Annotated in this window: 109 protein-coding genes, 3 tRNA genes, 1 rRNA gene and 1 other RNA gene (2 of these 114 only partly in view); 50 read left to right on the forward strand and 64 right to left on the reverse strand. The window is 40.6% G+C overall.

Annotated features, from left to right (window positions below; genetic code table 11):
* On the forward strand, positions 1-503 hold the 3' portion of the coding sequence (locus LEP1GSC185_RS02115) for a hypothetical protein (protein ID WP_008590433.1). It extends 61 nt beyond the left edge of the window; the window shows 503 of its 564 coding nt (coding positions 62-564); its start codon lies off the left edge, out of view; its stop codon occupies positions 501-503.
* A gap of 46 nt (positions 504-549) precedes the next feature.
* On the opposite strand, the gene LEP1GSC185_RS02120 is transcribed toward LEP1GSC185_RS02115, so the two are convergent.
* Positions 550-1488 (reverse strand): RluA family pseudouridine synthase, encoded by a 939-nt coding sequence (locus LEP1GSC185_RS02120; RefSeq protein ID WP_008591795.1) that lies wholly within the window; start codon positions 1486-1488, stop codon positions 550-552.
* A gap of 148 nt (positions 1489-1636) precedes the next feature.
* Between LEP1GSC185_RS02120 and loa22 the strand changes: the two genes are divergently transcribed.
* Entirely contained in the window at positions 1637-2197 is a 561-nt protein-coding gene (loa22, locus tag LEP1GSC185_RS02125) for an OmpA family outer membrane lipoprotein Loa22 (RefSeq protein WP_008590778.1), read from the forward strand.
* Between the two features lie 90 nt (positions 2198-2287).
* Here the strand turns inward: loa22 and fumC are convergent, their stop codons facing one another.
* The 13 genes from fumC to LEP1GSC185_RS02185 form a co-directional block, all read right to left on the reverse strand.
* Positions 2288-3682: a class II fumarate hydratase gene (fumC, locus tag LEP1GSC185_RS02130; RefSeq protein ID WP_008589602.1), complete on the reverse strand. Its 1395-nt coding sequence runs from the start codon at positions 3680-3682 to the stop codon at positions 2288-2290.
* 84 nt (positions 3683-3766) lie between these two features.
* Positions 3767-5872 carry a hypothetical protein gene (locus LEP1GSC185_RS02135; RefSeq protein WP_008590678.1) on the reverse strand — a complete coding sequence of 702 codons (2106 nt, stop codon included), beginning with the start codon at positions 5870-5872 and terminating at the stop codon, positions 3767-3769.
* Positions 5873-6015: 143 nt separating this feature from the next.
* On the reverse strand, positions 6016-7278 hold the full coding sequence (locus LEP1GSC185_RS02140; protein ID WP_008589919.1) for a malic enzyme-like NAD(P)-binding protein: 1263 nt from the start codon (positions 7276-7278) through the stop codon (positions 6016-6018).
* A gap of 59 nt (positions 7279-7337) precedes the next feature.
* Positions 7338-8714 (reverse strand): tRNA uridine-5-carboxymethylaminomethyl(34) synthesis GTPase MnmE, encoded by a 1377-nt coding sequence (gene mnmE, locus LEP1GSC185_RS02145; RefSeq protein ID WP_008590980.1) that lies wholly within the window; start codon positions 8712-8714, stop codon positions 7338-7340.
* Positions 8715-8720: 6 nt separating this feature from the next.
* On the reverse strand, positions 8721-9431 hold the full coding sequence (gene jag / locus LEP1GSC185_RS02150; RefSeq protein ID WP_008590199.1) for an RNA-binding cell elongation regulator Jag/EloR: 711 nt from the start codon (positions 9429-9431) through the stop codon (positions 8721-8723).
* A gap of 22 nt (positions 9432-9453) precedes the next feature.
* The gene (yidC, locus tag LEP1GSC185_RS02155; protein WP_008591333.1) at positions 9454-11310 is read right to left on the reverse strand and encodes a membrane protein insertase YidC; all 1857 of its coding nucleotides are present in this window, start codon (positions 11308-11310) and stop codon (positions 9454-9456) included.
* 2 nt (positions 11311-11312) lie between these two features.
* Positions 11313-11540: a membrane protein insertion efficiency factor YidD gene (yidD, locus tag LEP1GSC185_RS19645; RefSeq protein WP_008590187.1), complete on the reverse strand. Its 228-nt coding sequence runs from the start codon at positions 11538-11540 to the stop codon at positions 11313-11315.
* A complete protein-coding gene (gene rnpA / locus LEP1GSC185_RS19650; protein ID WP_081467337.1) occupies positions 11537-11857 on the reverse strand; it encodes a ribonuclease P protein component in 321 nt (106 codons plus the stop codon). The genes yidD and rnpA overlap by 4 nt, the downstream gene beginning before the upstream one ends.
* 9 nt (positions 11858-11866) lie before the next feature.
* Positions 11867-12028 (reverse strand): 50S ribosomal protein L34, encoded by a 162-nt coding sequence (gene rpmH / locus LEP1GSC185_RS02165; RefSeq protein ID WP_008589899.1) that lies wholly within the window; start codon positions 12026-12028, stop codon positions 11867-11869.
* 145 nt (positions 12029-12173) lie between these two features.
* Positions 12174-12290, reverse strand: a 5S ribosomal RNA gene (rrf, locus tag LEP1GSC185_RS02170).
* Positions 12291-12347: 57 nt separating this feature from the next.
* On the reverse strand, positions 12348-13181 hold the full coding sequence (locus LEP1GSC185_RS02175; protein ID WP_008590650.1) for an Fpg/Nei family DNA glycosylase: 834 nt from the start codon (positions 13179-13181) through the stop codon (positions 12348-12350).
* A 9-nt stretch (positions 13182-13190) separates the two neighbouring features.
* Positions 13191-15530 (reverse strand): hypothetical protein, encoded by a 2340-nt coding sequence (locus LEP1GSC185_RS02180; RefSeq protein ID WP_008590535.1) that lies wholly within the window; start codon positions 15528-15530, stop codon positions 13191-13193.
* Positions 15531-15661: 131 nt separating this feature from the next.
* Positions 15662-16918, reverse strand: a complete 1257-nt coding sequence (locus tag LEP1GSC185_RS02185) for a pyridoxal phosphate-dependent aminotransferase (protein ID WP_008591400.1) — start codon at positions 16916-16918, stop codon at positions 15662-15664.
* Between the two features lie 100 nt (positions 16919-17018).
* On the opposite strand from LEP1GSC185_RS02185, the gene LEP1GSC185_RS02190 reads away from it, so the two are divergent.
* The 4 genes from LEP1GSC185_RS02190 to LEP1GSC185_RS02205 all read left to right on the forward strand — a co-directional run bounded on the left by LEP1GSC185_RS02190 (position 17019) and on the right by LEP1GSC185_RS02205 (position 21297).
* On the forward strand, positions 17019-18962 hold the full coding sequence (locus tag LEP1GSC185_RS02190; protein ID WP_008590135.1) for an adenylate/guanylate cyclase domain-containing protein: 1944 nt from the start codon (positions 17019-17021) through the stop codon (positions 18960-18962).
* Between the two features lie 59 nt (positions 18963-19021).
* On the forward strand, positions 19022-19396 hold the full coding sequence (locus tag LEP1GSC185_RS02195) for a transmembrane 220 family protein (protein WP_008590951.1): 375 nt from the start codon (positions 19022-19024) through the stop codon (positions 19394-19396).
* A gap of 10 nt (positions 19397-19406) precedes the next feature.
* Positions 19407-20291, forward strand: coding sequence for a patatin-like phospholipase family protein (locus tag LEP1GSC185_RS02200; protein ID WP_008589859.1), 885 nt, complete (start codon positions 19407-19409; stop codon positions 20289-20291).
* A 64-nt stretch (positions 20292-20355) separates the two neighbouring features.
* Positions 20356-21297, forward strand: a complete 942-nt coding sequence (locus LEP1GSC185_RS02205; protein ID WP_008590912.1) for an alpha/beta hydrolase — start codon at positions 20356-20358, stop codon at positions 21295-21297.
* A 96-nt stretch (positions 21298-21393) separates the two neighbouring features.
* On the opposite strand, the gene ssrA is transcribed toward LEP1GSC185_RS02205, so the two are convergent.
* Positions 21394-21740, reverse strand: a transfer-messenger RNA (tmRNA) gene (gene ssrA, locus LEP1GSC185_RS19655).
* Positions 21741-21918: 178 nt separating this feature from the next.
* Between ssrA and LEP1GSC185_RS02210 the strand changes: the two genes are divergently transcribed.
* Positions 21919-22665: an MBL fold metallo-hydrolase gene (locus tag LEP1GSC185_RS02210; RefSeq protein ID WP_232298410.1), complete on the forward strand. Its 747-nt coding sequence runs from the start codon at positions 21919-21921 to the stop codon at positions 22663-22665.
* A gap of 59 nt (positions 22666-22724) precedes the next feature.
* On the opposite strand, the gene LEP1GSC185_RS02215 is transcribed toward LEP1GSC185_RS02210, so the two are convergent.
* The 5 genes from LEP1GSC185_RS02215 to LEP1GSC185_RS02235 all read right to left on the reverse strand — a co-directional run bounded on the left by LEP1GSC185_RS02215 (position 22725) and on the right by LEP1GSC185_RS02235 (position 28388).
* Complete coding sequence (locus LEP1GSC185_RS02215; RefSeq protein ID WP_008596175.1) at positions 22725-24782, reverse strand: AMP-dependent synthetase/ligase; 2058 nt, start codon at positions 24780-24782, stop codon at positions 22725-22727.
* Between the two features lie 199 nt (positions 24783-24981).
* Positions 24982-25269, reverse strand: a complete 288-nt coding sequence (locus LEP1GSC185_RS02220) for a hypothetical protein (protein ID WP_008591336.1) — start codon at positions 25267-25269, stop codon at positions 24982-24984.
* A gap of 81 nt (positions 25270-25350) precedes the next feature.
* Entirely contained in the window at positions 25351-26010 is a 660-nt protein-coding gene (aat, locus tag LEP1GSC185_RS02225; RefSeq protein ID WP_024863967.1) for a leucyl/phenylalanyl-tRNA--protein transferase, read from the reverse strand.
* 33 nt (positions 26011-26043) lie between these two features.
* Positions 26044-26580 (reverse strand): RNA 2',3'-cyclic phosphodiesterase, encoded by a 537-nt coding sequence (gene thpR / locus LEP1GSC185_RS02230; protein WP_008589481.1) that lies wholly within the window; start codon positions 26578-26580, stop codon positions 26044-26046.
* Entirely contained in the window at positions 26577-28388 is a 1812-nt protein-coding gene (locus tag LEP1GSC185_RS02235) for a bifunctional chorismate-binding protein/class IV aminotransferase (protein WP_008591281.1), read from the reverse strand. The genes thpR and LEP1GSC185_RS02235 overlap by 4 nt, the downstream gene beginning before the upstream one ends.
* On the opposite strand from LEP1GSC185_RS02235, the gene LEP1GSC185_RS02240 reads away from it, so the two are divergent.
* On the forward strand, positions 28388-30589 hold the full coding sequence (locus tag LEP1GSC185_RS02240) for a histidine kinase dimerization/phosphoacceptor domain -containing protein (protein ID WP_008590133.1): 2202 nt from the start codon (positions 28388-28390) through the stop codon (positions 30587-30589). The two genes, LEP1GSC185_RS02235 and LEP1GSC185_RS02240, sit on opposite strands and share 1 nt — an antisense overlap.
* Before the next feature lie 45 nt (positions 30590-30634).
* Complete coding sequence (locus LEP1GSC185_RS02245; protein ID WP_008589625.1) at positions 30635-31261, forward strand: TetR/AcrR family transcriptional regulator; 627 nt, start codon at positions 30635-30637, stop codon at positions 31259-31261.
* Between the two features lie 9 nt (positions 31262-31270).
* Here LEP1GSC185_RS02245 and LEP1GSC185_RS02250 read toward each other — a convergent pair whose 3' ends face one another.
* Positions 31271-32200 carry an alpha/beta fold hydrolase gene (locus tag LEP1GSC185_RS02250; protein WP_024863968.1) on the reverse strand — a complete coding sequence of 310 codons (930 nt, stop codon included), beginning with the start codon at positions 32198-32200 and terminating at the stop codon, positions 31271-31273.
* A gap of 164 nt (positions 32201-32364) precedes the next feature.
* Here LEP1GSC185_RS02250 and LEP1GSC185_RS02255 point away from each other — a divergent pair, with 164 nt between their 5' ends.
* Positions 32365-33258: a hypothetical protein gene (locus tag LEP1GSC185_RS02255; RefSeq protein WP_008589474.1), complete on the forward strand. Its 894-nt coding sequence runs from the start codon at positions 32365-32367 to the stop codon at positions 33256-33258.
* A 45-nt stretch (positions 33259-33303) separates the two neighbouring features.
* Here LEP1GSC185_RS02255 and LEP1GSC185_RS02260 read toward each other — a convergent pair whose 3' ends face one another.
* Together LEP1GSC185_RS02260 and prfA are read right to left on the reverse strand one after the other, a co-directional pair.
* Positions 33304-34806 (reverse strand): aminotransferase class I/II-fold pyridoxal phosphate-dependent enzyme, encoded by a 1503-nt coding sequence (locus LEP1GSC185_RS02260; protein ID WP_008591563.1) that lies wholly within the window; start codon positions 34804-34806, stop codon positions 33304-33306.
* Positions 34807-34883: 77 nt separating this feature from the next.
* A complete protein-coding gene (gene prfA, locus LEP1GSC185_RS02265; protein ID WP_008589594.1) occupies positions 34884-35948 on the reverse strand; it encodes a peptide chain release factor 1 in 1065 nt (354 codons plus the stop codon).
* Positions 35949-35988: 40 nt separating this feature from the next.
* On the opposite strand from prfA, the gene LEP1GSC185_RS02270 reads away from it, so the two are divergent.
* On the forward strand, positions 35989-36612 hold the full coding sequence (locus LEP1GSC185_RS02270) for a hypothetical protein (RefSeq protein WP_008590667.1): 624 nt from the start codon (positions 35989-35991) through the stop codon (positions 36610-36612).
* Positions 36613-36635: 23 nt separating this feature from the next.
* Positions 36636-37736, forward strand: a complete 1101-nt coding sequence (locus LEP1GSC185_RS02275) for a hypothetical protein (RefSeq protein ID WP_008591459.1) — start codon at positions 36636-36638, stop codon at positions 37734-37736.
* A gap of 4 nt (positions 37737-37740) precedes the next feature.
* Here the strand turns inward: LEP1GSC185_RS02275 and LEP1GSC185_RS02280 are convergent, their stop codons facing one another.
* The 7 genes from LEP1GSC185_RS02280 to LEP1GSC185_RS02310 form a co-directional block, all read right to left on the reverse strand.
* A complete protein-coding gene (locus LEP1GSC185_RS02280; RefSeq protein ID WP_008591761.1) occupies positions 37741-38781 on the reverse strand; it encodes a hypothetical protein in 1041 nt (346 codons plus the stop codon).
* Complete coding sequence (locus LEP1GSC185_RS02285; protein ID WP_008589834.1) at positions 38778-39245, reverse strand: NUDIX hydrolase; 468 nt, start codon at positions 39243-39245, stop codon at positions 38778-38780. Before LEP1GSC185_RS02285 ends, LEP1GSC185_RS02280 begins: the two co-directional genes overlap by 4 nt.
* A gap of 54 nt (positions 39246-39299) precedes the next feature.
* Positions 39300-40823: an alcohol dehydrogenase catalytic domain-containing protein gene (locus tag LEP1GSC185_RS02290; RefSeq protein ID WP_008591052.1), complete on the reverse strand. Its 1524-nt coding sequence runs from the start codon at positions 40821-40823 to the stop codon at positions 39300-39302.
* Positions 40824-41486, reverse strand: coding sequence for a rhomboid family intramembrane serine protease (locus tag LEP1GSC185_RS02295; RefSeq protein WP_008590130.1), 663 nt, complete (start codon positions 41484-41486; stop codon positions 40824-40826). It lies immediately after the preceding gene.
* Complete coding sequence (locus tag LEP1GSC185_RS02300; protein ID WP_008589913.1) at positions 41483-42172, reverse strand: TetR/AcrR family transcriptional regulator; 690 nt, start codon at positions 42170-42172, stop codon at positions 41483-41485. The genes LEP1GSC185_RS02295 and LEP1GSC185_RS02300 overlap by 4 nt, the downstream gene beginning before the upstream one ends.
* A 66-nt stretch (positions 42173-42238) precedes the next feature.
* Positions 42239-43135, reverse strand: coding sequence for a fructosamine kinase family protein (locus tag LEP1GSC185_RS02305; protein WP_008596045.1), 897 nt, complete (start codon positions 43133-43135; stop codon positions 42239-42241).
* Between the two features lie 300 nt (positions 43136-43435).
* Positions 43436-44152 carry a hypothetical protein gene (locus tag LEP1GSC185_RS02310; protein ID WP_008591527.1) on the reverse strand — a complete coding sequence of 239 codons (717 nt, stop codon included), beginning with the start codon at positions 44150-44152 and terminating at the stop codon, positions 43436-43438.
* Between the two features lie 142 nt (positions 44153-44294).
* On the opposite strand from LEP1GSC185_RS02310, the gene LEP1GSC185_RS02315 reads away from it, so the two are divergent.
* Complete coding sequence (locus LEP1GSC185_RS02315) at positions 44295-45410, forward strand: FecR family protein (protein ID WP_008589456.1); 1116 nt, start codon at positions 44295-44297, stop codon at positions 45408-45410.
* 99 nt (positions 45411-45509) lie between these two features.
* Positions 45510-46673: a formate-dependent phosphoribosylglycinamide formyltransferase gene (gene purT, locus LEP1GSC185_RS02320; RefSeq protein ID WP_008590884.1), complete on the forward strand. Its 1164-nt coding sequence runs from the start codon at positions 45510-45512 to the stop codon at positions 46671-46673.
* Between the two features lie 15 nt (positions 46674-46688).
* Here purT and LEP1GSC185_RS02325 read toward each other — a convergent pair whose 3' ends face one another.
* Entirely contained in the window at positions 46689-49109 is a 2421-nt protein-coding gene (locus tag LEP1GSC185_RS02325; RefSeq protein WP_008590027.1) for a 1-acyl-sn-glycerol-3-phosphate acyltransferase, read from the reverse strand.
* A gap of 162 nt (positions 49110-49271) precedes the next feature.
* Here LEP1GSC185_RS02325 and LEP1GSC185_RS02330 point away from each other — a divergent pair, with 162 nt between their 5' ends.
* On the forward strand, positions 49272-50039 hold the full coding sequence (locus LEP1GSC185_RS02330; RefSeq protein WP_029607927.1) for an LIC13411 family adhesin: 768 nt from the start codon (positions 49272-49274) through the stop codon (positions 50037-50039).
* 91 nt (positions 50040-50130) lie between these two features.
* Here LEP1GSC185_RS02330 and LEP1GSC185_RS02335 read toward each other — a convergent pair whose 3' ends face one another.
* The 4 genes from LEP1GSC185_RS02335 to LEP1GSC185_RS02350 all read right to left on the reverse strand — a co-directional run bounded on the left by LEP1GSC185_RS02335 (position 50131) and on the right by LEP1GSC185_RS02350 (position 52917).
* Positions 50131-50493, reverse strand: a complete 363-nt coding sequence (locus tag LEP1GSC185_RS02335; protein ID WP_008590445.1) for an LIC13410 family lipoprotein — start codon at positions 50491-50493, stop codon at positions 50131-50133.
* 68 nt (positions 50494-50561) lie between these two features.
* Entirely contained in the window at positions 50562-51011 is a 450-nt protein-coding gene (locus tag LEP1GSC185_RS02340; protein ID WP_008589838.1) for a MarR family winged helix-turn-helix transcriptional regulator, read from the reverse strand.
* A complete protein-coding gene (locus LEP1GSC185_RS02345; protein ID WP_008589563.1) occupies positions 51008-51493 on the reverse strand; it encodes a glutathione peroxidase in 486 nt (161 codons plus the stop codon). The genes LEP1GSC185_RS02340 and LEP1GSC185_RS02345 overlap by 4 nt, the downstream gene beginning before the upstream one ends.
* 119 nt (positions 51494-51612) lie before the next feature.
* Positions 51613-52917, reverse strand: a complete 1305-nt coding sequence (locus LEP1GSC185_RS02350) for a porin (RefSeq protein ID WP_008590376.1) — start codon at positions 52915-52917, stop codon at positions 51613-51615.
* A gap of 224 nt (positions 52918-53141) precedes the next feature.
* Between LEP1GSC185_RS02350 and LEP1GSC185_RS02355 the strand changes: the two genes are divergently transcribed.
* Positions 53142-54935 (forward strand): monovalent cation:proton antiporter-2 (CPA2) family protein, encoded by a 1794-nt coding sequence (locus LEP1GSC185_RS02355; RefSeq protein ID WP_008591711.1) that lies wholly within the window; start codon positions 53142-53144, stop codon positions 54933-54935.
* Between the two features lie 235 nt (positions 54936-55170).
* Here LEP1GSC185_RS02355 and LEP1GSC185_RS02360 read toward each other — a convergent pair whose 3' ends face one another.
* A complete protein-coding gene (locus LEP1GSC185_RS02360; protein WP_008590278.1) occupies positions 55171-55791 on the reverse strand; it encodes a DUF6935 domain-containing protein in 621 nt (206 codons plus the stop codon).
* A 132-nt stretch (positions 55792-55923) separates the two neighbouring features.
* Between LEP1GSC185_RS02360 and LEP1GSC185_RS02365 the strand changes: the two genes are divergently transcribed.
* Positions 55924-56163 (forward strand): ZIP family metal transporter, encoded by a 240-nt coding sequence (locus LEP1GSC185_RS02365; RefSeq protein WP_008590250.1) that lies wholly within the window; start codon positions 55924-55926, stop codon positions 56161-56163.
* Between the two features lie 53 nt (positions 56164-56216).
* Positions 56217-56375 (forward strand): hypothetical protein, encoded by a 159-nt coding sequence (locus LEP1GSC185_RS19660; protein WP_010515050.1) that lies wholly within the window; start codon positions 56217-56219, stop codon positions 56373-56375.
* Between the two features lie 58 nt (positions 56376-56433).
* On the opposite strand, the gene LEP1GSC185_RS02370 is transcribed toward LEP1GSC185_RS19660, so the two are convergent.
* A tRNA-Gly gene (locus LEP1GSC185_RS02370) sits at positions 56434-56505 on the reverse strand.
* 64 nt (positions 56506-56569) lie between these two features.
* Here LEP1GSC185_RS02370 and LEP1GSC185_RS02375 point away from each other — a divergent pair.
* Both LEP1GSC185_RS02375 and LEP1GSC185_RS02380 read left to right on the forward strand, forming a co-directional pair.
* Positions 56570-58102, forward strand: a complete 1533-nt coding sequence (locus tag LEP1GSC185_RS02375) for a carboxypeptidase M32 (RefSeq protein ID WP_008591238.1) — start codon at positions 56570-56572, stop codon at positions 58100-58102.
* Positions 58099-58437, forward strand: coding sequence for a hypothetical protein (locus tag LEP1GSC185_RS02380; protein ID WP_008589508.1), 339 nt, complete (start codon positions 58099-58101; stop codon positions 58435-58437). Before LEP1GSC185_RS02375 ends, LEP1GSC185_RS02380 begins: the two co-directional genes overlap by 4 nt.
* Positions 58438-58458: 21 nt before the next feature.
* Here LEP1GSC185_RS02380 and LEP1GSC185_RS02385 read toward each other — a convergent pair whose 3' ends face one another.
* The 3 genes from LEP1GSC185_RS02385 to LEP1GSC185_RS02395 form a co-directional block, all read right to left on the reverse strand.
* On the reverse strand, positions 58459-58785 hold the full coding sequence (locus tag LEP1GSC185_RS02385) for a YnfA family protein (protein WP_008590948.1): 327 nt from the start codon (positions 58783-58785) through the stop codon (positions 58459-58461).
* 87 nt (positions 58786-58872) lie between these two features.
* A complete protein-coding gene (locus LEP1GSC185_RS02390; protein ID WP_008590811.1) occupies positions 58873-59682 on the reverse strand; it encodes a hypothetical protein in 810 nt (269 codons plus the stop codon).
* Entirely contained in the window at positions 59669-60094 is a 426-nt protein-coding gene (locus tag LEP1GSC185_RS02395; RefSeq protein ID WP_008591580.1) for an ABA4-like family protein, read from the reverse strand. Before LEP1GSC185_RS02395 ends, LEP1GSC185_RS02390 begins: the two co-directional genes overlap by 14 nt.
* Before the next feature lie 122 nt (positions 60095-60216).
* Here LEP1GSC185_RS02395 and LEP1GSC185_RS02400 point away from each other — a divergent pair, with 122 nt between their 5' ends.
* Positions 60217-60867, forward strand: a complete 651-nt coding sequence (locus tag LEP1GSC185_RS02400) for a TetR/AcrR family transcriptional regulator (protein WP_008590207.1) — start codon at positions 60217-60219, stop codon at positions 60865-60867.
* A 5-nt stretch (positions 60868-60872) separates the two neighbouring features.
* On the opposite strand, the gene LEP1GSC185_RS02405 is transcribed toward LEP1GSC185_RS02400, so the two are convergent.
* On the reverse strand, positions 60873-61694 hold the full coding sequence (locus LEP1GSC185_RS02405) for a PhzF family phenazine biosynthesis protein (protein ID WP_008591279.1): 822 nt from the start codon (positions 61692-61694) through the stop codon (positions 60873-60875).
* A gap of 149 nt (positions 61695-61843) precedes the next feature.
* Here LEP1GSC185_RS02405 and LEP1GSC185_RS02410 point away from each other — a divergent pair, with 149 nt between their 5' ends.
* On the forward strand, positions 61844-62491 hold the full coding sequence (locus LEP1GSC185_RS02410; RefSeq protein WP_008590147.1) for an NADPH-dependent F420 reductase: 648 nt from the start codon (positions 61844-61846) through the stop codon (positions 62489-62491).
* A gap of 5 nt (positions 62492-62496) precedes the next feature.
* Here the strand turns inward: LEP1GSC185_RS02410 and LEP1GSC185_RS02415 are convergent, their stop codons facing one another.
* Genes LEP1GSC185_RS02415 through LEP1GSC185_RS02425 form a run of 3 tightly spaced genes read right to left on the reverse strand, consistent with a single transcriptional unit; the run spans position 62497 to position 63780 of the window.
* A complete protein-coding gene (locus LEP1GSC185_RS02415) occupies positions 62497-62886 on the reverse strand; it encodes a DUF423 domain-containing protein (RefSeq protein ID WP_008589732.1) in 390 nt (129 codons plus the stop codon).
* A complete protein-coding gene (locus tag LEP1GSC185_RS02420) occupies positions 62867-63457 on the reverse strand; it encodes a hypothetical protein (RefSeq protein WP_008591137.1) in 591 nt (196 codons plus the stop codon). The genes LEP1GSC185_RS02415 and LEP1GSC185_RS02420 overlap by 20 nt, the downstream gene beginning before the upstream one ends.
* Positions 63454-63780 carry a TRL-like family protein gene (locus LEP1GSC185_RS02425; protein WP_175284896.1) on the reverse strand — a complete coding sequence of 109 codons (327 nt, stop codon included), beginning with the start codon at positions 63778-63780 and terminating at the stop codon, positions 63454-63456. Before LEP1GSC185_RS02425 ends, LEP1GSC185_RS02420 begins: the two co-directional genes overlap by 4 nt.
* A gap of 145 nt (positions 63781-63925) precedes the next feature.
* Between LEP1GSC185_RS02425 and rocD the strand changes: the two genes are divergently transcribed.
* From rocD to LEP1GSC185_RS19665, 4 genes are all read left to right on the forward strand, one after another.
* The gene (rocD, locus tag LEP1GSC185_RS02430) at positions 63926-65161 is read left to right on the forward strand and encodes an ornithine--oxo-acid transaminase (RefSeq protein WP_008596277.1); all 1236 of its coding nucleotides are present in this window, start codon (positions 63926-63928) and stop codon (positions 65159-65161) included.
* Positions 65162-65187: 26 nt separating this feature from the next.
* Positions 65188-65517, forward strand: a complete 330-nt coding sequence (locus tag LEP1GSC185_RS02435; RefSeq protein WP_008591045.1) for a hypothetical protein — start codon at positions 65188-65190, stop codon at positions 65515-65517.
* Between the two features lie 138 nt (positions 65518-65655).
* Positions 65656-67434, forward strand: a complete 1779-nt coding sequence (locus tag LEP1GSC185_RS02440; RefSeq protein WP_008589905.1) for a cation:proton antiporter — start codon at positions 65656-65658, stop codon at positions 67432-67434.
* A gap of 9 nt (positions 67435-67443) precedes the next feature.
* On the forward strand, positions 67444-67635 hold the full coding sequence (locus tag LEP1GSC185_RS19665; RefSeq protein ID WP_081467336.1) for a DUF1289 domain-containing protein: 192 nt from the start codon (positions 67444-67446) through the stop codon (positions 67633-67635).
* A 1-nt stretch (position 67636) separates the two neighbouring features.
* On the opposite strand, the gene LEP1GSC185_RS02445 is transcribed toward LEP1GSC185_RS19665, so the two are convergent.
* Positions 67637-68761, reverse strand: coding sequence for a glycosyltransferase family 4 protein (locus tag LEP1GSC185_RS02445; RefSeq protein ID WP_008590114.1), 1125 nt, complete (start codon positions 68759-68761; stop codon positions 67637-67639).
* Between the two features lie 107 nt (positions 68762-68868).
* Between LEP1GSC185_RS02445 and folE the strand changes: the two genes are divergently transcribed.
* Entirely contained in the window at positions 68869-69453 is a 585-nt protein-coding gene (gene folE, locus LEP1GSC185_RS02450) for a GTP cyclohydrolase I FolE (protein WP_081467335.1), read from the forward strand.
* On the opposite strand, the gene LEP1GSC185_RS02455 is transcribed toward folE, so the two are convergent.
* Positions 69410-70153 (reverse strand): lysophospholipid acyltransferase family protein, encoded by a 744-nt coding sequence (locus LEP1GSC185_RS02455; protein WP_008590614.1) that lies wholly within the window; start codon positions 70151-70153, stop codon positions 69410-69412. The two genes, folE and LEP1GSC185_RS02455, sit on opposite strands and share 44 nt — an antisense overlap.
* 153 nt (positions 70154-70306) lie before the next feature.
* Here LEP1GSC185_RS02455 and acs point away from each other — a divergent pair, with 153 nt between their 5' ends.
* From acs to mtnP, 5 genes are all read left to right on the forward strand, one after another.
* Positions 70307-72274, forward strand: a complete 1968-nt coding sequence (gene acs, locus LEP1GSC185_RS02460) for an acetate--CoA ligase (protein ID WP_008590195.1) — start codon at positions 70307-70309, stop codon at positions 72272-72274.
* The gene (locus LEP1GSC185_RS02465; protein WP_008590631.1) at positions 72271-73068 is read left to right on the forward strand and encodes a cobalamin-binding protein; all 798 of its coding nucleotides are present in this window, start codon (positions 72271-72273) and stop codon (positions 73066-73068) included. The genes acs and LEP1GSC185_RS02465 overlap by 4 nt, the downstream gene beginning before the upstream one ends.
* A gap of 71 nt (positions 73069-73139) precedes the next feature.
* Positions 73140-74735 carry a methyl-accepting chemotaxis protein gene (locus tag LEP1GSC185_RS02470; protein WP_024863972.1) on the forward strand — a complete coding sequence of 532 codons (1596 nt, stop codon included), beginning with the start codon at positions 73140-73142 and terminating at the stop codon, positions 74733-74735.
* A 47-nt stretch (positions 74736-74782) separates the two neighbouring features.
* Positions 74783-76372: a methyl-accepting chemotaxis protein gene (locus tag LEP1GSC185_RS02475; RefSeq protein WP_008591229.1), complete on the forward strand. Its 1590-nt coding sequence runs from the start codon at positions 74783-74785 to the stop codon at positions 76370-76372.
* Between the two features lie 80 nt (positions 76373-76452).
* Positions 76453-77316: an S-methyl-5'-thioadenosine phosphorylase gene (gene mtnP / locus LEP1GSC185_RS02480; protein WP_008590665.1), complete on the forward strand. Its 864-nt coding sequence runs from the start codon at positions 76453-76455 to the stop codon at positions 77314-77316.
* On the opposite strand, the gene LEP1GSC185_RS02485 is transcribed toward mtnP, so the two are convergent.
* Both LEP1GSC185_RS02485 and LEP1GSC185_RS02490 read right to left on the reverse strand, forming a co-directional pair.
* Positions 77307-78164, reverse strand: a complete 858-nt coding sequence (locus LEP1GSC185_RS02485) for an alpha/beta hydrolase (protein WP_008589460.1) — start codon at positions 78162-78164, stop codon at positions 77307-77309. The two genes, mtnP and LEP1GSC185_RS02485, sit on opposite strands and share 10 nt — an antisense overlap.
* Entirely contained in the window at positions 78161-79522 is a 1362-nt protein-coding gene (locus LEP1GSC185_RS02490; protein WP_024863973.1) for an alkaline phosphatase D family protein, read from the reverse strand. Before LEP1GSC185_RS02490 ends, LEP1GSC185_RS02485 begins: the two co-directional genes overlap by 4 nt.
* A gap of 61 nt (positions 79523-79583) precedes the next feature.
* On the opposite strand from LEP1GSC185_RS02490, the gene LEP1GSC185_RS02495 reads away from it, so the two are divergent.
* The gene (locus LEP1GSC185_RS02495; protein ID WP_008590557.1) at positions 79584-81386 is read left to right on the forward strand and encodes a methyl-accepting chemotaxis protein; all 1803 of its coding nucleotides are present in this window, start codon (positions 79584-79586) and stop codon (positions 81384-81386) included.
* Position 81387: 1 nt separating this feature from the next.
* Here LEP1GSC185_RS02495 and LEP1GSC185_RS02500 read toward each other — a convergent pair whose 3' ends face one another.
* A complete protein-coding gene (locus tag LEP1GSC185_RS02500; RefSeq protein WP_008589695.1) occupies positions 81388-85317 on the reverse strand; it encodes a PAS domain S-box protein in 3930 nt (1309 codons plus the stop codon).
* 145 nt (positions 85318-85462) lie between these two features.
* On the opposite strand from LEP1GSC185_RS02500, the gene LEP1GSC185_RS02505 reads away from it, so the two are divergent.
* The 4 genes from LEP1GSC185_RS02505 (at position 85463) to LEP1GSC185_RS02520 (ending at position 91519) form a co-directional block, all read left to right on the forward strand.
* A complete protein-coding gene (locus LEP1GSC185_RS02505; RefSeq protein WP_008591185.1) occupies positions 85463-88456 on the forward strand; it encodes a DUF2339 domain-containing protein in 2994 nt (997 codons plus the stop codon).
* Positions 88446-89330, forward strand: a complete 885-nt coding sequence (locus LEP1GSC185_RS02510) for a M48 family metallopeptidase (RefSeq protein WP_008591208.1) — start codon at positions 88446-88448, stop codon at positions 89328-89330. The genes LEP1GSC185_RS02505 and LEP1GSC185_RS02510 overlap by 11 nt, the downstream gene beginning before the upstream one ends.
* Before the next feature lie 109 nt (positions 89331-89439).
* Complete coding sequence (locus LEP1GSC185_RS02515) at positions 89440-90123, forward strand: SIMPL domain-containing protein (protein ID WP_008591445.1); 684 nt, start codon at positions 89440-89442, stop codon at positions 90121-90123.
* Positions 90124-90361: 238 nt separating this feature from the next.
* Complete coding sequence (locus LEP1GSC185_RS02520) at positions 90362-91519, forward strand: hypothetical protein (RefSeq protein WP_029607925.1); 1158 nt, start codon at positions 90362-90364, stop codon at positions 91517-91519.
* Between the two features lie 41 nt (positions 91520-91560).
* Here the strand turns inward: LEP1GSC185_RS02520 and LEP1GSC185_RS02525 are convergent, their stop codons facing one another.
* The 6 genes from LEP1GSC185_RS02525 to LEP1GSC185_RS02550 form a co-directional block, all read right to left on the reverse strand.
* A complete protein-coding gene (locus tag LEP1GSC185_RS02525; RefSeq protein ID WP_415857733.1) occupies positions 91561-92478 on the reverse strand; it encodes an SHOCT domain-containing protein in 918 nt (305 codons plus the stop codon).
* Positions 92396-92656, reverse strand: coding sequence for a carbon storage regulator CsrA (gene csrA, locus LEP1GSC185_RS02530; protein ID WP_008589574.1), 261 nt, complete (start codon positions 92654-92656; stop codon positions 92396-92398). The genes LEP1GSC185_RS02525 and csrA overlap by 83 nt, the downstream gene beginning before the upstream one ends.
* Positions 92657-93106, reverse strand: a complete 450-nt coding sequence (fliW, locus tag LEP1GSC185_RS02535) for a flagellar assembly protein FliW (RefSeq protein WP_008590294.1) — start codon at positions 93104-93106, stop codon at positions 92657-92659. It lies immediately after the preceding gene.
* A gap of 95 nt (positions 93107-93201) precedes the next feature.
* Complete coding sequence (locus tag LEP1GSC185_RS02540; protein WP_008591782.1) at positions 93202-94467, reverse strand: flagellar hook-associated protein 3; 1266 nt, start codon at positions 94465-94467, stop codon at positions 93202-93204.
* Between the two features lie 32 nt (positions 94468-94499).
* A complete protein-coding gene (gene flgK, locus LEP1GSC185_RS02545; protein ID WP_008590129.1) occupies positions 94500-96410 on the reverse strand; it encodes a flagellar hook-associated protein FlgK in 1911 nt (636 codons plus the stop codon).
* Between the two features lie 22 nt (positions 96411-96432).
* Positions 96433-96969 (reverse strand): flagellar protein FlgN, encoded by a 537-nt coding sequence (locus LEP1GSC185_RS02550; RefSeq protein WP_029607924.1) that lies wholly within the window; start codon positions 96967-96969, stop codon positions 96433-96435.
* Between the two features lie 229 nt (positions 96970-97198).
* Here LEP1GSC185_RS02550 and LEP1GSC185_RS02555 point away from each other — a divergent pair, with 229 nt between their 5' ends.
* The 5 genes from LEP1GSC185_RS02555 (at position 97199) to LEP1GSC185_RS02575 (ending at position 101122) form a co-directional block, all read left to right on the forward strand.
* Entirely contained in the window at positions 97199-97915 is a 717-nt protein-coding gene (locus LEP1GSC185_RS02555; RefSeq protein WP_008590544.1) for a glycoside hydrolase family 25 protein, read from the forward strand.
* A gap of 156 nt (positions 97916-98071) precedes the next feature.
* Positions 98072-98446: a thioesterase family protein gene (locus LEP1GSC185_RS02560; protein ID WP_139032650.1), complete on the forward strand. Its 375-nt coding sequence runs from the start codon at positions 98072-98074 to the stop codon at positions 98444-98446.
* Positions 98447-98911, forward strand: a complete 465-nt coding sequence (locus LEP1GSC185_RS02565; RefSeq protein ID WP_008590860.1) for a hypothetical protein — start codon at positions 98447-98449, stop codon at positions 98909-98911. It abuts the gene before it with no gap.
* Between the two features lie 104 nt (positions 98912-99015).
* Entirely contained in the window at positions 99016-99930 is a 915-nt protein-coding gene (locus tag LEP1GSC185_RS02570; RefSeq protein ID WP_008589384.1) for an alpha/beta fold hydrolase, read from the forward strand.
* A gap of 85 nt (positions 99931-100015) precedes the next feature.
* A complete protein-coding gene (locus tag LEP1GSC185_RS02575) occupies positions 100016-101122 on the forward strand; it encodes a M23 family metallopeptidase (RefSeq protein WP_008591163.1) in 1107 nt (368 codons plus the stop codon).
* Between the two features lie 48 nt (positions 101123-101170).
* Here the strand turns inward: LEP1GSC185_RS02575 and LEP1GSC185_RS02580 are convergent, their stop codons facing one another.
* Positions 101171-102310, reverse strand: coding sequence for a citrate synthase/methylcitrate synthase (locus tag LEP1GSC185_RS02580; protein ID WP_244264624.1), 1140 nt, complete (start codon positions 102308-102310; stop codon positions 101171-101173).
* A 69-nt stretch (positions 102311-102379) separates the two neighbouring features.
* Between LEP1GSC185_RS02580 and LEP1GSC185_RS02585 the strand changes: the two genes are divergently transcribed.
* On the forward strand, positions 102380-103639 hold the full coding sequence (locus LEP1GSC185_RS02585; protein WP_008591475.1) for a citrate synthase family protein: 1260 nt from the start codon (positions 102380-102382) through the stop codon (positions 103637-103639).
* Positions 103640-103700: 61 nt separating this feature from the next.
* Positions 103701-104270: a DUF1569 domain-containing protein gene (locus LEP1GSC185_RS02590; protein ID WP_008590582.1), complete on the forward strand. Its 570-nt coding sequence runs from the start codon at positions 103701-103703 to the stop codon at positions 104268-104270.
* Between the two features lie 5 nt (positions 104271-104275).
* On the opposite strand, the gene LEP1GSC185_RS02595 is transcribed toward LEP1GSC185_RS02590, so the two are convergent.
* A complete protein-coding gene (locus tag LEP1GSC185_RS02595; RefSeq protein WP_008591604.1) occupies positions 104276-105376 on the reverse strand; it encodes a hypothetical protein in 1101 nt (366 codons plus the stop codon).
* On the opposite strand from LEP1GSC185_RS02595, the gene LEP1GSC185_RS02600 reads away from it, so the two are divergent.
* Positions 105363-105977 (forward strand): hypothetical protein, encoded by a 615-nt coding sequence (locus tag LEP1GSC185_RS02600; RefSeq protein WP_008590284.1) that lies wholly within the window; start codon positions 105363-105365, stop codon positions 105975-105977. The two genes, LEP1GSC185_RS02595 and LEP1GSC185_RS02600, sit on opposite strands and share 14 nt — an antisense overlap.
* On the opposite strand, the gene hpt is transcribed toward LEP1GSC185_RS02600, so the two are convergent.
* On the reverse strand, positions 105962-106507 hold the full coding sequence (gene hpt / locus LEP1GSC185_RS02605) for a hypoxanthine phosphoribosyltransferase (protein ID WP_008591530.1): 546 nt from the start codon (positions 106505-106507) through the stop codon (positions 105962-105964). The genes LEP1GSC185_RS02600 and hpt overlap by 16 nt on opposite strands.
* Positions 106504-106998: a SixA phosphatase family protein gene (locus LEP1GSC185_RS02610; RefSeq protein WP_008591713.1), complete on the reverse strand. Its 495-nt coding sequence runs from the start codon at positions 106996-106998 to the stop codon at positions 106504-106506. The genes hpt and LEP1GSC185_RS02610 overlap by 4 nt, the downstream gene beginning before the upstream one ends.
* 91 nt (positions 106999-107089) lie before the next feature.
* On the opposite strand from LEP1GSC185_RS02610, the gene LEP1GSC185_RS02615 reads away from it, so the two are divergent.
* Positions 107090-107752, forward strand: coding sequence for a hypothetical protein (locus tag LEP1GSC185_RS02615; RefSeq protein ID WP_008590349.1), 663 nt, complete (start codon positions 107090-107092; stop codon positions 107750-107752).
* 2 nt (positions 107753-107754) lie between these two features.
* Here LEP1GSC185_RS02615 and LEP1GSC185_RS02620 read toward each other — a convergent pair whose 3' ends face one another.
* The 5 genes from LEP1GSC185_RS02620 to LEP1GSC185_RS02640 form a co-directional block, all read right to left on the reverse strand.
* Positions 107755-108852, reverse strand: coding sequence for a quinone-dependent dihydroorotate dehydrogenase (locus tag LEP1GSC185_RS02620; protein WP_008589552.1), 1098 nt, complete (start codon positions 108850-108852; stop codon positions 107755-107757).
* 24 nt (positions 108853-108876) lie between these two features.
* Positions 108877-109944, reverse strand: a complete 1068-nt coding sequence (locus LEP1GSC185_RS02625; protein ID WP_008590626.1) for an ABC transporter permease — start codon at positions 109942-109944, stop codon at positions 108877-108879.
* A complete protein-coding gene (locus LEP1GSC185_RS02630) occupies positions 109941-110879 on the reverse strand; it encodes an ABC transporter ATP-binding protein (protein WP_008589854.1) in 939 nt (312 codons plus the stop codon). The genes LEP1GSC185_RS02625 and LEP1GSC185_RS02630 overlap by 4 nt, the downstream gene beginning before the upstream one ends.
* Positions 110880-111006: 127 nt before the next feature.
* Positions 111007-112008 (reverse strand): patatin-like phospholipase family protein, encoded by a 1002-nt coding sequence (locus LEP1GSC185_RS02635; RefSeq protein ID WP_008591098.1) that lies wholly within the window; start codon positions 112006-112008, stop codon positions 111007-111009.
* A gap of 71 nt (positions 112009-112079) precedes the next feature.
* Complete coding sequence (locus tag LEP1GSC185_RS02640) at positions 112080-113267, reverse strand: class I SAM-dependent RNA methyltransferase (protein ID WP_008590136.1); 1188 nt, start codon at positions 113265-113267, stop codon at positions 112080-112082.
* A 54-nt stretch (positions 113268-113321) separates the two neighbouring features.
* On the opposite strand from LEP1GSC185_RS02640, the gene LEP1GSC185_RS02645 reads away from it, so the two are divergent.
* From LEP1GSC185_RS02645 to LEP1GSC185_RS02660, 4 genes are all read left to right on the forward strand, one after another.
* A tRNA-Ser gene (locus tag LEP1GSC185_RS02645) sits at positions 113322-113407 on the forward strand.
* Positions 113408-113420: 13 nt separating this feature from the next.
* Positions 113421-113509 (forward strand) — tRNA-Ser (locus LEP1GSC185_RS02650).
* Positions 113510-113551: 42 nt separating this feature from the next.
* On the forward strand, positions 113552-113998 hold the full coding sequence (locus tag LEP1GSC185_RS02655; RefSeq protein ID WP_008591317.1) for a magnetosome magnetite crystal formation protein family: 447 nt from the start codon (positions 113552-113554) through the stop codon (positions 113996-113998).
* A protein-coding gene (locus LEP1GSC185_RS02660; RefSeq protein WP_008589631.1) for a hypothetical protein crosses the window boundary here: on the forward strand, positions 113952-114231 show its 5' portion. It continues 152 nt past the right edge of the window; only the first 280 of its 432 coding nucleotides appear in the window; the start codon lies at positions 113952-113954; the stop codon falls past the right edge of the window. Before LEP1GSC185_RS02655 ends, LEP1GSC185_RS02660 begins: the two co-directional genes overlap by 47 nt.

Genomic DNA, 114231 nt, shown 5'->3' on the forward strand with positions numbered 1-114231 from the left:
CAAAGGATCTTTGTGAAGGAAAGAAAAAAGGTACAGTTTATTTTTTTGATAAAGAAATTTCCAGGGACTCTGTTCTACCTGCAGAAGTTTCCAAATGGAATTTCTCAGGAGAAATGTGGGCCTTACTTTGTTTAGCAGATCCTGTAGGTCCTCAAGAAGCGAACGGAAAAAAATTTAGGATCGTTCTTTACGCTAAACAAACTTCGAATCCTGAAGGAAAGTATTCTTCTTGGTCGAGTGCCAAACAAGCAGGTGTTTTTAGGCCGGAACTGTCCGCTGCACGCAAAGAGATCATTTTATATTTTAACGAGGACTTCGATTATAGCGGACTAAAAGCAAAATTAGATCCGGGAGAATACGAGTTTAGATTCCAAGCCGCTACTGAAAAAGGAACCGGGAAATTGGATATAACCATCGATCTGAAAAACGAAGTCGCATATCTGCAGGAGTTGAGAAAGGCAGGTTATGTTGCAGACGGAAAGATTTCCGTTTCGTTCCAATAAACTTTCTTATAGAACCGAAGACCTTTTATCATAATAAGGTCTTCGGTTAAAAATTCTCCAAATTACTCTCAAAATTTTCGAACCTTTGCGGTGGCTCCAGAACTATCTGAACTTCCTCTCCGGTAAAAGGATCTTTGAATTCCAACCAATAAGAAAGAAGTAAAAGTCCATAGTTCTCAAAAAGTGCGGCGTTTCTAGAGTAAAGTAGGTCTCCAACTACAGGACATCTTAAGCTCTGAAAATGGACTCGGATCTGATGAGTCCTCCCTGTTTCCAAATCTGCTTCGATGAGAGAGAATTTTCTACCGTTCTTAGAGACCGCGGTTTTTAAGATCCTATAGTGAGTAACGGAGGCTCGGCCCTTAGGAGTCACAGTCATCTTCAATCTTTCCACCGGATGTCTTCCGATAGGTCTGTCTATCGTGCCTTCTCCTTCCGGAAGTGTACCTTGGACCCAAGCAAGATATTTCTTGGTAATGTTCCTGCTTCTGAATAACTCTGAAAGTTTTGCGTGTGCTTGGTCGTTCTTGGCTACGATCATGATCCCTTCCGTCGGTTTATCCAAACGATGCACGATACCCGGCCTTGATTCTCCCCCGATACTCGAAAGCTCCTTAAATTTGTAGAGAAGTCCGTTAACCAAGGTAGCGGATCTATCTCCGGGACCGCTATGGGACGCAACGCCTGCCGGTTTACGAATGATCAAATACTGTGGAGTTTCTTTTAAAACTTCGATCTCCATTTTGACTGGCGTTAAGTTCAATGGAGGTTTAGGAGGAACAGATATATGGAAGTTTTCTCCAGGGCTTACCTTGTAGGATGATTTGAGTAGAATTTTTCCGGCTCCATCTTTGACCCAACCTGAATCGATCCAATGCTGAATGGAAGCTCTAGAAATCTCATCTCCCAGATAGTCCTTCAAAAATCGATCGAGTCTGGATCCCTCAGAGTCGGCGTTAACTTCGGCATGAAGTTCCAGATTCATAATAGTTCTCCTAAGAAATATATAAGCAGGGAAAACGTGTCCCTTTCGCACAGAGGTCTAAAAAAGATTTCCCATTTTGCGAGAATAGGTATATTTTGGATAAATTCATCGAAATAAACCCCTACCCTAATCAAGGAAGGAATACAACATGGTAAAAAAAATTCTCAATATCCTGCTCATCGGTGCAACGGTTTTTTCCTTAGCTCTTTGCTCTTCTGCAGACAACAAAGACCAAGCGGCTCCTGAGCCTGGAGAACAAAATTCCGCAGCTTCTCGTAACGTCAACGTAGACTCTCCTGCAGACGCTTTCAATAATCAAATTAAAGATTTCCGTTATCCAGACGGAATCACTCGTCCAGGATTCAGCTACAAAAAGGCTGATGTTAGCGCGGGCGATTTCAGCGAGTGGGCAAAAGTTAATATTTCCGTTCTTAAAGATGGAATTTCTAAACTTCCTGATTCTTGGGCACTTGAGATCACTGGTCACACTGACCAAGTAGGACCTGAAGAAGCAGAAGGCGATAAAAAAGGAAACGTTTTCTACGGAGAAATTCGTGCTAAAGCGGTTAAACAATCCTTAGTTAAACAAGGAATTCCTGCAAATCGTATCGTTACTAAGAGTGCAGGTTCTTCTTCTCCAGTTTCCGGATTGGATGCAAAAGATCCTAAAAACCGCAGAGTAACCTTCAAGTTTGTTCAACAACAATAATCTGTAGGGTTTCGATCCGAATTAAAAAGGCAGTGGTTCAAAACACTGCCTTTTTTTATACCTTAAAGGTTTTAGAACTTTCAGACTTTATCAGTCAACGCTTGGAGAGATCATTTTTTCAGGAAGCACCCATTGGTCAAATTGCTCTGAAGTCAATAAACCTAGTTCAATTCCCGATTCTTTCAGACTAGTTCCTTTCTTATGTGCGTTCTTAGCGATCTTAGCCGCATTATCATAACCGATATGCGGGTTCAGTGCGGTCACAAGCATCAAACTATTCTTCAAATGTTCTTTGATATTTTCCTTATTAGGTTCAATTCCTCTTGCACAATGTTCTTCGAAAGAAACTGCAGAGTCCGCCAATAGACGGATAGAGTTCAGAACATTGTGAATGATCAAAGGTTTGAAAACGTTCAGTTCGAAGTTTCCGGAAGCGCCGCCGATATTCACAGCAACATCATTCGCGATCACTTGAGAAGCTACCATAGTCATTTGTTCGGACTGAGTAGGGTTCACTTTTCCAGGCATGATAGAAGATCCAGGCTCATTCTCCGGAATAGAGATCTCACCGATCCCGCATCTAGGACCCGAAGACAACCATCTTACATCGTTTGCGATCTTCATAAAAGAAGCCGCAATCGTTTTTAGAACTCCATGAGTTTCTACCAAAGAATCGTGAGCTGCCAGAGCCTCGAATTTATTCTCTGCTGATGTGAAAGGTAATCCCGTCTCCTTTGCGATCTGAGCCGCAGCTTTTACTGCAAATTCAGGATGAGTGTTCAACCCAGTTCCTACTGCAGTTCCGCCTAATGCCAATCTATATACGGATGGAAGAACGGACTTAACTCTCTCAATATTGTATTCCAATTGTTTTACATAGCCGGAGAATTCTTGGCCAAGAGTTAAAGGAGTCGCGTCCTGTAAGTGAGTTCTTCCGATCTTGATGATATCTTTGAACTCATCCGATTTCTTCTTTAGAGTATTTTTCAATTGTTCTAATGCAGGAAGAAGTTTGTTCACTAATTGTTCTGCAGCGGCGATATGCATTGCAGTCGGAAAAGTATCGTTAGAAGACTGAGCCTTATTCACATCGTCGTTAGGATGAATAGGCTTCTTAGAACCTTTTACTCCGCCTGCAATCTCTATCGCACGATTGGAGATTACTTCGTTGGAGTTCATATTGGTTTGGGTTCCTGAACCGGTCTGCCAAACGCTTAGAGGAAAATGTTCGTCCAATTTCCCCGAGATCACTTCGTCTGCCGCTTGGACGATCAGATTTTTTTTCTCATCGGTCAAAAGACCAAGCTGAGCGTTTACGATAGCCGCTGATTTTTTCAGAACTCCAAGAGCACGGATCATTTCCCTTGGAAAACGATCGTTCCCGATATGGAAGTGATGAAGAGACCTTTCGGTTTGGGCGCCCCAGTATTTGGAATCGTCTACCTGGATTTCTCCCATGGAGTCGGTTTCGATTCTAGTTTTCATGAATCCTCCGTTCAATAGTAATGAATTGATCGGGTTGGATTTTCCGGGATCGGAACAAATGTCCTAATCAGAACTTGTAGCAGATCACTCGTCTCGGAATTTGCGAAGGGTATCCGCTAAGGCTGCAAATTCCGGTTTTTTGGCGGTGACATTCTCCAAATATTCCAAGGTAGAATCCAACCAGGCGGAATCGGATTCCAACTCTTTCCGGATAAATACATGCCGGATAGAATTCATGGAGCGAATCTCGATATATCTCCGCTTCTGGTCATAATACATAAGGTCAGCTACTTTGTCTTTTCCGAATTCCGGAGAAGATGTAGCATTCACCACTTCATCCAGCCAAATAATCCCGTTATTTTTGCGATCCACGTAATCTATTGCTTTCTGGACTTTTGCCGGGATTAAAGTGGATTTTTCCTTAGGACCTACTAACACACCCAAAGACTTTTTCTTTTTAGAAGCTTCCTTTTCGGGCTCCGCAGAAGGTCCGCTGCTTGGGGACTTCTTACTTTGTTTCGAAGACTGGAACTCGTCCGCAGGCTCTATGTCTTTTTTAGTAGAAGGAGATAGATTCACACCGAACAAACCAAGTATCCACTCCAAAAGTTTCACCAAGATGGACTTGGAATCTTGGATGGCTTTTTGCCTTTGTTTTTCAGTTTCTTTTTCCCAGTCCGCAATCGCCTTAGAAAGACGGATCTGTTCATCGATTATAAGTTCGGAATCCACACCTTCTACAACATCTTTTAAAAAAGCGTAAATTCCTTTTGGCTGTCCATTCTTGCGGATCAATGTATGGATAGATGTTCTTCTTTCTTTATTATTTAAAAAGGAAGAAACCACATTTTCCAGAGCAAGTGCCACAATCCCAGGACCAGCACCTGTTACTTTTTCTCTGGTAAGAATATCATTTCGAGTTTTGAATCTTTCCAATACCTGATCCAAAACTTCGGTTTTAGTAAGACCGGCCGCCTGGATAGATGAGTCTTTGATCTTTAAAGCGCTCGCATCCACAATCAGCGGTTCTTTAGATTCTCTGATCCGAATGACTATATCACTAAAAGCTAAATTGATGAGAGATTCTTTTCTCAAACTGGAAAGAGAATCCATGGAGTTCAAGAGAACTTCGAAAGCTTGTAAGAATACGTCGGAACCTTCCCAGGTTTTTCCGGAAGTAAATGCAGGGTGTTTAGACAATTCTCTTAGATAATCAGGCCCTTGTTCAATTCCGGAAGCTTTGATCCAACCTGCTTGCTCTCCGGGAAGGAGTGAAATTAAGATCTTTCTAGATAAGCCGATGAATAATTCGAAAATGATCTCTAATTCGGTTTCTTCATTTGCATTCGGCTTTTTAGTATCTAGAGAGGTTTCACCTACGAGTTCTTCTAAAGAAGGTTGGATAACGTGGAATTCTAAGTGCAGCCTCAACAAAGGAGGGCGATTTCCTCTTTTCTCCAATGCAAGTAATGCATCAGGGACCGTTTTAATCTGAGATAGGAAGGCAACAATCTCATTCGGTTTTTTGCTTAAAAGAGAGATCAGCGAAGTCAGTATATCTTCTCTGATCTTAAAATTCCTTTGTAAAAAAGATTCTACGGAAAGAGTTTTAACATTTCTCATCGAGTAAGGAAGATTTCTGGAATCTTGAAAATCCAAAAGATTTCCCTTTTCATCTGTGTTTAGGTACTGGCGTATCACCCAGTCCCTTAATTCTCCAACCGACCTTCTTTCCGCTAGATTGATATCTCTTCGGACAATGAATTGTAAAAATGCGGCCGCAGACTGAGCCAAACAGGCGGACTTGATCTTTTGGATCTGATCCGCTCTCCTGGAAGCGGGACGGATTGCAACATTAGCCAATCCTAATTCTTTCGTTTCTTCCGAAACGAATAGATATTGGTATAGAACGAATCCGTTCTTATCTTCAAAATATTTTAGATCGGCAGGTTTTAGAAATTGTAACTGTTCGAATTTTGCGAGAGCGAAAGGAGAATAATTGAATAAAAAGAAATTCTCCACTCCCTTCTCGATCATATCTAAATCCCTCATCGCTTTGGGAGTCGTTTGCAGAAGAAGGTTACGAAGTTCCTCTTCCGGTATCAGATCGACACGATCTACCGGAATTACGCCCTCATCCGAGAGCGGATTCGAAGCCGGGGGCGTGGAATTACTTTCCATTTCGGGCATAAATTCTTCCCTTTTGCTCCGATCTTGATTTGGCTTTTTGTTCTAAGCCGAGCTAGTATAATATTTTCGGAAACAAATACATGCTTTCTTGAGCAAGTTCTAAGGGTTTAGACGCCAAATTCTAAAGATTCCTAAAAGATGTATTAAGATCTCATCAAACCTTCCAAGAAGGAAATGTAATTTTCCCGCCCTGGATAAGGTCTTCTGGCAGTTCCACTTTGGACCGCCGCTTCGGCAACTGCAGGAGCTACATGATACAATACCCTTTGGTCGAAAGGTTTCGGAATTAGATAGTCAGGACCGAAAACGAATTTTTCTCCCCCATAAGCGAGGCTGACTGCATCCGGAACTTCCATCCTAGCAAGTTCAGCCAATGCACGAGCCGCAGCCAATTTCATTTCTAAAGTGATATGTTTGGCTCTAACGTCCAAAGCTCCTCTAAAAATAAATGGGAAACCTAATACGTTATTCACCTGGTTAGGCATATCGCTTCTTCCGGTTCCCATAATGATATCAGGACGGACCTTTTTAGCGATTGCATACGGAATTTCAGGATCAGGATTTGCCAGAGCAAAGATGACCGGATTCGGAGCCATGGATTTTACCATTTCTTCCGTAACCATATCCGCGACGGAAACTCCTACAAAAATATCCGCATCTTGCATAACGTCTGCAAGCGTTCGCGCATTTGTTTTCTGAACGTATTTTTGTTTGGTAGAATTTAGATCGGTCCTTTCAGTGTGGATCACACCTTTCGTATCCACTAAGAAAATATGTTCTTTTCGGATACCGATATGTTGGACTAATTCAGTGATAGCGATCCCTGCTGCTCCCGCGCCACAGACCACCATCTTTACGTCGCTAGGACGCTTTTTATTGATCTCGAATGCATTCAATAGTCCAGCAACAGTGATGATTGCCGTTCCATGTTGGTCGTCATGGAAGACTGGAATATTCATACTTTTGATGAGTTCTTCTTCTATATAAAAACTTTCAGGAGCCTTGATATCTTCTAGGTTGATCCCGCCGAAAGTTGGCTCGAGCATTTTGACTGCTTTTATGAAATCGTCCGGATTTTTGGCGTCTACTTCTATGTCAAAAACGTCTATCCCAGCGAATTTTTTGAAAAGTACCGCTTTACCTTCCATCACCGGCTTTCCAGCGGAAGGTCCGATATCTCCCAGACCGAGGATTGCGGTTCCGTTAGTGATAATTCCTACCAGATTCCCTTTGTTAGTGTATTCGTACACCAGATCCGGATTCTCTTTGATTTCCAGACAAGGATAAGCAACTCCTGGCGAGTATGCTAAGGATAAGTCGAATGAATCTTTAGTCGGCTTTGTCGGAACAACTTGTATTTTACCCTTTGGATGAAGGGAATGATATTCGAGGGATTTTTCTCTCATAACGATAAAACCAATTTTTCGACGATCGGGCCTAGGTTCTATTCTATTTCTGAAAGAGCTTATTTCCCAACGCAGAATTTACTAAAAATTCTTCCTAAAATTTCTTCAGTGTCCACTCTTCCATTTACTTCCCCGATCTGTTCCAATGCGGAATCTATTTCTTTGATGTAAATCTCAGCCGGAGCGCTTTCTTCCATTAAAGTCAGACAGTTTTCCAGGCTTCGAGTGATAGAAGAAAAATGAAATCTATTCCTTTCTTCCAAAAGGACATAATCTTCTGAACTTTCTAAACCTTGCAGCTTGGTGGAAATTTCAGAGACTAAAGTATCAAGCCCATATCTGGACTTACAGGAAACTTCAACCAAGACTGTTCCTGGATATTTTTTCTTTAAGATATATTGAGGATCCCAGCTTGGATCTCTTATATCCGATTTATTTGCAGCAACTATCGCGCCTTCCAGCTTGGATCGATTCTCTTCCGCAAACTTGTCCCAATCGTTCTTTTGAGAGACATCTATCACGAAAAGTCTTACGTCTGCTTGCGAGAATTCTTTCTCACTTCTCTCTATCCCCATCTTCTCGATCTTATCGCCGGTCTCTCTAACTCCTGCGGTGTCTATGAGTCGGATAGGAACCCCTGAAAGCAAAAAGTCCTCACTAATATAATCTCGAGTCGTTCCGGGAATTTCGGAGATGATAGAACGGTCCCTTCCCAAAATCAAGTTCATCAAACTGGACTTGCCTGTATTCGGTTCTCCATACAAAACAACTCTGCTTCTTTCCAAAAGAGTTTCAGTTTCACTGGATCTTTTCAGAAGGTTGGAACAAATATCTGAAATAGAACGAATTCTTTTTTTTCTCTCTTCCAAGGACTCGAAAGTAAGATCTTCCGTCGAAAAATCAATCTCCGCTTCGCATTCCGCTTTGAGAGAGATGAGCTGGCTTCTTAGATTCGAAGCGAGTCTGGAAATTTCACCGAATGCATTCTTCTGCGCCAGCTCTAATTCAAATCTAGAACGAGCGCCTATAATCCTTCCGATAGCTTCCGCTTCGTTCAGATCTATTTTACCATTTAAGAAAGCTCTTTTAGTGAACTCACCTTGTTTGGCAGGTCTTGCTCCGGAACGAAACAAACATTCTAAAGCTTCTCTAAGTAAGATCGGATTTCCGTGGGTATGTATTTCGCATAGATCTTCTCCTGTGAAAGAATTCGGTCCTGCGAAATAGATAAAAACTACTTGGTCTAATTTTTTCTCCCCATCTACAAAACGACAGGTATATGCGTTACGCGGTTTGATGGAAGAAAGAGGAAAGGCTCCCTCAAAAAAAGATAAATGCCTATAGGCGATAGGAAGCGCTTCCGGTCCGGATAACCTAAGAATGCCTATGGCACCGGCCCCGGAAGCTGTGGAGATAGCTGCTATCGTATCAGCCACGACCGATCAGTAGTCGTTTACTTCCTCGAGTAAGTCCCCGTTAGGACTTTTATCGACGACGTCTTTGTACTTGTGTCTGTCTTTCATCGGAATAATACGGACCTTTTTATAAGTCCCATTTCCTTCCGATCTGGTGAAAACTTTTTCGTTCTCTTGTAGCGCCATGTGAACGATCCTTCTTTCGAAAGGATTCATTGGCTCAAGTAATTTGGACTTACCTGATTTCGCAACAGAAGAAGCCACTGACTTGCTCAATCTGATCAAGGACAGTTCTCTTTTATCTCTGTAAGATTCGGTATCCAGTACGATCTTACGACCGTGACGGATCTTAGAATCCACCATTAGGTTTACCAAAAATTGAAGAGCATCCAAAGTAGCCCCTCTCTTTCCGATAATCAGCCCGGATTCGCGACTAGTAAGTTCAATATAGATCTTTCCGTCCACGTCTCCCATTCCGACAACTTCCGCTTCCACTCCCATCTTGCGAAGAAGTGTAAGCACCACTCCGTGGATGATCTTTTCAGCCGGAATATCGAAGTTCGAAACAAACGCTCGAACCACTGCCGGTTTTTTTTGTGTTAAGCCTAAAAATCCAGACTTACCGGACTCGACAGTTTCGAAACGAATGTCTCCGGGTTCTAATCTTAAGGTTTCTAACGCAATCTCTTCAGCCTCGGCTTTTGTTTTTCCTTCGGCTTCGAAAATATAGTTTTCCATATCGTATCCTCGATATATGAATTCACACTTTTACTGGGGTTTCGTCTTTCTTACGAATATTGGTTACCCACTGTTGAGCAATGGAAAGGATGTTAGTCACAGTCCAATACAATGTCAGTCCGGACGGCATGCTCCAGAGGAAGAACACCATCATAACAGGCATTAAATACATCATCATTTTTTGATTCGGATCAGTTTGCACTGAAGTCAGCTTCATAGAAAGGAACTGAGTTCCGACCATCAATAATACCAATAAGTTAATAGAAAGTCCGGTCGCGGAAAGATAAGGGATCGCCGGAGAAGTCCAGATAAAATCAGGCTCGCTTAAGTCTGAGATCCAAAGGAAAGGAGACTTCCAAAGATCGATCGTATCCGCGAATGCAACATACAATGCGAAGAAGATAGGAAGTTGGATCAGCATAGGAAGACATCCGCCCAACTGAGAAAGCGGATTCATATTATGCTTTTTATATAATTCCAGCATCTTCTCTTGTTTTTTTGCCGGATCGTTAGCATACTTCTCGTTTAACTTTTTCAGTTCGGGAGAAAGTGCGCTCATCTTCTTCATTGCCTCTGCCTGTTTCTGGTTCAGAGGATAGAAGACTAATTTGAATACTAATGCAAAGAGTAGAATACCGAAACCGTAACTTGGGATCGTGTATTTATAAGATTGTTGCAAGAACCAAACGATTCCGTTTCGGATAGGAGTGAACACACCTTGATTGAAAGATTTGTTCAGGTCTGCGCTTATACCTGCGAAAGTGGACTTAGGATTTTTGAATGGATCCAGTTTAGGATCTCTGAACAACATCCCATCCCATTCTCTGATCCCTACGTAGTTTGCGAATTCCAGAGTTTCTTCTTTTCCGGGATCTAAAGAAATATTAGAATATGCTAAGATAGTTCCCGTTTCGTTTTTCTTTCTGTTGTCTAGAAGAATTCCTTCTGCAGGAAAATTTAAAGTGTCCGTTGCGGCTAAGAAGTAACGGCTACCGGAACCGATATAATCCACACCTTCTCCGCTACTCCAGACTTCTTTATAAAATTCGTTTCCGTTCGGATGTCCGAAGATGAAGTTACGAATTCCTTCCCAGAATCCCCAAGCGTCTCCACCGTCAGCAAAGTCTTTCTCGCTTCCGTCCATTCTATATACACGGAAAAATTTGGAAAGCTCCTGTGGATTTGCCTCTCTGTTTAAAGGAATAGGACCTAAACTTCCGAAAGTCCTTAAGTAGGCAGGCTTTTCACGATTTCCAAAATAAAGTTTTTCTTTTCCTAGGTTAGTAATGGAAATCTCGATTTTGAAATAATTTTCATGAGGGAAAAATCTAAATACTTTTTTAAGAAGAACACCTTTCTCTGTAGCAGTGAAAGTTATACTTTGCTCTTCTTTATTTTCTTCCGCTTTAAAGTTTAGATGGTTCCATTCGGAAGTCGCTACATCTTCTTTTCTATGAGAAAAATTGAAGTCGAAACCTTTTCCTCTGGATAGTTCGATTGCCTTGATCTTCTCTCCTTCCACTTCGATCTCTTGGAAATCGGCTCTGGTGATATTGATCTCGTTTCCTTCTATATCCTTATAGTTTCTAATATAGAATTTTTCGATCCTTCCACCCAAACTGGAAAGAACGACTATATGTGCTTCCGTTTTGAAGGTAAAAGTTTTTACGTCCTTAGGATTCGTGGCCGTAACGATCGGCTTAGGCTCGACCTTAGTTTCGTGTTTTACGTTTTCCTTATTTTCCGAAACAGGAGTTTGTTCGGTCTTCTGTTGTTGTTTCGGTTTTCCTGATTCTGGGTTGAAGTAATAGGTTACTAAGAACCAAACTCCCATGGATAAAATTAACGCGAGAAAAAGTCTGTTTTGTCTATCTTCCATTCCTAATTCCTTCTAGGGTTGGGTGGTAAAGGGTCTTCGCCAGCGGCGAATAGTGGATTACATTTTAAAATTCGTTTAGTGCTTAGATAAGTCGCCGACAAGAAATCATATTCTTGGAAAGCCTGCATTGCATATTCAGAACAGCTAGGATGAAATCTGCAGGAAGGCGGAAGAATAGGTGAGATCCAACGCTTATATAATCGGATCAGAAAGACGGCTAGTCGGTTCATTTTAATCTACGAGCTAATTGACCCAAACAAGCCAGAAGTTCGGTGTGATCTTTTTCGAATAGGCTCGGTTTCGCAAGTATCGCGATATCGAAACCCTTTGGAAAAAAGCCGACCGTTTCAGCCACGGCGGCTCTTAATCTCCTCCGTATCCGGTTTCTGCGAACGGCCTTTCCGACCGAACGTTCAGGGCAGTATAAAAACCTGTTTTGTTCCAGGCCGTTTCCCCGATAAATCACCGTGAGAGGAGGATTGGTTACCCGTTTTCCGGAAGCGAAAAGCTCCCGGATATCCTTCTTAGATGTAAGTGTCTCTTCTATATGGGTTCGTTAGAATTTTTTACCAGTTCTTTCGTCAGAAACGGTTAACTTGTAACGGCCTTTAGCTCTTCTGCGGGAAAGGACTTTTCTTCCGCCGGTGGTCGCCATTCTGGCGCGGAATCCGTGGGTACGGGCACGTTTAATCCGGCTGGGTTGGTATGTTCTTCTCATATGGTTCCCTGTATCTCTACTAAGATTGCGTTTTATAAGACCCTGTATCGGTCTTACCGGTTACCATTTTTGCCGGAGAACCAAGGGTCAATCCGTTTCTTTTTACGGATCTTTACTATTAACTATAATGGAATAAATAATGGCAACCCGGCAACGTCCTACTCTCCCACACAGCGAACCATGCAGTACCATCAGCGATGAGAGGCTTAACTTCCGTGTTCGGGATGGGAACGGGTGTGACCCTCTCTCTATAATCACCGAGAATCTAAGGACAGTTTGAAAAATTCGCTTGTACTGTCAAGCATGATTTATTTTTGGTTCAGAGAGTTTTATTCCAATCTATAAACTGTTCTCCCGGCACCCTTTGGCAATTCGGGCAGAAGAAGGAATCATGACCCAAAACATTGGCCCGGCGGATCGTGGTTCCACAGCGGGGACACGGTTCATTCTTGCGATTTCGAACCTTTACATGGTCTCGGACCTTAAAATCCAAAGGAGCCTGTTTCTTACGAATATAATCTATGGAATCATTTAAGACGGATTTGATGCTCTGATAGAGTTGGATCTTCTCTTCTTCCGAAAGTTTGTTACAGGGAGTTTTAGGATGGATCTTGGAATCGAAAAGAATTTCATCCGCATACGCATTTCCGATAGCGCTGAGCTTTGTCTGATCCATTAGAAAAACCCGAGTTTGCTGGCGATTCTTCTCCATTCTTTTTAAGAATTCTTCTTGGGTAAATTTTTCCGAAAGAAGGTCCACTCCTTGGTCGGAGAACTTCGGGATTTGAGAGAAATATTCAGGTTCCGTAAAATAGACCTTTCCCATATGAACATCGTCTGCATAGTTCAGGATCTTGTTTTGGAATTTGATCCGAACTGCGAGATCCTTCTTTTTGTATTTTGGATCCAAAGAGAAGCGGCCCGCAAGCATCGGATGGATGACTATATTTCTGGGACCGAATTTAAAATTTAGAAAAGGTCCAACCCTTTCCAAACTTTCAAATGTAGAACCAATAAACGAAGTCTCCGATTTACCTCCGCTAAGGTGACGAACTACAAGAGGGTCTAAGATTTCTATCTCTTGGATGATCTCTCCTGGAAGCTCTTTTAAAAGACGTTCTTGAATGACTACCAGATCCGGAAGTTCGGGCATAATAAGTCCCTATTTCTTTTTACGGCTAGGAAGGTATTTGTAATATTCTACTTCGATCGTATTAATTAAGAAAGTATAATATTTAACGAGTTTTTTATCGTATTTTTTCTTTTGGGCCTCGTTTCTTAAAAACTCCGAAATTTGATCTCGGATCAAAGGGGCCTTTAAGTCGGAATGACTTAGTATGATCGTACTTGGCATTCCAACCGGAACAATTTCATCCGGTATTGCAATCGTAGCGGAATTTTGCAGAAGTGCGTATTCGACCGTTGATGCTACTTTATCATCGTCGGATTCGGTCCTAAGATGCGCCACTGATTGCCGTATATTATCTATATTGTCCCAGATCTTTTTACGAAGAGATTTTGAATCGTGGATCTTGTCCTGTATCTTAGTAAATCTGTTCGGAAACACGAATCGTTCCGCACCTTTTGCAATCAAACTGACTTTCTTTTCTTTAGGGCTTTCTGCCTTTCCAAAATGTTCGTCTGCGTCGTCATCGTCTCCGCTCGGATAATAATCGCTAACTGTAGAAATTCCGGAATAGCTAGCTGCAAATCCACCGCCACCTGAAGATTTAGGAACTCCACCGGGACCAATATCCGATTTTTCTCTATCCCTAAAAAAGACCGCAAGTAAACCGCCGATCACAAGCGCTACAGGAAGTCCCACTAGGATCACACCTGCTGCATTAAAGTGAACGCTCGCAATTAAGAAGAAGAGCATTGTTCCTACAAAGCCCAAAAGTCCCATAGAAAGATTTACCTTTTTAGCAAGGGCTTCACTTTTTTGACGATCCTCTACCTCTCTTTCCATTAAGGCAGCATCTTGTTGCAGTTTTATAACGTAATCCGCTTTGAGCATGGAATTGAGCCCAGGATTTTTAGAACTGAGTAAAGAAGCATGGATTTCTTTTGCTATGGTAAGTTCTTTTTCTGCAGCGGGACTAACTTTTGCATCGGCAGTTAGCTTATGTAAAACCGCAGCCATATATCCGGGATCGACTACATAAACTTCGGTAGTTCCGTCTTCTCTTTTGGTTTCTTTTAAACCGAATTTAGTTTTGAGATCTGCAATGATCTCGTTCGTATATTTGGATACAAGTTCAGGATCGGCGATGCCCACTGCATCTAAACGTTTTTCAGGTACAAATCTATATAGGGTAAGATTATTTTGAGAATGGTCCTTGACTTGGATATTCAGACGATTCTTCAAACTTTTGAATGCGCCTTCTATTTTTCTCTCGCCCAAGAGCGCTTTTTCTTGGATCAACTTTCGAATCACTCGAATGGATTGTTGGCAAGTCTCCCCTACTCTTTTTCCTAGATCGTCTTTTTCCTTATCGAAAGGAAAATCTTCTACAAGCTGGATGAGCGCTTCCACTTTCTCGCTATTTTGTTTTTTGCCAGGCTCGGGGTTTCCGTGTAAAGTTTCAAAATCTTGGATACGAGCACGGAATAAATTGTATCCTGCTCTCTCGGAAAGTTGTTTGAGATAAGTAAGAGCGAATACTTCGAGAGCGTCACTTTGCGCTCTGTAATGTGCGATCACTTCCGGTTGGTTTACATAGGTTCCATCAGGGTTCAGTTGCAAATCATCCAAGATCAGATGATAATCCGGAAGGATCTCTACTACCGCGCCTTTATTCTTTGCATAGTTTGCAAAGTCAGCGAGGAAATCATTCATCGGAATATAACTATAAGGTTGGAAACCTCTCCTAAGAAGACTCGCCATCTCGGATTGTAAAGATGCAAGTTTAGGATATAACCAGATCTGTCCGCTTTTATTTTTATGAAGAAGCATCGCTCCCGGACGATCTTCTTCCAAAGCTCTCGGCTTCTTTGCTCTGTTGTTTAAGATAAGATCGATTGTTTCTTCCGAAAAAGAAAAACATGCCTTTCTGTAAGGAGTAACGTCAGTCTTAGCTTCCTTTTGGGGGGAAGCGATCGAGATCCGAGCCAAAACTTTATTTCCATTTCGAACCAAAAACGGATAGATCAAAGCGGATTTGTTTCTTCCCTTTTTTTCTAGATCCATCAATTGGCGAAGAGCCATATCAACGGAAGGAGGAGACTTTGCTTGTTCGCTTAAGTTCCTATATTTATTCAGAAGTTCCCCTAGTTTATCCAGGGTAAGAAGATAAGATGGATGAACACTTTTAGAGCCGTGTTTTTCGGTCTTTTTATGCCAGTCGCGAAGTTCATCCAAGATACAACGAGCAGTGGCGGAAAGTCCTACAGCCCCGTCGTTTAAGAAGATATAATCAGGTGCCAGGGCCTCCAGATCGGGGGCCTTGTTTTGATTGGAAGCTAGCTCCTCGAAGGATATTTCCTGCTCCAAGGTTTCCATGTTTTGCACCGTATCTGAACAACAATCCGAGTTGGGAAATTTTCTATCGTTTCCTTCCGACCAGGATCTCCAAAAGAAAGAGAGAATGAAACAATTTTATTCTACTCTAGATCAGCTGAAATTAGATCGAATCAATCCATATAAGTACTTAGAATTTCGCCTATTTTTCGGATTCCTTCTTGGATTTCCGAATCTTCTCTGGCAAAACTCATACGAATAGAATCCTCACCGTAATTATCTCCGCTTTTAGTAACCGGATAGAAATATTTGCCCGGTACGATAATGACCCCTTTTTCTTTCAATAAGGGATAAAGTTCGGAAATTTTTTTGCGAAGTCCTGCAAATTGGATCCAAAGAAAGAAGGCTCCTTCACTTTCGTGGATCTTATAATTCAATTTGCCCTTCCATTCTTTTCGGATAGAAGAAATTGCGAGTTCCCTTTTTTTGAGGTAATACGGTTTTACTATGTCTCTAGAAAGCCTAAGCCATTCTCCGGATCTTACGAATTCCAAAGCTATGTATTGGCCAAGATTTCCTCCCGCTAAGTTCAGAACTGCATTCGCTTTATTTAATGCTTTTATAATTTCAGGATCTCCTAAGACGAAACCTGTCCTGACACCCGGCAGACCTATTTTAGAAAAACTGAAACTTTGGATCATTCCCTCGGAATGAAATAGTTTCTCATCCGAAAAAACGATCCCCGGAAAGGGAAATCCATATGCGTTATCCAATAGGAACGGGATCCTTTTACTTTTCGCAAACTTAAGGATTCGTTCCAATTCATCTTTTTTTGCGACTCTTCCAGTCGGATTTGTGGGTCGGGACAAGACCACACATCCAAGATCTTCTTTTAAATTATCAAAAGAAGAAGGGTCCAATTCGTAACGAAATCCGTCTTCTGAGGTAGCAACTTCTTTGCCTAAAGAATACGAAAATGAATCAGGTTCTATCGGTTGATCCAAGTAACCTATGTATTCAGGCATAACGGGTAAGAATATTTTTTTGAAACTGCCGTCTTCGAATCTTCCGGAATAAAAGTTCAATAAAAGATAAAACGCATTTTGGGAACCGTTAGTGATCGCGATCTGGTTCTTGGAGATCGAAGTTCCGGTTTCGGAGCTTAATAGGGAAGCAAGTATTTCTAAAGTTTCCTCTTTGCCTGTGGGAGTTTCATACTTGCCTAAAATAGAATTCCAAGCCCCTGACTCGGAGAATCGGCTAAGGATCTTTCTCCATACTTCTTCCACCTCAGGGATCAAGGCAGGGCTCCCACCTCCCAACATGGAAACCCCGGGAGAAAGATTGCCTAGGTCCTCCATCAATTGGCCGATCCCTGTTTGGTTACGGAATTTGGCTCCGAATTTGGAAAAAATGAAATCTTCACCCATAAGGTTATTCCACTTTTCTTTTTGCAAAACTGCCGAAAAGATAATCTAAGAGAGGAAGGAATTTTTTTCTATTCCCCGAACAACCTCTCTGGAGAGACCGATGAATACGATCGATTCCATCGATGATACCGATATGTTGGATCCGAACACCTTGGACCTTCAGACCTACTTGGAAAAATTTCCATGGGAGGAAAAATGGACCTCTCTAGGAGATCCGATTGAAAAGCTTTGGAAATTCGATTTGGAAGTTTCTCCGGAAGAAGTATGGCCTTGGCTCATAGATACTTCTTCTTTTAATAAAAGGATAGATATTCCTGAAATGAAATTTCAGGAGATCAACGGACGGCTTTTCGGAAAGTCTAAAAATGCAGGGATCCCTCTGGAATGGGAAGAAGTTCCCTGGGAGTGGGAATACTGCAAACAACTTAATAATGCACGCATCTATTCCAAAGGATTCGCTCACTACGTTAGAGTTAGATATCTTGTTTATCCATTAGGAGAAGGTTCTACAAGACTATTCGTATACTTCGGCTGGATACCTAAAGGCTGGTTTGGAAAAACTCTTCTAAAGTTCGGAATGGTCCAACTTGAAAAAGCATACGCCAAAGGATTAAAAGGCGTAGTAGAAGACGTAATTAAAACTAGATCTTATAGTTGGTTAGGGCCAAGCGCTTTAAGTATAATCAAAGAATCCAAATCGGAAAAGAATCCTGTATTTCCGGCAAGAATGCAACAGATACGAGTCGGTTATATCCGAGAAGGTCAACCTAGAGAATTGGTTGATAAGGTTCTAAATTATATTTTAGACGCGGACGAATCGGATCTTTACCGGATCAGGATCAAATCATTATCCAAAGCTTGGAAAGTCCCCGAAAAAGAACTTCTACTCGTATTTTTACACGGGTGCAGACTAGGATTATTTACTATGAGCTGGGATGTGGTATGCCCACATTGCAGAGGAGTCAGAACAGAAGCGCAACATTTAGGGGATCTTCCTACGAGAGATACCTGCGAAGTTTGCGAGATACAATTCGAAGCGAATCAGTTAAATTCTATCGAGATCACTTTTCATGTGCATCCTTCTATCCGAGAAGTGCAAAAGAGAATGTTTTGTGCTGCGGAACCCGCAACCAAAAACCATATAAGGTTCCAGAAATATTTAGAGCCCGGAAAAACATATAATTCTAAACTTCTGCTTTCTCCGGGAGTTTATCGCCTAAGAGTAAACGGAGAAAAAAATTACTCCCTATTAGAGATTAAAGAAGAAGTTCCAAATGAAACCTTGATTTGGAAAACGGACGAGACCCCGGAGCAAATCGAAATTGCTAACCATCCTAAACTTATCTTGGAAAATCGTTCTTCCTCCGTAAAAGGTTTCGTGATCGAAGAGAGAAAGGAAGATCAAGATTGTCTCCGACCTACGGACTTATTCAATTTCCAGGACTTTCGAGATCTATTCTCCCAAGAAGCTCTTTCTACCGATCTACAATTAGATATCGGAATGCAGACTATCCTATTCACGGATATCGTCGGCTCTACAAAATTCTATTACAACAAAGGGGACTCAGGCGCATTCTCCGAAGTTAGATATCATTTCGTCGAAGTTTATAAAGTAGTGAGAGAATTCCAAGGTGCAGTTGTCAAAACGATAGGAGATGCAGTGATGGCGGCCTTCCCTTCTCCCAGTGCGGCGGTAGAAGCTTCCGTCCGACTCCAAGAATTTTTCTCCGAAGAGAATACCGAAACTCCGATCCGGATTCGTATCAGCTTACATACAGGCCCTTGTTTAGCGGTGAACCTGAATAGCAATATAGATTATTTCGGGAATACGGTGAATTTTGCGGCTAAGTTGCAAGCTATCGCTGACGGAGGAGAAATTGTATTCTCCGAAGTAGTGTTCAGGGATAAGGAACTGCGCCAATTGATGACTGAAAAAAATTGGAAAGTAAAAAGAGTGAAATTCATCCAGAGCTGGATCAATGAAGAGACCCAGGCTTATAAATTGGTGTTTAACGGCTTACCTTCTATGGAAGATACGAAATAAAAACCGATTTGCCGGAATCTGAGCGATCCAAGATAATACCCGAAGCAAAAGGCAAAAATATGATCTTTAAAATAGTTTCTTTTCTTTTAGCCGCCTATTTCATTTTTGCGGGCGCAGTCCAGTACAATGATCCTGACCCGCTGCACTGGATGTTATTGTATTTTACTTCTTCTTTAGCGTGTATACTTGCAGCACTCGATAAGGACAAACTTCCTTTATTATATGCGATCATCGGTATGGCAGGCATTGAGATCGCAGCTACGATTGATGGGTTCTTTGATTGGTTGAGAACTGGGAACGAAAACCTGATCACTGCAAAGATGAGCGACGAAAAACCTTATATAGAACTCGGAAGAGAATTTTTAGGAGCGCTGATCAGTCTTGTAGTAATTCTCTGGCTCTGGTATAGAAAAGCTCTTAAAAATTCTAAGTAGCCGATTGCCCATGTCATCTCTCCCGAAATTCACCAAAAAGAAAAATGGAAAAGCTCTGATCATAGAAGGCGGAGGAATGAGAGGTTCATTCGCAGGCGGAGTTCTTTCTTCAATGGCCCCTAAGCATCCGCCTAACAAATTTGACCTGATTGTTGCAGTTTCTTCAGGTTCTTGTTCTTCTGCATATTATGTTACGGAACCGAACCCTTCTTCGGAAGATATTGAAAGAGCGCTGGATATTTGGAGAAAAGAATTAGCAGGAAGTCATCTCATTTCCTTTTGGAATCTTTTTAGAGGAAAAAGGATATTAGATCAAGATTATCTAATTGATCATATTTTCCAAGAAAAAGTACCAATAAAAGCTGAAGTCCTTAAACAAAAAAAGACAGTGCCGTTCTATATTGTGGTCAGCAATTTCAGAACATTACAACCCGAGTATATAAGAGCTACTTATCAAAATCTTTTTCCACTATTAAGAGCCGCAACCTCTCTACCGATTGCAACCAAAGGATATGGCCTATTGGAAAACTCGAAATATACGGACGGTGGAGTCTTAGATCCTATTCCGGTCGAAGCAGTGTTATCTGCGGGTTATAAAGATATTACCGTCATTCTTACAAAGCCGTTAGATTTTAGATTAACTCCCTCGAGTCCTTTATTGGGAAGTTTGGCATTTCCTAAATTTCCTGAAATGGGAAAAGCTTTTATAGAACAACGATATCGTCGTTATAACCGAGCAATGGAAATACTAAACGATCCACCTAAAGGAATCCGGTTTGAAATTATTGCTCCTGAAAAAACGCTTCCTGCCGGAAGAATGACTACAAACGCAAACCTACTCACCGAAAACGTCCGCTTAGGGATCGAATTTGGAAAAAAGGTATTTCCTAAGTAAAAATCCTAGCAAACTGTCCAATTTCCAAAACTTCATTTGATTTAAAAATAGCAAAAGAGGTTTTATGAAACGTATCCTATTATGGTCCCTTTTGGCCGTCCTCCTGGCGATCCCGGTCTTTATAAGCTTTGGGATCTGGTCCGCAAGCAACCAGTTACTATTTCCTGTTTGGAGAGATAACCGCGACTTCTCCGCATGTAATCCGGAAACCGAAAACCATTGGGGACCTTCTTGTGGAAATTTAAGAAACTCTAATGAGTTCAAATTCGAAGAACTCAAGATACCTTCCTCAAACGGATTCGATCTTCCTACTTGGAAAATCAGCTCTCTCCAAAATGGAAAAGGTAAATCAAAAGGTGCGATCTTTTTAGTGCACGGAGGTGGAAGCGATAAAAGAGAAATGACAAAACATATCCGCTTCTTTTTGAAAAGAGGGTTAGATGTTTTCAGTTTCGATTTCGGTTGTCATGGGGAGGCTAGTTGTGAGGTCCCAGGTCTAAGTTACGGTTATAGGGAGTCTAAAGATGTATTGTCCATGTATCGCTATCTTGCAAAAGAATATGATCGGATCTATGCGCTGGGAAGTTCCGTGGGAGCTTCTTCTATTCTGATCTCAGTGCCCGAGATGCAAAAACTTTCAGCGGTTATCGTTGAAAATCCAATGTATAATTTTGAAAGATTGATCTTAGAATTTCCCGGTACAGAGAAAGACATTCCGGCTTTGTTTTCTCATCTTCTGATCAAACTCGCTCAATTTAGAGGGAAGTTTGAAACTATTCCAAGCCCGGCGAGTTCTTTAAAGAAGGTTAGCTCAGTGCCAATCTTTTTCATCCATAGCAAAGAAGACCAGGTTGTCCCTTTCCGGCAAAGCCAAGACTTGGCGGAAATTTACAAAGGTCCAAAAATGATTTGGTTTCCAGAAAAAGGAGAACATGGCGGAGTTTGGAATATAAATCCGAATGAGTACGAGAAAAGGTTGAGCGCCTTTTTGGATAGTGCGCAATAAATCTTTGAAGGGATGACATCAAAGCAAAGCGGCGATATCGTCGCTTTTACGGCCTCGCTTTGAACCCCTCGGGTTTTTATTTTAGTTAAAAGATTACATTGGAGACGCCGGGGTTCGAACCCGGGTCCTATTGTGCCTCAATGGGGCCTCTACATGTTTGTCTTATGTTTTAAATCTCGAAAGGCCTTAGCCCACAAGCAGGCGTGTCCTTCCTATTCGATCCAAATACTCTTTAAATCGTGAACCGAAAACCGATTTAAAAAGTCTCCCGTTTGAGTCAGAAGAAAAGCCACCGGGAGAGTAAGCTATTCATCCGAAGCAGAGATTAAGCTGCTAGTGCTAATTCGTTGTTAGCGTTTATGGTTTTGAAGGTTTTTAAGAGGTCCCTCACCCCTACATGCCACCACATCTAAACTACAACAGTCGAAACCTAATTCGTCCCCGTAGATTTAATTGTTAGACTAAAAATCCGTTGAGCTAGTCAAGAAATCAAGAAAAAGTAGATCAGTTGGAGCTTCTATTTTGAAAATTTTCATTCTACTGGCCTCGGTTTTATTACTCTGTTGTGGAACTTATTCTTCCCCAAAAATCAAAAATCCGAGTCCCAAAATTCAAGGCTCCTTGTCTTCTACCGAATTACAGGATGGATTGTATGCGATCCTAGTTGGAACATCTTTCTATCAAAATCGACTCACAAATTCGGATAAACAGGATGGAGAATCCGAGATCACATTTTTATTTTACCTAATAAAATCAGATAAACGTTATATTTTGATCGATACCGGAACTTCTACCAATTCGACTACCGAATTCACAATTTACAATTGGATCTCCCCTGATAAAATTTTAAGATCCGTAGGGATCCAACCGGGAATGATCGGAGAGATCATTCTCACTCATTTTCATTCGGATCATTCCGGAGGGATCGGACTTTTTCCAAACGCAAAAATTTATGTTACTCAAGAAGACTGGAATTCGCTTAAAAAGACAAATCGATCAATAAGCCAAAAGTTATCCGCCAAAGAAAGGTCGGGAAAGATCCAATTCCTAACTTCGAGCATAGAAGTTTTTAAGAATTTTCGGATCTTATTAACTAGAGGACATACACAAGGCTCAATGGCGGTAGAATGGTTAATATCCCAGAGTAAAAAATTCCTGATCACGGGAGATGAATGTTATTGGATAGAATATTGCGAGCAAGGCCACGGACTTCCTTCGGAGAGCACATTCTCCCTTTCTAACAATAAAGAATTTTTGGATTATGTGTCCGTTCTATCTTCAAACGGAACCAAAATTTTGACCATGCATGATCCCGCTATTTTATCTTTAGGCAAAGAGATATTTCCTAGAATTTACAAACTAGATTAAAAAAAATCCCCCGGCTTAAACCGAGGGATTTTTTAAAACACCGATTAGAATCTAAGGTCTTATTTATAGACTTTATCGATTCTTTTTTGGTATTTTTCAGTGATCACGTGCCTTTTCATTTTGAGTAGGTTAGTCAATTCATCACCTATTTCAAAAGGTTTTTGAGCGATTACTACGTGTTGGATCAATTCAAAAGACTTGAATCCGTGTTTAGTACTATTGTATTCTCTGATCTCTTTCTTAAAGAATTCGATCACTTTAGGATTATCGATCAGATCCTTAATGTCCTTAGCTTGGATACCGTTCTGCGCTAACCAAGGTTGTAGAACTTCTAGATCCGGAACGATAATCGCTCCCAGGACTTTCTGATCCTGACCGAATACCATAGATTGTTTGATATAAGGAGATTCGTCCATGCGGTTTTCTATCGGAACCGGTTCAACGTTCTCTCCACCCAACAATACGACGGTTTCTTTCGCTCTTCCTGTAAGAGTTAGAGTATGCTTGAAGTTGATGAAACCGATATCTCCGGTGTTCAACCATCCGTCTACAATGGTCTTCTTAGTGACTTCAGGATTTTTGTAATATCCTTTCATTACCTGAGGCCCTTTGATATGAACGATCCCTTTTACTCCTAGCTTGCCCGCAAGAAGTTGTCTTTGATCGTTGATATGGGTCAGAACGTTTCCGTGATCGTCTCTCAACTGAAGTTCCGTTTTAGGAACGATATAACCTACGGAACCGATAATCGGATGATCATAATGACGGACCGAGATCACAGGAGCACTTTCAGTCATTCCGTAACCTTCTAATACCAGAAGTCCGATATCGTTGAAGAAGTTATCAACGTGGCGTTGCAAAGCCCCACCACCGGATAATGTGCCTCTCAAACGTCCACCGGTTGCTTGGCGGATCTTGGAAAGAACGATCGTGTCCAAAGTCTTGAAGTTAAAGATAAGCCCTAAAATCGCGATAGTAAGTAGGACCGGAGCTAAAAATGCCAACTCAGGTTTATACATCTTGATATAAGAATATCCCACTGCACTGATCAAAGAAACCGTAAACGGCCCAAACAGTACCACCTGTCCGATTGCTTTAATCCCAAGAGCCAGAGATTTGAAGATGCTGCGGTTTTCGTAATCCACTTCTTTTCCGGTTAAAAAACGGATCCCTGCATTGTAATTCTTAGAGAACAAATACGCAGTATTGAATAGAAACTTACGAACTGGAGGAGTCTGCTTCGGATCGTTGATTTTGTTGTAGATCCCAGTATAGATACTTTCCCACACCCTTGGAGCGGAAGCCATGAAAGAAGGCCTAGCTTTTGCCAGGTCGTTTCTTAGATCCGCAACCTTGGTATAGAAAGTGGAAATCCCGAGAGAGATCGCAGAATATTCCACTACTCTTTCGAAGATATGCCATACAGGTAGAATTGACAACATACTATCGTCGTCACGAAGAAGAGATTTTTTCAAGATCAAAGGAACAACATATTCCATTTGGTGGACCATGTTGGAGTGCATGAGCATAACACCTTTTGGCATTCCTGTTGTTCCGGAGGTGTAAATTAGAGTGAATAGATCATCGGGTTTAATACCTTCGATCCTTTTTTCAGTCTTGTGTCCACCCTTAGCTCTCAACTCCTTTCCCGTTGCGATCAGATCATAAAGATGCAAAACGCCTTTCGCTTTTGTTTTGCTGTCCTTATCCATAATGATGACGGTTTCCACGCCTTTCAGTTTGGCTTTGTTCTTAATGAACTTCTCGTACATCTTATCGTTTTCCAAGAATACTACGGAAGCTTCGGAGTGAGTTAAGATATATTCCATCTCGGAATCGGTTACGTCGGTTCCTCTAGGAACGTTTGCACAACCGGAGAGTAGAACTCCCGCATCCACGATGATCCATTCCAAACGGTTATCCGCTAACACTCCGATATGTTCGCGGGCCTTCACACCTAAATCTATTAAAGCCTCAGACAATGAGAGACCTAAATCTACTAATTGTTTAAAGCTGGTCGATTGATATTCTTTATTTTCATCTTTCGACCAAAACGCCGGTCTGTCCCCGTAAGACTCAGCGGCCTTAAGGTACATGTCTGCTAAATTCTTGTACATTGGAGTTATTTCCTTTGAAGAAAGGGTATATTACGCTTATAGCAATAAAGCGCGTTTACGTTAATGTGAGAAGACGACCCGTCAACTAAATTTTAGAAGAACTCAGCGCGTAGGTGCAGTGCAAAATTAAAGAAGAGAAGAGTGTGGAAGAGAAAACTCCGCTCGAAAGGACCTCGAACGGAGTAAGAAAGGAAAAATATTACTGTTGTTCTTCGCCAGCGCCTTCTTCTGCAGGAGCAGGAGTAGAGTCGGACTTAGTTCCTTCTTCTTTTCCTTTTTTGGAATCTTTCTTATGCTTCTTGTGGTGTTTTTTCTTAGCTTTTTTCTTCTTAGCTTTCTTTTCTTTTTTCTCAGCTTTAGAAGCACCAGCATCTTCAGTCTTTGCAGGAGCATCGCCGGTAGTCTCTTGTGCGCTTACTCCGGTGAAACCGAAAAGAGCGATTGCAGACACGAGAAGGGTAACAAGAATTTTTTTGAATAGGTTCATTATGATCTTCCTATAGAAACTTTGGTTTGTGTCGTAATTTTATTATTATGCGAGGCAAATCAAATCCATTTTACATAAAAATCAGATTTCATCCACAGGTGGGACCCATTTGTTCGGGACTGCTACAGCAAGTGACAGCCGGTCCAGAAATTTATCTTTTGGGATCTCATACGCTCCCAGGTTCAAAGTGACCGGATTCATCTGTTGGGTATCGAATAATGTGAAGCCATCCTTCTTCAACGCTTCAAATAGAAAGTAGAGCCCGATCTTCCCGAAATCAGGTAAAAAGGAGAACATAGACTCTCCGGCAAAAAATTTACCGATTGCCACACCATATACTCCTCCGCCTAACCTTCCTTCTTCGTCCCAGACCTCAATGCTATGGGCATAACCTTCCTTATGAAAGTTGGTAAAACCTTGGAGAAAATTCTCTGTTATCCAAGTTTGCTCTTCCGTTCGGAAGGCGCAGCAACGCATAACTTGTTCGAATGCACGATTAAAAGTGACCGTGAACTTTTTTTGACGGATGCGTCGATGGACCCTGGAACTAATATGAAGAACATTTAGGTCAAATATAGCCCTCGGGTCCAAAGAAAACCAAAGTAAAGGCCTATCAGCCCAGGGAAAAATCCCGCGAGTATACGCATATAAAAGGCGATCCGCTTTTAAATCTCCGCCGATACCTACAACCTCTTCTACAGAATGTCTAGGATCTGCAAAAAAATCGGAAAAATCCCGGATTGGAGAATACTGATTTTGTCTGGGGTTTTCCATTTATTCCAAGATAAGAGGATATGATTCTTCGACCGAGTATATCTGACCGTTCGCTCCGCTGCGACTAGAAAATAGATGGAATTCCGACACAGGAACTATGTCCGTTTGGAATTCGGAGAATTCATTCAAATAAACATCCAAACGTTTTTCAGGAGTTCTTTTGAATCTTCCTATGGTTATATGGGGCCGATACTCCCTTTTATCAATGGAGAAACCTTCTCTTCTGAGAGTGGATTCTAAAACTTTTTGGAGCCTTTTTAGTTCTTCCGAAACTAGCACATTTGCATATAGAATTTCAGGAAATTTATTACCGAAGAAGCCAACACCTTTGATCTCCAATGAGAAACTTTTTTCAGAAACATGGCTGCAGATCTCGGAAACCTTTTCTATCTCTTCCGGTTTTAATTCCCCCAGGAAGACCAAAGTAGTATGAAAATTTTCGGGAGAGACCCAGCGGATCTCTTCCAATCCAAAACAGATTTTTTCCAGATCCGATTTTATAGGATCCGGAAGAGTGAGTCCTAAAAAACTTCTCATTCGAAATCCACTCCGGAAACTCTTCTGACACCTCGAAGAGAATTTACCAAAATGATCTTAGAAGCAAGACTCAGATCTTGTTTTGAAATTTTCGTTTCCTTAACTTTTAATCTTCGGACCCATTGTTTTCGAGCGACACCGGGCAATAGTCCCTCTTCCAAAGAAGGTGTAATCCATTCTTTATTTAGAAACAGAAAGATAGAATAAATGGAGCCCTCCGTCAGATAACCGTCCGTATTCGTATAAATCTGATCCAGATAACCTTTGGAAATTGCCAATTCATATCCTTCCGAAAAAATTTCCCGAATATTTGTCTTATGATAAAAGAACCGATTTTTTCTATCGATAGAAGTTCCACTCAAGAGAATCTTTCCCTCTTTGGGACCTGAATGAAATTCGGAAACTTCAGATCGGAATTCTCCGCTACGCAAAAGAATAATTTTCACTCTATATTTTTTGTCAGATGTAATTTTTCCTTCTGCTTCACGAATTACGGATTCCCATTCTTCTTCTTTCCAAACAAACCCTAACTCTTTTGAGGACATTCTCATTCTTTCTTTATGATCTTTTAAAAAATAGATTTTTCTCCTCTTACAGATCATTGTTGTAAATAGGTGAAAATTCTCTTTTGTATCGCTCAAAAATTTTGCTTTGGACCAACATTCTTCCCATTCCGCATTCGGATCTGAACCGATCGTAATTCCGGAACCTACTCCCATCCTTCCTTTTTTTTGCCCGGACGGATCTTGTAAAAACTCAAGAGTCCGGATCGCGATGGAAGAAATTTCTTTCTGGGGAGAAAGATAAAATATTCCGCCGGTATAAACTCCTCTCTTTTTTTCCAAACTATGGATGATCTCCGAGGATCTTTTTTTAGGGGCCCCGGTGATAGAACCCCCGGGGAATAAAGCCTCTAAAATATCCGTCCATTTTGTCCCAGAAGAAAGTTCGGAATTCACCTCGCTAGTCATTTGAAATACAGTTGGATATTCTTCGATGGAGAAAAGTTTTGAAACTCCTACTGAGCCGGGCAAAGAAATTCTTCCCAAATCGTTGCGGAGAAGATCAGTGATCATCAAATTTTCGGCCCTATCTTTTTCCGAAACGGAAAGTTCTAACTTCAATTTTTGATCTTCCGCAGGATCATTTCCTCTGGGTCTAGTTCCTTTCATCGGAACCGTCCTGATCAGATCCGATTTCCTTTCCCAAAATAGTTCCGGAGAGAAGGAAAGAATATCTCTCTGCATCGGGATGGAATCTCCGGTATGGATCCAAGCTTCGTATGGGACCGGTTGTTTTTTTCTGAGATCAAAGAACAATCTTGCGAGTGAACCTTCTAGTTCAATTTCCAAAGGAAATGTAAAATTGACCTGGTAGATGTCTCCTTCGTAGAGAAAGTTCCGGATCTTATAAAAATTTTCTTCGTATTCTTTAAAATCTATCCCTGATTTGATTTTCGCAGAATAACCTTTATCCTTAAATTTAGATTCCCAATCCGAAATTTCAGCCGGGCCCAAGATTTTTCGCCCGGAAAAAATCCCGAACCAAAAGAGAGGATCTTCCGAAACTTCTTCCATATTGTCAGGGTTTAAAAATAAATCTCCGGCTTCGTAGGAGATCCAACCTGCGGCGTGAAATCCTTGTGAGACCTTGTTTTGAATTTCTGAGAGGAATTTTTTTGCTTCGCTTCGTCGATTAGTAGTAAGAATCTCATTCGGCTCCGTTAGAACTAGACATCCCTCTGCAGAGAAACCTTCTCCTAAATAAATAAAGGGTTTCCTGGAGTTTTGAAAAAGATCGGAAATCATTGGAAAAGGTCTCAGGACCTTATTCTCAGTTGCTTCCGAATCCTAAAAGCGAAATGAATAAGATCCTAAGATTAATGTTATCTAGATCTCTCAAATTTTTCCGAACCCCTGCGAAATTCCTTTTAGTGGCCTTTGTTTATTTTCTGTTGGGAAAATTCGGAGAGTCCTTTGGGACTTTTTCGGATTACGCATCTCCCATTTGGCCGGCATCCGGATGGGGACTTGTCACTCCTTTATTATTCGGAAGGATTTCGTACTTCGGGATCTTTACAGGTTCCTTTTTATACAACTGCCAACTCCGACACGCAGATCTTCCGGGACAAGATCTAAGTATTTATTTCGGGGCTGCAATGCTTATCGCCTGCGGAAGCACTTTGCAATCTTTTACGGGCGCTTATTTATACAAAAAGTTTATCCCTGAATTAGATCTTACCAAGAACACTACCTTCGTTCTCAGATTTCTTTGGATAGAAACATTAGTTTGTATCATTGCAGCAACAATCGCATGTTCCGGACTTCTATTCTTAGGGATCTTGGACTTAAAGGCATTTTTTTCTACTTGGATCATTTGGTGGATAGGGGATTCTTTAGGAGTATTCGTATATTTTCCGTTTTTCTTAAGTTGGTTAGGACCGGGAGTTGCGAGATTCCAGGTACATTCTTGGAAAGAAAGTTTGGGGCTAGTTTCCTTCTTAATTTTACTAGGAGGAGGTATCTTTTACTTCTTTAGCATCAACGAAATACCTGCATATTTCCCGCTTTCCTATCTACTGATCGCAGTCATTTCACTAGTCTCTCTCAGATTTGGAGGAAAAGAATCCTCACTAGTGCTTATAATCGTTTCCATTATTGCAATTTTAGGGACCGCACAAGGTCACTCATATAATTTCCCAGCTTCCAAGGAAGTTTCCCTTCTTCTTTTGCAAAGTTTTCTTTCTGCGATCTCAATCGCTTCTCTTCTAGCTTTATCCGTAGTGAAGGAAAGAATGGATGCACAAGCCGAGATATATCTTTCCCATAAAAGATTGGAAGATCTGGTTACGGAAAGGACGCAGGAGCTAGATCGTTCTTACCGTTTCTTAGGAGCAAGCGAAGCAATATACAAGGGTTTATTCGAGAATGTTCCTATCGCAATTTTAGAATGTGATTACTCTGAAGTAAGAAGAATGTTGGGCGAATTGCCTAAGATGTCCAGAAAGGAATTCTCCAAATTCCTAAGAACTAATCCTAAATTCGTTTCCGAGTGTTATGAAACCGTAAGCGTGATAGACGCAAACAAAGAATCGGTCAGATTATTCGAAGCAAGCTCAAAGGAAGAAGTTCTATTTCTCGCCAGGAACTTTTTTCGAAAAGGAAACGAACAGTATTTTAAAAAGCTTCTGACCCGAATACATTTCGGAGCAAGAATACTTCATACCGAAGTTACATTATCCACCTGCAATGGAAAACGATTCGAGGCATCCATTCGTTGGTCCTTGGCACCTGAATTCGAAGAAACATTCTCTTCTACGATCATAACTGTCACAGAGATCACCGATAAAAAACAAGCGGAGAGGCAGTTAAAATCTTCCTTAAAAGAAAAGGAAGTAATGCTAAAAGAGATCCATCACAGAGTAAAAAATAATCTTCAAGTAATTTCCAGCTTATTCAATCTTCAGTCGGAATACGAAAGCGATCCTAAGATCCATGAGGCATTTACTGAAAGCCAAAATCGGATCCAGACCATGGCGTTAATCCATGATGAGCTATACCAATCCAACGATTTGGGAAATGTAGAATTTTCAGTTTATTCCAAAAGACTTGCAGAGAAGATCAGATCCGCTTATAAGATCGGAGCGGAAACAAGAGTGGATGTGATATCAAATCCTATTAATTTAGAGATCAGCATTGCAATTCCACTCGGACTCGCATTGAACGAACTACTCACGAATTCTTTCAAATACGCATTCCCGAATCATTATTCTCCTTCCGAAGAAAGACCAAAGATCCAAGTCAGACTGCAAAAAAAGGAGAAGGTAGTAATTTTAGAAGTTTCAGACAACGGGATCGGTTTGCCCAACGAGTTAAACCCAATCGCAACTCACACATTCGGACTCACTTTAGTTCAAGTTCTAACCAAACAATTGAAAGGAAAATTGGATTTTTCCAGCGTTAAAGACCGGGGGGCCAGCTTCCAAATCCGTTTTGAACTTCCAAATTAGGAAAATTCCTTGCGAACCAGTTCTCCAAATCGGAGTAAGTAGAACATGAGAACAAAGCCTCCTAGTCCGATCGCCAACAGAGCGGAAGCAAGAAGAGAACAGATCTTGGAAGCAGCATTGGATGTATTCTCCGAAAAAGGATACCACGAGGCGGGGATCGCAGACATAGCCGGAAAATTAAACATAGGTCATGGGACCTGTTATCGTTATTTTAAGAATAAATTAGATATCCTACATGCTTTGGTGGATCGTATACTTCTAGGATTATTAGAAGTAGTCCGTAAAGAAAGTCCTGAAAAATCAAATACGATAGAAGAATACAGAAACCAGATAAAGAATATCGGTTTGGAACTATTTCAACTTTTCAGCAAAGACCCAAGACAAGCAAAGATCGTTTTTTTCGAAGCAATGGCCTTGGACGAAACTGTAAAAAGAAAAGTGCAATTGGGAATAGATAAAAGCGCAAGGCTTACAGAGTTGTATCTAAAGAACGGTGTAAAAAAAGGATTTTTAAGAAAAGAATTAGATACTCGTATAGCATCTCAGGCGGTAAATGCTATGATGTTCGAAGGGATACGGATAAACCTTTCTTCCAAGGTGGACTCCAAATTTGCGAAACGTTGGTTGGATGAAATGCCCACCCTTATGTTAGAAGGAATGGGCAAACGTTAAATTTACTTTTTATAATGTAAGGAATTGTACCAGATCTTTTGCAGTCAGTTCCGGAATTTCTTCCATAGGAATATGGCCCGCACCTTCGTAAGTGATGAACTTGGATTTCTGAATATCCTTAGTCCAGTTCTGCGCATATTCTAATTTCAGCCAATGATCTTCTTTTCCCCACATGATTAATGTAGGAGTTTTTACCGACTTGATCTCCTCTGAAATTTTCGGATCGGTAAACTTCTCCCGCGCAGTCCTGAAAAAATAATTATAAGCCTGTCTGTTTCCCTCTCTCCTGGAAAGATCTACATATCTTGTTTTGATCTCAAGTGTGATCTTAGAAGGATCTCCATAGACCTCATCCACACTTTTTTCTACCATAAAACTTGGGAGCATATGGCGTGCAAACGGACTTACTATCGGGTTACTTCCCAAAGCGATCATAGGAGGCATGGGCTGTGCATACCCGGCCGCATCTATCAATACCAACTTTTGGACTTTATTAGGATATTTTAATGCATAATTCCAGGAGATATATCCACCCATAGAATTTCCGACCAAATAAAAAGAATCCACTTTTAGATATTCCAGAAATCGATTTAGGACTTCTACGCCTTCTTCCAAATTTAACTTTTCTAGATCTTCCGGAGGTCCGGTCAAACCGTGGCCTGGAAGATCTAGACGGATAACCCTATAACGAGATTTTAGTAATCCCGCCCAAGCATCCCAAGTATGTAAAGAAGAGCATACCCCATGCAATAGTATAATTACTGGACCTTGGCCTTCATCCCTGTAATGGATATTTAGATCCCCGATCGGAGCGAACTTTGACTCCGAGTTTGCATACTTCGCCTTTAAATCCTCTAATGAATCGGAACCGATCCCTAAAAATCTACAATCAAGTAGAACGATGAGAAGTAACATTAAGCTTATTGTTGTTCTTTTCATAATTTCCCTGTTTAATGAATTCCCATCCAATCGGAATGACAGATCCGTCATTTCAGCCCCAAAGTAAAACATGTTTTTCTTTGAAATTTTTCAGTTTGCCCTATTGACAAAAACTGAATGATATGTCATTCTTATATCCAATCAAGGTGAGGAGTTACAATCCAATGGTTCAAGTGGATGTTTTTTGGGCTTACGGCCTGGGAGCCGGTTATGCAATGGCCGCAGCTCGCCAAATTAAAAAATTGCAGGCAGGAGAAACCACTGCAGGTTCTCTACCTTCTGTCAAAAAGGAAGAGAAGAAGCTTCCATTTTGGAAGAATACCTACTTCATCTCCAACCTTCTTTATTTAGGTTTATTATTCGCACCTTCCGGTCTGTATCTGGTTTGGCAGTTTACAAGTTGGGAAACAATGCATGCTGGGGGCAAGTCAATGCCAGGTTGGCTTGTGGCTCTATTCGGTTTAACGAATATTTCCCAAGGAATTTTAGGCTTCTGGGTTGTGTGGAAATTATTAGAAGCCGGAAAAAATTTCTTAGCGTATCTGCAAGTTCCTGCAGGTTACTTCGGAATGTTCTTCATCCTAGTTCATGGATGGGATGGAACGGGTTATAAAAGATTTTTCTCAGAGTCGGTGGAGCAATTTCAAACCTGGACTTGGGCAACAGCAATCAACTGGTTAACCTCTGATGTTGCGATCACCCTATACGTAATGGGAGTGATCTTAATTCCGATCCTGATCGTTTCACTTTTGAAAATCGAAAAAGAAGGTTGGGAATTAGGTGGTTCCGGAGAATTTTCCGTCAAAAAATCTACTTCCGGTCTTGCTTCTACGATTGCGTTCTTAGGGACAGTTTTTGTAGGCGCATTGGGATTTGCGATTATCTCCAGTGTGATTATTCATCAACTGGGTTGGATACTCGGAGCAACCGTTTCCGTTTTAGTGATTTATGTTTTAGGAATTTCTAAATTTGGATTATTCCCGATCTTATATAAAAGCGTTTTACAATCCGAATCTGAAACCGGCGGTAAACTACAAAGCGTTCGTTCTGCTGCCTAAGAAGCGCCTTCTTTAGAACCGTTCAAATTTTTCGCTCTGGAGGGTTTAATCCCCCAGAGCTTTTTTGTATTCTTCGATTAGAAGATCCGGATTTTCTCTTCCGATAGAAATTCTGATCAAACTTGGATCCAGTCCAACTTCTTTCAAAAATCCTCTGCCTGATTCTGTGGAAACTAACTCATAATGGGCGAGATACATGTACAACATATTCAGTGTGAATTCCGTCCCGAAACTAGGTCCTTTTAACAATCTTAAAGAATTGTAAAATGGTTCCAATGGAACTCCAGGCTCGATCGTGATCACTCCGCAATGAAGATCTTTATTTCTTGCGATCTTAGAAAAATTCCCGTGATTTTCTTCGGAGCCGCTCCAATGAACCGCCTTGATCTTTGGATGATTCGAGAAGAAGTTTGCGAGTATCGCAGCGTTCCTTCCTATCTCTTTGACTCTTTCAACATAACCTTCTAACTCGAAGGACATACGTTCACAATCCCTGATATAAGGAGTTTCCAAAAACTCGGGAGTATCCTTCTTTAATATTTCAAAATATGGAGAAGAAGGGTTCAAAAACAATGCACCCATCATCACATCTGCGTGTCCGGACGCAAACTTGGTCAAACTTTCCACGATCACGTCCGCATAAGGAGAAAGATCCACAACTGCGGAGCCCGCCACGGAGATATCTGCTATTAATGGGATTCCGTATTTTTCTAAAAGTTTTTTGAGTTCGGGGTAATCGGGGACTTGGATGAGAGGATTTGTAGGAGATTCCGTAAGGATTGCGGCAACTCTATGGCCTTCTTTAGAAAGGAATTCTTCTAGTTCTTTTAAGTCGACCACATCGTGGAATATATGAGAACCTCTAGAATATTTTTCTAATATTCTAATATTATCAACGTACAACCATCCGAGCCTAAGCCAGATATCTTTTCCTTCTTTCGCACGGACTTTATCTAAGGTCCTAAAAGCAGCATAGACTGCGTTCATTCCGGAAGTTGCCAGATAAACTTGCAGGTTTTTACCCGGATACAAAGCGGATAACGATCCTTCTACACTTTGATAAGGTTTTTCTTTTCTGGATTCTTCTTGATAAACTGAATCTATAAGTCCTTTCTTGAATAAGTAATCTTCTGCTTTGCGGGAAGATAATAAACAGCCCGTATGTTGGATGAAAGATAATATTTTGGATTCGTTTTCTTTATGAGGAGGAATCGTTAAGGTGATGATCCCTTCGTCTTCAATGATTCTTGCTCCTTCTATTCCAAAAAAGGAAACAATATGATCGGCAGCTTTACGAGAGTTTACGATAAACTGAGGGCCGTCGACTCCCTTAGTCTCTCTGTTATGATCTAGGATTTTTTCTACATAAGCATGGGCAACAAAACGAGGATATCCCGCTTTTAATCTGGATAGAGTTTCCGTTCTTTTTTCTTCGTAACCTATTACGTCCGCGACTTCCGGAAGGCTCATAGAAACCGCATGTATATTTTCGAATGGTATTCTTTCCCCGCAGATCCTTCGATGCGGTTCTTCTATCTCTAGTATCATATTCTGATTACCATCGCAAAATTATAGGCGGAAACATCAACTTTATTCGGCTGTACGAACGAAAGTCTAAAACGATTCTAATTTGTTTGTGAGTTTGCGAGACGTTTGACTCTGTCTTCTTCCGTTAAGGCGTTAATCAAATCGTCCAGATCTCCTTCCATTATAGCAGAAAGATTATGACTAGTGAATCCGATCCTATGGTCTGTACATCTTCCTTGCGGAAAATTATAAGTTCGTATTCTTTCGGATCTATCTCCAGAACCGACCATCTGTTTTTTGAGAGCATCAGCCGCGGCCTTCTTTTCTTCTGCCTGCTTTTCTAATATCCTGGCGCTCAAGATCCTCATCGCTTTCGCTTTGTTTTTGTGTTGGGATTTTTCATCCTGACAAGCAACTGCGATCCCGGTCGGAATATGAGTAATCCGAACCGCAGAGTCTGTGGTGTTAACGTGCTGACCGCCGGATCCGGATGAACGATACACATCCACTCTCAGATCATTTTCGTTAATATTGATCTCCGATTCTTCCGCTTCAGGTAAAACGGCAACAGTCACAGCGCTTGTGTGAATCCTTCCTCCGGATTCCGTTGCAGGAATTCTTTGCACTCTATGAGTTCCCGCTTCGAATTTAAAAAGATCATAGGCCCTATCGTTTTCCATCGCGAAGATGATCTCTTTTAATCCGCCTATCCCGGTTGGAGAAGAATCTATGATCTCATGACGGATACCGTGTTTGTCCGCATACTTGGTGTACATTCTAAACAGGTCGGAAACGAATAGTCCTGCTTCTTCTCCACCGGTCCCTGCTCTTATCTCGAGCAGTATATTTTTGCCGGAATTAGGATCTGGAGGAAGAAGTAGGATCTCCAACTCCTTTTCCAAACTTTCTATCCTTTCTTCCGCTTCTTTGCGCTCTTCTTCGTACATAGAGCGCATATCCCCGTCTTTTTCGGTTTTTAAAAGTTCTTCGGCATCTTTTTTGTTCTGAATTAACTTTTGGTATTCGGTAATTTTATCGAATAAGGGCGTGAGTCGGGAACGTTCCTTATAAAGTCGTTTTAAATCATCCGGATTGGACGCAGTCGTGAGTTCGTCCGATATTTTGAGGTATTTTTGTTGTATTTTTTCTAGTCTGTCTAACATAGAAACCGTATCCCATTGCCTTGGTACCTTACTCCTCTACATGGAAAACTACAATTCGATTCTCTCCGCAGTTTCCGATCAGATACTGAATCTTTTATCCGGACTACATTCCTATCGCAGCCCTTACGCTAAGACCGTAGGATCGCCGGATGAGCTCATCCAAGAGTTGACCCAAAAATCATCTCTCCAAACAGGAGCTGCAAGTGCTGCTCTCGCCCTTCCCCAAGGACGTTTGGGACTTGTTACATTGGCTCCGGAAATTATTTTAGTCTTAAGGCTCCAAGGTAAATTGGTAAAAGACATCGCCGCTTTATATGGAAAAGAGCATCAGGTGACTCCCGAACTTATGGCTTATTGTTTGTTCAAGGACAAGACCTCATTCTTCCGGAACGTCTTAAAAGATGCAGGGGCTCGGGTGTTGATCCGACCGATGGCTTGGAACCTTCTGCAGGATGCTACATACCAGATCGCAAAGAGTTTGATGAAAGGGAAAAAGTTTGCAAAACCTAAAAACGGATTTTGGCTACCGATTTTCGGATCCTTACTTTCGGGAGGATATTCCTTTTTGGAAACTCGTAATGTAGCTGCCAGAGCTCGAAAATTATTTTCAAAAGATATTATCAGCGTCCAATCGGACGAGCCTTGGGCTGAGGAAACTGCCTGAACTCAAAATCCACGTTCTATAAAATGATCAGAGCCTTATCTTTCATATTGTTGGTTTTTCTTTCCTGGAATTGTAAAAGTAAACAGGAAAGTTTAATTGAAGAGATCCAAGAACTACTGGAAGAGCAAAATTTCGAAAAGGCGTCCGGTATGTTAAAGGATTATCTGGTAAAACCGAAATCCGACGACGAAATTCTTTCCTCCGAAAAACCGGAAACTCCTAGGATCGTCGAGCTTTCTTATGACAGAAAAAGATTAGTATATCTAGAAGATAGCAAACTAATTTGGAGAGATGCAAGCGACGGATCCAGTGGCTCTAAAAGTCTAGATGAGGTCCCTGCCTCTCTTGCAGTTTCATTAAATGCGAACTTCGCTTTGGCGGAATACCCGATGACGAACGGTTGCCGCTTGTTCGCTATTTCATTAAAAAATAATGATCTTCATTATGAATCCGGGGCGCAGATCTCTTGTAGGAACAGAGGTGGGATCTCAGACGACGGTTCTAAAATTTACTACTTCGTAGATAACCAACTCTATGAGGAAAAAACGGTGGAGCCAAGAACTCCCAAGTTGGTAGTCTCAAAAGAAAAGATCGTTCCACCTTTTACCGGACTTAAAGCCAGATTCTATTTGTATCCGATCGGAAAGGATTTTCTACTTTTCTCCGGAAACGCAGGTTCTTATTATTTATACTATTTCCAACCGGAAAAAAAATCGGTGGAAAGAATAGACCAAGAAGTCATCAGTCCTTTGATCTATTACGGCACCGGGGATTCCGCATACTATTTAGGCGGCTCAATCGGCAGGCTTCATTTAAGAAGGTTACAATTCGGAAAAGGCAAACCTTCTAGCAGTAAACTATTTACGATCAGCAGAAAAGAGATCAATCCTTGGAAGCTTCCGGGCAAAAACGAATTCGTTTCCAACTATTCAGGAAAAGTCCATCTTTGGGGACCTTCTCGCAAAAGCCAGGTTCTACCTTTGCTTTGTGAAAGGATCTGGCTTGTGGATCAGAACAAGGTTCTTTGCGAGAATGAAAAAGGTGGATTGTATCTTACCAATTTGGATTTTCCGGAAGAAGATTGGAGAATTCTCAAATTGTACGAAGAGGCTAGAGACAAATAATTCTTTAAAAAAAGATATTAATGATCAGGGTTCCTTTTTGGCCTTCACTTGGCTCCGGTGAACCATAACGTGTCTTTGCAAAACTTTTTGCAGGAAATTCTTGGTTATAAGCTTTGCCCGAAAACTGAACCTGACCACCGGATTCGAAAGAAGAATTTTTAATCCATTCTCTGAACTTGCCTTCGTCCTCTTGAGAACCTAGTCCGATCAATTTGCTTACGTAAGTCTTTTTAACGATCTCTTCCATTTGAGGGGATTTTAGATCCTCGGTGAATAAGATCCCTAATCGGGCGGAAGGTAAATTTGCCACCCATACTTCCGGAAGGATTTCTTTTTCAGAACCTACTACTTGTACACTTTCCGATTTTTGAGTAGAGGTCCTTAACAAAGAACCTTCTGCAAACTTTCCGGAAGGATCAAATATATACGCTCTTTCTTGCCATTCGCCATGCTTGATGGAAAGTTTTCCTTCTTTTACTTCGGGAGAAGGTAAACAAATCGAACCTGCTATAATGGAAACCCCGTACATCTTTGCTAGGTCTCCGAAAATCCTTTCGTATCTTTCTTTGGAATCTTGTGCGATCTCAAAAGATACCGCTTCTCCGTCGAATACACGGGAAAAGTTTTTAACGGAGATCCTTTGGAAGAATAATGCCCAATTCCAAGCTGAGTCGATATTTTCCGAATCCAAAAGTTCCTTTCTGGAATCCATTAGGAAAAAGTAATTTCCTATTTCAGGAGGAAACGCGACGACTGTGGAATTTTGGAGCCAACCTTTTTCCTTTGCAAGAGCAAGAGGTTCTTCTAACCAGGCTCTAAATCTATCTTCTCGAGTGAAATACTCCGGTTTGAATTCCAACTGAACGATGAGTAAATTTCCGGACCTTCTGTCCCAACCCAAGGAAACTGATTTGATCTCTTTTTTAGAGATCCTTTTTTGGAATTCCTCTTCGCTTAAGGAAACTGCGGAAAGTAACCAGCCGATAAATGCGAAGATCGGGACAAGAACTAAAGATGCGAGTGCATTCCTAACGAACGGGCTCATGCTATCCATCCTTTAGGATCTAATTTGCCATCAGGGATCAGAGGAACATATTCTTTTTGGTACAATTGTAAAGCGTCCAACATATATTCGAAAAATAAAGGTTTTGGATCGTAAGTGGCTGCGTCCACCCAAGCAATATAATCATGCTCGTCCGAAAGAACGATCTCACCGGATATAAATTCTCCATGATAAGCAACGATCACGCATGGATGATTACCATCGCTAACTCTATGTTTGTGAATTAGGATAGGTCTTGGGTGGATCTTGATCTCGCAGGAGTCCCCCATTTCTTCCTTTAACTCTCTGGACAAACTTTCCAGCCAGTCTCCGTAAAATTCGTCCTCGTTCATCCTGCCACCGGGAAGGTCCCCGAATCCGGATTTGCGGTCTCTAAGAATGAGAAGTTCTTTTCCTTTTCTCAAAAAAACCTTTTGTGTGATTTGAAAAAAACCGTGTTTGCTCAAAGTTTTTTATTCCTTCCGCAGCAACCCATAGGGAGCAAGTCAGTAAATACTCGCTCAGGAAGCTTTATGTCTGACAACCACTTTTATATTCTCTGGTTTTCGTGCGTCTGTATACGCTTCCGGGATAGATCCGGAATCGTATTCTTTGCTAATCAAGTTTTTGGAAACCGATTTTAAAAATCCTGGCTCCGATACCAAATATTCCCTTGTCCGAACAAAATCTCCGCATCTACTTGTGCTCAAAATCCCGCCACTAACAATCCAATCTAAGAACAAATTAGATTCCCGTTTTGCAGACTTAGGGACCAAAATAAAACCTCTAGGTCGAACCAGGGATTTTTCTTCCTTATTATCTGGACGTATCACTAAGTCCAACTCGGAAGAAGAGTCTACAATTGCAAAATCGAATCTAGGCAACGGACTTGGAAAGTTTTCGGACTCTAAGAATTTATTTCCTTCTTCTAAGGAACCGGTAAAGATCCGGATCCGATCCTGATTTTCCAGATCCTCCAAGAGATCTTTTTCTTCTTTGTTTAAGGAGGCAGAAGAAGAAACAAAAACCCAAGCAGGAGATATCGCTTTGATCCCCCAAATTAGATCCAAAAAACCGGACTTAAGATTTGTAACGGAAATCTCATCGACCACCAACTCGGTGAGATGAGTAATACCAAGAGATGCCTGACCATTTGTAGTCTTTCTATGAATTTCTTTTCGGGTAAGATAGATGCTAGTTTCTAATCCGGAAGGTGAACCCGTGGTTTCGTAGACTAGATCGAAAGCGTTTTTATAATCCGACCAAAACGCAGTTGTTGGAGTTCCTACTTTCTTTTGGAATAACAGACCATCTTTTACTTCTCCTTCTCCCAAATCGGAAAAATACAAAACCTGATCCGCACCCATTTTCAAAGATAGGTCCGCCAAGTTTTGATGTCGGATGAATGAAACAATTTCGTAGTTTAGTTTTTTTCTTTTTCTATATAGATCCAATGCTGCGATCACCAAAGAACCCAATCGTCTAGGACCTAAGACTGCGATTTTTCGGAGCCCGGCACCTGTCCTGTTAACGGAGACTTCAACACCATGCAAAGAAGCGGCAAACGGCTCCAAGAGAACAGCTTCCATATCTTCTAATTGTTTGGTTTCTACTAAGTTTCCTTTGGGTGCGAGAATATAAGGCCCAAATCCCCCCGGTAAACGATCTATTCCGAGCACCATTCTGGTTGGGCTATGTGTTGGGATCCCAGCCTGACAGAAAGGATCCGCTTCTTCCCCCCTAGAAACTACCGTATCATTAATTTCTAATACGTATTTTTTTCCGGTGAGATAATCGGATGCGACCACTTCGTGGCCAATGATTTGAGGAAGTGAAAAAGGCAAAAATCTGCGGTCCAGATCGGTGGAACAAATTCCGCAGAGTTCGGTTTTGAGAAGTCTGTAACCTTTTCCAAGTTCTAAATAAGAAGAAGAATTCCTTAAAATCTTCCAGCCCGATTCTTCTGAGCCTTTCATTTCATAGACTGAATTGGAGAAAGAATCGTTTGAATTGTATTCGTAAGCTGTAAACCGGACTTCTATCAACTATCTCGCCCCGACAAAAAATCCTAAGATCAAGAGTAAGACTACGAATACTAAGTTTAAAGCAAATCCGGTATGCAGTTCTCGTTTGATCTTATTATTCAAAAAATACGCGGTAAATACAACGGAAATGAATCCACCTAAGTGAGCCCAATGTGCGACTTGGTCCCTAGAAAATAAATTTGTAATATCAGAATATACCATAAGCCAGGCCACTGCAAAAACAGGAAAAGGATAACTTCTCTTTCTAACACGAATGGAAAATGGAGAGAGCAAAGCAGCAACCGCAGCTAACCCAGACACAGCTCCCGAAGCTCCAATAGCGGGTTGATTTTCTCCTAAGATCATTCCTCTTACAAAAGAATCCAAACCACCTGAAACAAGCGCCCCCATAAAAAAGAAAAGTAACCATTTTGCTTGGCCTACTTTATATTCCACGATCCTTCCTAAAAAAAATAGAAAGATCATATTCCAAAATAAATGAGTGAAGTCCGCGTGTAAGAATACCATTCCGATCCATTTCCATGGATAAAATTCTCCCGGCCGACTGATGAAGAATGCGTTTATTATTTCTTCCGGAACAAATACTGTAAGTAAGATCTGAGAAATACTGATGAGCGCTACAATAAATGCAGTAAGAGGAAATTCGAAAATAAAGGCCTTCATTTAGACCCTCTCTGGATATAATAATTCATATAAGCTTTAAGCATTGTCTTGAGTTCTTGTAAGATCCCGTCTGCAAGCGCACTGTCTTGCCTTTCTCTGAGCCAACGGCTAAGAACGGAATCGGATACTTCCACCATGATCCTGGACATGACCATCATTTCCTCTTTTTTCTTCATCCAAGGAATGACCCCGAAAAATAACTCCGCGATAAAATTGGCGATTGCCCTGTTATTCTCTCTATCTATGCTTACTAACTCGGGATCTAAATTTTTATTCGACCACATAGGTATAAATCCAGGCTCTGATTTATAAAGTTGAGCGAATGCATCTATGAGTTTATCCACTAGATTTTCCCAATCAGCCTTGTTTGGCTGAGTATCTAGAAAATTCAGGATCATAGAATTCACTCTTTCCAAATGCCTTTGCCCGACCGCTTTTAAGATAGCATGTTTATTCGGAAAATATTGGTATAAGGAACCGATAGGTATCTCGGCCCTCTGCGCGATCAGATTTGTAGTGAGTCCTTCCGTTCCGACCTCGTCTAAAAGATCGGCGACTATATCTAGGATATATTCCACCCTCTCTATAGCTCTTTTTTGAGAAGGTGATTTTCTCAGATTTAACTTAGAGTTTTTCTCTTTTTGTTTAGAGGAAGTTGGCGATTTCTTTTTTGCGATTTTGGGCAAAGACGTTCCCCGGTTCTAAGTCGGTTTCTTACTAAAGAACAGAAAACATGGATTCTATCAAGAAAACTATTTCACGCCATAGTAGCGAAGAATATGCCGGAGGCTAGTTAAGTAAGAAGCTCCGAATAGATTGATATGCACAAGAACAGGATACAACTGCCAGAATTGGATCCTATCCTTTAAATTGCCCGGGTCATCCAAACCCGCTGTAGCCAGAATGTCTTGCATCTCTTCCAAATTTAAAGGACTTCCGAACAATTGTAACATCGCAAGATCTTGTTCCGGATGCGAATACGCCACGGATGGATCGATCAGATAGGCAAAACCGTTCTTACCTTGCAAAACGTTTCCTGACCAAAGATCTCCATGAACCATTCTAGGTTTTATATGGTCCAATCCCCAATCTTCCGAAAACTTATCGAAAATATCACGGATCGCAAACGAATCTTTATCTGTCAGAAGTTTTCTTCCTTTTGCCAGCTCTATCTGAGGCTTCAGTCTTCTTTCCCAATAGAACTCTCTGAACGTGGAAAACCAACCGTTGGCTTGGTTTAAAGAGCCTATAAAGTTATCTCTTTTCCAGCCCCAAGAACCGAATTCGTTTTTATATAAATTCTTTAAACTTGCGATCAGATCCTCTCTAAATCCAGCGGAAGAACCTGTTTGCACAAATTCCATCGCAAGAAGGGAAACTTTTCCTAAATGAACTGTTCCCAGATACTCCGGAACTCGTACGCCCAGCCTACAAAGTTGTTCCAGACCTTCTGCCTCAGATTCGGCCATTTCTTTTTTAGGAATGATCTTAATAGCAAGCTGAGAACCGTCAGGCAATTTTACCTTATACAGTTCGAATAAGCTGGTAGAATGAAGAGTGATCTCCGCCCTTTTGGAGGAAGATAAAATACCAAGACGATCTAATCCGTCTCGGATCAATTCACCCATTCCCGTATTCGTGATTGCCATCATTCGCATCCTACCTAATTCTTCGACCCTGGCTGTGTATTTAAAATCGGAGATCAAACCTTCAGGATTGAAGAAAAATCAAGGATCAGCTTCCTTAATATTACAGGACGGATAAATGAACCTCTTTTCAAGGCTTAGATCCGTATTTACCTACGTCATTTGTATTTCCCTATGTCCCTTATCGGCTCGGGAGAATGTGTGGAAGTATACTATAAGCCAGGATCTAAACCTCTGGGAAGAATATGCAAAAAAATATAAAGTTAAAAGGACTCGCATTTTGGAGGTTAGGGTTTTAGGACCTTATCTGAATCCGTAAACAATTTTGACTTTATAACTTTTCCCGTTTTCGTCGTTAATATTACTGGTACCTCTAAACTCCATAATTCTTTTGGATTCCATATCATATACCAAATCTATCGGTTTTACGAATACGGAAAGGATGGCGCTTGCTATTTTCATTCTTAAGAATAAGGCCGGCTTACCTTTGTATTCCCCTTCTTTAATTTTTTCGACGGAGAATTGAAATTTGTCTCTTTCTACCGGAACTAAAAAATGAAAATTTATTTTTTTACCGGACATGAGCTCATCCCAATGATCGATAACGAAATAATCGAAACCTCCATCCAAGGCGGATAAGCCGCTGCCATCTATGGATTTTTCTTGGATCGTATCGCTTAATTTTCTTCGGGCGAATAGTTTAACGTAGTTCCCATCCTGCAATGTCCCTCCTTCCAGATATCCGTCTCTATAGTCCTCCAATTCAAATTCAGGAATGGTTCTGCTTTTTGAAAAACTGATCTTCTTTTTCGCAAAAGTTTTTCCTTCCGCGTCCTTATACGTAATTATAGAACTAACATGTCTGCCGTTCTCCCAGACCTCTTCGTGAAAGTCCTTATACAATAGATTGCCGGTCTGCAAATCATAAGCGATCCCATTATACCTGATTTTTCCGCGTTCTGTTGAATAAAGAGGGGATATCAAAAGTAAAATGAAAAGAGCAAAAATCGATTTAAACATGCTTCAGGAACCTCCGTCGAATTTTCGTAATCATTGCAAAAATCCGGACCACAAATTGTTATTAAGACTGGAAATAAATTTCATACGTTCGAAAAAGTTATTCGAATTTAGCTATTTTTTTATTTCCAGGCGGAATAAATAAATGAATCGAAAACTCTTCCTGTTGCTCCTAATTGTAACATCCATCGGATCTTCTAACTTCTGTTCCAAAATTTTAGGACCTAATTCCAAGCCTGGGTTAGTAGTGATTTTCCTGACCGGAAAAGTAGAAGTAGAAAGAAACGGAAAGCTCATCCCTATTTCTTTAGGAAGCGTCTTACAAAAAAACGACACCATCAAAACAAACAGTGGAACCCTCGATCTTCAGACCGGCCTGGGCCACGTAATCCGCTTAAAATCTTATACCAATCTGAGTATTGATTCTCTTCACGGAGATCTTTCGGAAGAAACTTCTCTTGCGGTAAAAACCGGGCTTCTTCTTGTAAAAACAAATAAGTTGAGTAGGAAAGAACAGTTCAAAATTTCCACACCGACCGCTATCGCTGGTGTTCGTGGGACTGCATTCTCGTTCGAAGTCGTACAAGGCACACTTCCAAAAATCAAAGTTTATGAGGGAATGGTTGCCATGACCTTAAAGGCTCCAGTTAGCCAGGAAATCCTTGCAGATAAAATCGCGGAAAATCCGAACTACCAAAAGTTCCAGAAATTGTTGGAAGAAAACGAAATCGTGATCTCTGAAGAAGAAGAGGCGGAAGTCAAACCTGAATTCGACCAACTTGCTCAAACAATCTTGAATCGATTGGATGATGCTGCAATCGCACAAAGTATCGAAAGTTTTAGAAGTGATTTACTTCGTACTGTTCAAAAAGGAAAATTCGAAAAAGATCCTAGAGAAAGTGCCGATCTGGAAACCTTAGTAAAAGTAAACGAAGACCTGATATCCGGTAGTTTGGACAACAAAAGTTTAGCAAAAGAAATAGAGAAGGAGCAAGGCGAAAAACTGAATATAGCTCTAGACAAGTTGGAATCGGATGCAGGTTCTCGAAAACTAGACTCCGAAGAAGAGATCAAAAAATATTACAGTGTTTTAGAATCAATTCATAAGTTGGACAAAACAATTCTATACGGAGCAGTGGTAACTCAGGTAGGAAATACGATGTTGGTGCATTCTACCAAAGGGATCTACCGTTTGAATGTTGCCGAAGTGGAGTATATCCAATATAAAAACTTTGACGTGGTTACTAAAAAGAAAAAGTAATCGTTCCATAGGCCGGTTTGTATTCATTGCAAATCGGCTAAGCCTTCATTTTTTCCTTTCCATTCTCCTTCCTATTCTAAAATTCTCTCAGAAGAACCTATGAGAAAGAAAATACTTCTGCTCGGCTCAGGCGAGCTTGGAAAAGAATTCGTAATCGCAGCCCAAAGATTAGGCCAATATGTAATTACAGTCGATAGTTACGATGGCGCGCCCGCCATGCAGGTCGCTCATGAAAAAGAAGTCATCGATATGTTGGATGGTAACGCATTAGATCAAGTCGTTGCCAAACATAAACCGGATCTAATCGTTCCGGAAATTGAGGCAATCCGAACCGAAAGATTTTACGAATACGAAAAACAAGGTTACCAAGTAGTTCCAAGCGCCAAGGCAGCTAACTTTACGATGAACCGTAAAGCAATCAGAGATCTTGCTTCCCAAACCTTAGGTCTAAAAACCGCTAAGTATAAATACGCTTCCACCTTCGAGGGATTAAAGGAGGCAATTGCGACCATAGGTATACCTTGTGTTGTAAAACCTTTGATGTCTTCATCCGGAAAAGGACAGTCGGTTATCAAAACGGAGTCGGATATCGAGCCGGCTTGGATCGCTTCTCAAACTAAAGGAAGAACCGGCGCTTCAGAGATTATAATAGAAGAATTTATTTCCTTTGAATCCGAGATCACTTTGTTGACTGTAACCCAAAAGTCTGGAAAAACTTTGTTCTGTCCTCCTATCGGCCATAGGCAAGAAAGAGGAGACTACCAAGAAAGTTGGCAACCTGCAGAGATCAGCGATTCACAACTTAAATCAGCTCAAGAAATGGCGGAGAAGGTCACGAAAGATCTGGGCGGCGCTGGCATTTGGGGAGTAGAGTTTTTCTTAACCAAAGATGATGTATACTTTTCGGAACTTTCCCCCAGACCTCATGATACCGGAATGGTTACTTTGGCCGGTACTCAAAGTTTTAACGAATTCGAATTGCATGTAAGAACTATTTTAGGTCTTCCTATTCCTGAAATTCTTTTGGTAAGAAGAGGGGCAAGCGCAGTCATTCTCGCCCAAACGGAAGGCCAAGTCCCGAATGTCCAAGGATTAGATAAGGCTTGCGAAATGCCTGAATCTGATTTGAGAATTTTCGGAAAACCGATCACCAAAAAATACAGAAGGATGGGAGTAGCTCTTACCTATTCCGATAAAGATGAATCCATCTCTATGCTTCGTAAAAGAGCAGTTTTGATCGCATCGAAGATCAAAGTAGATTAATAAAGTAGGACCCGACTAGGTCGGGTCCGGTACCATGTTTCCATAATATTGCAGAAGTTCGGGTTCTAATGCCTTGATCTGACCGTTTTCTTTTTTGATAAACTTTCTGGAATTTAAGACCTTAAGTCCACGATCCATAATTTCCGAAACGTCCTTGGTCAGATAATTTCCTTTTCTGGTTAGGATCATTTCTTCTATCATCTTGCTAAGATCGGAAGAACTGATCTCTCCACCAGCTTCCATCAAAAGTTTTGCTACTATGTGATTAGGAAGAATTTTATGGTGAGCCTGCCAAGACCTGGAGATCTCCATAGAAATAGAAAGAGTAGGATCATCTTCTTGGATATATCTAGAAACCGGAATCGGTTCGCAGAGATCCATATACACTTCCGTTCTTTTAAATAAGAAATCCCTAAAAGAAAGATGAGTATCTTTTCCTGCAAACTCCACATCTTCCGGGACATTTTCGTAAGAAAGAACAATAGGAACTACGATCACTTCGCTTCCAGTATGTTTAAACGCATCCACAGATGTGGAAAGGATCCCGGTCTTGATCGGAATAATTCCGCCTGTTCTGGACCTTGTTCCTTCCGGATATACCAATGTTGGAATTCCAGCTTCCAGCATCATGGTGGAATATTGGGTTAAACATTCCAAGTACAGAAGATTTCTATTCCTTTTTCTATCCACCATATATGCGCCCAAGGATTTTAAAACCCTTGCAAGTCCGGGCGTTCCCATTACTTTTTTATCAGCAGCGTATCTTGGAACGGGAAGTCCGAGCCATCTCAGACCGAAAGCGACTTCAATAGAATCCAAATGGGACCTATGAGTTGGAGTGTATAAAATATCATATCTGGAAGCAAGAGCTTTGATCTCTTTGATATTACCGCCGATCTTAGGAAGTCCTCCTCCAGGTTTAAAACCACCGATAGCAAAACGTGCAGGAGCTACCAAATGAATGAGGGACTCCCTAAAAAGAGGGCTGTATTCATCCGAAATTTCGGAAACATAAAACTCCACTAAACGATCCAAGTTCCTACTTTTTCCGTTTTCATAAGCTCTTTCTGCTTCTTTCCATAGCTCAATTTCTTTCGGAAGAAGCATCAAATCCGTTCCCGCCTCCGTCTCTACAGCTTCAGAATATCTTTTTTCCAATGACTTGATCTGTAATCCGGACTGTTTTAAGATCCGATCCGACAACCCAGGCTGGGAATGAACATGTCGAAGCACCCTTCTTCTTAACGCTTGTTGGAATTCCTTCCCGGATGCCAGAGACAATCCGAACCTTTTACGAGCTGTCCTAGAGATATTCCTAATATCGTCGCTGGTAGATTTAGAAACGAATCGGATCATCTCCGTAGGAGAAACTTTTCGCGTAAGGACTTCGAAGAGAGTCGTAAAAAGCGGGAGTTCCACTTTTTTCTCTTCCGCCAGATCCAAAATGGTAGAAAGCGCATAGGCTCCTTCTACATGCGTTTCACTCTGACTCATTTCTTTTTGGATAAATTCTTTCGGATTTAAAAATAACTCGATCCTTTCGAGAAGGTTTGGAGAGTCTTCCCCTGAGATCAGTTTGCGGATAAATCTTTGTCCGTAAGCTCTGTTCCGACTAGCTCTGGAAGTCGCAGTGGTGATCAGATCGGCGAGTCCGAATTCCATAGCAGGCTTTGTGGGAAGTTCCAAAGCATTTAACAGACTAATTATTTCCGAAAAACCTAAGCTGATCAACTCGCCTTCAAAATTGGATCCACATTCTGGAATTCCATTCACAAGACCACAAGCGATCGCTATCGGATTTTTCATCACCCCGAATAACTCTAGGGTCCGAATATCTTCAAAAGTTTTAATATGATTTTTTGGACCTGAAAAAAGATCTTCCATGATCTCCGAAGCTCTTTCTCCTGTGGATGCAATCGAGAAAAAGCTATGTTTTCCTTTAGCCATCTCAGCCAGAAGATTCGGTCCTGCCACGGCAACATATTCCATGTTCAGGCTTTCTTTCATCTCTCTGACTTTGATCACGTAATCGGAGAAAGTAATAGCATTCGTTTTTTTACGAGTAGAAGTGGAAACCAAACCTTTGGTGAAAGAAATGATAGTATGTTCTTCTTGTTCGGAAAGATATGAAGAGATCCTATCGATCACACTTTCTTTTTGTCTGGAAGGAACAGCGATAACGATAATCCAAGAACCTTGCGATAAAAAATCGAAATCATTTGTAACGATAATATTGTCAGCAAGCGGAACAAATTCTTCCAACAATTCTGCGGATCTATCTTTTTGAAGACGATCCGCCTTCTTCTTATCGAAGTACCAAAGAAAAAGTCGATCAGCTCTTTCTGCCAATGATACTGAAAGATGAACTCCCATCGGCCCGCCTCCGAAGACGGCGATGTTTTTATGGCGGACTCGAGTTTCTTCCAATTCGTTCATCTATTCGTTCCAAATTTAATTTTTATATCCGGGATACTTTTCAATAAGACTAGAGGAAGAAAACCAATAAAATTTCTCCACTTTTACGATTGCGTTTCCTGATGAAACCGAGAGCCTAGCGGAAAGCCGATCTTGGCGACTAAAGTCAGACTATTTCCCAAAATGAAAAAAAGACTCATCATACATTTTTTCTGTATTTTTCTTTTGGGTCTTTTAGTGATCGATTGTTCAACTTACTGGTCTCATCGAAAAAAAGATTTAGCGGACGTTTTTACTGCGGGAGTGGAGACTCCGGGTTACGGAGTTGGGGTTAGGATCGGACCTCTTGCAACCGGATTCGTTTTCCAAGGCGGAGAATCGGAACCGGGAAAAAGAGACTTAGGCACCGGGTACGGATTAAGAGGTGGAACTTACGGACCGTATAGATCCCAACAATTGATCTTTGGATTTTTGGGCGGCGAAAAGTTCCATTCCATGCCTCCGACCGAGACTTCTCCGCAAAAAGAAGAAACAAAAGAACAAAATCCCAAAACAAATGATAACTTTTTATTACTTCCGGAAAATTCTGAATCTGAACAGGACCCAAATCCTACTCCAGAACTTTCCGACGAAAGACTAAATTCTAAAAGTTACGAAATTAAATATTTACGTTTTTATAATAATCCGGTCTCGGAGAGAAGAAAGGCTAAAAAGGAAGCCTTCTTTCGAAAATATTTAGAGAGTCTAGATCCTCAAAAAAAGAACGAGGCAATCCAGACATTCTTGGCCCAAAATCCTAAAAACAAAGACGATTATCCTTCCTCATTTTTATTCGAAGTGGAATTCTATATTTCCATTCGATACGGTATTCGAGTAGGATTTAATTTCGGAGAATTTTTAGACTTTCTTTTAGGATTTGCGGGGATTGATCTGATGGAAGACGATATCTGAAAATAAAAAAGGCCGCTGAAAATCGCGGCCTTTTTTGTAGATATAAAGTCGGGTCTAAAGTTTTAAGACAGACTATATGTCTAAGTTCGAATCAGAGTTTGTATTCGTATTTTCTGATCACTCCTTTTTTATCTACAATCACTTTGATAAACTTAGTGCTATCATCCACTCTAGAAGGTTTTTCAGATAAAGTTTTATACGAATTTTTTTGGTAAGTGGTGGATTCAAGATACCATTCTAAAACGGATCCATCTTGCGTGTTTTCTTCGAATGTAGGAGTTCCTAAAACAGCTTCTGCTTTTATTCTTTTATCTCCTTCCTTGATCATATTCGCTTCTACAACACGAATGTCTGAATTCGGAACGTAAGTCGGCTCCGATTTTTTTTGATCGGAAGAACAAGCTCCGAAAATAAGTACCGCAGCAAATGATATTGCGGATAATTGGCGTTTCATTCTTAACTCCTTAGCGCGAGCGCACTATTTAAAAAAGCGGCTCTATAGTTTTTGATAAAACGGATTTGTCACGCCGAATTTCTTAATTTTTGGTCTAGGATAATAAGAAGGTCGTCCAGATCCCGTTTCAGGCCTTGCACCTTTTCCGTGGTGAGACCTGATTCTTCCAACAATCGTTCCGGGATACAAACCGCTTTTTTTTGCAATTTTTTTCCTTTTGTAGTCAGGCTAACCACAAGAGAACGCTCGTCCAGATCCGATCTATCTCTAGTCAAAAGACCGGCGGATTCCATTTTTTTAAGAAGAGGAGTTAGTGTTCCGGAATCCAGAAATAATTTTTCCCCTATTTCTTTTAGAGGGATTCTATCCGTTTCCCAAAGGACTAGAAGAACAAGATATTGAGGGTAAGTAATGCCAAACTCTTCCAAAAGCGGCCTGTACAAGGCAGTCACCGCCCTGGAAGAAGCGTAAAGCGGGAAACAAATCTGTTTCTCTAACTTTAAGGATTCGTAATTCACTTGGAAAGAAGTTCCTCGATCTGTTTGTCCAGTTTTTCCGGAGGAGTCATAGGAGCGAATCTTTTGATCACGTTTCCTTGTTTATCGATCAAGAACTTAGTAAAATTCCATTTAATGGATTTTCCCAAAAGCCCTGGAGCTTGCTTTTTGAGGTACTGGTAAACCGGATGAGTTCCTTCTCCATTCACTTCTATCTTTTTGAAAAGAGGGAAATTCACTCCGAAATTTACCTGACAGAAGTTTTGGATCTCAGCGTCGTTTCCAGGTTCTTGGTGACCGAATTGGTCGCAGGGAAATCCCAATATTTCCAAACCTTTTCCTTTGTACTTGTCGTACATTTCCTGAAGTCCTTTGTATTGAGGTGTAAATCCGCATTGGCTTGCTGTATTAACAATCAATAGGACCTTTCCCTTATAATCTTGTAATTTTTTTTCGGATCCGTTGTTTAAAGTAGCGGTTAGTTCGTATAAATTCTGGGCCACGGGTGGGCACCTCCTAGTTACATAGAAAATAGATTGCATACAATTTAATTTTGTTCAATCTTTTTTAGAAAAATTCTAAAATTTCCTGAACAGATCTTGTAGGACTCGTTCGGAAAAATTCAGATTTTAAGGGAAAGAGAGAAAATAAACATGCGGTCTAGTTTGGAAGTATTATTCTCGTGAGGATAAATGGAATCCATCGATCTTCTATATTGGTAGGTAAACCTCACTAAAACGGCAGGATCCGGATTATAATCTAACGTTGCTGTCGCACCACTTGTTTGAAAACCGTCTTTAGTGTTTGTGACTATTATCATCTGTTCTCGATCTAAGTATCTTTCTAATCGGACACCAATTCTCCAATCAGGTAAGAATCGATAAGCAAGCCATAAATTTCCAACATAGGTTTGCCTAAATGCAGTACCGTCTCGACGAACATAGATCGGTCCTTCCGGAGTATAGACTAGATCCTCTCTACTCGCCCTCTCTTGATAGGCTACATCAAAAGAGGAAGCTAATGTAAGTCGTTGGAACGGTTTCCATTCTGCGATAAAGTTATTATAATATCTGGTTTCCTTCGGAACGGAAGTAGGCTGTTCATTCCCGACAAAAGTATTCCAACGGAACATCAAGTTACCCAAAGGGTTCCATTCTAATCGGAAACCTCCAGAAATGTCTTTGTTGTTGTCCGTAACAACTTGGTATCCATTATTCAAATGAAGTTGATAGGAAACTTTATCACTGATCTTTCCACTCAGTCTTGCTCCTGAAACGTAATAAGGTACGTAGTCCAGAGAGAATGCTCGAGTATAAACGAAATTCTCGTGCGAGATCCAAGACTCGTATCCTAGATGTCCGAAATAAATCCCCGCATCCAACCAAGTGGATTTTCCTAATCGAACACCTCCGTAAGCCTCTTGCATATTCCGAATAGATGTTTCGTTCGAAGTTTTGCCTGTAGTCCCTTCTCCGGAATAATTTGCGACAACTGATGTACCGAATTGGACTGCGAATCTACCTCTGTATTTATCAGTTTCTACTTTGGCGTCCAGATAGGCCAGATTGATATTGTATTCGTTAGTACGAGTTGCTTGTGTGGTATATAAAAGTTCTTTAGAAGCAGGTCGATTCAGACTCGCATTGTAATAACCGTCGATGAAAAATCCGAATTGGATCGGGATCACTAGATCATCTTTCTTTTTAGGGTTCAGTTCCTCTTTTTTAAAACCTTCTTCCTCTTCATCCTTTGTTTCGGAAGATTTTTGTGGATCGGTTTTGAGACTTTCTTCCTTAGTTTGGACTATCGTCCCTCCGGATTTGCCGGATGTCTCCTTGGTCTTTAAATCTTGAGAAAAAAGTGTCCCCGAGAACGAATAAACACAAAGTAAAAAAATGAATCTGGACAATCTTAATTTGCGGATCATAAATTTTTGTTTTTTTTAGTATTGTTTATCATCCACTCATTTTCGCCCGAAAGATATTTCTTAACGCAAATCTAATGAAGAAACCTATTTTTCCTCATATTAATCCTAAATAATTATGGCGTTTTCCTCTTTGAGAAGAAGAATCATACATAGGAAAAGTGGTTTTATAACCTGTCCGTAAAATGTCTAATGAAAATTAATCCAAATCAAAAGGAAGAGCATTGATGGAAGAGAAAAGTCTACTCGTTACTGCCATTATTCTACTCAGCACGGCCGTTCTATGTGTTCCCGTTTTCAAAAAATTAGGGATCGGCTCCATTATAGGTTATGTCGTAGGAGGAATTCTGATCGGACCTCACGGAATCCGACTCGTGACCGGGGGAACCGAGATAATGCATTTTGCAGAATTCGGCGTGGTACTATTGCTCTTTTTGATCGGGTTGGAACTCCGACCTCAAACTCTTTGGGTGCTCAGAAAACCGGTTTTTGGAATGGGATTTTTTCAAGTAGCAATCTCTTCACTTTTATTAGGCGGATTGATCGGCTATCTGTTTCAATTAGGATTCGTTTCTTCCATTATTTTAGGGGTGAGTTTATCACTTTCTTCCACTGCATTTGCTCTTCAATCTTTGGCGGAAAAAAATCAGCTCAATACCTCTTACGGAAGATCAGCATTTGCAATCCTTCTCTTCCAGGATTTGGCAGTGATCCCAGTGATGGCAATTCTCCCTTTAGCAGCGCTGGAACCCGGACAAACCGCACATAATGGTTTAAATTTTTATAAATTAGGAACAGCAGTCGCAGCGATCCTTTTAGTGATTTTAAGCGGTCGTTTTTTAATGAGGCCTCTTTTCAGAATGATCGCAGCCACAGGGAATCATGAAATTTTTGTAGCTCTCTCTCTAGTGTTAGTACTTGGAGTTTCCTTTGCAATGGAGAAGGTGGGGCTTTCCATGGCACTCGGTTCTTTTTTAGGAGGAGTGCTACTCGCAGATTCGGAATACAGACACGAGTTAGAAGCAAACTTAGAACCTTTTAAAGGACTATTGTTAGGATTATTCTTTCTTGCAGTTGGAATGTCGATGAATTTGGACATCCTGATAAATCATCCGTTCTTGATTTTCGGTCTTGCATTCGGATTAATGTCCGTCAAGGGGATTGTCCTCTTTGTTTTAGGAAAGATCGCAAAACTTACTTCCGATTCTTCTTCCAATCTTGCAGTTAGTATTTCTCAGGGTGGGGAATTTGCATTCGTCATTCTGAATGTGGCAGCTCAACTCAGCGTTCTTTCCAAAGAGACTGCGGATTATTCGATCGTCATCGTCACAGCTTCTATGATACTTACTCCTTTTGTAGGGATAATTAAGGAAAAAGTAATAGATCCCTATTTACACGAAGAAGAAGAAAGGCCGGCCGATCCCATATACGAAAAGAATCGTGTGATCATCGCAGGTTTTGGAAGGGTCGGTCAGATCATCTCCAGGATGTTATACCTGCATAAAATAAGATTCACAGCATTAGAGCATAACGCAGATCAAGTTAATGCTGCCAGAAAATTCGGTCATAAGATCTATTATGGAGACGCAAGTAGACTCGACCTATTAACTGCAGCAGGTGCAGCCCATGCGGAGATACTCGTACTTGCTATCCAAGATGCAGAGTTATCCGTAAAAATCGCCAAAATGGCTAAGGAGAATTTCCCGAACTTACGGATCATAGCTAGAGCTAGAAATAGATCTCACTATTTTGATCTAATGGAACTTGGGATTGAAACTATAAGAAGAGATACGTTTGCTTCTTCTCTCGAACTTGCGGAAGAAACTTTAAAGGATCTGGGATTTTTACCTTCGGAAGTGAAATACTTCATCCAAAAGTTCCGGGATTATGATGAAAAAATGGTCAAAGACCAATTCAAACTCAGACATAACGAAAAAGAACTGATCGCTTATTCCAAAAACGCTGTCCGTCAATTGGAAGAAGCGTTTGCTGCGGACATGCTACAAAAGGAAGCTTCTTAAGGACAAGGATCTCGATACGCATCCAAACTCTTGTTAAAAGAAATACTAATATAGAATCTCTTTCTCCATCAGAATGATGTTTGCAAGAATTCAAACAAAGGGAGAAGGTCAAAAGGAAAACAGAAAATATCCTAAAAGAGATCATCGTTATAACCGGAAGTCCCGGCTATAACGATTAGAGTATAAGATCTCTGAAATTACTTCCAGAATTTAATATCAGAAATATGAAAAATGATCAAAGATCATCAGCAGGATTAGAAGTCGCAGGCTTCTTAATACCTACTAATAAACTGGAAAATTCAGAAGCTTTCCACACACCTTTGGCATTTCTTTTTACTGTCACAGGTCTTGGAGTATCAGCTCCTGAAGAAGGAAGGAATAATTTTTTCTGACCGGACTCTTCTGTTCCACTGAAACGGTTTGAAGTCAGAGTAAAATTATAAGGTGGGTTAGAAGCTTTATAACCGTTTTGAAAAGAAGACCCAGGAAGATATGAACCTATCAAATAGGGATGTTGCTCTAACTGTCTTTTCACTAAATCGATAGTGTTCCGATTTATATTAAAACCTTTGTATCCATTGGGAGAAGTATCCGAGATGAGAGAGTTAGCATCCAAGCTGATGATCAACGCCTTTTTGCCTTCTTCTGCATTTTTGGAATAGATAGAAAGTGCTGCTAAAAGAACGATAACCGCTCCTTGTGAAGTGCTCGCATTCGCATCTCTAAACGACTCGAAAGAAGCAAAATCAGCAGGCCAAGAAGTTGCAGTTACTGTATAGGTTTCGTTTTGAGCGGATAACGTTGCTGCAAACAATAAAATCAAAAGAATAGAAACGTATTTTGGAATTCGATCCATAATTCTACACCAATCCAAAGAATGAGGACAGATTTAAGCACTAAGTAAAAACAAGTCCAGAAAAAACTTTCTGACAAAATAGTATTTAGAAATTCTATTGCCGATTCCTTTGGGAAAATTCAAACCTGGCCCATGTCTTCTAATATCATATTATCTGGATTTTTAGCAAGTTTAGTCGCAGGACTCTGCACAGGCCTCGGAGCAGCAGGCGTTTTCGCAATCCGACAACTTTCTACAAAATTAGAAGACGGGCTTTTGAGCTTTGCAGCGGGAATTATGCTCTCTGCTTCATTCTTCTCTTTATTATTACCTGCATTAGAAATTGGTGAAATTCATTTTCAGGAAAAGAAGGAGCAGATACAAAAGCTCTAAGCAGAATTTGGTTATTCGTAGTTGCGATCACTCTTCATAATTTTCCAGAAGGAATGGCTGCTGGGGTGGGATTTGCAGCAGGTGCGATGTTGTTTATCATCGTTGGCGAGATCATTCCAGAAACCCATAAGAGAGGATTCCACGACTTCTCCGCTTTGACGCTGATCTTCGGGTTTGTGTTTATGATGTATTTGGATACGATTTTTGGATAAGGCAGAAGTCAGACTCGACCTTTACGAAATTTCGTTTTGATTTAAAGGGGGAAATTTTTGCGGGCAGAGGGACTCGAACCCTCACTAGAAGCTTGGAAGGCTACGGTGCTAGCCATTACACCATGCCCGCGATAGATAAAAGTCAGTTTTTGGTTGGTGGACGAGATGTCAATCGAAAAGAATGTTTTTTAAGTATGTGGGAATCCGAACTTCAAAATTGGGAAACTATCCTTCCGGCATTCAAAGCCTATCGGGATGAATTCCGTAATATTTATCATCTCAGGAACATTGGAAGCGTATTACATTGGGACATGGAAATCGGAATCCCAAGCGACGGCTTAGGTGAAAGAGGAGACCAACTCAGTTTTCTGTCTGGACTCGCTCATAAATCTTTTATAGGAGATTCATTTCGCAGTTTGGCGGAAAAAGCTCGAGAAGAAAATTCACGCACCGATGCTCCCGGTAAATCTCTTAGAGAAAGGGAGCTGAATTTATTATTCAAAGATCTAGATCGCTCTTCTTGTTTGCCAATCTCTTGGGTGGAAGAATTTTCAAAGGTCACAAGCCAGGCCCATTCTATCTGGGTTGATGCCAGAAAGAAAAACGATGCTTCTTCTTTTCTTCCAGTTTTGCAAAAGATCGTAGATCTTGTTTTTCAGAAGGCCGACTATTTCGGTTATTCTACCGAAGCGTATGACGCTCTTTTGGACGAATATGAACCGGAAGCTAAAGCGGCAGATTTAGAAGTTCTATTTGCGGATCTCAGAAAATCTTTAGTGCCTCTCATCGCTAAAGCGAAAGATGCTCCCTTTCCATTTCAGGGAAATTTTCCGATCGATTCTCAAATTCCTTTTAATAAAAGTCTTCCTGTTCTTTTAGGTTTACCCGAGTCAGGATTTCGTTTAGATTCCAGCGCACATCCATTCTCCACATCTTTAGGTTCTTTTGATAAAAGGATCACCACACGTTATGAAGAATCCGATCCTCTTTCCTCCGTATATTCCGTTTTGCATGAAACGGGTCACGCTTTGTATGAGGCTGGGATATCTTTAATTGTAGGAGGTCCTTCTCCTTTAAAAGATTCCGTTTCTTTAGGAGTTCACGAATCCCAAAGTCGTCTTTGGGAAAATCAAGTGGGAAGGTCCAAAGAATTTTGGGAAGGGATCTATCCTTTATTTCTAAAGAACCTGGGAATCGCTGAATCTTCTCTTCCTTTTTCCAAACTTTATTCTTTTGTGAATAGATCCAAACCTTCTTTGATCAGAGTGGAAGCCGACCAAATTACCTACAATCTGCATGTGATCGGACGATTCCAAATAGAAAGAGCGATCTTCAAAAAGGAACTAGCATTAAAAGATCTTTCTGGGGCTTGGAAAGATGGAATGAGATCTTTGCTAGGCGTAGAAGTCCCGGATGATTCTAGGGGATTTTTACAGGATGTACATTGGAGCGGCGGAGCTTTCGGTTATTTTCCTACTTACTCTTTGGGAAATATTTATGCGGCCCAACTTTATTCCGCCTTCGTCCAACAAAACCCTAAGTTTAAGGATGAATTAAAAAATAGAGAAACTTCTTCTCTCCTTAATTGGCTTAGAAAACATGTTCACAGTAAGGGTAGAAGTTTGGAAGCGAAGGAACTGATCCGTCAAGCAACCGGAGAAGAGCCGAATTCCAAATACTTAGTGGAATATTTGGAATCTAAGATCAAAGAACAGGAGTCGATATGAGCGGAGAAGATAAGGAAGAATTAACTTTAAAATCTTTCGAAGAACTTTCCTTCTTTGATAATCTTGCGTTATTTTATTTATGCAATGAAACTCCTCCTCAAACCTTAGCGCTTGCATTCTTGGTAGGAGATAAGAAAGTTTGCGGTTCTATGTTAGGAGTTATGGATGCAAAACGTAGAGCATTTGTTCATGAATTGATGTCCAAACAAAACGATGTACCTGAAGAAAAAAAACATGCGGCCGCTCAAGGTTTACTCATCATCGCAGATGGTCTCATCAGTAGGAATTTGATCCGTAAACAGGGAAAATTTTATTTCGGAACTGAAAGAAGCTAACCTAGCAGTTTTAATGATCTATTATCTAGGTGTGTAATAGATCACTGCAACTCCGAATAGAGCGATCAAAGATCCGATAATGTCGTATCGGTCAGGCTGGAACCCGTCCACTTTCCAAGCCCACAACAATGACATCACGATAAAAAATCCACCGTAGGTTGCATATACTCTTCCAAATGAAGAAGATTGTAAGGCGGCAATAACCCCATACAAGGCTAAGATCAATCCGCCTGCAATCAGATAGATCACGGATTTGGATTCCTTAAACCAAAGCCATACAAGATATCCACCGCCGATCTCACAAATACCTGCAAATAGAAAGATCATTACCGATCTAAAATATTCCATAGGATGATTTATTTTGGAAAGGCGGTTTTTTAGAAGAAGAAAATAGATCCGAACCGTATCAAAACGCCGGATTCGGATCTTGCAATTTTAGATCAAAGGACGACCGAGCATTGCGTTCACAAAGACTGCTCCAACTAAGATCGTATACCCTATTGAAACAATTTTTACACTTAAAGTGTTCCAACTTCGTTTAACGGCAAAGAAAGCAAACAAAGGAAGAATTTGCAAAGAATGTATACCTGCAAAATGAGCAATACGAATGTCTCCACCGTTTTTACTCCAATTCACAAGAGGTAATCCGGGGCCTCCGTCAGGAACTCCTACAGCATGAGCCAGTCTTGCAGACATAAAGACCCCGACCACGGAAGCAATTGCAAAGATCCAAAGAGAGAATCGAACTGCAGTTAAAACGCGAGGATCCAACTTTGAACCCAAAAGTCCGAACTTTCTATCCATCATGATCGCAACCGGTATCATAGGAAATATAAACATTCCCATTATACTATAGATAGCTCCATCAAATGCAGATGACTGATTGAAGTGAGATTGTACTCCTCTTGCAGATTGGAAAGTAATGAGTAGCAATTCCACTGCGGTAGAGATCACAAAGTATTTTTCAATTCTATCCCTAAAGGTTGGAAAATCTTCCAACAATTCCAGGAACCAAGCCATGGTCCAAAGAAAAATCCCAATCGAAACCGCGAACTTCAAAGGTTTAATCCAAGTATTTGCACCTACAACCGTTCTTGGATCGATTTGAGAAAGAAGAATGTAAACAGGTATCATAAGTAAAGACACCAGTCCGGTGTAAAAGCTCAGGCTTCTTTTCTTTCTTAAAGTATGAATAAAACCTTCCGACTGAGAATGACCCGGATATAGAATGTTAGATGCTTGCATGATTTCCTCCTTTTCTCCAGCGAACGATTTGGAATAATAAATAACCGATCGGTCCGAACATCAGAGTGAAAAATAAACAAGGGATCAGTATCCATCTGGAAATTCCCAACGCTTCCGCTTCCTTCGTTTCCCAAATCCCAACAAAAAGGTCGAATGCAAGATAGTGAACCCATCCAGCGAGTAAAACCCAAGGATTAGAGAAAAGTTTGTTCACACCTTCTAAGGAGCCGAAATCAAATCCTCCTCTTGCATATAGCGCAAGTATCAACAAATACAATCCGGAAAGGATCAAAGGCCACACTCCGTTCCTTACCAATAACTTGGTAACCCTGGCATTTGGCAGCCCGGCGAGTAATAACCAGCCTATAATCGCAAAGTTGCTGGCCAGCTTAAATGTTAGTTCTGGAGTCATAACGCCTCTTATTTTCCCGATTTGATACGGGATTTACTTGAAAAATCTAGGACTCGGTCCGAGAATGTTACTATTGGTAACACCAAATGTTACCAATGTCAACATTTTTTAGGAAATTTTTTATGCCAGCAAAGAAAAAAATGAAGAAACCGGAAGGTTCCTATCACCATGGGAATCTGGCGGAAGCCCTAAAAAAACTAGCCTTAAAACGTTTGGAGATCAGCAAAGATTCTGCATTTACTATCAGAGAGATTGCAAGAGAGGCTGGAGTAAGCCACGCTGCCGCATATAGACATTTCCCTTCCCACAGGGACCTTCTCGCCCAAATTTCCAAAGACGGATTTATTAAAATTACGGAAGAGTTTACTAAGGCAGAGAATGCGTCTTCTCCTTCCGATCCATTCGATCGATTGAGAAGACTAGGTATTGCTTATATTTCTTTTTGTCTGGAGAATGTAGGCTATTACAGAGCCATGTGGCATATAGACCTTGGACCTGTAGGCGACTTACAAGATTTGATGGAAGCAGGTAAGAATTCGTTCTTAAAACTTTGGGAAACGATCCTGATCTGCGAATCTTTAAAGATCAATAAATTTGAAGCAAAAGAAATGGCAACCGCGGCTTGGTCTTTAGTTCACGGGTATTCAGTTCTTCTAAACGAATGCCAATTGAACAATCCAGTATTACAAATTGATAAGAATAACGCTCTACAAGAAGCGGAAAAAATATTACAAATTTTGGATTCTGGTTTGAAAAATAAATCCTACAAGTAGAACTTCTACTCTAAATAAAAGAAACCCTTTAGATACAGTTTGCAGTTCCCTCCGATGCGAACTCTTTCTCCCCTATTCTCGCAAATCAATTGACCTCCTCGTGCAGATGCTTGGTACGCGTTTAGTTCCTTCTTACCGAATCTTTCCGACCAAAAAGGAATTAACGTACAATGAGAAGAACCGGTCACAGGATCTTCCGGAACTCCTTTGGCCGGAGCAAAAAATCTGGAAACAAAATCGTAGGATTTCCCTTTATCAGCAGGAGCGGTCACGATCGCCGCAAAGAACGGGAGCTTCTTTAAAGCTTCATGATTCGGGACTAAATTTCGAACATCCGATTCTTTTTCAAAAACGAATAAGATGTCTCGCGCCTTCAAAATCTCTTTTGCTTTTATATTAAAACAAGAAGCCATATCTTCCGGAGAATACTCCGTCTTAACAGGAGGTCTCGCAGGAAAATCCAAATAGTATTTTTCATTCTCGCGAGATACTTCCAAGATCCCGCTCTTAGTGTGGAATCTTAAGGAAGAAATATCCGATCTATTTTCGACAGCTTCGTAAATCGCAAATGCAGTCGCCAAAGTTGCATGACCGCAAAGATCGACTTCTACGCCTGGAGTAAACCATCTTAGATCATATTCTCCCTTTTCTTTTCTAGGGCGAAAGAAAGCAGTCTCGGAAAGATTATTCTCCGCTGCAAGATCGATGAGTTTCGAGTCGGGCAACCATTCACCCTCCCAGGGAACAACAGCCGCAGGGTTTCCTTTGAATAAGGAATCCGTAAATGCATCTATTTGAAAAATCGTATGTTCGGTTCTCATCTTCATAAGTATCATTCCCTATTTTTAAAAGGAATACAGTGACAGTTTTATTTCTTTTTTCCAATACAGAAAGAACAATACATTAGATCTTTTGTCTAAGATCAGTTAAACTCATCCGGTTTAACAATTTTGAGATCATACCTTCGGAGAAATAAATGAAAATCGGAGTTTTAGGGACTGGAATGGTTGGAGAAACCATCGGTAGTAAACTAATCGAAAAAGGACACGAGGTAAAAATGGGCTCTCGTTCCGCCACAAATGAAAAGGCAGCCCAATGGGTTTCTAGATCCGGAAGTAAAGCTTCTCAAGGGACTTTTAAAGACGCTGCCTCTTTTGGAGATATTTTATTTAATTGTACTAAAGGAGAGATCAGTGTAGAAGTCCTAAGATCAGTTGGAGAAGAAACTCTCAAAGGAAAAGTTCTAGTGGATCTCGCAAACGCACTCGACTTTTCGAAAGGAAGACCTCCTGGTTTAATCTTTGGAACCAATGATTCTTTAGGCGAGACCATCCAAAGATCTTTTCCGGATCTGAAAGTTGTCAAAACATTAAACACGATGAATTGTACTATTATGGTAAACGCTTCCTTAGTTCCCGGGGAACATGATGTGTTCGTTTGTGGAAACGATCCGGAAGCTAAAAAGAAAGTATCGGATCTTTTAGCGAAAGATTTCAATTGGAAGAACATTATCGATCTAGGGGATATTACAGGCGCAAGAGCAACCGAAATGATACTTCCGATTTGGTTACGACTATATGGAACTTTCGGTAATACCGATTTTAATTTCCATATTTCTAAATAGGGAATCTATTCTTTATCTGAAAAAGCGGAATAAGCAATCGATGCCCAACCGCTTAAAAATGCCAATCCGCCAAAAGGGGTAATTGCACCCAAAACTCTGATCCCTGTTATAGAAAGCGCATATAAGGAACCGGAAAAGATCAAAATACCGCTAAAGATCAGCCAGAATCCAATCCTTCTAAATTTGGATTCTGAAAGTTTTCCACTCAATGCAAGAATAAGTAAAACGACTGCATGGATGAGATGGTATCTTGCTCCCGTTTCGTAAATGACGAGCAAGTCGGGAGTTAATACTGATCTTAATCCGTGAGCTCCGAATGCGCCTAGAGCTACTGCTAAAAAACCTAATATAGCGGATAAAAATAACGGAATAGAGTTAGAATTTTTGGATGCCATAACTTTGAAACCTCAGACATTTTCTTCTGAATAATCCGAAGATATAGGCGGTGTACTCCACGTCCAGCCTACTATCGAACAAGGCTTCAATAGAATTTAACCTCATCTGTTCGCCTAAGTCTTCGTAAAAACTTTTATTCCCGAAAGTAAAATGGATCGGAATGAATGCATCGTTAGACCCTCGTTTAATTGGAAGAAACAAACGTACACCGAATTGGCATCCCTTACTTTCTCCTTCGAATTTAACGATCCTATGTTCGGACCAATCCCAACCATCTAGCGAGGTATGGAACATATCCTTATGAGGTAGAGAAGTTGTAGTTCGGATATAACCGTCAAAACCTCCGGTCTTCAACTTAGTGGAAGACTCTCCATAATGGATAGAAGGATCTCTAAAATTTGCACCGTTCAAATGGACATCGTTATCGGGGGGAATTCCGAGACCTGTAGGATAAGGCTCAGGGTTCCTACGAACCAATGCCTTATTTGCCCCTCCCATCTGGATACAGGCGACCAACTCTGAGAAGATCAGAAATAGAAAAAAGATCCGTTTGTAGGGAACAAGTTTCATTCTTTTTTCAGAAGTCTTTGGGGAAGTTTCACTCCTATCCCAGTCACCCTGGTACATTTTTCAAAATAAAGAGCGAATATAAAAGATTTGTAACTATAGTCAGTCTGAACGTCGAAAAGAAGATCAGCTTTATCCTTGATCGCATTTTGGACTGCGGCCTCGTAACTCTCGTCTCCTGTATAAACCATCCAAAGCCAGCTAGTTCCGCAAGAAGTACCTTCCAATTTTCCTACCGGTTCCATTCCTCTCACATCCGAATAACTTTGAGAATAATACCAGCCTGGCGATTTGATATTCGTATAAAGACAGTTCGTAAGGAACATAATCGCAAAAACAATAGGTACGGAAGCGGATATTTTCAGGGAAGAGAATTGCATGTAATAAATTTCAACAAGTTGAAACACAAAAGTCAAGGTAAAATACCGAAATCTCCTTGTGTGGCCTTTGAACCGGTTAGAATCAAGTACGATGCACACGCAAACTTCCCAATTTTACTTCGATACCGAAAAAGATTACGGAGCATTTAACTACGAACCTCTTCCCGTGGTGCTGGAGAGAGGTAAAGGTATCTTTCTTTGGGACACGGAAGGAAAAAGATATTTTGATTTTTTATCCGCATACAGCGCGGTGAACCAAGGTCATTGCCATCCTAAAATTATAGAAACCCTAAAGGCCCAGTCGGAAAAACTAACTCTAACATCTCGCGCATTTTATAACGACCAACTTGGTCCAATGGAAAAATTTTTATGCGATACATTCGGATTCGATAGAATGGTCCCAATGAACACGGGAGTAGAAGCGGCAGAAACTTCCGTCAAACTCGCAAGGAGATGGGGATACCAAGTTAAAAAAATCCCCACAGACAAAGCTAAGATCGTTTTTGCTTCCGGAAATTTTTGGGGGAGAAGTATCGGCGCAATTTCCGCTTCTACCGATCCTGCAAGCAGGGGAGATTTTGGACCTTTCGTTCCGGGATTTTCAATCATTCCGTTTAATGATACTGAAGCCTTAAAAAAAGAATTAGAAGATCCTAATGTAGCTGCATTTATGGTGGAACCCATCCAAGGAGAAGCAGGAGTTATCGTCCCTAGGGAAGGTTATCTAAAAGAAGTCCGCAAACTTTGTTCCGAGCGTAATGTACTTCTGATCTTGGACGAGGTACAAACCGGTCTCGGTAGAACCGGAAAACTTTTGGCTGCGGATCACGAGAATGTAAAGCCGGATTTGTTAGTACTCGGCAAAGCATTATCCGGAGGAACTCTTCCGGTTTCTGCAGTTTTAGGTTCTGACGAGATCATTCTTACCTTAAAGCCTGGAACTCACGGATCTACATTCGGCGGAAATCCTTTAGCGGCTGCGGTGGCCAAAACCGCCATCCAAGTATTATTGGAAGAAAATCTTTCTGAGAACTCGGAGATTCGAGGAGTAGAATTCCGCTCATCTCTGCAATCTCTCAGATCCGAATACCCTGACAAAGTAAAAGAGATTAGAGGAAAAGGATTGTTAAACGCAGTGGAATTATTTCCCGACGAAACAGGACCGAGAGCAAAAAAAATCTGCTACAAACTATTAGAGTCAGGAATTCTTGCAAAACAAACTCACGACCACACGATCCGTTTTGCTCCTCCACTTTGTATCTCCAAAACCGAATTGGAAGAAGCGACGTCTCTCATCCTCCAAACAATCCGTAAAACCCTTGACTAATCCTTCGAATCCGTTTTTTTAAAAGAATGTCGGCTGAAGACAAAAAGTACATCCGGGTCTGGAAAAAACTGAGCGTTAGCGAGGTTTCTTCCCAACTGATGATCATAGACGATCTATACGGAACTTGCGGAAAATGTAAACATCTGGGACTGAATTATACTAAAGACAAGTCTTGCCCTGAATGCGGGACAAAATTCAAGTATCTGGCAACAAATCTAAAGTCTCCCGCCGACATTGCAAAGGTTCTGGCTAGAATAGAAAAAGAGAATTTAGATTTTGTGCTGATCGATAGAGAAGATTATACATTATCCAAAGCAAAAGACGCTGTTAAAGACTTATTCAAATCGAACGACTGAAACTTCTCTCGGAAAATCGTCCCTCATTCTCTGGATGCGAAAATTGATGATAAAAGAGAATGGACTATATTCTTTTAATAATTTCTTTTTGTAATATCCATCCAACAAACTAATCAAGGGAGGATCCATACCTACAAGATGGAACATCATTCGCTTACTTTATTAGTAGATATAGCCCTTAGTATCATTTTCGCGACCTTGTTCGCAATCATAGCAAAAGCATTCAAACAACCCTTGGTTTTGGGTTACGTAGTCGCGGGGTTAATCATCGGTCCGTTATTCGGGCCTTATGTAGGCGGAAAGCTAACCATCGGTTATGTCAAAAGCGAAGAAAGTATAGAGCTAATCTCTGAGATCGGTTTGATCCTTTTATTGTTCATTATCGGTCTAGAGATCGATCTAAAAGAATTGGCCAGAATGGGACGCTCCATGTTTGCTCTGGGAGTTCTACAATTTTTTGCAGGTGTTGCAGCAGCTTGGTTTGCATTCCGCGCGTTCTTCCCTCCTGTTCCGGGGAATTTCGATCTTCTCTACTTTGCGATCGCTCTCTCTCTGAGTTCCACGATGATCGTGGTCAAACTGCTACATGATAAGTTTGAGATCAGCACTGTTGCAGGACGACTTACGATCGGGGTTTTGGTCTTACAGGATATTTGGGCCATTCTATTTATGGGGATCCAACCCGATTTGCAAGATCCTCAATTAGTCAACGTACTGGGTTCCTTGGCCAAAGGAATTGCGCTCGTTGCGATTTCTTTTGCGATCAGCCGTTTTATTCTATCTAGACTTTTCTTATTCGCCGCTTCTAAACCTGAATTGGTTTTGATCACTTCCATCGCTTGGTGTTTTTTCTTATGCGGTGTCGCCGAAAAACTCCAACTTTCTAAGGAGATGGGAGCATTGATCGCAGGTGTAAGCATTGCTGCCTTCCCATATGGAGCGGATGTGATCAGCAAACTTTCAGGTATCAGGGACTTCTTCATTACGTTATTCTTCGTAGCTCTCGGAATGAAGATCCAAGCTCCTAGTGCAAGCGATTTAGGTCTGGCATTTTTAGCCGTAGGCTTTGTTCTTGTGAGCAGAGTATTGATCGTCGCTCCAACCGTATTTTTCTCAGGCAAGGGTTTAAGAGCAGGGATCGTTGCAGGTCTCAATCTCGCGCAAATTTCGGAATTCTCTTTAGTGATCTTAGCGCTCGGAGTGCAAAAGGAGCATATCGGAAAAGATCTGCAAGCGATCGTTCTGACTTCTATGATCATCGCGTCTATCATCTCCACATATGTAATCCTGTTTAACGATAAGATCGCAAGAGGGATCATCTCCTTCTTATCTCTATTTGGGGTGAGGGAAAACAAAGAACCTTTAGAGTCCCAAGTCACCGGAGAGACCAAAAGGGATATCGTAGTATTAGGATATTTCAGGATCGCGCAAGGATTGATCGATGGGATCGAAGAAGATAAACCTTCTTGGCTAAAAAGAATGTTAGTAGTGGATTTTAATCCGATCTACAGACAAACCTTGGAATCAAAAGGAATTCGTTGGGCGTACGGAGATCTAGCAAACCCGGAAAGCCTTCATCATTTAGGGATCGAAGAAGCAAGGTATATTGTCTGCACCGTTTCAGATATGATCCTAAAAGGAACTACAAATCGTAGATTGCTGGAGTCTTTAAAAAGTATCTGTAGACATCACCAACCTAAGATCATTCTTACCACAGACGATCCAAAAGAAGCGGAAGTTCTCAGAAACAACGGAGCGGCCCACGTGATCGTTCCGGGTAAAATTTCGGGGCTTTCTCTATTTACAGAACTGTCTCAAATGGTAGATGTAAACGGCAGCGCTACAATTGCAAAACCCGCAAATACAAAACCTAAAAAAGCAACGTCGAATAAGAAGAAGGTCAAAAAGACCAAGTAAGTTCTTAGGATGATTATTCGTTCTCCGTGCATAAAAATATGTAATATGGATCATGAAACCGGTCTCTGCGAGGGCTGCTATCGCACCTTAGAAGAGATCGGTAGATGGACAATGTATTCCGAAGACGAAAGAAAATCGATCCGACTCAAAATAGAAGAAAGAAAAATTTCCCTCGGAAAAACTTCTTTTAAAAATCCTTAAATCAGTTCTTCACCAACTGCAAATATTCTTCTACGACCTCAGTAGCGGATCTTTTCCAATCAAACCTCTTGGAATTTTTGAAACCTGCTTTGGTTTTGGAATTTAAAAGTTTGGGAGAATCCAATAGTTTCAATAAACCTGTTTCAAAAGATTGAGGATCATTTGGATCAAAGAAGAATGCAGTATCCTCCAAAATTTCAGGAAGAACGCTTGTGTTAGAAGAATAGACAGGACAACCGCATGATTGAGCTTCTACAGGCGGAAATCCAAACCCTTCGTACAATGAAGGGTATACAAGTAAGCTTGCCGAGGAATACAGAGTGGCTAATTCTTGTTCCGATAAATAAGGAACCAATTTAATTCTATCTTCCCAACCTTTTGCGTCTTCTGCTAAGTACTCCGGAAGTTTTCCACCGGAACCTGCAAGTACCCAATCAGCTTTGATCTTTTTTTCGGACCAAAGTTTTTTGAGAGATCTAAGTACAAATCCTAAATTCTTATGCTCTTTTCCGATCCCGACGCTTAGCAAGTAATCGGGCTTTAATCCGTATTGTTTTAGGAACTTCTTCTTTTCCGGATCGTTTTTGGGGGAGAAAGTTTTTTGATCCAGACCGTTATAGATAGTTCGCATCCGGGACGGAGAAAAAGAAAAAACTTCCGTAAGATCTTTTGCAGTAAAATCGGAAACGGTAATGATCCTTTTGGCCTTCTTGCTAATGAGCAAAAACACAAGCTTCATATAGACCTGTTTCAAAAAAGAAGAATGAAACTGCTTCATTCTAAACGGAATGATATCGTGAATAGTAACAACACTACGCTCTAAGAATTTTAAGGGAACATTGAAATGTGGGATGTCCAACAGATCGAAATCTTTCATCTCAGGAGTGCCGAACCATTCTTTGATAGAATAGATTCCTGCGTTGTATTCTAAAATTTCGTAATTAGATAAAACCTTAGGCGAAAGATTCTTTTTAATAAGATCGGGATTTCCCAGAAGTACGATCTGGATCCCTTTTTTAGAGGCAATATCTCCCAGCCAATTTAAAAGTCCTTTGATCCTGGAACCGATCCCCGAATGGGCAATCATCCTTGCATCGAATCCGATTTTGATCCTTTTAGGCTTCATGGAAAATTAAACCATCGTATAAGATGAAGTCGGAATGGCAAGCCAATCGCTTTTCCCCTTGAAAAGAGAACTAAATTACCAAGACTTGTCCAGACAAGTCTAACTACATACATTTTCAAAGTGAAGAACGGAGAGAAACCTTGGAAAACGAAGTAACGAGTATATTAAAAGCTATCGGAGAAGATCCGAATCGAGAAGGACTTTTAAACACTCCTAAAAGGGTTCGGAAAGCGTATGAATTCCTGACCTCTGGTTATAAAGCGGATATAGATACGATCGTAAACGGTGCGATCTTCGAAGAAGACAGCCAAGGTATGGTTCTTGTTCGAGACATCGAAATGTATTCTCTCTGCGAACATCATCTTCTTCCTTTTTTTGGAAAGGCTCATGTAGGATATATTCCGAATAAAAAGATCATAGGGATTTCCAAGATCCCGCGTATCGTGGACGTATTTGCCAGAAGGTTACAGGTCCAAGAAAGAATGACCGAGCAGATCGCTTACGCCCTCATGGAAGTTTTGGATCCTTTGGGCGTAGCCGTTGTCATCAAAGCAAAACATCTTTGTATGATGATGAGAGGAGTCGAAAAACAAAACTCCGAACTTTTCACTTCGTGTATGCTCGGAGAATTTAAGACGAATATGGTGACTAGGAGCGAGTTTTTAGATCTAATTCGGACGGGTTCGACCTAGAAGAAGTTTTAACTCTAAGCTCTTCCGCTTTTTGCTCTGCTCGATTTTTATTTTCGAGCATTGCCTTCTCCACTCTCAGTCTTTCTCTTTCGAAACCGGCCTCATCTAGATCTCTTGGGATCATAATGGGTTCACCATAGGAGATCACAAAAGTTGTAAAAGGTTTCGGGATCCTGTGTTTGTCCCAAGACTTCTCCGCTATCCATTGTTTTGTACATTCATAATGGAAAGGTAAAATAGGAACCTGAGATACTTGAGCCGCAGCTATAACTCCAGGCTGAACGATCCAGGCAGGACCTCTAGGTCCGTCAGGGGTAAACGCAGCAGGAAGATTTTTTCTCAAGTGGACAATCATTGCCTTGAGAGCCTTCGAGCCACCTTTCGAGGAACTGCCACGGATACTTCCGTTCCCGAATCTATGGACCACTCCAGTAATAAAATCACCATCTTTAGATTCTGAGATCAAAACGGCTAACTTACGATTTCTATTCAAGTACGGAGAATATAGAACGTTTGTATGCCAAATACATAGTATAAACGGCTTCTTTAAAGGAAAAAGAGAATTAAAATGCTCCTTACCTAATTCCACCTTTCTTGAGGTGAGTCCGATGATCCTTTGTAAAAAAACGACTATAGTAGGTACCAACCAAACTAGAAACCTACGTTTCCAACTTTCCCGAACATCCAATTTTTCTGACATTGAGCCGAGCCTGGTAAGATGCGGTCGGGGAGCATTCTTTTTTTACATAACAAACGGGATTTTATATAAAAAACTCTCTGAAAAGTTGGTCCGAGAATGAGTGGACAATACGGAAATTAAAAAGTTTCGTATTCGATTGCGAAGGAATAAGCCATGTCGAAAGAAAGAATCGTCCAGCCGTTCGCTAATTTCAAAAAAACGGCAAATATCAACCTTAAAGATTATAAGGCATTATACAAAGAATCCTTAGAGAATCCTAAAAAGTTCTGGGCTAGAGAAGCTTCTACCAGACTTACCTGGTTCAAAAAATGGAATAAAGTTTTAGATCACGATTTTAAGAACGCAAAGGTAAAATGGTTCGAGGGAGGCAAGATCAATGTCTCCTATAATTGCCTAGATCGTTATATAGATTCCCCCCTAAAGAATAAGGCTGCAATCATCTGGGAAGGAGATAATCCACAAGAATCCAAAACTTATACCTACTTCGATCTCTATCGCGAAGTGAACAAGTTTGCAAACGTTCTGAAAAATTCAGGAATCCGAAAAGGGGACGTGGTAATGGTCTATTTGCCTATGATCCCCGAGTTAGCTATTACAATTCTTGCATGTACTCGGATCGGTGCGATTCACTCGGTAGTGTTCGGAGGTTTTTCTCCGGAGGCTTTACAAAGCAGGATAGAAGATTGTAAACCGAGGCTTATCATAACTTCCGACGGAGGTTATAGAGGCGGTAAAAGTCTGGACCTCAAAAAAGCGGTGGATACCGCTTTAGACCAATCTTCTGAAAAAGTAAATAATGTGATCGTGGTCAGAAGGACAGGCCAAGAAACGGAACTGAACTGGAAGGAAGGAAGAGATCATTGGTGGCATTATCTGATGAACGATCAAAATCTTCCTGTATACTGTAAGCCGGAGCAAATGGATTCGGAAGATCCTTTGTTCATTTTATATACTTCAGGCTCTACTGGGAAACCGAAAGGAGTTCTTCATACTACCGGAGGATATCTTCTCGGGGTCAATATGACCTTTCATTATGTTTTCGATATCAAACCTACGGATACATATTGGTGTACCGCAGATATCGGTTGGGTAACAGGTCATAGTTATCTAGTATACGGTCCGCTTTCTAACGGAGCTACTTCCGTTATGTTTGAGGGAGTTCCTACATATCCTGATGCGGGAAGATTCTGGGATGTGATCGACAAACACGGAGTCACAGTATTCTATACTGCACCCACCGCTATCCGTTCCTTAATGCGAGAAGGAACGGATCATATCGAAAAAAGAAATCTCAGTTCTCTCAGGCTGATCGGATCTGTGGGAGAACCTATCAACCCTGAAGCTTGGGAATGGTATTTTAAACATGTCGGAAAATCCAAATGTCCGATCGTAGACACATGGTGGCAGACGGAAACCGGAGCGATCATGATATCTCCTTTGCCCGGAGCAATCGCTCAAAAACCAGGATCGGCAACTCTTCCATTCTTCGGAGTTCATCCAGTTCTACTAGATGACGAAGGAAAGGAGATCAACTCCAAGGGAGAAGTCTCAGGAAATTTAGCGATTAAATCTCCATGGCCTTCCATGATGAGAGGAGTTTTTAAGGACCCGAAAAGATTTTTCGATACTTACTTCTCCATTTATAAAGGCTATTATTTTACGGGTGACGGAGCTAGAAGAGATAAAGACGGATACTATTGGATCACCGGTCGTGTTGACGATGTGATTAACGTTTCAGGTCATAGGATAGGCTCCGCGGAAGTGGAAAGTGCTCTTGTAGAAAATCTTTCCGTAGCGGAAGCGGCAGTTGTAGGATTTCCTCATGATATCAAAGGCCAGGGAATTTATGCGTATGTCACAGTGAAAGAAGGTGTGACCACAAACGATTCTCTCAAAAAAGAGCTGATCGCTACTGTGGAAAAAATGATTGGAAAGATCGCAAGACCTGACGTGATCCATTGGGCACCTGGACTTCCTAAAACAAGGTCCGGAAAAATTATGAGAAGGATCTTACGCAAAATAGCGTCCAGCGAATTCGAAGGTTTGGGAGATATCTCCACCTTAGCGGATCCGAGTGTAGTGGAAAAACTGATAGAAGATAAGAAGAAGTATCACAGTTGAGTAAAATCGGTCCGCAAAGAATCGTATGTTTAACTGAAGAAACTACTGAACTTCTCTATTTATTAGGGGAAGAAGATAGGATTGTTGGCATCTCCGCATATACGGAGAGGCCTCCAAAAGCGAAGGAAGAAAAACCAAGAGTCTCCGCTTTCATTAATGGAAATATAAAACGGATCAAGGAATTGGAACCTGATCTGGTCATAGGTTTCTCCGATATACAGGCTCAACTTTCACATGATCTAGTAAAAGAAGGTCTGAATGTACTTATCACCAACCAAAGAAGTTTGGAAGAAATTTTCCAAACCATTTTGATGGTGGGATCACTGATCGGAAAATCGGAACAAGTTTCCAAACTGGTGGAATCGTATAAAAAAAGATTAAACGAAATCAAAGAACGTTCTTCTTCTAAACCGAAACTTAAAGTGTTTTTTCAAGAGTGGGATCATCCGATTATCACTGGAATCAGATGGGTCTCCGAACTACTGGAGATCGTAGGCGCAGTAGATTGTTTTAGCCATTTAAAAGAAAAATCCTTGGCCAAAGACAGGATTATAAGTCTTCATGAAGTTGCGGGTGCTAAACCGGATCTAATTATCGGAAGTTGGTGTGGAAAGCCTATGGACTTTGAATGGGTCCGCACTAGAGAAGAGTGGAAAAATATTCCTGCGATCCGTAACGATAAAATTTTCGAAATGGATCCTGCGATCATTTTACAACCTGGACCCGCCTTATTCGAAGAGGGCGTCTTGGAAATGAATCGGATCTTGGAAGAAGTAAGAACTTCTCTTTCGTAAGATCCGATCTTAATATTAGGCGAATTTAATAAATCAAAATCAAATCTGCCGGAAGGTAAATGATGAGTTCCATGGTAAATTCCTCGATCTCTAAAGAATCGTCTATAGCAAAAATTTGGACGAACGGCGCTATCGTTATCAACCGGATCCGTTTAGGACTGGTACTTCTTTTCATTCTTACCTTGATCGGAGTTTCCAAAACAAACCATCCAACTCAGGTAATTGCTCATTCAATCGGAACCGGTTTGATGGCATTGTACTGTATCTTTGAATTTTTCCTGGCAAGAGGAGGAAAAGTCGGGATCAGATTCCAAAAGTCATTGGTAATTTTGGACGTGGTCATTCTTTCTGCAATCATGGCTGCGGACTGCAGTATCGATGCAATTGTTGCAAGAGATACTCTCGCGAACATGATCCTATTCTTCATCTATTTTTACATCATGATCTATTCTTCATTATTGGGAGAAAAAAAATTCGTACTTCTGATCGGACTATTAACTGCAATCGGAGTCGCATTCGCACTTTATGTAGGTTGGAAAAGCGGACTTGTGCTGACCGAGAATGCAAGTAAATCAAAAGATCCTGACACTCTAATCTTCTCCGTTCAGATCGTAAAGATCGGTTTTATGATCACTGCAAGCGTGATCCTATACCAATTGATGCGATTATTCGAAAACCTGACCGCAGAAGGTTCTAGGTTATTCGGAGAGTCCCAAGTATTCTTAACTCAAATCAAAGAGAACCAGATCATCATTCGCAACTCCGCAGAAAACTTGGAAACCTCTATTAAAGAATTTGCAGGTTATATAGCTAGAACCGGAGAAAAGATGGAATCTCAGGCAGCAGCTTTGGAAGAAGTAAACGCGGTATTAGAAGAGCTTTCCGCTTCTTCTATTAATAATACTCAATCGATCGAAACACAGAATGAAAGTATTTCAGGGCTTGCTTTTAATTCCCAAAAGTTAGGCGGTATTATAGGAGATATTACGGAATACAGCGAAACACTTTCCGTATTTGCGGAAGAAAACAAAGCGGATATGGAGAATGTAACCATCGCAGCGGAAAAAACGAATTCCTATCTCGCTGACATTGCAAACTCATTTAATAGAGTAGACGAGATCAACCAGATCATGGGAGAAATTGCGGATAAAACGAACCTTCTCGCATTAAACGCGTCTATCGAGGCAGCGAGAGCCGGCGTCGCAGGAAGAGGATTTGCAGTCGTTGCAAACGAAGTTAGCAAGCTCGCAGACTTCACTTCCGAAAATGCAAAGTCAATTTCTTCTATCGTGAAACAATCCCAAAGTTTTATAAACGAGGCAAAGGTCGCTTCCGCAGAAACCGGAGATCTTACCGAAAAACAAAAATTTAAACTGATCCAAACAACAGATAGGATCGTGAAAATGAATGAGCTTTATAAGGAACAAAAATTCATCCTCAAAAGTTTCCTAAACGAATTAGACACTATCAAATCCGCGTCCACAGATATTCTGGAATCCACCAAAGAGCAAACTTTAGGACAGAACGAATTGATGAAAACGATGAGTCAGTTGGAAAAAGACATAAACGAAATCAGCGAAGAATCCACCAAACTGAACACCGAGATCGACAAGATAAATAGCCAGGCCTCCGAATTAAGGGTATTAAGCGGACATTCTTCCGAATAAAAGAACTCCAACGTTAGTCTGATTAGAGAAATTCCGTCTATTGATAGATGGAAACTTCCCATCTAAAAACAGAATCCACGATACTACAAATCTGGAAGAACGGGGCTATAGTAATTAACAGGATCCGATTAGGCTTGGTCTTACTATTTATCGTTTCCTTAGCAGGCGCTTACAAAAGTTTTCAACCGTTACAATTTATGGTCCATGCAGGCGGCACCGCTTTCATGGGACTCTATTGTATTTTCAATTTTGTAGCGAATCGTAAAAGGAATATGTCCATCGGATTCCATAAACTTTTAGTATTATTCGATGTTAACGTCCTAAGTGCAACCTTGATCTTGGATACTTTCGTTTCTCCCGACGTAGCTGCGGGAACGCTGAAGAACGTTGTGCTATTCTTTATCTATTTTTATATAATGATCTACTCCTGTCTTCTGGGAGAAAGGATCTTCGTTTTGATCGTAGGTGCTTTCTCAACTGCAGGCGCGATAGTTGCCTTAGTATGTGCCCTTAAGAACGGAGCCGGGTTCGTAATGGATGTGGAAGAAGCAAAACTTCCTTATAATTTAAGCGCTTCTACCGAGATCATCAAACTTGCATTCATATTTGTCGCGAGTGTGATACTTGCTCAATTGATGAGATTATTTTTAAGATTAACGGTGGAAGGAAACCGTCTCTACACCGATTCCAAAGGCCTACTCGAAAAACTAAGCGAGAACCAAACAATCATTAAGGATTCCGCGATTAGTTTAGAAGACTCCATCGTTAAGTTTGCACAATTCATAAATCGTACCGGAGAAAAGATGGAATCCCAGGCTGCCGCCTTGGAAGAAGTTAACGCGGTATTGGAAGAACTTTCTGCCGCTTCCACAAACACTTCTAGATCTATCGAATCCCAAAATGCAAGTTTGAGCGAACTTGCGGAGGATTCTAAAAAGCTGGGAGAAATAGTTTCAAATATAACTGGATACAGCGAAGCACTTTCTACATTCGCAAATGATAATAAAGCAGACATGGAGAATGTAACCATTGCAGCGGAAAAGACAAAATCCTATCTAGCGGATATCTCGAGCTCCTTTGACAAAGTGGATCAGATCAATCAGATCATGGGAGAAATTGCGGATAAAACAAACCTTCTCGCACTAAACGCATCTATAGAAGCCGCAAGAGCGGGAGAAGCAGGAAGAGGATTTGCGGTAGTAGCGAACGAGGTCAGTAAACTTGCAGACTTCACTTCCGAAAATGCGAAGTCCATCTCGGCAATCGTAAGGCAGTCCCAGAGTTTTATCCAAGAAGCAAAAAGCGCTTCTGCGGAAACTGGAGACCTGACTGAAAAACAAAAATTTAAGATACTGGAAACTTCGGATCGTATCGTCCAGATGAACAAACTTTATTTGGAACAAAGGATTATTATACGTAAGTTCTTAAATGAATTGGAAAGTATCAAATCGGTTTCGAATGAGATCCATGAATCCGAAAAAGAACAATCTTTGGGTCAAAAAGAAATGATACGGACCATGTCCCAATTAGAAAAAGACATCAACGAGATTAACGAAGATTCAGCCAACTTAAACTCGGAGATTGATCGAATCAAAACAAAGGCTTCCGAGTTAAAAGTATTGAGCAATAATTCCTAAAAGCTTTTCATTTCCTTCTTCTTTACAATCGGACCCATATTTCGATATATGGAATTTATTCCGATTCATAGGAGAAAGATATGGGGACCAAAGTAAAAGCTGCAGTAATCGGAGGCACAGGTCTCTATAGTCTAGACGGAATGGAACTGGTAGAGGAGGTCCTTCCCGAAACTCCTTGGGGCAAACCTTCCGACACGATCAAGATCGGAAAAATACACGGCAAACTAATCGCATTTCTCCCTCGTCACGGTGTTGGACATTTTATCATGCCTCACGAAGTTCCTATGAAAGCGAACATCTGTGCACTTAAAATTTTAGGCGTGGAAGAGATAGTAGCATTCAGCTCTGTCGGAAGTTTAAGAGAAGAGATCAAACCTTTGGATTTTGTTCTTCCAAACCAGATCATAGATAGAACCCGAGGAAGAGAGTCTACATTTTTCGGAAAAGGTGTGGTCGCGCATGCGCCTTTTGCGGATCCTTTTTCCAAAAATCTAAGCGATAGAATTAATAAAGCGGCAGCAAAAATAAATCTTCAGATCCACCAAAACAAAACTTTAATTTGTATGGAAGGCCCTCTATTCTCCACGAGAGCGGAATCTCATATGTATCGTTCTTGGGGCGGGGATATTATCAATATGAGCGTTCTCCCGGAAGCAAAACTAGCAAGAGAAGCGGAGATCGCTTACCAAATGATCTGTATGTCGACCGACTACGATTGTTGGAGAGAGAACGAAGAAGCGGTCACTGCGGAAATGGTGATGGCAAACTTAGGAAAGAACGCGGAGAATGCAAAAAAACTTTTGAACTCATTGATACCTGACCTTGGGAACGGAGACGATCTAAGCCTGAAGAATAGCACTAAGTATTCTATCATTACCGCTCCGGAACGAAGAAATCCGGATACGGTTGCAAAGCTGAAAGTTTTATTCCCGGATTATCTCTGAGAGTTTGATTTTCTTCGGTTTAGATGGACCGATTCTAAAATTTCAGCCAATCCTTTTTGATAATCCGGAAAGAAGGAGAGATTATTATGATTTCCTCCTTCTATTTCCAAAAATCCTATTTTAACGCCGGATTCTAATGCGATCTTGAATAATCTTTTTCCTTGTCGGAAAGGAATGATCTCGTCTTCATTCCCATGTATAATCGTGACAGCAGGATGTAATTTTCCGATCTTATTCTCAGACTTGAAGGAATAAGCTAAAAACCATCCAGGTACGAACGGATAATATTCCTTTGCCAGATCAGCCAGAGAAGTATAAGGAGTTTCTAATATAATATGACCTGGATTTGTTTTGGTCCCTAATTCCACTGCTACTCCTGTTCCGATAGATCTTCCGTATAAAATAATCTCATTCTCTTTTTTTAGTTTATCCGTTTTTAAATATTCGTACCAACGCTCCGCATCCTGATACATTCCCTTCTCGCTTAACTTTCCCCTACTTTTACCGTAACCTCTATAATCTGTAATGAGAAGGTCCCAGCCTTTCGGAACAAAGTCCTCTGCGACACCTCCCCAACTTCTTAAACTTCCAGCATTTCCATGAAAATACAGAACAGTACCTTTTGAGGGACCTTGGGCAGGGAAGAATAATGCATATATTTTCTCTCCGTTTTCCAATTCCAAAGAAACTTCCTGATACGTATAAGGAAAAGAGAAGTGAAAGTCCTCGGGCAAAATTTCAGGAAAGAAGATCAGTTTGTCCTGGTTGGAATACAATAAGCCGAAGAGTCCCAGAAAAACGACGAATATGACCGAGAGAAGATATAGCATAAACTTTTGGATTTTCATTTGGCCTTAATATCTCTGGACCAAAGCTCTTTGCCGAAAGAATCGAAAACTCTGAACACCAAACTCCTTTGTTTTAAAGGACCTGTAATCTCTATCGTTCCGAAATTCCTTTTATCATCCACAAGAGTACCTTCGATCCTTAAAGGATTTTTTTCCGTAATCGGTGGATGAGTAGAAGAAGTTAAAGGAGAAACAGTAAAATCATATGCCGGATATTCAAATCCTTCCTGAATATATGATAATTCCGTAAAGTGCCTATCCCCGGTCAAAAATATCAGGTTTTTTATCTTTAATTTAGAGATTTTGGAAAGAAGTTTTTCCCTTTCTTCCGAATAGGTTGAATAATTTTCAAAAACGGATAAAGGATTTAAAACCTGTCCGCCTACTACAACAAATTTGAAAGTTGCTTTGGAGAATGCCAAGCCATTCACCAACCAATCCAATTGTTCTTCTCCGAAAAATGATCTGGACCCGGTCTTATTGTCGTTTGCAGTCCTGAAACTGCGGTCGTCCATCAGAAAGAATTGTGCATCCCCCCAAGTGAAAGAACCATATATTCCTTTTTTTGAATAGTTCGGATTTGCCCAAAATAGTTTGAAAATTTCTTCTGCGGTAGCTCCCATCCAAAAAGAAGCGTCCCCGTCATTCGGTCCCCAGTCATGGTCGTCCCATATCGCATAATGATGGACATTCGCTAGCAGCGGTTGGAGTTCCGCTAAGGATCTCTGTTCCGTATAGCGGTAAATGAATCCTGTTCGAGATTCCCAATCAGGTTCTCTTAGATAAATATTATCTCCCATCCAAAGCATGAAGTCCGGCTTTTGAGCTGAGATAGATTGATAGATATGATATTCTCCCCCGTACGGTTTTGCTTGTGTATCGTATTTAGGATCGTTTACGAAAGCACAACTACCTAAGGCGAATTTGATATCCGGAGGACCGCTTGGTTTTCCTATCCAAATGGGTTGTGTTCTGAATTTTTGCTCCGACTTAGGTTCTTCGAGTTTTCCATTCACATAAATCAGATATTCGTACGTTTTTCCCGGTTCCAATATATCTGCGATCAGATGAGCGACGTTTCCTTTTTGATGCTCAGTATTTAACTCTCGAGTTATGTGGCTTTGGCCTGGATTTCCGGAAATAAAATATTTCGCGTATACTTTAGAAGGATTCTTAGTCTGGACCCAAATTTTCACTTCCTTATGGGTCGAGTAACCTAACATAGGACCCGATTGGATGTTAGAAGGCGAAGCTGTGTCGGTTGACTGACTTTTTCCATAAATTGCGAAATCGATGTAAAAGAATCCAAACAGTAAAATCAACAAAGAGGTGGATGATAAAAGCAATCTGCGTCTCATTGTCATGAAATATCTTGAAGCCTCAGGCTTCTTTCAAATCAAAAAAAGGGAAAGAACGGAAATGACGAGGGGAGAATCTAGAAAACTCAGATGGAGACTGACCTTAGGCTTGGAGCTATTAACTTCCGTCCTTGCCGTCCCTTTGGCGGTTCTATTTATTATCGCGGCTGGAGCTTACGATTTCAGTAAGGCCATCGCACTGATCGGATCGTCCACAGTAGTATTAACCTCCTCTTATTTTTTCCCAACACTTCGATTTTTGTATTTAGGGAAGCTCTTATCCAACTTGGAGCCGAATAATTGGGAGAAGTTGAACACAAAGGGAAAAGTAGAAGTTAAGAAAAAGCTTCTGAACTTCCCTCTTCTGAATACCGGGTTTTATATCGTGCAGTGGAGTTATGGGATCCCGGCGGCCTGGAAACTGATGCATTTTTTCTTTATCCCCGAATTTTTCGAGTCTGCTCCGTTCTTACTCTTACCTCTGATCATTTATCCTACTTTAGGGATTTCTCATTTCTTTTTAACAGAATCGGTATTATCCGAAGTATTGGAATCCGACAAATTGAACGGACTTCCATTAGAAGAAAAAGACATACGCAAAGTCTCTATCTTTGCTAGGATCATTTCTACGATTGCATCCATCGCGCTATTGCCTGTTGTGATCTTCGGTTATCTTTTAGTGGAAGAGACTTCAGGTTGGCTAAAATTAGGAGATGTTACTTTAGCGCTTTCTCTCACCATTCTTTTTATGGTGATCACCCTTACTATTTCTTCCTACCTATTAGCCTCTAGTATACGTAGGAATTCCAAAAATATGATGAATGCATTTGTCGAAATGTCCCAAGGGGAGTTGGAGATCCTACTCCCTATGGTTTCCACGGATGAGTTGGGAAGAAGTAGCAAGATGCTAAACGATTTTGTAAAACGGCTTCGAATCGTCGTTAAAACGGTTATCAAAGAATCGGAAAAACTTTCCCAAAGCTCCAAGGTATTGGAGAGTAAAACGAAAGATCTCTCCATAAAAATGCAAGAGCAAGCAGCTTCTACGGAACAAATGAGTTCGGGGGTAGAAGAAATTGCGGCATCCATTCAATCCACTTCTTCCAGAGCGGAAAGTCAATCTAGTACCGTAGAACAAGCGACAGCGTCTCTTGCGGAACTGGAAGACAGGATTCGTAACGTCCACACTTCTCTTATGGATACGAAAAACGATGCGGAAAGAATGAGATTAGAAACTTCTAATGGAGAATCGGCCTTACAATCCACTCGAAATGCAATGGCTGAGATAGAATCCAATACCGCCAAAATGGAAGCAAGTGTAAACGTGATCCATGAGATTACGGATAGGATCGGACTTCTTTCCTTGAATGCGGCCATCGAAGCCGCTCGCGCAGGAGAAGCAGGAAAAGGTTTTGCAGTGGTAGCACAGGAAATCTCCAAACTGGGAGAACAGACCCAAGAGAACGCAAAAAGGATCCGGACAACCTTGGCGGAGGCAGTAAAGGCAACTAACTCAGGAAGGGAAGTTTTAGGAAATACAGAAGTGGCTTTCAGAAGAATAGGAGACACTGCCCAAAACACTTCGCAGAGAATTTTACAAGTTTCTTCCTTATCCGAATCTCAATTAGTGGCAAGCGCTCAAGTAAAGAACGCTTTTTCAGAACTGATAAGATCCGCGGAAGAGATCCGAAATCATACAAAAGAGCAATCCCAAACTTCTTTAGAATTTTCTAAAACAATTGGGAGCATCTCGGAAGCTACCGAATTTTTGAATGGAATAGTAAACGATATCGACTCTCTTGCGGAGAAACTTGCCCAGCAGGCAAGTTCTTTGAAAAAGGAAGTGGAATTCTTTAAGACCTAATTCAAGTTTTGGGAAGGATTACCTTGAATACGGTTTTTCCAGGCTTGGAGTTAAATTCTATTCTTCCTCCGTGTTTTAAAACGATCCTTCTGGAAATATCAAGACCTAGACCGCTGCCCTCACCGGGAGCCTTGGTCGTGTAAAAAGGATCGAATATTTTAGATTTAATATCTGCCGGAATACCGGGACCGTTATCCGAAATCGAAACGGAAACATCCGAGTCTGAATCTAAAATGGATATTTTGATCTTTCCTTTAAACTGCATGGCTTGCAAGGAGTTGTAAATTAAATTTGTCCAGACCTGGATCAAGTCATCAGGATACGCATATATGATCGGCCTTGCTTGGAAGTCTAATTCGACTTCTACTCCATTTTTGATCTGATTATGATAGATAGTAAGAACAGTTTCGATATTCTCCGCAAGATCCGTTTCGATCTTACCTTCTCCGGAGTCAATATGAGCAAAACTTTTGAGAGCATAAACGATCTTGGAAGTTCTATCCACTGCTAAACGAATCGATGCCGCATTTTTATATGTTTGGATCTCCTCTATCGCAAAATCCAGAAGAGCAAGATTTGTTTTACCCTCGAAAATTTCAGGGAATTCTTCCGTGGAATGATAAAGACCAACGTCCATCAATCTGTCGGCAAGATCGTAAGGATTTTCGAAACCAAGCTCACTCAAAGAATTCTTTAATTTCTTTAAAACGTTTCTTCTTTCTTCTCTTGAGACCTGAACTTCCTTATTTGAAATTCCCGCACGAATAAACTCAGATAGTCTCTTGATATAACCCGGCTCCGCTTCGGCAAAGAATGGACCCAATTTTTTTAGACGTTCCGGAGAAGAATCCAAATAAGCTCTCAATTCACCGCTCAAAGCTGAGATGGCTCCCAACGGGTTATTGATCTCATGCGCTATACCCGCAACCAGTTGTCCAAGAGCCGCCATCTTTTCAGAAAGAATGAGTTGGTCCTGGGTTTTTTTCAAATTATCCAAAGCGGAAGCTAACTCTGAAGTTCGGATACGAACCGCATTCTCTAATTCTTCCTTAGCTTCTCTTCTTTCGGAATTTAATAATAATTGAGTGACCTGTTCTGCAACTGTAACTACGAACTGTTGCTCATATCCTTTCCATCTACGAAGAGCGCCCCTATGTTCTAAGCAGATAACTCCGTAAATCCCACCTCTTAAAAAGATGGGAGCATCCAACAAGGATTGGATTCCAAGAGGAATACTGTAAGATTCCGCAAACTCGGAAGTCCTGGGATCGTTGACCACATCGTATGCATCCACGAATCTTTCCGTCTTCATCGAGGCAAAATATTTAGGATATTGTTTTAGATCCATCGTAGCTGGATCCATATAAGTCAGAAATTTTTGGTCCCAACCCGAGACTAAAGACCAGATTGTTTTTTCCTTATCTGAGAAAAGCCAAATAGAAGCACGGTCACATCCCAAAGTTTCAGTACACATTCTGACTATATTATTCAAACCGGCGGAAATATTACCGGAAGCAAAATCCGGATCAATCGCCATATTTAACAGAACTCTAGCTTGTTTGGATAATTTTAAGTTTTCTTCTTCTTTTTCCCGTGCTGCCGCTTTTCCTGCGGTATTATCCTTTGTGATGGCGACAATAGCGGGCTTTCCGACCAAGTTTACGATCCGGCCTGAGAAAATGGAATCTATATGAGTTCCATCTTTTCGTACAAAAGGAATATCAATATCTCTTAATATACCTTCTTCTCTTATCCGATCAATGAGCCTATGTTTGACATCTGGATCGGGCCAAATCCCAAGATCTATAGAATTTTTTCCGATTGCTTCTTCTTTTGTGTAACCGAATAGGTCATAGAACATCGAGTTTACGTTAATATACTTTCCAGTTTCTAGATCGGAAATGCAAATCGTATCCGGATTAAGATCGAATACTTTTTCAAAAAGATCCTTACTCTCCTCCAACTGGTGAAGATATTGATCTCTTTCCTGCTCAACTTTTTTCTTATCTGTTACGTCGATGAGAAGAGCCAGAAGCATCATCTTATCTCCGATCTTAAAGACTCTGTTTCCCGAAATTACATGCCTTTCAGTATTGTCGGATCGATTAATAGTAGCTTCTATATTTTTGGACCAGCCTACTTCTTCCAATTCTTTGCGGATTTTTGCTCTGTCTAGAGGACCTTTCCAGATTCCTAACTCGAAGGAAGTTTTTCCTATGATCTCTTCTCTTGTGTATCCGATAAGATCGCAATATTCTTGGTTAATCTCTCTATAAGTTCCGGTTTCCAGATCGGAAAGAGAAACCGCAGCCGGATTCATTTGGAAAATTTTCTCGAAGAGTTCCTTATTATGCCGGACCTCCGCATTCAATCTTCTGGTCTGTTCTTCCGCTTCCAGGCGGTCTCTTATATCCGTTGCAAGAGATATAACATGAGGTCTTCCGTTTAATTTTACGACCCTTCCCGAATACAGAACAGGCATCGCAGTCCCATCGGAGGCTTTGAAAACGGTCTCTATATTACTAACTTCTCCCTTCTCCTCTAGTTGTTTATAAATTTCCGTTCTTCTATCAGGATCGTAATCCCAAATCTTGATATCGGGAGACAGTTTTCCGATCACATCCGATCTTTTCAGTTTTATGAATTCTAAAAACCTTTCGTTCACATCTATGATCTTTCTGGAAACCAGATCAGTGAGAACCACTGCGGAAGGAATTAATTGGAATAATCTTTGGAAAAGTTCTTTACTCTTTTCAAGTTCGGAAGCAAGACTTTCTAAGTCCGCTTGCGCCTCTTTGATATGAGTGATATCATGACCTACCGCTAGAATCTTTTTTTCACCGCCGGCTTCTATAACTCTAGCGGAGAACAAAATAGATCTGACTTTTCCGTCTGCGGTGCCCATCTTAACTTCTAGATTGTCTACGGCTCCTTTCTGGAGCAGAAGTCCTCGGATGATCTCTCGATCACTTAGATCGTAGTAAACTCCCAGATCCGCAGGCGACTTACCTATGATTTCTTCGCTCGTTTTTCCTATTAAACTTAAGAATAGATCGTTAGCATCCAGATAGGTTCCATCCAATTTGGAGAGAGTGATCGCGGTAGGATTTAATCGAATGGTCTGTTTTAGTATTTCCTGATTCTCTTTTAGTTCCTCTAAAAGTTTTTGTTTTTCTACTTCTTCTTTTACTCGATCCGTGATAGGCACAGTGATCGTTAAAAGTTTTAAAGAACCTGCATATTCTATTGGGTGGGCTGAGAAGAGTCCCCAAAATTCTTCTCCCAATTTATTCGTAAAACGTAATTCTATATCTCTGACAAAACCCTCTTTTTTTATGGCTTCTACTATATCCGATCTAGTTTTTTCAGAACTCCAGAAGCCAAGTTCTAAAGCGCTTTTGCCCACGATTTCATCTTCGGAATATTTTACTTGGATACAAAACTGCTTGTTTACTTTAAGATATTTACCCGTTTCAATCTCTGTGATCGCCATAGGCAAAGGGTTCATATCGAAAAATTTTTCGAGCGCTCTCCATCCTATTTCTGGATGAGTTATATCTTCTTTTGAAAGTTCGCTTTGTTGTTTGGGAGAACGAATATGGATCCAAGTCGTAGTTTCGGAATCGGCCTCGCCTTGGATCTTAAAACCCTGGCAGTAGAACGTCCTAATCTCTTTACTTTTAAGTAAAAAGTAACCTAAGTACCAGTTAGTTTTTTCTTCTTTTTTAAGACTTTCAAAAATCCCGTTCCGGATATCGGAGATCAGGTTAAAATCTATCTCTTTCAACTCTTTGGAAGAATAGCCCAAGATCTGCAATGCGGCAGGATTTGCTTCGATCAGATTTCCGGATGCGGAAAATACAAGAACTCCGTCTCCGATCCTTTCGAAAAACTGCCTGAGGATACTAAGCTGTGAAACGGAAGATTCCAAACTTTTATCACCGAGGGAACGACCCCTCAAATACTAATGGACTAAATAACGCTAGAAACTACTTTTCTAAAACTTTCATTTTTTTTCCAAAATTCAAGAAAGTTGTGATCCTAAAAGACACGTTACTCGAAAAGGCCTATCTACTATGAATTTTCTGATCGGTTTGTTTGCATTCTTTGCCGGCATATTCTACCTTATTATACCATTCGTTTTATTGTCCAAGATCAACGGACTTTTGGAAAGGATCCAAGATCTGGAGAATCAACTAAAAGAAAGAGTACCCTCTAATCTTCCGGAGACTCAGTTAGAAAAGAAAAAGCCTCCTATTAAAGAGGATAAACCTATCTTGGTAAAAGAAACAATCACTGAGACCAAGAAGGAGGTCCCTTCTTCCAAGCCTGTTACAAAAACTCCGAAACCTGCTGCAATAATAACTCCAGTCATTATAAAGCAAGAGCCTCAACCTATTGCTAAAAAATCGGAAGCTTGGGAAAAATTCGAGAAGCAGATCGCGAACAATTGGACAGGGATCTTAGGAACGATCATACTAGTAATGGGCGTTGGTTTCTTAGGGATCTATGCTGCCTTGAACATGTCCCCTTTCTTCAGATTCCTAATGGTATTAGGGATCGGTGTCGCTTTATTCATAATCTCAATCCTCTTAGTTAAAAAAGAATTTTGGGCACAGATCGGATATTGGATCAGAAGCGGTGCCGGTGCAGTCATCTTATTCTCTTGTGTTGCCGCAGTCTCCGTTCCCGGAATGAAATGGATAGAGTCCGAATTTTACGCGCTCACCTTAGTCATGATCGGGATTTTAGTGAACTTAGGGCTTGCTTGGCAAACTTCTCAACAAAAGTTTGCGAGCCTTCATATAGTATTAAGTTTAATCTCTTTAGCGATCCTTCCTTTAAGCACACTGATCTTCTTCTTGGCGGCTGGAGTCTCCGTTTTCAGCGTGGCTCTGTCTTATAGAAGTAAATGGGAATTTCATCTAATACAAACTGCGATCTCCTTTTTAATTTTAAATTTTCTTTATAAAGGACATTTTTACGAACAACTCCATTTTTTGAACTCTCCTCATTCCAGAATTTGGGGGATTTTAGGAACTCTTGCCGCTGGAGTTCCATCCATCTTAGCTCATTATAGAAAAATATATTCTTCGGCAAATATCCAACGACTTCCTTTTATCACTCACTTGATCATATGGGCCGGGATCGGCTTAGGTCTATCGGTGTATTCTACCTGGTCAAAATGGAATCCTCCCGTATTGATCTCCGTTTCCGTTGGTTTATTTTTCTGGGCAAGAACTGCTCGAGAAAAACTTAATATTCGCTGGCTCTATCTGACCGATACTCTAGTTTCTCTGGCTCTCGCTTCGATCGGGATCATATTACTGACTCGATGGGAAGTGGATCTATTCCTGATCAACGTATATGTTTCACTTCTATTCTCCATCTTCTTTGTTGTAAGTGCGGAAGAAAAAGAGAATCTACTCAAGAATATTGGAGCAGCGCTTATTCATATATCTTGGGTATGGTACATTCTTCTTCTGATCATAAAATACTTCGGAGGGCTAAATCTGGGAAGTTGGCCGATCGTTATCACTACGATTGCGATGATCATTCTTACTTTCCTTATCCAATTCTATGACGAGATCCGTAATAAGGAAACTTCGACCGCCATCGATGATATTTACGGAGTAGGTGGAGACGATAGGATTTCTCCCGCAGGGATCTTTTCGGGACTTTTAGCATCCGCTATTTGTTTCCAATTATTAGATTGGAAATATTCGGAACTGTATCTTCCCGCTTTCGGGATCATTTTGTTAACGATCCGACAAAAAAGGAATTGGAACGGTTTAGGAGTGGGGATCTTCTTCTTTGTCGCTGCACTACATTTCGAAGTAATCTATAGAATTTATTCCTTGGAAAGATGGGAAGTATTACTAAGAGATACTCCTACGATCCTATTCTGTTTCTTAATGATCCCTCTTTCTAAAGTGAAGTTGGGCCAAGAAAAGATCAGATATTTTTCTTCTCCTGGAGCGATCCTACTTTCTTTGCATATCGTATTCTTAGCGTATTGGACCACCCAAAGTCTTTCTCCATTCTTGCCGGGAATAATTTGGCTCCTTCTTTCCTTAGTATATTTAGAGACCAAAAACTTTTTCTCGGAAAGAGAGAAGGAATGGGAAAATACTTGGAAGTCTTCCATCAATTCGGCCGGACCAGTCTGGCAATTTTTTGCGCTTACATTTGTTGGATTATTCTTAGGAGCTCATATTCTAGTCCACCTTCAATCGGAACTATATGTGGGGATCTTCAAGATCAGATTTTTGATCCAAGCTTTGGCAATCGGAGTATTTATCTATTGGGCAAAGAGTCCAAATCTTAAAAAAGAAACTCCAAACTACTGGAATCTTCTTTTGCCGCTCTTTTGGGAACTCACCGGTATCTTTATTACTGCGATCATTGCATTAGAAATCCCAAATACATGGCTGCCGGTCGCCTGGATTGTTTGGGCATTTTTCCTGAATCAGATCAGTCTAAAAACTTCCTGGGAAATTTCTAGATTTAGATTTTATTCTCTCTGCTTTTATTGGTATTCTTGCATTCATGTGGCTTTTATTTCCAGCTCGTCATTGACTCCTTCCCAGTATTGGGCCAACCAAGAATGGCTTGGCGGGTTAGTCGGGATCATATTACAGATCGCTTACTTAGTGAGAGTTCAACTTCTTCCTCCATTCCAAGGAATCGAAACGGAAGGTTATCCAGGCAAGATCACTAAACTTTCCGAAAAATTGGATCAAAGATCCGACTATATCATATTCTATCCTTTATTTGCTGCAGGAGCATTCTTCTTATTCTGGAGTTTTGATTCTTCTTTATTAACTCTATTATGGATGGTAGAAGTATTTATCGTATTCTTAATGGGACTTATTCTGAAAAAAGAACATTTCCGTTATGTGTCATTGGTAGCAATGATAGTCTGTCTGCTTAGATTGATCTTCTGGGACCTTTCTCAGTCTTCCACGATTACCCGCGCTTTGGTATTCTTGGGAGTAGGAGGGATACTTATCTTGATGAACACACTTTACGGTAAATTCGGGAACAAGGAGAAAACAGATGCTCCGTAATCGATTATTATTCTTCGTTATACTTTTAGCTTTTGGAGTCGCTATTTCATTTTTGGCGGTAAGGAGCAAAGCGAATGTAGAAATGCCGGCCACTCTCTCTCCGGCCTTCCAGCTATTGGGAAAACCGATCAAAACATTCGATCGTTCTCTTACTAAACTTATGCCGATTAGCGATCTAGACGAAAAAAAGTTGGGAGACTCTATTGCATTGCGTTACGAATCCTATGCAGATGAAAAAGATCCGGACTTGATCTATTTGAGAAGTTTGGTGTCCAACCTTACGGTCGGAAAAGACAAAAGATTCGAATATAGGATCTTTATTATGGATTCTACCGTTCCGAACGCTTATGCGATGCCGGGAGGGATCTTATTCGTGACCAAAGGACTTCTCTCCATGGTAAGTTCGGAAGCGGAATTAGTCGCAGTGATCGGACATGAGATCGGTCACGTAGAACTTTCCCACTGCATGGATATGGTAAGAGGAGAATTATTAGCGAGAAAGATCGGCGCCTCCACTCTCGGAGAATTAGCGGATCTAACTGCGGCCTTACTTCTAAAACCTTCTTTCGGAAAAAACCAAGAGGATGAAGCGGACTCTTACGGCTACGATCTATTACTCAGAGAAAATTACGACCCATTCGCAATGGGAAGGACATTCCTAAAACTACAGGAGGAAAGCGGTGGAAAAGAAAATGCCGCTTCCCCCATCCAAGAATATTTTATGACCCATCCTTATCTTTCACATCGTTCCGAAAAATTTACGGAGAAGGCGAAACGTGAAGAAGAAGGAAAATATTATGTAGGAAAGAAGAACTTAAAAAAAAGGACCACTCGTTACCAAGACGAACTCGATAAAGAATTCGTAAAATACTGAGAGATTCTTCTTACAAGTTTCAATTTTTATAACTTTTAATAAAATTTAAAAATCCGGAACCGTTCGGGAATTTTCCCGGACGAAAAAAGGTCCTACTTTCGGAGTTTTTATGAAAAAGATATTATTCGGGTGCATATTATTATTCGCTAGTTTCGGTTCTATGTTTGCAGAACAGGAAAAAGTCCTGATCGTAAGCGGTTTCTCCAAAGTTGCAGTTCCTGCGGAACTCGTGGAGATACGTATCGGAGTAGAAACGGAATCCAAAACCGCTGAAGAAGCTCATGAAAAAACTTCTTCAAAGACCGATTCTCTTGTAAAATATCTCAAAAAACAATCCTTACTTTCGTTACAAACAGAAGCGATCCGTTTACAAACAATATACGAATATCCTAAATCTGGAGCGAGACAGATCAAAGGTTATGTAGCGTCCAATACAGTTTTAGTAAGAGCCAAAGTAGAATCTGCAGGAAAGTTGATAGATGAATCCATACAGAATGGGGCAAATCAAATCATTGGGATCCGATTGCAGGCAACGGATGCAAATTTAGAGAAGGCTTCCCAAGAAGCTTTGCAGCTCGCGGCAAAGGATGCTCGTAAAAAAGCGGATATTATTCTCTCAGCATTAGGTTTGAAATTTAAAGATTTTGTAGAGATAAGAGCCGACTTCCAAGAAATTTCCGAACCACTCCCTGTCATGGATGGTTTTCAAACTATGAGCGCAAAATCTGTGACTCCAATCGAAGCTGGAAATTTATTTCGCGAAGCAAAGATCTTATTGAAAGTTTCTTATTAAAAAAACAGCAAATAAGTGAAAAAAATCTGTCTTTTCAATCGGTTATATGGGTATGGTATTTATGGATTGTTACCTAAGTACCAATAACCCGGTAAATAGTTAACATATATCCAATTCTCTTCACTATTCTCACTACGTGAGCGGCCCTTTCGGGGGCCGCTCCGGTCTTTTGTTTTTTTCCTTGCTCTCTTCCAGAATAATTGGTGTTTTGGGAAAAAAATTATTACTCTGGCACCTCATGAAAAAAAAGATCCTAGCTTTATTGGCAACTTATCTATTCTGCTTTTCCCTATTCGGACAACCTGCAAATCCGAATAACCAAAGGCAGCCTAAAAACCAACCCACAAACAACCAACAACAGCCGCCTCAAGACCAAGCTCCTATCGGAGGCAGCGATTCTTCTTATTCTTCCTCAAGTAATAGCAGTGCATTCGGAAACGGTTTATTACATATTTTGGAATTAGATGGAGTTGCAGGAAGCCTGAACCAAGGTGGGCCTCAGTCTATCAACGGGATCTTAAATAGTGTAAGGATTGCAGGAAGTGCATTAGGTGGAACGCCTGAATTCTTTAAAGAAGATAGCAAGACCACTCCAAGCGGCGGATTTCCTAAAATCAGATATTCTCATCAACTATCCGATAATACGTTTATTGGTATCGTGGCTTCTTTGGGAGAAAAATCCACAACAGAAACTACTACTACCAGTACTTCTAACAGATACACCACCGATAAAATTACTACAACCACCAATGAATGGAAAGTAAAGTACGGTTGGGGACCTCTCAACTTAAACACTTCAAATAATGTTAGCTACGAATTCTCAATCGGTTACGGGCAAGGTAAAACGAGTGGAGACTATTCTAACTTCGGGTTAAAACTGCCCGGTTTTAGTTCCGGAAGTTCCGACGGAATTTCTGGATTCGCTATCGGATTCGGAGATCTTAGATACAATATCACTACACTCTCTTTGGACTATGGTGTTGCAGTTCCTATGTGGAGTTGGATGAACTGGTATTTCCGAGGAGATACAAGTTTCTTCTGGGGAACTCTATCTTTGAGTTCGGCACAGCTCGGTGTGGACACAGGATCTACTGCAGGCGCATATAACGGTCTAGATTTCAACGCATTCAAATCAAAAGACGGATTTTTTGCGGGAGCTTCCGGATTTACTATGACTTTCGAAACAGGTTTCGTAATTAAACCTTTCGAAACATTCGGTATCCGATTCGGCGGATTCTACCAGCTTACTTACTTCAGTGTAGGAGAAGTGAAGGGGCCTTCTATTTCCGGAGGTCAAGTCGTAGAGGCAGGAGCAGTTCCTAACTTAAGTTCCACTACAGACAACGAACAATTCGGAAATTACGGAGGAACCGTAGGGTTAGTTAAGAATTTATAATATTCTTCACAGAAGCCCGGGGATCTAAAAAATTTCCGGGTTTATAATTCTTTTAAAATTTCCGCTTTCTTCTTTTCGTATTCCTGTTTAGAGATCAATCCCTTATCTAAAAGTTCCTGCAAGGTCCGAAGTCGATCTTCTATAGTTTTAGGGATTTTTTTGGTAGGAGTTCCGACATTCTTTTTAGAAGGATTTGCCGTCCAAAAACCGTTCTTTACTAGGATTCGATTTTTTACTTCCTCTGCTTCAGTCGCAAATGTTAGATATTCTAAACCTTCGGGACGGATCTCGGGAAGAAAAATGGAATTACGGAAAGAAGCTTCCGGCTTTATAATAGGGACCAATGTCCAGTCCCGAAAAGAATATGAGGTTTGAAAATCAAGCACCTGTCCTATTTCAGAAAATTCTAATACGATTCCTTCCGAACTATTTCTAATATAAAAAACGGTTCTTCTAATTCTGAGTCCAGGACGGATCGGATCTTCTCTTTTAATAATGACTTGGTATGCTTGCGGAAGTCCGTCTGGAATGTCAGCCTCTGCTCTGTATAATAATTCGCCCAAACGAGAAGATTCTTCTTCCGTAAATAATCTGACAGGTTCGGAATTTAAGACGCCCGTATCCGCAACTCCTGTAAATTTAAAAAGTTTTTCCCATCTGGAGACAAACTCAGTCCTATCTAACTGGTCAGGTCCGGCGCCGGTCAAAACTCCGGAGGCAATGGGCAACCACGTCTCCGCTTGCAAGAAGATCGGAGTCTCAGAGTTTTTTTTAAGATAATATAGTACGATCGAATCCGAAGAAGAAGCCATTCCCTTTCTCTGGGAAGACAAACAGGAGATCGTAAATAGGAGGGTAAGAAAGAAACTTAGAAGTTTAAGGTTTTTCTTTTTTGCCCGAATCGGTTTTTTTAAGCATGCTGCCAATTTTTCCCAATTCCTCCGGCTTAATTTTCGCACCGGCGGCTTTCTTGTTTTCAGCCTGGATCTCACGATATACTTCCGCTCTGTGTACGGAAACTTCTTTCGGAGCCTTGACCCCGATCTTTACCTGATCCCCTTTGATATCCACGATAACGATCTCAATATCGTCGCCTATAATAATGGATTCATTAGTACGCCTAGCTAGTACGAGCACTTAGGACATCTCCACAGTGGCGCTTTCCAAAATTCTTTCACGAACGGAATGGATCTCGTTACGTGATACGAATTGGCGACCGGTTAGATCCGTCTTGTTTATCAAAATGGGGCCCTGTAGATTTGCAGTCATAGATGCCGGATCGTCGTTCGGAATCGTCACAATTACTAATGTCAAAGCTTCCGAGACATCCTGCAACCCGATTTGAGAAAGTTCTTCCTGGCTCAAAACAGGTTTATATTCTTTTTTAAATAAAGAAGGGGGAATTACTACAAAAGCAAGGTCCACTTCGTCGATGGACTGTAGCCATTTGAATACTGACTCTTCGTCTTCTTCGATTAGGGCAAAACTTTTGTATCCCCCGAAACCTAGAAGTCCTTCCGGAAATTTGATAAGTTGTCGCTCAGAAACTTTAATTTTTCCGAAAGGTTTGCTTTGGATCTCAATCATCGACCGACCTGTTTTCAGAGCTTGGCTCTAAGTTTATATTTTTTTCAAATCACTACAAGAAGAATTCCCCGAACTAATTTCGGGGTATCTTACTGTTATCTCAGAAAGTCCATCAAAGTAGGTTTGATTACCTTGGAACCAACGTTAAGTGCATATTGATGGATCGTTTCCAGCCACTTCAAGTTCATGATAGTTTCCGGGAAATCGATTCCTTCGTTCTTGGCAAGTAACTCGGTCATATAGGATTTATCAAAGGAAACTCTTTGAGAATGTTCCTCCATACGATTCATCCTTGCGCCTACTATAGATCTATAACGAAGAATATTCTCCAATGCAAGATCCAAGTCCTGAATATCGCGACCTGAAATTCTCTCTTGGTCTTTCTGGATCAAATCGTTCCTGAATTGGATCAATACATCGAATACTGAAAGTCCCGTAACAGTTGCAGACTTACTGTAATTATTAGGAGGTTCGGAGTTTCCGGAGTCGATCAGACCTATATCTCTTAGAACAGTTCCTCCATCCACATCCTCTAACCAAATTTGGTGAGGTGCAGTGGAGCTAAGACTGATATTGTCCTGAGCAAGTTTATTCGCTTTAGCTTCGATAGGAGAATTATTGATCTTGTCGATGATATCGTCTATCGTATCACCTGCGGAAACTTGGATCTCCACTCCATCTATCTTAAACTTTTGATCGGAGACTGCAACGTAACCCGAGTTATCCACACGACTGGTAACACTCATGTTCGTTCCCCAGAACACTTTGTTTCCGGGAATAGTAACAGGGATATATTCTCCCTTTTCGATCTCTCTGATCTGCTCTCCAATATCTCCGCGATATTCCACCCCGATGTATTGGTTCTTTAATTCCAAACCTTGAAGTCCTTTGATCTTGGATTCAATCGGTTCAAAAGGAGGTCTTTCGATCACATGTCCGCCGAAAAGAGGTCTTCCTGTGGCGTCTCTTGTGTTTGCAATATCGACTAACGCTCTAAGTAATTCGTCTATCTCTTTACCGACAGCGACTTCTAATTCGAAACCTTTATCACCTTGGTAAATACCGTTGGAAGCTTGGACTGCAAGAACTCTCGCTCTTTGGAATAAGTTACCTATTCTATCCAATTCTCCGTCGATCTGTTGTAATCTTCCGAAACCGTCGTCAATGTTTGCTTGGAAAGTATCCAATTCGTTCATCCTAGAGCGGAAGAACATTTGGTTGGTCGCTCTTCCTGGATCGTCGGAAGGAGTTCTGATCCTTTGACCTGTACCCAATTGGTTTTGGGTTTCGTCCAAGGACAACTGGTGACGATTCAAAGTCCTCACCAGACTGTTATTTTGCATCATGTTAGTGATCCGCATCATGGCTTCGCCTCCTTGCTATTCCGGCGGAATTACGCGCCCAAACGATTGATGATCGTATCTAGGATTTCATTCATAGTATTGATCATCTTCGCAGACGCATTGTACGAGTGCTGGAACTGGACCATGTTGGCCATTTCCTCATCCAAACTTACACCCATCACCGATTGTCTCATATTCTCGAGTTCGGTCATAAGGTCTGATTGGATCCCAAATTCTTGTTTTGATTCTCTTGCTTCAGTAGCAAGTTTAGAGATCAGACTATTGTAAAAATCATCTGTGGTTTTGGAATAATCCACCATCACAGGATTATTTCTAAGGGAAGAAGCTACCAATAGAGCATTCCTACCGTCCTTATGACCTCCAGGAGAGTTATAATCTCCTGTTCCACCAACGTCCTTTCCTCTTGCTGCTGCGATATTTGCTACGTTATTCGCAATATGCTCATTCACTTTAAAATGAGAAGAAGGATGGAAATGCGGAGTTAAAGTAATATCTTCCGGCTTGGATTGTAGTTTAGTGATCTCGCCTAAACGTTTATAATCATAAGCGCCAGAAGGTCCGGAAGCCATTAACATTCCAGTCAAACCGACTAATAATTCTCCGGAATCTTCGATATGTCTAAGAATGAAGTTTTTCTTAGGAGTATCTTCTGCAACAGTCGCCTTAAACGCCAATTGGTTGTCATGGTTCATATATGCCACAACACCAACCTTAGAAGCATTGATACGTTTGATAATACCGTTCAATGTATCATTTGCAGAATAAGGAATTAAAACCTGAGTTTCTTTTTCATCAGGCTTTAAGAATGTCATGGTTCCGCTGATCCCTACAGGACGATCCGGATCCAGAGTGTTCTTACCCGATATTCTAAAGATAGCGGATATATCGTTCTGACCGTCTCCATCCGAATCATATTCGCCGAAAGTATTCAGCGCCAAAGAACGAATATCAAAGAAATTCTGATTTGTATTTCCATTCAGACCAAAACCGTCTTTATGGATCTCATTGATCACGTCCATAACGTTGATCGCAAGAGCGTCCACTTGGTCGATCTTCTCGCCAAGGATCTTGTCCCTAACTTCAATCAAACCTTGTAGTCTTCCTTTACGGAGAAGGACCGGATCTCCAGTAACTTTCCAATAAAGATCTAATAGGCCATCTTTAGCAGGATTTCCTAATATATCTACTTTATTGAGCTTTCCACCTTGGACAAGGATCTGTTGGCCGATAAATACCATCAGCTCGTCTTCGTCGCTTCTACCGATAGTGATGTCTGTCAAACCGGAAAGCTCTTGTAAAAGAGCATCTCTTTTGTCGTAAAGATCGTTCGGTCTATCGCCTAATGCTTCCGATTTAGCGATCCTTTCATTTAAGGTGCGGATATTCTCCCCAATCGTATTCAAATGAAGTGCATGAGCTTCTATCTCACGGTTCGCTTGATCTCTCAATTGAGAAAGTTTGCGATACACATCTTCCATTCTACTTCCGAGGCCTTGTGCTTTTTCCAAAACCACGGAACGATGTGCGTTATCTTCAGGATAGTTCGCAAGTTCTTCCCAAGAAGACCAGAACTTATCCATCAAAGTCCTAAGAGTAGTACCGTTCGGCTCGTTAAAAATATTCTCAGCTTGGTAGAGATATTCGTTCTTTGCAGCCCAATAATCCTTCACACCTGAGGTTTCGATAATTCTATCATCTATAAAATTATCTCTAACACGTTCGATGGAAGCAATCTCCACACCTTGGCCGATCTGACCGGGAACATGAGCACGATTCAAAGAAGGTTCATATAGTGGATCCGTAGCTTGTAAAACGACTCTTTGGCGAGAATAATGTTTATTATCCGCGTTTGAAATATTATGGCCGGTAGTTTGTAAGGCTTGCTGGTGAGCCGCAAGACCTCTTTTGCCAATTTCTAATCCGGAGAATGTGGATCCCATACTTCTTCCCTCCTATCCAATCTTACGCAGAAGCGTTTACTAACACCGAGGAACGTTTTTTCTTGTTCCTGACTGCGCTTGGATTTTCGTCCTCGTAAACTGCGACTTCTCCGCTGTTTGCGTTAATTCGCATCGCATCGATGGTGGCCTTCAAAAATTCCTGTCTGGTTCGGATCAATTTATCATTGGCTTTGATCTTATCTTTAAGCCTATGAACCGTATCCTTTAATCTTGTTCCGAGTTGTTTCAATTTGTGCTCGGATTCACGATCTATCTTATTTAAAAAATCAGTAAGAGTAAGTTCGCCTTCTTTAGGAATTCCTAAATTACCGGATGTATAAACATCATGAATAGCGGACATACGAACTCTTTCTAGTTCGCTCGCATGAACGATCAATTCGTAAGTCTTTTTAGAAATCGTTTCCAAAGATCTTCCGTCCGCTTTCGTGATCGATTCAGTCTTTTCTTTCTCTAACTCCAGGATTTCGGAGTACAGTCGGATTTCTTCCTCGAAAAGAGAAGACACCCGATCCAACCATTCCTCTTTATTTAATATCATTGTCCGGTCCCTGTTCTTTGTTTCGGCGGAATCCGGAATTTTATGAGGGGTTTTTTTAGAAATTGAGCGGAGAAGAAGAACTAGTAAGAATTTTCTAAAGTGTAGAAGGTCCGTTGCCGATTGTGGGAATTCCAACAAGAGACATAATTTTTAAATACTATTTTACGACTTTTTAGAAAACAAATGGCTTAGTTTTTGAATAATACGGATTTCTTATTCGAAAAACCAAATGAAACTCCCTTATAACTTTCTAATCCTAATTCTCACATTCCTCCTTCTCCCCTTTGCCCTATATACGGCCCTCGACAAGGGAATCATCTGGTTTGTATATCCATCCGAATCGAAGTACCCGATCCGCGGGATCGATGTTTCCAATCACCAAGGAAATATTGATTGGAAGAAGATCGCAGAGAACAGGATCAGCTTTGCCTATATTAAGGCTACCGAAGGCGGAGACTGGAAAGATAAAACATTCTCTCGAAATTGGAAAGAAGCGAATGAGTTAGGAATTAGAGTCGGAGCTTATCACTTTTTCACCCTATGTCGTTCAGGAAAAGAACAAGCGGCTAATTTTATTTCCTATGTTCCAAAAAATCAGAAAGCATTACCTCCCGTTGCTGATCTTGAATTTGTGGGAAACTGCAAAGAAAGACCTCCATTGCAGGATGTAAAAAAAGAGATCCAGGAATTTCTGATCACATTAGAAAATTATTATGGTAAAAAACCTATTTTATATCTTACCTATGAATTTATAGATAAATATTTAAAAGGCGATTTTTTAGAATATCCGGTTTGGATCAGGGACATATTTGGACATCCGTCTTCTTCACTTGACCGAAATTGGATCATTTGGCAATATCATAGTCGCGCAAGGTTAAAAGGAATAGAAGGTCCGGTGGATTTAAACGTTTGGAGAGGGAACGAAGAATCTTTATATAAATTATAGAACCAATCATCGATACTTCATTTTGTTTTGAGTCCAAATAAGTTGGAGCGGATTTTTCTATTTGAGTATTTCTAAATTAATGTTCCCATCATTCTCTAGAAACAAATCGCAACCACTATGACGAATAAAATTTTTACAACTAACAAGATCATTCGAATGCAACACTGCGACCCGGGGGGTGTAGTGTTTACTCCCCAATACTTTAACCTCTTCGTGGAAGCAATCGAAGATTGGTTTAGAGAAGGGATCGGATTTGGATTTCCGCAAATGGTAAGTAGCAATCACCAAGGTATTCCTGCTATGAAAATTATAGCGAAATTCTACAAACCTTCTAAGTTGGGAGATATATTAGAATTCAGAGTAAAATTAAAACGTCTCAGGCGTCAAAATATCTTAATCAACGTAGAAGCCATTTGTAATGAGGAAAGAAGATGTTCCGGAGATTTTTTACATGGATTCGCATCTCTTGCAAGCTTGAGCCTTACGGATTGGCCTCAAGATGTTCACAGAAGATTAGAGGAATATCTATAAATGAAATTATTATATAAGATCTTAATTATTTCTATCTCCTTACTTTTAGCCTCATCGTGTATTACTTCCTATTTTTTCGAAGAAGTTGAGGATTTAGATAGTTCCAAGATACACTATAAACAAGCCCAAGAAAAATTAGCTGTTTCCGTTGCTGGTTTATCGGCAAGATGCAAAGGATTTCATGAATCTTTGTACAATTATGAAACTAGTTATATCTTCATGACGGGTTCCAAACCCTGCAGTGACCTAAATGAAGATATGATCACAGGATGTGCGGAGCGTGATTATTTCAAAAAGAGAGAAGTAAATCTCTGCATCACTCTTATAGCAGCAGACCCTTGTACCGATGCGGCGGGAGGTAACCCAGCTTCGGAACCCGAGGAAATGAAACAATATAGATTTTCAACATTCGCATATTGTTCCGGCATCTTTGGTTCTATGATGCCAATGCCGTTGTTTTTTTAATAGTTTTCAAATATTCACATAAGAGTAAACGATCGTTTACAAAAAACGAAATAGTTTATTCTTTCTTGCCTTAATGCAAAAGTGAAATATACTGCGGCTCAGTTATGTCAATCGAACTGCTGGAGAAACAAAATCCATTTCCATTTCCTTCCGATTTTCCGGAAGTACGTTCCAAATATATAGATGCAAACGGACAAAAATTTTTCTTATTAGAGTCTGGGCCTAAAGACGGAAAACCGCTTCTGTTATTACATGGCTTTCCCGAATTTTCTTATGCCTGGAAAAACCAAATCGGTTATTTTGCAAAACTTGGATATTTAGTAATCGCTCCTGATCAAAGAGGATATGCAAGAAGTTCCAAACCTAAATCTATTTCCGATTATGGGTTAGATATTTTATCCGAAGACATCATATCAATTTTAGATGCATACGGAATTCCAAAGACGGATATTATTGCTCATGATTGGGGAGGGGCGGTAGCATATTGGACCCTGTCCAGATTTCCGGAACGATTTAGAAAAGCATGTATCTTGAATGTTCCTCATCCAACGATCATGAAAAGAAAAATCCTTTCTGATAAGTCTCAAAGAAAGAAGAGCATGTATATTCTTTTCTTTCGAATTCCTTGGTTGCCGGAATTCCTACTTTCCAGATTAAATTTTAGAAAATTAGAAAGGTCCTTAACTAAAACATCAATAAAAGGAGCGTTTTCTCCGGAAGAGATTTCTTTTTATAAAGAAGCATGGGTAATACCCGGATGTGTAAAGTCGATGCTTCACTGGTATCGTGCAGCAGTTAAAAATCCTCCTAAATTGATCCGGACCAGAAAGATTAAAGTCCCCACTCGGATTTTTTGGGGAGAAAAAGACAGATTTCTAGCGAAAGAAATGGCAGAAGAAACTCTGGAATTATTCTCAGATGCTTCCGTTCGATTCTTTTCTAAAGGTACCCATTGGATCCATCATGAGATCCCCGAGATATTGAATCCTGAACTTGCATCCTTTTTATCGGAGGAATAGATTCTTTCCAAATTTGGAAAAATATTTCTGTACCAATATACGTCTTATCCGATTATGAGAATGTCCGCAGTAGATTCTTTTTCCAATGTACAGCTTTTCTAAAAATATTTTCCTATTTATCTCCTTAGTTCTTTTTTTCAGCTCCTTACATTTTGCAAAGGAGTCCGATCAAAAGAAGAAAAAAGAAGAACCTAAAAAAGCTTCCGTTCTTCCTAAACTAAACCAGGTAGCCTTAAATTCTAAACCGGAAAAGAAGAAGGAGGATAAAAAATCTAAGATCGTCTCTTCCGAAAAAAAATCATCCAAAAGGATGAAAGGTGAGATCGTAGAAAAGCAGGAGGAACTTTTTTCATTCTCTCTTGCAGGTAGAAAGTTCGCGCAAGGGGAACTTCTATTTTTAAAAATAAAACCTTTACCAAAAATTCTGGATAAGCTCGGAAATTTTACGATCAGTTGGGACGGGCAAGAAATACCATTCACTCAAAGGCAAGGTTATATTCTCACCTTTCTTCCAATTTCTCCCGAATTTTCAAAAGCTTACGGAGTTTTGGAATTAACCGAAAAACATCTTTTTACCAAAAACGATTCCAAGAAGTACGAGATCCCGATCCAAAAGACAAGTTTTGCAACTTCCAAAGTTTCTCATCTAACGATGGACAAACAATACACAACCGACGAACTTTCAGATGAAACAAAAGCGTTCATCAAAGAATGTTCCGAAGCGAAAGCGAAGGCATTTCAATCCAAGTCCGATCTTCAAGTGGAAACGGATTTCGAATATCCCGTTCACAATCCGATATTAAACAGTCCTTTTTATAAACGTAGGATCTACAACAAAGAGAAAGGTCGTCCTCATGGTGGTTCCGATTTTAAAGGTGGTATCGGGGATCCGATCTACGCGATCAATGATGGCACTGTAATTTTAGCAAGATCTATGTATTATGAAGGCAATTTCACTGTGATAGATCACGGTTTGGAAGTGTATTCCTTATATATGCACCAATCAGAAATTTTAGTAAAACCTGGAGACAAAGTAAAGAAGGGAGATTTGATCGGAAAGATCGGATCCACAGGTATGTCGACCGGACCTCATTTACATTTAGGGCTTAGAGTTTTAGGAACGATGATCGACCCGCTTTCCGTCGTTCAAACGGATCTAATCGAAGCTAGAAAGAAAACCTCCAAGAAATGATCGGATCGGGAGAGAAGGAATATTTCTCTCCCGATATTTGAACTCTTTTCAATTCCAAAGCTTTCCATCCTCACCTGTATAGATAGCATCCGGTCGGATGATCCTTTCCTGCAATTGTTCGAAACAATGAGCAGTCCATCCTGCGGCCCTTCCCATAGCAAATACTGGAGTGAATATTTCGGTCGGAAATCCTAATCCATGAAGAAGTAACGCCGTATAAAATTCCACATTGGTCTGCAGAATTCTATCTGGTTTATATTCTTTCAGTAATCCTAAAGCGGTTTTTTCTACGAACATTGCAAGATCATAGAATTCCCTTTTTTCATCCGTATCGTATAGAATTTTTGCCGCCTTCGCAAGGACATCAGCACGAGGATCTCTGACCTTGTATATCCTATGCCCGAAACCCATTAGTCTTTCGTTATGTTTTAATTTTTCTCTTAGAACCTTCTCAGCGTTTTCCTTGGCTCCAATCTCAAAGACAGTGTCTAATGCCGGACCAGGCGCTCCTCCATGAAGAGGTCCTTTTAACGCACCAAGTCCTCCGGTGACCGCAGAGATCATATCTGATTGAGTGGAAATGATCACTCTCGCAGCAAATGTAGAAGCATTCAATCCGTGATCACAAACAGTATTCAAATAGGTATTTAATGCACGAACACTTCTTGGATCAGGATCGTTTCCGTTCAACATGTATAGAAAGTTGGCTGCAATATCTAAGTCCTGTCTAGGAAGAACCGGTGTCTGACCCTTCAACAAACGATACGCCCAGGCAACTATCAAAGGAAACGTGGAAAGAACTGCCATCGCATCTTTTCTAGGATCTTCTTTTTGAGAACCTAAAGAAAGAGCAGCAGATCCGATCCGAAGTATATCTATTAAAGGAAGATTTGCATAGACCGCCTCTTCGATGATAGTCCGTATTACTTTAGAAAATCTCCTAGAAGATCTGAGTTCCTCCGAGAACAAACTTGTTTCGGTAGGTTTTGGCCTTCTATCATTCCAAAGCATAAAGATTGTTTCTTCAAAGACAGCCTTACCTGCGAATTCTTCCACAGGATAACCTGCTATGATCAATCTTCCTCCCTTTCCATCTACTTGAGAAAGTTTGGTCCTTGCCGCTGGAATCCCTTCTAAACCCGGGCTATATATTTTCTCTTTTTCCTGTTCAGAGATTAGCATTTTCATTCTCCTTTGTTTCTCTATAAGTTTAGCGGGTTGACAATACATAGTCAATGTTGATAATTTTGTCAATATATGGCTTTTTCTTCAAAAAAACCGTTCTTAAATGCGGACGAGGCCGCTTCCGCCCTTGGAGTAGAAGTCCAGACCATATACGCGTACGTTAGTCGCGGTCTATTACATTCCGAATCCGGAGGCAATAAAGACAGAAGTAAACGATATAGAAGAGAAGATATAGAACAATTATTGCTTCGCAGAGAAGAACGAAGCCAGCCAGGCAAAACTGCCAAAGCCGCCCTCTCTTTAGGGCAACCTGTTTTAGAATCTTCGATCACGTTGCTTGGAGAAAATTCTCTCTTTTACAGAGGAAAGGATGTCTTAGAACTTTCAGAAAATGGAAGTTTTGAAGATATTGCATGTTTACTTTGGGAAGCGAAAGAAACAAATCCATTCGAATCGGATTGGCCGATACTATCCGGCGAATGTAATAAAATCCTAAAATTATTAGAAGGTCGGCCCATTTTAGATATTTCCAGGATCTTATTGCCTTTTTTAGAATATGAAGATGCAAAAGCATTTCGAAAAGATCCTAAAACTTTCAGAAAAACCTCTTCTTCTATATTAAGATATCTTACTTTATTCTCTTCCGGTAAAACTAACTCCGAAGGAAAAATTTCGGAAACACTTTTGAACGGATGGAATCAACCGCGAAAAAAAGAAGATCCGAATTATTTAGCCAAGCTTAGACTCTTAGAAGCAGCTTTAATTCTTTCTGCTGACCATGAGTTAAATGTTTCATCTTTTACGGCAAGATGTGTCGCTTCCAGTGAAGCTTCTCTCTATCAAGTTGTGCTTGCGGGGCTCGCGGCCTTGTCGGGCCCAAAACACGGATTACTAACCGAGAAAGCTATCCTTCTTCTTTCTCAAGCAAGCGGAAACAAAAAGAAAGACAAACAACTCTTAGAAGAAAAATTAAGGAATGGGGAAAATATTCCCGGGTTCGGACATCCTCTTTACAAAAAAGGAGATCCAAGAGGCAGAAAGCTGATCCAGATGGTCGAAAGATCTTTTTCAGAAGACCCGGATGTACAACTATATCTACAATTCTTAAAACAGATAGAAGAACTTTTAGAGGATTATGCGACAGTCGATGCGGGACTTGCGCTTGTTTCGAAAGCGCTCAAATTACCTAAAGGCGCGGGTATCGGGATTTTTGCGATAGGTAGAACTGCAGGTTGGTTGGCTCATGCAATGGAACAGTACGATTCCGGAAATTTGATCCGACCTAGAGCAAAGTACATCGGAAACCTTCCCCAAGAGTCATCAAATTCTTGACTCAGTCTATCCATTGCATTAGTAATAGGAAAATATATAAATAAGAACTGCGGAGTGCTCTATGTCGGATCTTAATTTTTCCAGAAAGGAATTTATTCAAAAAGCTGTCACCGTTGGAATTTTAACAAGCTCAGCAACAGTATTAGAATCATGCTCCAATGCTCCCGCAGACATAAAAGAAAGGGGTTTAAAATTTTCTAATTTTTCGGAAGTGAATACCGAGTTAGAAAAAATACTTCTCTCTAAAACGATTATCCCGTACGGGGAATGGAGTCCTAGTCAAATCCTTCTCCATTGTGCGCAAAGTATTTACTATTCTATAAAAGGTTATCCGGAAAACAAATCCGAGATCTTCCAAAACACTTTAGGCAAGATCGCATTCTGGAATTTTTCTAGAAAAGGAAAGATGTCTCACGACTTGAATGCTCCTATTCCAGGTGCAGATGTTTTACAATTAGGTATTTCAATTTCAGATAGTGTTCTTGAATTAAAAAAAGCAATCTCGGCATTTTCCAATTATACAGGAGAATTTGCTCCTCACTTTGCTTATGGAAAACTAACAAAGCAAGAATATGAACTTGCTCATGCAATGCATATTGCAAATCACTTAGATTACGTAACGATCAATTAAAGATCTTACTCTTCTATCTTTACGCTGGTTAGGATCTTTTCCACGGATTCTTCGTGTTTTCTTCCTTTGATCAGACTTTCGTCTATGATAAATACCAGACTATAAGGTTGTTTGTGTTTTCCTAAGAAGAACATTCCGGTTTTTGCATATCTCGGTCTAAGAACATCGTAGAATGTCCAAAACGTCCCGAAGTATCTTTCTTCAAAAACTTCTCTTTCTAACTCGTTCAATTCTTGGATATCTCCTCTTTGCAATTGAAGATCCAAAAACTTTTTAAATTGAGAAAGTAGCTCCGATTCATCGTCGAATCTGAACGGAATAAAAAAGATCCTTATAACCGGATAACGATTCGGATCCGAATCACTGGAAGAAATTATCCCTGCAATTTGTCCAATACCAGTTTTATCTTCCAGATTCAAATTTTGCGGATTATGAAAATAAAACTCCTCAGGCAACAGAATGCTTAGTTTTAGATCTTCGTTATGTAGAGTGCGACTCTCTTCGTTGTAATTCCAACGAGACAGATCCTTTTGTTCAAAATCAGGTTTGAACATGGAATAGGCTACGAATATCTCCGCCTTCTGCAAACTTTTAAAGCTGATAAGTCCGGAAGCTAAGACAACTAATCCTAATAATCCGATTTTATAATATGTTTTATTGTCGATGAGCCTTGCGCTCAAAACTCCAGCAGCATATACTAGAAGGAAAAGGATGCCGGACCTATTCTCGAAAAATCCTGTGAGCCAACATGCTAGAACCGAAAAAGCGAAAAAGGCAGCTTCGACCCAAGGGACTAATTTGATGGTCGGTCTCTCGATCCCTACTTCCGCAAAGATCGCTGGTAAAACGATCTTAGTTTCTAGCTTTCGGAACGCGAATACGATCCCCCAAAAAAGAATACCCGATACCAGGTAGCCGATCAAAGCCAGACCGACCATCCAGAATAATGGAAGATGGGCCTCATGATAAAATAAAAAATATAACGCAAAAACGGAATATACCAGGAAGAGCTTTTTAGTTAAGGAAAGTTCTTGCAGCTTTCGATACAGGGCTGTTCTCTTTTCCCATCCTGGAATTTTAGGGAATGAATTAATGAACCAGATCACCCAGTTTTTCTCCAATCTAAAGGCGGACTTTGACAGGCTAAACCAATCCGTGGACGATCTGGTGAAAACCTATAAGGCCATCGTTCAATTTCTGGATTTGATTTCAAATCTCTTTCCTATTGATCTGGTTTTGGTTTTATTACTTTCACTGCCTTTATTATACGTTATCAATACCTTATCACCTTCGACACCCAGAGTAAACTATACGATCTCCGTGGTTTTTATCTCAGGACTTAGATCCTTATTAAGTCATTCGATTTCCGGATCTTGGGAAATTTTTGCGGTAACTAAGACAGTGCTATTTCTTCTTATTCCAGCTTATATTTTGGTAATTCTTAAGTTTGGATTTTCCCTATTTCACAAGTATAGGGTAAAGAAGAAGGCGCTCTCTCCCGGACATTTAGAATCTTCCTTTATTAGTCTACAAAAGGCGTACCATGATCTAAGCGCGGAAATCTATTCTGAACTCGGAAAGAACGAAGGTAAAGGTTTTGTAGATGGACAAAAGTTTATACAAAAGATCCAAGTTCTGGAGAACAGTATCACCGGATTAAAAACTTTGATCAAAAAGCCGGAAGAAACCTCTCATTCCTCCGAATAAAGGAATATTCCGGGTAAATTTCGGAATTTGCCATCGTAATCAAGGCCGTATCCGATCACGAATTCCTTTCCTATATTCCAGCCGACATACTTGATTGGATATCCTACAGCCTCTCCACCTTCCTTAAATAATAGAGAAGCTACTTCAAGTGATTTGGGTTTTTTGGATAAAACATGGGAGATCAAAAATTTTAGAGTGCGACCGGTATCTACGATATCTTCTACAATTAAAACATCTCTACCTTCAATGTCCGAATCCAAATCTTTGAGCAATTCTACATTTCCGGAAGATTCCGTTCCGATATATGATTTTGCTTGGATAAAATCCAATTCGATCGGGATCGGAACCGCTTTAGTGAGATCAGAGAAGAAGTAAACTCCTCCTCTTAAGACACATACAAAAACGGGTTTTTTCTCTATATAGTCGTTTGCAATTTGTAAGCCCAACTCTCCGACCCTTGCCAAGATCATCTCTTCGCTGAACAAGATCTGAAAGGGAATATTATTAAAATTTGAAATATTATTCTTCATGGGATCCAAAACCGTTTGAGTCTACAACTTTGTCTTCCAAGATCCGCCCAGTCCTTTTGATCAGTTATCAAACTTATAAAAGAAGATGTTGGAAATTTCTCGAAAAGAGAATCGGGATTATTTCCCAATAATAAATAATTAGCTAAGTCTTCCATTCCAGGATTATGGCCGATCAAAACTACGCTATTAATTTTAGAAGTAAGACCTCTTAATATCCTAAGTAAGTCGGAATATTCCGCCTCATATATTTCACTTATAATCTTAGTCTCTTTTGTAATATTGTGAAAACTTTGTAATATCTTCCATGTCTCCGAAGTTCTGATCGATGGCGAAACAAGGGCGACATCCGCAACAAAGGAAATCTTCTCCACATATTTTCCTAAAAATCGTGCGTTTTTACGACCTCTTTTTGATAAAGGACGTTCCTTATCCTTTAAATGAGTATCGCTCCAATCGGATTTAGAATGTCTTATGAGATGAATCTCTTTCAAAATCCTCTTCTCCTCCACGATAAAGCTTGAGATTTAGAATTTCATTGACAAGGATCTTTCCTGACGATAAAACTTCTGAGCTATGTCAAAGATGTATATTATCGGAGTGGTCCTATTAATATCCTTTGCCACAAACCTTTCTTCACAAATTGCAGGAACTCCTGACGAGGAAAAGGCTAAAAAAGAATTACAAAATCAATGGTCTAAAAAATTCCCAGGAGACAGAATACTTTCCGTCCAAGCTGCAGGAAAACCTAAGCTGATCGAAAAAGAAGCTCCGGAAGAAAATGCACCGACAGATTTGAGATACAAATTTTCCTTCTTCGTAACTAGCCGCAAAAAAGAAGGCCAGACGACCAAAACTCCCGTTGGAGTGATCTACCAATTCGTAAGAGAGAAAGGTTGGATCTTCTCCGATATTGGGATGGCAAGGTCAGTTGTAGTCACAGAACCAGGAAAAGAACCTCCTTCTAAAGACGAAGTCTATCAAATAGTCGAAGAAGCAATCTTAGAAGAAAAGGGAAAATCCAAATCGGTCGACTCAATTCGTTTAACAGAACCAGAATTCGGCCAGAATTTAACTCCTAATAAAGAGCAATTTTGGTTCAGATACGAGGGAGATTTCGAAATTTCAGAAAACGGGTCTAAAACGATTTGTTCCGATATAGTCATTCGTTTGGTAAAGGAACAAAACTCGGCCGTCTGGAAGGCAGAATGGGAAGAAAAAGGAAAATGTAAAGTATCTGAAGAATAAGATCAGATCTTATTCTTTCCTACTAAATCGCTAATTGATCTCGCTCCTGTTTGTTTCAGAACTCCATCTAGATACTCTAATATTCTCACAGGTAAAAACGGTCCGTTGTATACATAACCTGTATACAATTGAATCAGGTCGGCTCCTGCTAAAATTTTTTCTAAGGCAGCTTCTCCCGAATTAATACCACCGACTCCTATGATAGGAAGACTTCCTTTTAAGATGGAGTAAGCATATCTAACAAATTCAGTTGATCTTTGACGAAGCGGTTTTCCGGAAACTCCACCTTCTTTTTCCACGTTTGGATACCTGGACAAAACGGATTTGTCTATAGTAGTGTTGGTAAGAATGACGCCTGATAATTTGGAATCTGGTAGGAGCTCCAACAAAGTCTTCAATTCTTCTTTTTCCATATCCGGAGCGAATTTCACAAAAGTTGGAATTGGAAATTTTCCACCTAAGCCGCTTCTAATACCATCCATCAACTTAGTAAAGTTTTCCTTTTTCTGGAAATTTCTGAGACCGGGAGTATTGGGAGAGGATATATTGATCACAGCATAGTCTGCATAAGAAGTGAGTTTTTTTAGAGAATATACGTAATCCTCGACTGCATTCTCTTCCGAGACAATTTTTGTTTTGCCTACATTGATCCCTCTTACGCAGTTCTTTTTTTGCTTTCGGATCGTTTCTTCTGCAGCATCCGCTCCCGGATTATTAAAACCCATTCGATTGATCAGAGCTTCATCTTCGGCGTATCTAAAGATTCTTGGTTTCGGATTTCCAGGCTGAGCCTGACCTGTGATCGTTCCGATTTCTATCGAACCAAAACCTAATCGGGAAAGAAACGGATACAATTCTCCCGTCTTATCGAAACCGGCACCTAATCCGACCGGATTTACGAACTCGATTCCTGCGACTTTCGTTTTCAAACGATCGCTGGAATAATTCATGAGTGATTCCAAAACGGGAAACACAAACGGAAGTTTTTTAGAAAGCCCAAGTAAGTTCTGGGCCAAGTTATGAGCGGATTCCGGATGAATACTTAAGAAAAAAGGTTTTGCGGTTTTTTCATAAACCCATTGTTTCCATTCAGAATTCATCCGGTTCCCTTGCAGATAGAACTATTAAGACCAGCGAAATATACGAAGCCCAACGCCCAAGAAAAAAAATCCGATCCCAATCATAAACACGCAAGGGTAGACTATTTCTGCAAGCCCGGCTCCTTCTATAAAGACGGCTCTCAATGAATCGGCCACCAAGGTTAAAGGTAAATGTTTTATGAAAGGGAGCACTATATCCGGAAAGTTTTTATAACTGAAGAATATTCCTGAAAGGACCATCATAGGAAAAGTAAACGCGTTTACTAACCCGTTCCCTACCTGAGCACTTTGCGCTCTGGAACCAACAAAGATCCCGATACATGCAAATACGAAATTTCCAGTCAGAAAGATCAAAAGTGCCGCAGGAACAGAACCGAAAAATGCATTTTCAAAAACGGTAAACGTAAACGTTAAGAAGATGATGGATTCTACAGTAGTGACAAAAATCCGAGTGAAGAAGAAGGACATTACAAACGCCAACTTATTCATTGGAGTTGCGGACATTCTTCTTAAAAGTTTTTTCATCCTCATCTCGATCAGATTCCAACCAACTCCCCAAAGACAGGAGTTCATGACTCCCATTGCAAGCATTCCAGGAACGAGATAATCAATGTATCTTGTCCCTTTCGAATCTAATTTTCGGATGTTCGAACTAACTTTCTCTTTTTCCTGCATAGCTAAAAGAGCATTGGAAAGTAGAAGATAATCTCTCTGTGCATTTGCATTATTCGGATCAAAAGAAAATTCTAAATTTCCTTTTTCATCTTCATTTACCAAAAGATTGATTTCCCCTCTTTTGAGCGCTTTGATCGCTTCTTCTTGCGTTAGGATCTGTGGAACTATCACTCCTAATCCGTCGGAATTTCCACCGGCAGAATTCGAGAATGCTTTTTCGATCTTTGTAGAAAGTCCGCTCGCATCAAATGAAGAAGATACTATCGCAACCCTTGTTTGGGGCGCTCCCTTAGAAGTGAATGCAATTCCTAATACACCTGCGATCGCAATTGGAAATATAAACGCCCAGAAAAGAATCCCGGGTTCTCTATAAAATTCTTTTAATTGAATCGTGACTAAATGATAGATTTGTTTCATTCTTCCAACCCTCTTCCGGTCATAGAAAGGAATAAGTCGTCCAAGGTCTTTTTATGACATTCCAGTTCTTTTAAAACGATCCCTGCTTTAGAAAAAGAATCCAACATGGAAGGAAGATAATCCGTAATTCTTTCCACATAGATCCTTCCTTCTTTCGTGTCGGAATTCCAACTGAATTTGAATTTTCCTTTTTCAGGAAGATATCCGCTCGGATCCGATCCATTCTCTAAAGAGAAACGAACAATTTCTCCGCCACCCAGTTTTCCTAAAAGATGGGATAATGTCCCTTGGTCTAAAATTCGACCCTTATCCATTACGATAATCCTTTCGCAGAGAACTTCCGCTTCTTCCATATAATGAGTGGTGAGGATCATAGTGGTTCCGTATTCTCTTAGATCTTCTAAGATTTTCCAGATATCTCTTCTGGCACCCGGATCTAAACCTGTAGTAGGCTCATCCAAAAAAAGAATTTCGGGTTTGTTCATAATAGAAACACCCAATGCCAATCTTTGTCTTTGGCCTCCGGACAAACTATTCACGAAGGACTTATTTTTTTCAGTGAGTCTAGTGAGTTCTAAAATTTCATGAAGCCTGGATTCAGGTGCCTTGTAGAAACTTCCAAATAATTTCAAAGTTTCCCAAACAGTGGCTCTATCCATAAATCTGGTCTCTTGCAAAGCGAGACCGATATTACTTCTTAAAAAAGTTTCGCTTTCTTTCCAACTTGTACCTAAAATTTGGATCTTACCTGAATCAGGAAATTGGATGCCTTCCAACATTTCAATAAGAGTTGTTTTACCGGCTCCATTCGGCCCAAGCAAACCAACAAACTCTCCCTTTTTGATTTCAAGCGAGAGATCGCTGACAGCGGTTACATCTTTGAATTTTTTAGTTACATTAGATACCGATATGATCGGGTTTTGAATCTTATCCACAGTACAACCTGAAAATCATGATTTAAAAAGAATTCGGGGACTTCGACACTTTTTGGAAGTAGTCAAAAAAATAATGATGAAATAAAAAACGGACCGGTGATCGATCCGTAAAAAATTCAGAATGAATTTAATTCTTACGCAGCTTTTCCGCTTTTTTCACCCAGTCTTTCTTGAGATATTCCAAGATCTGATCCTTCTTTTTTAAGGCGTCCGATTTTCCCATCTCGTAAGCCTCTCTCACTCCTTTTGCATTTGTGTAATCGAAAGAAGTGATCGGTAGAGATTTGGACGGAGTTACTAAAAAACAACGATCCAATAAATAAGGGTCTTTTCCGACTATGGTAGTCGATTCGTAATGTATTCCGATAATTTTTGCATTGGGAGGAAACGCTTCCAAAAGTAAATTATTCGTAAGCCCTCCGTCCAAATAATATTCCTTTCCGTGATTCTGAAAAGAAACAATAGGGGGAATAGAAGAAGAATTCAGAATGATCTGTTCGATCACGCTCGGGTCCCTAAAATCAGCTTCCGTAAAAAGGACTTCTTTCATATTCCAATTTCTTAAAACACGAAATGTTCGTTCCGTATAAAGTCCTTTGTTGCGGTCCCTTTCGTCTTCTAAAAATGCTTTTCCAGTTTCTGCAATCAATCTTGCTAGCCTGAACGTGTTCTTGTTGGAATCGTCTTTAGGAAAAGCTTTGATCGTATGAATAAAAACTTTTGCACCGGAGCGGATAATTTTATCGAAGTCCATCCCGAATCGAATGGTCCTACGATACATGTCTTCATGGGGAAATGCTTTCTCCCCGCTGAATAATCGAGTGAAATAAAAATTACGAGGGTTCTTACGTACTATTCTTTCAAAAAAGGAAACCGATTCTTCCTCTGTTTCGCAGAGTAAAGAAAGAACCATTGCAGCGCCTGCGGAAACTCCCGACACTTGTCTGAGTTTTAATCCCCAGGTTTTTAATTCATGCCCAAAGCCCAAACCGTAGAAAGCCTTACAACCGCCGCCTGCAATCGCAAAACAAATCTCATCTTCTAACCAAATCCCTTGGAGGACCTCGCCGAATTTGGATCCAGGATCTGACTTTTTAGAAGGAAGTTCATATTCATCTATGATCGGCATTTAGTTTCTCCGGAGTCCTGGCTCCATATAGCCATTTTCCGATTTTGGATTAGAATTCTAAAAGTAAAAAATCAAAGATCTAAAAGGACCAAAACCTCGAAATGTTTGGTTCTTGGAAAAAAATCGGTAAGAACGATTTCCGTTAACCTATATCCGGAGCTTTTTAAGATCCCAAGGTCCCTTGCTAAGGTGCTCGGATTGCAGCTAGAATAAATAACGCGAGAAGGTCTGGATCTATTCAGAAAATCCAATAAGGAAGGAGAAGCTCCGGCCCTCGGCGGATTTAAAATACATAAATCCGCACCATAAGAATCCAATTTTTTTGGGAGGGAAGAATTCAGATCCAATGTATGGAATTCTAAACTAAGATATCCGGCATTTTTCGCATTTTTCTCAGCTGCTTTTACCGAAGAGTCGGACAATTCATAACCGGAAAGACGGCTTACCAAATGACCGATCGCCAAACTGATTAACCCAGCTCCAGAATAAAATTCTAATACAGAACCGCAGTCTTTAGGTATCCAAGAACGTATCTTGAGCATCCATTCTTCCAAAAGAAAACGATTCACTTGAGTAAAACCTTCTGCCGGAATGGACCATTCTAATTTTTCAGGAAGATAAGGACCTATCTTCACTTCTTGTTTATCGTATTCTAAAATTTGTCCGGAAGAATAACGAAGTCTCCAGTCGCCCCTTTTAGAGAATGTTTTCTTATTTCCTAAATTCTTTCGGATGTACTCGTTCATCTCGAAAGGAAGATGTTTACAACCTTCTTCAGGAAACGGGACCAAAGAGTTAGAGTTCTCCTTATAAAATCCCGTATTTGTTTTTCCTTTTTTGAATTCGATTTTGATCTGAGCTGTGTTGCGATAACTGTTAGAAGGGCCGCTTAAAATATCGATCTCGGGAATTTGAGACGGATCGAATTTAGAAACATAGAAAAAAGAATCCTTCAAAAGCGATTTTTTGATCTGAAGTTCTTCCTCATAAGGAATATGGCGATAAGAACAACCTCCGCATTCCGGAAATGCGGAACAATCGGACTCGATCCTAAGGGGAGAAATTTTTTCCGTAGATACAACGGTACCCCAAATCAGTTTAGAATTTTCTTTATCAGTTATGATCCGAATTGTTTCTCCCGGAACAGCTCCTTTTACAAAAACGGTTTTATTCTCCGTATGAGAAATACAAGTACCTAGATTCGCCCATTTCTCCGCGACCAATCCGGAAATTTCTCTACGGTTCTTTTCCGTACTCATAGGTAAATCACCTTGACAGGGTCCCCCATCTTGTCAGTAAAGTAATCCTTAACCGGAGAAGTGGCCGAGTGGTTTAAGGCAGCGGTCTTGAAAACCGTCGTGGGTAACTCCCACCGTGGGTTCGAATCCTACCTTCTCCGATGGAACAATACTGGAGATGTGCCTGAGCGGTCGAAAGGAGCAGTTTGCTAAACTGTCGTATGGGGTAACCTGTACCCAGGGTTCGAATCCCTGCGTCTCCGAAAGTTCCAAACTCTCACGCTGACCCCCCGGGAAATAAGAAGATGTCCGACCAGAGATTCAACACCCGGGAATTCTTGGAAGAGACCAAGCGATTATTAGAAGGGGAAGAATATCCAAATCTATTCGCTGCCATTTCTTATATTCCTTTTTTAGGATGGGTCATTCCTTGGTTTTTTAGAAAAAAACAGGAAATTTGCAAGTTTCACGCACTCCAAGCGATCAAGTTAAATCTTGGATTTGTATTTTTGTACTTGGTGGTTTGGTTCTTAAGAGAGTTCCCTATTTTAAGCACCATTTTAAAATGGATACATGCGAATCCGATCGTAACCGACTTTATCAGCTATGTCGCATGGCTAGCTTTACTTGGTTACGGAATTTTAGGAGCCTTACAAGCTTACCAAGGCAAACTGTTCGTATTACCATTATTCCCGGAAATAGAGAATGAAGTTCGAAAAATACTCAGCAAAATTAGAGGAACTCAAGGCTAAGGCCCTCGATTTTCTCTCTCCTTACTGGAACCAAGCCAAAAGTTTTATTAACACCGAAAGATTTCGTATCTATTTGGTGACTCTTCCTTTATTCGGAAATTGGCTGATCGGATTTTCTTTCTTCTCCAATGAAACGGAAGTTTACAGACATTCCAAACTTTCCTTTTTAAACGTTCTGTACTTTATCGCATTCTTAATATTGTCTTGGTTCTTCTCCTTTGTTCCTGTTGCGG

The organism is Leptospira licerasiae serovar Varillal str. VAR 010 (assembly GCF_000244755.1).
In the GTDB taxonomy this organism is placed as follows: domain Bacteria; phylum Spirochaetota; class Leptospiria; order Leptospirales; family Leptospiraceae; genus Leptospira_B; species Leptospira_B licerasiae.

What these genes read in the sequence shown, in the direction of transcription:
- LEP1GSC185_RS02120 (WP_008591795.1), bottom strand. Translation starts at nt 1,488, where the DNA reads ATGAATCTGGAACTTCATGCCGAAGTTAACGCCGACTCTGAGGGATCC.
- loa22 (WP_008590778.1), top strand. Translation starts at nt 1,637, where the DNA reads ATGGTAAAAAAAATTCTCAATATCCTGCTCATCGGTGCAACGGTTTTT.
- fumC (WP_008589602.1), bottom strand. Translation starts at nt 3,682, where the DNA reads ATGAAAACTAGAATCGAAACCGACTCCATGGGAGAAATCCAGGTAGAC.
- LEP1GSC185_RS02135 (WP_008590678.1), bottom strand. Translation starts at nt 5,872, where the DNA reads ATGCCCGAAATGGAAAGTAATTCCACGCCCCCGGCTTCGAATCCGCTC.
- LEP1GSC185_RS02140 (WP_008589919.1), bottom strand. Translation starts at nt 7,278, where the DNA reads ATGAGAGAAAAATCCCTCGAATATCATTCCCTTCATCCAAAGGGTAAA.
- jag (WP_008590199.1), bottom strand. Translation starts at nt 9,431, where the DNA reads ATGGAAAACTATATTTTCGAAGCCGAAGGAAAAACAAAAGCCGAGGCT.
- yidC (WP_008591333.1), bottom strand. Translation starts at nt 11,310, where the DNA reads ATGGAAGATAGACAAAACAGACTTTTTCTCGCGTTAATTTTATCCATG.
- yidD (WP_008590187.1), bottom strand. Translation starts at nt 11,540, where the DNA reads ATGAACCGACTAGCCGTCTTTCTGATCCGATTATATAAGCGTTGGATC.
- rpmH (WP_008589899.1), bottom strand. Translation starts at nt 12,028, where the DNA reads ATGAGAAGAACATACCAACCCAGCCGGATTAAACGTGCCCGTACCCAC.
- LEP1GSC185_RS02175 (WP_008590650.1), bottom strand. Translation starts at nt 13,181, where the DNA reads ATGCCCGAACTTCCGGATCTGGTAGTCATTCAAGAACGTCTTTTAAAA.
- LEP1GSC185_RS02180 (WP_008590535.1), bottom strand. Translation starts at nt 15,530, where the DNA reads ATGGAAACCTTGGAGCAGGAAATATCCTTCGAGGAGCTAGCTTCCAAT.
- LEP1GSC185_RS02185 (WP_008591400.1), bottom strand. Translation starts at nt 16,918, where the DNA reads ATGGGTGAAGATTTCATTTTTTCCAAATTCGGAGCCAAATTCCGTAAC.
- LEP1GSC185_RS02190 (WP_008590135.1), top strand. Translation starts at nt 17,019, where the DNA reads ATGAATACGATCGATTCCATCGATGATACCGATATGTTGGATCCGAAC.
- LEP1GSC185_RS02195 (WP_008590951.1), top strand. Translation starts at nt 19,022, where the DNA reads ATGATCTTTAAAATAGTTTCTTTTCTTTTAGCCGCCTATTTCATTTTT.
- LEP1GSC185_RS02200 (WP_008589859.1), top strand. Translation starts at nt 19,407, where the DNA reads ATGTCATCTCTCCCGAAATTCACCAAAAAGAAAAATGGAAAAGCTCTG.
- LEP1GSC185_RS02205 (WP_008590912.1), top strand. Translation starts at nt 20,356, where the DNA reads ATGAAACGTATCCTATTATGGTCCCTTTTGGCCGTCCTCCTGGCGATC.
- LEP1GSC185_RS02215 (WP_008596175.1), bottom strand. Translation starts at nt 24,782, where the DNA reads ATGTACAAGAATTTAGCAGACATGTACCTTAAGGCCGCTGAGTCTTAC.
- LEP1GSC185_RS02220 (WP_008591336.1), bottom strand. Translation starts at nt 25,269, where the DNA reads ATGAACCTATTCAAAAAAATTCTTGTTACCCTTCTCGTGTCTGCAATC.
- thpR (WP_008589481.1), bottom strand. Translation starts at nt 26,580, where the DNA reads ATGAGAAGTTTTTTAGGACTCACTCTTCCGGATCCTATAAAATCGGAT.
- LEP1GSC185_RS02235 (WP_008591281.1), bottom strand. Translation starts at nt 28,388, where the DNA reads ATGATTTCCGATCTTTTTCAAAACTCCAGGAAACCCTTTATTTATTTA.
- LEP1GSC185_RS02245 (WP_008589625.1), top strand. Translation starts at nt 30,635, where the DNA reads ATGAGAACAAAGCCTCCTAGTCCGATCGCCAACAGAGCGGAAGCAAGA.
- LEP1GSC185_RS02250 (WP_024863968.1), bottom strand. Translation starts at nt 32,200, where the DNA reads ATGAAAAGAACAACAATAAGCTTAATGTTACTTCTCATCGTTCTACTT.
- LEP1GSC185_RS02255 (WP_008589474.1), top strand. Translation starts at nt 32,365, where the DNA reads ATGGTTCAAGTGGATGTTTTTTGGGCTTACGGCCTGGGAGCCGGTTAT.
- LEP1GSC185_RS02260 (WP_008591563.1), bottom strand. Translation starts at nt 34,806, where the DNA reads ATGATACTAGAGATAGAAGAACCGCATCGAAGGATCTGCGGGGAAAGA.
- prfA (WP_008589594.1), bottom strand. Translation starts at nt 35,948, where the DNA reads ATGTTAGACAGACTAGAAAAAATACAACAAAAATACCTCAAAATATCG.
- LEP1GSC185_RS02270 (WP_008590667.1), top strand. Translation starts at nt 35,989, where the DNA reads ATGGAAAACTACAATTCGATTCTCTCCGCAGTTTCCGATCAGATACTG.
- LEP1GSC185_RS02275 (WP_008591459.1), top strand. Translation starts at nt 36,636, where the DNA reads ATGATCAGAGCCTTATCTTTCATATTGTTGGTTTTTCTTTCCTGGAAT.
- LEP1GSC185_RS02280 (WP_008591761.1), bottom strand. Translation starts at nt 38,781, where the DNA reads ATGAGCCCGTTCGTTAGGAATGCACTCGCATCTTTAGTTCTTGTCCCG.
- LEP1GSC185_RS02295 (WP_008590130.1), bottom strand. Translation starts at nt 41,486, where the DNA reads ATGAAGGCCTTTATTTTCGAATTTCCTCTTACTGCATTTATTGTAGCG.
- LEP1GSC185_RS02305 (WP_008596045.1), bottom strand. Translation starts at nt 43,135, where the DNA reads ATGGCAATCACGAATACGGGAATGGGTGAATTGATCCGAGACGGATTA.
- LEP1GSC185_RS02310 (WP_008591527.1), bottom strand. Translation starts at nt 44,152, where the DNA reads ATGTTTAAATCGATTTTTGCTCTTTTCATTTTACTTTTGATATCCCCT.
- LEP1GSC185_RS02315 (WP_008589456.1), top strand. Translation starts at nt 44,295, where the DNA reads ATGAATCGAAAACTCTTCCTGTTGCTCCTAATTGTAACATCCATCGGA.
- purT (WP_008590884.1), top strand. Translation starts at nt 45,510, where the DNA reads ATGAGAAAGAAAATACTTCTGCTCGGCTCAGGCGAGCTTGGAAAAGAA.
- LEP1GSC185_RS02325 (WP_008590027.1), bottom strand. Translation starts at nt 49,109, where the DNA reads ATGAACGAATTGGAAGAAACTCGAGTCCGCCATAAAAACATCGCCGTC.
- LEP1GSC185_RS02330 (WP_029607927.1), top strand. Translation starts at nt 49,272, where the DNA reads ATGAAAAAAAGACTCATCATACATTTTTTCTGTATTTTTCTTTTGGGT.
- LEP1GSC185_RS02335 (WP_008590445.1), bottom strand. Translation starts at nt 50,493, where the DNA reads ATGAAACGCCAATTATCCGCAATATCATTTGCTGCGGTACTTATTTTC.
- LEP1GSC185_RS02350 (WP_008590376.1), bottom strand. Translation starts at nt 52,917, where the DNA reads ATGATCCGCAAATTAAGATTGTCCAGATTCATTTTTTTACTTTGTGTT.
- LEP1GSC185_RS02355 (WP_008591711.1), top strand. Translation starts at nt 53,142, where the DNA reads ATGGAAGAGAAAAGTCTACTCGTTACTGCCATTATTCTACTCAGCACG.
- LEP1GSC185_RS02360 (WP_008590278.1), bottom strand. Translation starts at nt 55,791, where the DNA reads ATGGATCGAATTCCAAAATACGTTTCTATTCTTTTGATTTTATTGTTT.
- LEP1GSC185_RS02365 (WP_008590250.1), top strand. Translation starts at nt 55,924, where the DNA reads ATGTCTTCTAATATCATATTATCTGGATTTTTAGCAAGTTTAGTCGCA.
- LEP1GSC185_RS19660 (WP_010515050.1), top strand. Translation starts at nt 56,217, where the DNA reads ATGGCTGCTGGGGTGGGATTTGCAGCAGGTGCGATGTTGTTTATCATC.
- LEP1GSC185_RS02375 (WP_008591238.1), top strand. Translation starts at nt 56,570, where the DNA reads ATGTGGGAATCCGAACTTCAAAATTGGGAAACTATCCTTCCGGCATTC.
- LEP1GSC185_RS02380 (WP_008589508.1), top strand. Translation starts at nt 58,099, where the DNA reads ATGAGCGGAGAAGATAAGGAAGAATTAACTTTAAAATCTTTCGAAGAA.
- LEP1GSC185_RS02385 (WP_008590948.1), bottom strand. Translation starts at nt 58,785, where the DNA reads ATGGAATATTTTAGATCGGTAATGATCTTTCTATTTGCAGGTATTTGT.
- LEP1GSC185_RS02390 (WP_008590811.1), bottom strand. Translation starts at nt 59,682, where the DNA reads ATGCAAGCATCTAACATTCTATATCCGGGTCATTCTCAGTCGGAAGGT.
- LEP1GSC185_RS02395 (WP_008591580.1), bottom strand. Translation starts at nt 60,094, where the DNA reads ATGACTCCAGAACTAACATTTAAGCTGGCCAGCAACTTTGCGATTATA.
- LEP1GSC185_RS02400 (WP_008590207.1), top strand. Translation starts at nt 60,217, where the DNA reads ATGCCAGCAAAGAAAAAAATGAAGAAACCGGAAGGTTCCTATCACCAT.
- LEP1GSC185_RS02405 (WP_008591279.1), bottom strand. Translation starts at nt 61,694, where the DNA reads ATGAAGATGAGAACCGAACATACGATTTTTCAAATAGATGCATTTACG.
- LEP1GSC185_RS02410 (WP_008590147.1), top strand. Translation starts at nt 61,844, where the DNA reads ATGAAAATCGGAGTTTTAGGGACTGGAATGGTTGGAGAAACCATCGGT.
- LEP1GSC185_RS02415 (WP_008589732.1), bottom strand. Translation starts at nt 62,886, where the DNA reads ATGGCATCCAAAAATTCTAACTCTATTCCGTTATTTTTATCCGCTATA.
- LEP1GSC185_RS02420 (WP_008591137.1), bottom strand. Translation starts at nt 63,457, where the DNA reads ATGAAACTTGTTCCCTACAAACGGATCTTTTTTCTATTTCTGATCTTC.
- LEP1GSC185_RS02425 (WP_175284896.1), bottom strand. Translation starts at nt 63,780, where the DNA reads ATGTTCCTTACGAACTGTCTTTATACGAATATCAAATCGCCAGGCTGG.
- rocD (WP_008596277.1), top strand. Translation starts at nt 63,926, where the DNA reads ATGCACACGCAAACTTCCCAATTTTACTTCGATACCGAAAAAGATTAC.
- LEP1GSC185_RS02435 (WP_008591045.1), top strand. Translation starts at nt 65,188, where the DNA reads ATGTCGGCTGAAGACAAAAAGTACATCCGGGTCTGGAAAAAACTGAGC.
- LEP1GSC185_RS02440 (WP_008589905.1), top strand. Translation starts at nt 65,656, where the DNA reads ATGGAACATCATTCGCTTACTTTATTAGTAGATATAGCCCTTAGTATC.
- LEP1GSC185_RS19665 (WP_081467336.1), top strand. Translation starts at nt 67,444, where the DNA reads ATGATTATTCGTTCTCCGTGCATAAAAATATGTAATATGGATCATGAA.
- LEP1GSC185_RS02445 (WP_008590114.1), bottom strand. Translation starts at nt 68,761, where the DNA reads ATGAAGCCTAAAAGGATCAAAATCGGATTCGATGCAAGGATGATTGCC.
- LEP1GSC185_RS02455 (WP_008590614.1), bottom strand. Translation starts at nt 70,153, where the DNA reads ATGTCAGAAAAATTGGATGTTCGGGAAAGTTGGAAACGTAGGTTTCTA.
- acs (WP_008590195.1), top strand. Translation starts at nt 70,307, where the DNA reads ATGTCGAAAGAAAGAATCGTCCAGCCGTTCGCTAATTTCAAAAAAACG.
- LEP1GSC185_RS02470 (WP_024863972.1), top strand. Translation starts at nt 73,140, where the DNA reads ATGGTAAATTCCTCGATCTCTAAAGAATCGTCTATAGCAAAAATTTGG.
- LEP1GSC185_RS02475 (WP_008591229.1), top strand. Translation starts at nt 74,783, where the DNA reads ATGGAAACTTCCCATCTAAAAACAGAATCCACGATACTACAAATCTGG.
- mtnP (WP_008590665.1), top strand. Translation starts at nt 76,453, where the DNA reads ATGGGGACCAAAGTAAAAGCTGCAGTAATCGGAGGCACAGGTCTCTAT.
- LEP1GSC185_RS02485 (WP_008589460.1), bottom strand. Translation starts at nt 78,164, where the DNA reads ATGAAAATCCAAAAGTTTATGCTATATCTTCTCTCGGTCATATTCGTC.
- LEP1GSC185_RS02490 (WP_024863973.1), bottom strand. Translation starts at nt 79,522, where the DNA reads ATGAGACGCAGATTGCTTTTATCATCCACCTCTTTGTTGATTTTACTG.
- LEP1GSC185_RS02495 (WP_008590557.1), top strand. Translation starts at nt 79,584, where the DNA reads ATGACGAGGGGAGAATCTAGAAAACTCAGATGGAGACTGACCTTAGGC.
- LEP1GSC185_RS02505 (WP_008591185.1), top strand. Translation starts at nt 85,463, where the DNA reads ATGAATTTTCTGATCGGTTTGTTTGCATTCTTTGCCGGCATATTCTAC.
- LEP1GSC185_RS02510 (WP_008591208.1), top strand. Translation starts at nt 88,446, where the DNA reads ATGCTCCGTAATCGATTATTATTCTTCGTTATACTTTTAGCTTTTGGA.
- LEP1GSC185_RS02515 (WP_008591445.1), top strand. Translation starts at nt 89,440, where the DNA reads ATGAAAAAGATATTATTCGGGTGCATATTATTATTCGCTAGTTTCGGT.
- LEP1GSC185_RS02520 (WP_029607925.1), top strand. Translation starts at nt 90,362, where the DNA reads ATGAAAAAAAAGATCCTAGCTTTATTGGCAACTTATCTATTCTGCTTT.
- fliW (WP_008590294.1), bottom strand. Translation starts at nt 93,106, where the DNA reads ATGATTGAGATCCAAAGCAAACCTTTCGGAAAAATTAAAGTTTCTGAG.
- LEP1GSC185_RS02540 (WP_008591782.1), bottom strand. Translation starts at nt 94,467, where the DNA reads ATGCGGATCACTAACATGATGCAAAATAACAGTCTGGTGAGGACTTTG.
- flgK (WP_008590129.1), bottom strand. Translation starts at nt 96,410, where the DNA reads ATGGGATCCACATTCTCCGGATTAGAAATTGGCAAAAGAGGTCTTGCG.
- LEP1GSC185_RS02550 (WP_029607924.1), bottom strand. Translation starts at nt 96,969, where the DNA reads ATGATATTAAATAAAGAGGAATGGTTGGATCGGGTGTCTTCTCTTTTC.
- LEP1GSC185_RS02555 (WP_008590544.1), top strand. Translation starts at nt 97,199, where the DNA reads ATGAAACTCCCTTATAACTTTCTAATCCTAATTCTCACATTCCTCCTT.
- LEP1GSC185_RS02560 (WP_139032650.1), top strand. Translation starts at nt 98,072, where the DNA reads ATGCAACACTGCGACCCGGGGGGTGTAGTGTTTACTCCCCAATACTTT.
- LEP1GSC185_RS02565 (WP_008590860.1), top strand. Translation starts at nt 98,447, where the DNA reads ATGAAATTATTATATAAGATCTTAATTATTTCTATCTCCTTACTTTTA.
- LEP1GSC185_RS02570 (WP_008589384.1), top strand. Translation starts at nt 99,016, where the DNA reads ATGTCAATCGAACTGCTGGAGAAACAAAATCCATTTCCATTTCCTTCC.
- LEP1GSC185_RS02575 (WP_008591163.1), top strand. Translation starts at nt 100,016, where the DNA reads ATGTACAGCTTTTCTAAAAATATTTTCCTATTTATCTCCTTAGTTCTT.
- LEP1GSC185_RS02580 (WP_244264624.1), bottom strand. Translation starts at nt 102,310, where the DNA reads ATGAAAATGCTAATCTCTGAACAGGAAAAAGAGAAAATATATAGCCCG.
- LEP1GSC185_RS02585 (WP_008591475.1), top strand. Translation starts at nt 102,380, where the DNA reads ATGGCTTTTTCTTCAAAAAAACCGTTCTTAAATGCGGACGAGGCCGCT.
- LEP1GSC185_RS02590 (WP_008590582.1), top strand. Translation starts at nt 103,701, where the DNA reads ATGTCGGATCTTAATTTTTCCAGAAAGGAATTTATTCAAAAAGCTGTC.
- LEP1GSC185_RS02600 (WP_008590284.1), top strand. Translation starts at nt 105,363, where the DNA reads ATGAACCAGATCACCCAGTTTTTCTCCAATCTAAAGGCGGACTTTGAC.
- hpt (WP_008591530.1), bottom strand. Translation starts at nt 106,507, where the DNA reads ATGAAGAATAATATTTCAAATTTTAATAATATTCCCTTTCAGATCTTG.
- LEP1GSC185_RS02615 (WP_008590349.1), top strand. Translation starts at nt 107,090, where the DNA reads ATGTATATTATCGGAGTGGTCCTATTAATATCCTTTGCCACAAACCTT.
- LEP1GSC185_RS02620 (WP_008589552.1), bottom strand. Translation starts at nt 108,852, where the DNA reads ATGAATTCTGAATGGAAACAATGGGTTTATGAAAAAACCGCAAAACCT.
- LEP1GSC185_RS02625 (WP_008590626.1), bottom strand. Translation starts at nt 109,944, where the DNA reads ATGAAACAAATCTATCATTTAGTCACGATTCAATTAAAAGAATTTTAT.
- LEP1GSC185_RS02635 (WP_008591098.1), bottom strand. Translation starts at nt 112,008, where the DNA reads ATGCCGATCATAGATGAATATGAACTTCCTTCTAAAAAGTCAGATCCT.
- LEP1GSC185_RS02640 (WP_008590136.1), bottom strand. Translation starts at nt 113,267, where the DNA reads ATGAGTACGGAAAAGAACCGTAGAGAAATTTCCGGATTGGTCGCGGAG.
- LEP1GSC185_RS02655 (WP_008591317.1), top strand. Translation starts at nt 113,552, where the DNA reads ATGTCCGACCAGAGATTCAACACCCGGGAATTCTTGGAAGAGACCAAG.